108 protein-coding genes, 8 pseudogenes and 1 riboswitch (1 of these 117 running past the window's edge) are annotated in these 115,343 nt (G+C 36.2%); of the genes and pseudogenes, 79 read left to right on the top strand and 37 right to left on the bottom strand.

Features of this window, described 5'->3' with window-relative positions:
* Both M948_RS43030 and M948_RS44095 read left to right on the top strand, forming a co-directional pair.
* Positions 1 to 1,147: the 3' portion of an MFS transporter gene (locus M948_RS43030; RefSeq protein WP_021292556.1), read on the top strand. 80 nt of this gene lie to the left of the window's left edge; only the last 1,147 of its 1,227 coding nucleotides appear in the window; its start codon lies off the left edge, out of view; it ends in the stop codon at positions 1,145 to 1,147.
* A 545-nt stretch (positions 1,148 to 1,692) separates the two neighbouring features.
* Entirely contained in the window at positions 1,693 to 2,178 is a 486-nt protein-coding gene (locus M948_RS44095) for a VanZ family protein (RefSeq protein WP_021292555.1), read from the top strand.
* A gap of 88 nt (positions 2,179 to 2,266) precedes the next feature.
* On the opposite strand, the gene M948_RS41490 is transcribed toward M948_RS44095, so the two are convergent.
* Together M948_RS41490 and M948_RS44090 are read right to left on the bottom strand one after the other, a co-directional pair.
* Entirely contained in the window at positions 2,267 to 2,665 is a 399-nt protein-coding gene (locus M948_RS41490) for a hypothetical protein (protein WP_021292554.1), read from the bottom strand.
* A gap of 3 nt (positions 2,666 to 2,668) precedes the next feature.
* Positions 2,669 to 3,058, bottom strand: a complete 390-nt coding sequence (locus tag M948_RS44090) for a VanZ family protein (protein WP_081674854.1) — start codon at positions 3,056 to 3,058, stop codon at positions 2,669 to 2,671.
* A 168-nt stretch (positions 3,059 to 3,226) separates the two neighbouring features.
* Here M948_RS44090 and M948_RS43025 point away from each other — a divergent pair, with 168 nt between their 5' ends.
* On the top strand, positions 3,227 to 3,496 hold the full coding sequence (locus M948_RS43025; protein ID WP_081674852.1) for a tyrosine-type recombinase/integrase: 270 nt from the start codon (positions 3,227 to 3,229) through the stop codon (positions 3,494 to 3,496).
* A 358-nt stretch (positions 3,497 to 3,854) separates the two neighbouring features.
* Here M948_RS43025 and M948_RS41480 read toward each other — a convergent pair whose 3' ends face one another.
* Entirely contained in the window at positions 3,855 to 4,214 is a 360-nt protein-coding gene (locus M948_RS41480; RefSeq protein WP_021292552.1) for a DUF4917 family protein, read from the bottom strand.
* A gap of 383 nt (positions 4,215 to 4,597) precedes the next feature.
* On the opposite strand from M948_RS41480, the gene M948_RS41470 reads away from it, so the two are divergent.
* From M948_RS41470 to M948_RS41445, 4 genes are all read left to right on the top strand, one after another.
* Entirely contained in the window at positions 4,598 to 5,128 is a 531-nt protein-coding gene (locus tag M948_RS41470; protein WP_021292549.1) for a hypothetical protein, read from the top strand.
* Between the two features lie 1,207 nt (positions 5,129 to 6,335).
* Positions 6,336 to 7,121 carry a hypothetical protein gene (locus M948_RS41460; protein ID WP_021292547.1) on the top strand — a complete coding sequence of 262 codons (786 nt, stop codon included), beginning with the start codon at positions 6,336 to 6,338 and terminating at the stop codon, positions 7,119 to 7,121.
* A gap of 890 nt (positions 7,122 to 8,011) precedes the next feature.
* Entirely contained in the window at positions 8,012 to 8,572 is a 561-nt protein-coding gene (locus M948_RS41450) for a hypothetical protein (RefSeq protein ID WP_021292544.1), read from the top strand.
* A gap of 177 nt (positions 8,573 to 8,749) precedes the next feature.
* On the top strand, positions 8,750 to 8,959 hold the full coding sequence (locus M948_RS41445) for a hypothetical protein (protein ID WP_021292543.1): 210 nt from the start codon (positions 8,750 to 8,752) through the stop codon (positions 8,957 to 8,959).
* Between the two features lie 16 nt (positions 8,960 to 8,975).
* On the opposite strand, the pseudogene M948_RS41440 reads toward M948_RS41445, so the two are convergent.
* The 3 genes and pseudogenes from M948_RS41440 to M948_RS43900 all read right to left on the bottom strand — a co-directional run bounded on the left by M948_RS41440 (position 8,976) and on the right by M948_RS43900 (position 11,336).
* Positions 8,976 to 9,591 (bottom strand): annotated as a pseudogene (locus M948_RS41440) (CatA-like O-acetyltransferase).
* A 250-nt stretch (positions 9,592 to 9,841) separates the two neighbouring features.
* Positions 9,842 to 10,474, bottom strand: a complete 633-nt coding sequence (locus tag M948_RS41435) for a pentapeptide repeat-containing protein (RefSeq protein ID WP_021292541.1) — start codon at positions 10,472 to 10,474, stop codon at positions 9,842 to 9,844.
* Between the two features lie 739 nt (positions 10,475 to 11,213).
* Positions 11,214 to 11,336, bottom strand: coding sequence for a hypothetical protein (locus M948_RS43900; protein WP_021292540.1), 123 nt, complete (start codon positions 11,334 to 11,336; stop codon positions 11,214 to 11,216).
* Positions 11,337 to 11,573: 237 nt separating this feature from the next.
* On the opposite strand from M948_RS43900, the gene ermCL reads away from it, so the two are divergent.
* The 7 genes and pseudogenes from ermCL to M948_RS41415 all read left to right on the top strand — a co-directional run bounded on the left by ermCL (position 11,574) and on the right by M948_RS41415 (position 17,988).
* Complete coding sequence (gene ermCL, locus M948_RS43360; RefSeq protein ID WP_123317386.1) at positions 11,574 to 11,633, top strand: 23S rRNA methylase leader peptide ErmCL; 60 nt, start codon at positions 11,574 to 11,576, stop codon at positions 11,631 to 11,633.
* A gap of 60 nt (positions 11,634 to 11,693) precedes the next feature.
* Complete coding sequence (gene erm / locus M948_RS41430) at positions 11,694 to 12,428, top strand: 23S ribosomal RNA methyltransferase Erm (protein ID WP_021292539.1); 735 nt, start codon at positions 11,694 to 11,696, stop codon at positions 12,426 to 12,428.
* Positions 12,429 to 12,559: 131 nt separating this feature from the next.
* A pseudogene (locus tag M948_RS43015) lies at positions 12,560 to 12,971 on the top strand (transposase); the annotation flags it as partial.
* A gap of 27 nt (positions 12,972 to 12,998) precedes the next feature.
* Positions 12,999 to 13,280: pseudogene (locus M948_RS43010) on the top strand (EamA family transporter); the annotation flags it as partial.
* 958 nt (positions 13,281 to 14,238) lie between these two features.
* Positions 14,239 to 15,735 carry a spore germination protein gene (locus M948_RS41425; RefSeq protein WP_021292536.1) on the top strand — a complete coding sequence of 499 codons (1,497 nt, stop codon included), beginning with the start codon at positions 14,239 to 14,241 and terminating at the stop codon, positions 15,733 to 15,735.
* A gap of 8 nt (positions 15,736 to 15,743) precedes the next feature.
* Positions 15,744 to 16,868, top strand: a complete 1,125-nt coding sequence (locus M948_RS41420; protein ID WP_021292535.1) for a GerAB/ArcD/ProY family transporter — start codon at positions 15,744 to 15,746, stop codon at positions 16,866 to 16,868.
* Complete coding sequence (locus tag M948_RS41415) at positions 16,846 to 17,988, top strand: Ger(x)C family spore germination protein (RefSeq protein WP_021292534.1); 1,143 nt, start codon at positions 16,846 to 16,848, stop codon at positions 17,986 to 17,988. Before M948_RS41420 ends, M948_RS41415 begins: the two co-directional genes overlap by 23 nt.
* Positions 17,989 to 18,944: 956 nt before the next feature.
* Here the strand turns inward: M948_RS41415 and M948_RS41410 are convergent.
* Together M948_RS41410 and M948_RS41405 are read right to left on the bottom strand one after the other, a co-directional pair.
* The gene (locus M948_RS41410; protein WP_021292533.1) at positions 18,945 to 20,384 is read right to left on the bottom strand and encodes a DUF6179 domain-containing protein; all 1,440 of its coding nucleotides are present in this window, start codon (positions 20,382 to 20,384) and stop codon (positions 18,945 to 18,947) included.
* Complete coding sequence (locus M948_RS41405) at positions 20,384 to 20,854, bottom strand: DUF6323 family protein (protein ID WP_021292532.1); 471 nt, start codon at positions 20,852 to 20,854, stop codon at positions 20,384 to 20,386. Before M948_RS41405 ends, M948_RS41410 begins: the two co-directional genes overlap by 1 nt.
* 156 nt (positions 20,855 to 21,010) lie before the next feature.
* On the opposite strand from M948_RS41405, the pseudogene M948_RS41400 reads away from it, so the two are divergent.
* The 10 genes and pseudogenes from M948_RS41400 to M948_RS41355 all read left to right on the top strand — a co-directional run.
* Positions 21,011 to 21,288: pseudogene (locus tag M948_RS41400) on the top strand (transposase); the annotation flags it as partial.
* 326 nt (positions 21,289 to 21,614) lie between these two features.
* The gene (locus M948_RS41395) at positions 21,615 to 22,190 is read left to right on the top strand and encodes a hypothetical protein (RefSeq protein ID WP_021292531.1); all 576 of its coding nucleotides are present in this window, start codon (positions 21,615 to 21,617) and stop codon (positions 22,188 to 22,190) included.
* 27 nt (positions 22,191 to 22,217) lie between these two features.
* Complete coding sequence (locus tag M948_RS41390; RefSeq protein WP_021292530.1) at positions 22,218 to 23,444, top strand: N-acetylmuramoyl-L-alanine amidase; 1,227 nt, start codon at positions 22,218 to 22,220, stop codon at positions 23,442 to 23,444.
* Between the two features lie 324 nt (positions 23,445 to 23,768).
* Entirely contained in the window at positions 23,769 to 24,167 is a 399-nt protein-coding gene (locus M948_RS41385) for a VOC family protein (protein ID WP_021292528.1), read from the top strand.
* Positions 24,168 to 24,387: 220 nt separating this feature from the next.
* A complete protein-coding gene (locus M948_RS41380) occupies positions 24,388 to 24,729 on the top strand; it encodes a VOC family protein (RefSeq protein WP_021292527.1) in 342 nt (113 codons plus the stop codon).
* 220 nt (positions 24,730 to 24,949) lie between these two features.
* Positions 24,950 to 25,522: pseudogene (locus M948_RS41375) on the top strand (recombinase family protein).
* 180 nt (positions 25,523 to 25,702) lie between these two features.
* On the top strand, positions 25,703 to 26,386 hold the full coding sequence (locus M948_RS41370; protein ID WP_021292524.1) for a response regulator transcription factor: 684 nt from the start codon (positions 25,703 to 25,705) through the stop codon (positions 26,384 to 26,386).
* Positions 26,387 to 26,422: 36 nt separating this feature from the next.
* Positions 26,423 to 27,457 (top strand): sensor histidine kinase, encoded by a 1,035-nt coding sequence (locus tag M948_RS41365; RefSeq protein WP_021292523.1) that lies wholly within the window; start codon positions 26,423 to 26,425, stop codon positions 27,455 to 27,457.
* A gap of 176 nt (positions 27,458 to 27,633) precedes the next feature.
* Entirely contained in the window at positions 27,634 to 28,419 is a 786-nt protein-coding gene (locus tag M948_RS41360; protein ID WP_021292522.1) for an ABC transporter ATP-binding protein, read from the top strand.
* Positions 28,403 to 30,334 carry an FtsX-like permease family protein gene (locus M948_RS41355; RefSeq protein WP_021292521.1) on the top strand — a complete coding sequence of 644 codons (1,932 nt, stop codon included), beginning with the start codon at positions 28,403 to 28,405 and terminating at the stop codon, positions 30,332 to 30,334. The genes M948_RS41360 and M948_RS41355 overlap by 17 nt, the downstream gene beginning before the upstream one ends.
* Positions 30,335 to 30,588: 254 nt before the next feature.
* Here M948_RS41355 and M948_RS41350 read toward each other — a convergent pair whose 3' ends face one another.
* Genes M948_RS41350 through M948_RS41340 form a run of 3 tightly spaced genes read right to left on the bottom strand, consistent with a single transcriptional unit; the run spans position 30,589 to position 31,548 of the window.
* Complete coding sequence (locus M948_RS41350) at positions 30,589 to 30,771, bottom strand: hypothetical protein (RefSeq protein WP_021292520.1); 183 nt, start codon at positions 30,769 to 30,771, stop codon at positions 30,589 to 30,591.
* A gap of 11 nt (positions 30,772 to 30,782) precedes the next feature.
* Entirely contained in the window at positions 30,783 to 31,181 is a 399-nt protein-coding gene (locus M948_RS41345) for an ArsI/CadI family heavy metal resistance metalloenzyme (RefSeq protein ID WP_021292519.1), read from the bottom strand.
* A 46-nt stretch (positions 31,182 to 31,227) separates the two neighbouring features.
* Positions 31,228 to 31,548 carry an ArsR/SmtB family transcription factor gene (locus tag M948_RS41340; protein WP_021292518.1) on the bottom strand — a complete coding sequence of 107 codons (321 nt, stop codon included), beginning with the start codon at positions 31,546 to 31,548 and terminating at the stop codon, positions 31,228 to 31,230.
* Between the two features lie 505 nt (positions 31,549 to 32,053).
* On the opposite strand from M948_RS41340, the gene M948_RS41335 reads away from it, so the two are divergent.
* Together M948_RS41335 and chrA are read left to right on the top strand one after the other, a co-directional pair.
* Positions 32,054 to 32,359: a PadR family transcriptional regulator gene (locus M948_RS41335; RefSeq protein ID WP_021292517.1), complete on the top strand. Its 306-nt coding sequence runs from the start codon at positions 32,054 to 32,056 to the stop codon at positions 32,357 to 32,359.
* 15 nt (positions 32,360 to 32,374) lie between these two features.
* Positions 32,375 to 33,571, top strand: a complete 1,197-nt coding sequence (gene chrA / locus M948_RS41330) for a chromate efflux transporter (RefSeq protein ID WP_021292516.1) — start codon at positions 32,375 to 32,377, stop codon at positions 33,569 to 33,571.
* A gap of 326 nt (positions 33,572 to 33,897) precedes the next feature.
* Here the strand turns inward: chrA and M948_RS44085 are convergent, their stop codons facing one another.
* On the bottom strand, positions 33,898 to 34,047 hold the full coding sequence (locus tag M948_RS44085) for a Ger(x)C family spore germination C-terminal domain-containing protein (protein ID WP_369127069.1): 150 nt from the start codon (positions 34,045 to 34,047) through the stop codon (positions 33,898 to 33,900).
* Between the two features lie 428 nt (positions 34,048 to 34,475).
* Here M948_RS44085 and M948_RS41325 point away from each other — a divergent pair, with 428 nt between their 5' ends.
* The 7 genes from M948_RS41325 (at position 34,476) to M948_RS41295 (ending at position 38,364) form a co-directional block, all read left to right on the top strand.
* Positions 34,476 to 34,946 (top strand): hypothetical protein, encoded by a 471-nt coding sequence (locus tag M948_RS41325; protein ID WP_021292515.1) that lies wholly within the window; start codon positions 34,476 to 34,478, stop codon positions 34,944 to 34,946.
* Between the two features lie 215 nt (positions 34,947 to 35,161).
* Complete coding sequence (locus tag M948_RS41320; RefSeq protein ID WP_021292514.1) at positions 35,162 to 35,593, top strand: SRPBCC domain-containing protein; 432 nt, start codon at positions 35,162 to 35,164, stop codon at positions 35,591 to 35,593.
* On the top strand, positions 35,580 to 35,942 hold the full coding sequence (locus tag M948_RS41315) for an ArsR/SmtB family transcription factor (RefSeq protein WP_196806081.1): 363 nt from the start codon (positions 35,580 to 35,582) through the stop codon (positions 35,940 to 35,942). The genes M948_RS41320 and M948_RS41315 overlap by 14 nt, the downstream gene beginning before the upstream one ends.
* A 127-nt stretch (positions 35,943 to 36,069) precedes the next feature.
* Positions 36,070 to 36,513, top strand: a complete 444-nt coding sequence (locus M948_RS41310; RefSeq protein ID WP_021292512.1) for an SRPBCC family protein — start codon at positions 36,070 to 36,072, stop codon at positions 36,511 to 36,513.
* Positions 36,514 to 36,678: 165 nt separating this feature from the next.
* On the top strand, positions 36,679 to 37,101 hold the full coding sequence (locus M948_RS41305; RefSeq protein WP_021292511.1) for an SRPBCC family protein: 423 nt from the start codon (positions 36,679 to 36,681) through the stop codon (positions 37,099 to 37,101).
* Positions 37,102 to 37,381: 280 nt separating this feature from the next.
* Entirely contained in the window at positions 37,382 to 37,837 is a 456-nt protein-coding gene (locus M948_RS41300) for a GNAT family N-acetyltransferase (protein WP_031335849.1), read from the top strand.
* 149 nt (positions 37,838 to 37,986) lie between these two features.
* Positions 37,987 to 38,364: a VOC family protein gene (locus M948_RS41295; protein ID WP_021292509.1), complete on the top strand. Its 378-nt coding sequence runs from the start codon at positions 37,987 to 37,989 to the stop codon at positions 38,362 to 38,364.
* A 387-nt stretch (positions 38,365 to 38,751) separates the two neighbouring features.
* Here the strand turns inward: M948_RS41295 and M948_RS44080 are convergent, their stop codons facing one another.
* Together M948_RS44080 and M948_RS44075 are read right to left on the bottom strand one after the other, a co-directional pair.
* Positions 38,752 to 39,003, bottom strand: coding sequence for a phosphatase PAP2 family protein (locus tag M948_RS44080; protein ID WP_021292508.1), 252 nt, complete (start codon positions 39,001 to 39,003; stop codon positions 38,752 to 38,754).
* 171 nt (positions 39,004 to 39,174) lie between these two features.
* Complete coding sequence (locus M948_RS44075) at positions 39,175 to 39,333, bottom strand: hypothetical protein (protein WP_368855430.1); 159 nt, start codon at positions 39,331 to 39,333, stop codon at positions 39,175 to 39,177.
* Between the two features lie 278 nt (positions 39,334 to 39,611).
* A riboswitch (TPP riboswitch) is annotated at positions 39,612 to 39,712 on the top strand.
* A gap of 142 nt (positions 39,713 to 39,854) precedes the next feature.
* On the opposite strand from M948_RS44075, the gene M948_RS41285 reads away from it, so the two are divergent.
* Positions 39,855 to 40,607: a 3-oxoacyl-ACP reductase gene (locus M948_RS41285; RefSeq protein ID WP_021292507.1), complete on the top strand. Its 753-nt coding sequence runs from the start codon at positions 39,855 to 39,857 to the stop codon at positions 40,605 to 40,607.
* A 77-nt stretch (positions 40,608 to 40,684) separates the two neighbouring features.
* Complete coding sequence (locus tag M948_RS41280) at positions 40,685 to 41,992, top strand: LLM class flavin-dependent oxidoreductase (protein ID WP_021292506.1); 1,308 nt, start codon at positions 40,685 to 40,687, stop codon at positions 41,990 to 41,992.
* Between the two features lie 810 nt (positions 41,993 to 42,802).
* On the opposite strand, the gene M948_RS41275 is transcribed toward M948_RS41280, so the two are convergent.
* From M948_RS41275 to M948_RS41240, 10 genes are all read right to left on the bottom strand, one after another.
* Positions 42,803 to 43,303 (bottom strand): hypothetical protein, encoded by a 501-nt coding sequence (locus M948_RS41275; protein WP_155974851.1) that lies wholly within the window; start codon positions 43,301 to 43,303, stop codon positions 42,803 to 42,805.
* A 35-nt stretch (positions 43,304 to 43,338) separates the two neighbouring features.
* Entirely contained in the window at positions 43,339 to 44,205 is an 867-nt protein-coding gene (locus M948_RS41270; RefSeq protein WP_021292503.1) for a CPBP family intramembrane glutamic endopeptidase, read from the bottom strand.
* A gap of 207 nt (positions 44,206 to 44,412) precedes the next feature.
* Complete coding sequence (locus M948_RS43530; protein ID WP_021292502.1) at positions 44,413 to 44,574, bottom strand: hypothetical protein; 162 nt, start codon at positions 44,572 to 44,574, stop codon at positions 44,413 to 44,415.
* An 86-nt stretch (positions 44,575 to 44,660) separates the two neighbouring features.
* Positions 44,661 to 45,194 (bottom strand): GNAT family N-acetyltransferase, encoded by a 534-nt coding sequence (locus M948_RS41265; RefSeq protein ID WP_021292501.1) that lies wholly within the window; start codon positions 45,192 to 45,194, stop codon positions 44,661 to 44,663.
* 755 nt (positions 45,195 to 45,949) lie between these two features.
* Positions 45,950 to 46,087: a hypothetical protein gene (locus tag M948_RS43525; protein WP_021292500.1), complete on the bottom strand. Its 138-nt coding sequence runs from the start codon at positions 46,085 to 46,087 to the stop codon at positions 45,950 to 45,952.
* A gap of 10 nt (positions 46,088 to 46,097) precedes the next feature.
* Positions 46,098 to 47,123 (bottom strand): hypothetical protein, encoded by a 1,026-nt coding sequence (locus tag M948_RS41260; protein ID WP_021292499.1) that lies wholly within the window; start codon positions 47,121 to 47,123, stop codon positions 46,098 to 46,100.
* A 363-nt stretch (positions 47,124 to 47,486) separates the two neighbouring features.
* Positions 47,487 to 48,050 carry an RDD family protein gene (locus M948_RS41255; RefSeq protein ID WP_021292497.1) on the bottom strand — a complete coding sequence of 188 codons (564 nt, stop codon included), beginning with the start codon at positions 48,048 to 48,050 and terminating at the stop codon, positions 47,487 to 47,489.
* A 257-nt stretch (positions 48,051 to 48,307) separates the two neighbouring features.
* Positions 48,308 to 48,895: a TetR/AcrR family transcriptional regulator gene (locus M948_RS41250; RefSeq protein ID WP_021292496.1), complete on the bottom strand. Its 588-nt coding sequence runs from the start codon at positions 48,893 to 48,895 to the stop codon at positions 48,308 to 48,310.
* A 3-nt stretch (positions 48,896 to 48,898) separates the two neighbouring features.
* A complete protein-coding gene (locus tag M948_RS41245; protein ID WP_021292495.1) occupies positions 48,899 to 49,684 on the bottom strand; it encodes a DNA alkylation repair protein in 786 nt (261 codons plus the stop codon).
* Positions 49,681 to 50,097 (bottom strand): VOC family protein, encoded by a 417-nt coding sequence (locus M948_RS41240; protein WP_021292494.1) that lies wholly within the window; start codon positions 50,095 to 50,097, stop codon positions 49,681 to 49,683. The genes M948_RS41245 and M948_RS41240 overlap by 4 nt, the downstream gene beginning before the upstream one ends.
* A gap of 285 nt (positions 50,098 to 50,382) precedes the next feature.
* On the opposite strand from M948_RS41240, the gene M948_RS41235 reads away from it, so the two are divergent.
* Positions 50,383 to 51,645, top strand: coding sequence for an APC family permease (locus tag M948_RS41235; protein ID WP_021292493.1), 1,263 nt, complete (start codon positions 50,383 to 50,385; stop codon positions 51,643 to 51,645).
* Positions 51,646 to 51,685: 40 nt separating this feature from the next.
* The gene (locus tag M948_RS41230) at positions 51,686 to 52,237 is read left to right on the top strand and encodes a bifunctional transcriptional activator/DNA repair enzyme AdaA (protein ID WP_101953576.1); all 552 of its coding nucleotides are present in this window, start codon (positions 51,686 to 51,688) and stop codon (positions 52,235 to 52,237) included.
* A gap of 213 nt (positions 52,238 to 52,450) precedes the next feature.
* Here the strand turns inward: M948_RS41230 and M948_RS41225 are convergent, their stop codons facing one another.
* Both M948_RS41225 and M948_RS41220 read right to left on the bottom strand, forming a co-directional pair.
* Positions 52,451 to 52,834, bottom strand: a complete 384-nt coding sequence (locus M948_RS41225; RefSeq protein WP_021292491.1) for a DUF2283 domain-containing protein — start codon at positions 52,832 to 52,834, stop codon at positions 52,451 to 52,453.
* A gap of 306 nt (positions 52,835 to 53,140) precedes the next feature.
* Complete coding sequence (locus M948_RS41220; protein WP_021292490.1) at positions 53,141 to 53,662, bottom strand: CueP family metal-binding protein; 522 nt, start codon at positions 53,660 to 53,662, stop codon at positions 53,141 to 53,143.
* A gap of 456 nt (positions 53,663 to 54,118) precedes the next feature.
* Here M948_RS41220 and M948_RS41215 point away from each other — a divergent pair, with 456 nt between their 5' ends.
* The 7 genes from M948_RS41215 (at position 54,119) to M948_RS41185 (ending at position 62,339) form a co-directional block, all read left to right on the top strand.
* On the top strand, positions 54,119 to 54,970 hold the full coding sequence (locus tag M948_RS41215) for a YitT family protein (RefSeq protein ID WP_021292489.1): 852 nt from the start codon (positions 54,119 to 54,121) through the stop codon (positions 54,968 to 54,970).
* Between the two features lie 503 nt (positions 54,971 to 55,473).
* Complete coding sequence (locus M948_RS41210; RefSeq protein ID WP_021292488.1) at positions 55,474 to 56,319, top strand: MurR/RpiR family transcriptional regulator; 846 nt, start codon at positions 55,474 to 55,476, stop codon at positions 56,317 to 56,319.
* Complete coding sequence (murQ, locus tag M948_RS41205) at positions 56,320 to 57,213, top strand: N-acetylmuramic acid 6-phosphate etherase (protein WP_021292487.1); 894 nt, start codon at positions 56,320 to 56,322, stop codon at positions 57,211 to 57,213.
* Positions 57,214 to 57,234: 21 nt separating this feature from the next.
* The gene (locus M948_RS41200) at positions 57,235 to 58,686 is read left to right on the top strand and encodes a PTS transporter subunit EIIC (protein WP_021292486.1); all 1,452 of its coding nucleotides are present in this window, start codon (positions 57,235 to 57,237) and stop codon (positions 58,684 to 58,686) included.
* Positions 58,679 to 59,722 (top strand): MupG family TIM beta-alpha barrel fold protein, encoded by a 1,044-nt coding sequence (locus tag M948_RS41195; RefSeq protein WP_021292485.1) that lies wholly within the window; start codon positions 58,679 to 58,681, stop codon positions 59,720 to 59,722. The genes M948_RS41200 and M948_RS41195 overlap by 8 nt, the downstream gene beginning before the upstream one ends.
* Positions 59,723 to 59,806: 84 nt before the next feature.
* On the top strand, positions 59,807 to 60,328 hold the full coding sequence (locus tag M948_RS41190; RefSeq protein ID WP_021292484.1) for a DinB family protein: 522 nt from the start codon (positions 59,807 to 59,809) through the stop codon (positions 60,326 to 60,328).
* 397 nt (positions 60,329 to 60,725) lie between these two features.
* Entirely contained in the window at positions 60,726 to 62,339 is a 1,614-nt protein-coding gene (locus M948_RS41185; protein WP_021292483.1) for an amidohydrolase, read from the top strand.
* A gap of 210 nt (positions 62,340 to 62,549) precedes the next feature.
* Here the strand turns inward: M948_RS41185 and M948_RS43520 are convergent, their stop codons facing one another.
* Positions 62,550 to 62,717, bottom strand: coding sequence for a hypothetical protein (locus M948_RS43520; protein WP_021292482.1), 168 nt, complete (start codon positions 62,715 to 62,717; stop codon positions 62,550 to 62,552).
* A 216-nt stretch (positions 62,718 to 62,933) separates the two neighbouring features.
* Here M948_RS43520 and M948_RS41180 point away from each other — a divergent pair, with 216 nt between their 5' ends.
* From M948_RS41180 to M948_RS41150, 8 genes and pseudogenes are all read left to right on the top strand, one after another.
* Positions 62,934 to 63,614 (top strand): YetF domain-containing protein, encoded by a 681-nt coding sequence (locus tag M948_RS41180; protein ID WP_021292481.1) that lies wholly within the window; start codon positions 62,934 to 62,936, stop codon positions 63,612 to 63,614.
* Positions 63,615 to 63,793: 179 nt separating this feature from the next.
* Positions 63,794 to 64,600, top strand: coding sequence for a hypothetical protein (locus M948_RS41175; protein WP_021292480.1), 807 nt, complete (start codon positions 63,794 to 63,796; stop codon positions 64,598 to 64,600).
* 165 nt (positions 64,601 to 64,765) lie between these two features.
* A pseudogene (locus M948_RS43775) lies at positions 64,766 to 65,225 on the top strand (carboxymuconolactone decarboxylase family protein).
* Positions 65,226 to 65,462: 237 nt separating this feature from the next.
* Positions 65,463 to 66,269, top strand: coding sequence for an SDR family NAD(P)-dependent oxidoreductase (locus M948_RS41170; protein WP_021292479.1), 807 nt, complete (start codon positions 65,463 to 65,465; stop codon positions 66,267 to 66,269).
* A 79-nt stretch (positions 66,270 to 66,348) separates the two neighbouring features.
* Positions 66,349 to 67,611: an MFS transporter gene (locus M948_RS41165; RefSeq protein WP_021292478.1), complete on the top strand. Its 1,263-nt coding sequence runs from the start codon at positions 66,349 to 66,351 to the stop codon at positions 67,609 to 67,611.
* Positions 67,612 to 67,658: 47 nt separating this feature from the next.
* A complete protein-coding gene (locus M948_RS41160; protein WP_021292477.1) occupies positions 67,659 to 68,408 on the top strand; it encodes an SDR family NAD(P)-dependent oxidoreductase in 750 nt (249 codons plus the stop codon).
* A 15-nt stretch (positions 68,409 to 68,423) separates the two neighbouring features.
* Positions 68,424 to 69,158, top strand: coding sequence for an SDR family NAD(P)-dependent oxidoreductase (locus tag M948_RS41155; RefSeq protein WP_031335841.1), 735 nt, complete (start codon positions 68,424 to 68,426; stop codon positions 69,156 to 69,158).
* A gap of 68 nt (positions 69,159 to 69,226) precedes the next feature.
* Positions 69,227 to 69,643 (top strand): MarR family winged helix-turn-helix transcriptional regulator, encoded by a 417-nt coding sequence (locus M948_RS41150; protein WP_021292475.1) that lies wholly within the window; start codon positions 69,227 to 69,229, stop codon positions 69,641 to 69,643.
* 511 nt (positions 69,644 to 70,154) lie between these two features.
* On the opposite strand, the gene M948_RS41145 is transcribed toward M948_RS41150, so the two are convergent.
* Positions 70,155 to 71,003: an AraC family transcriptional regulator gene (locus tag M948_RS41145; RefSeq protein ID WP_021292474.1), complete on the bottom strand. Its 849-nt coding sequence runs from the start codon at positions 71,001 to 71,003 to the stop codon at positions 70,155 to 70,157.
* Positions 71,004 to 71,176: 173 nt separating this feature from the next.
* Here M948_RS41145 and M948_RS41140 point away from each other — a divergent pair, with 173 nt between their 5' ends.
* The 3 genes from M948_RS41140 (at position 71,177) to ygjK (ending at position 78,343) form a co-directional block, all read left to right on the top strand.
* Entirely contained in the window at positions 71,177 to 72,634 is a 1,458-nt protein-coding gene (locus M948_RS41140) for an amino acid permease (protein WP_021292473.1), read from the top strand.
* Positions 72,635 to 72,646: 12 nt separating this feature from the next.
* Positions 72,647 to 75,655 carry a beta-galactosidase subunit alpha gene (gene ebgA / locus M948_RS41135; protein ID WP_021292472.1) on the top strand — a complete coding sequence of 1,003 codons (3,009 nt, stop codon included), beginning with the start codon at positions 72,647 to 72,649 and terminating at the stop codon, positions 75,653 to 75,655.
* A gap of 300 nt (positions 75,656 to 75,955) precedes the next feature.
* Positions 75,956 to 78,343 carry an alpha-glucosidase gene (gene ygjK, locus M948_RS41130; protein ID WP_021292471.1) on the top strand — a complete coding sequence of 796 codons (2,388 nt, stop codon included), beginning with the start codon at positions 75,956 to 75,958 and terminating at the stop codon, positions 78,341 to 78,343.
* Between the two features lie 1,029 nt (positions 78,344 to 79,372).
* Here ygjK and M948_RS41125 read toward each other — a convergent pair.
* Positions 79,373 to 79,597, bottom strand: a complete 225-nt coding sequence (locus M948_RS41125; protein ID WP_021292470.1) for a hypothetical protein — start codon at positions 79,595 to 79,597, stop codon at positions 79,373 to 79,375.
* A 63-nt stretch (positions 79,598 to 79,660) separates the two neighbouring features.
* Positions 79,661 to 81,118: a Na+/H+ antiporter NhaC gene (nhaC, locus tag M948_RS41120; protein ID WP_021292469.1), complete on the bottom strand. Its 1,458-nt coding sequence runs from the start codon at positions 81,116 to 81,118 to the stop codon at positions 79,661 to 79,663.
* A gap of 398 nt (positions 81,119 to 81,516) precedes the next feature.
* On the opposite strand from nhaC, the gene M948_RS41115 reads away from it, so the two are divergent.
* Positions 81,517 to 82,206, top strand: a complete 690-nt coding sequence (locus M948_RS41115) for a FadR/GntR family transcriptional regulator (RefSeq protein WP_021292468.1) — start codon at positions 81,517 to 81,519, stop codon at positions 82,204 to 82,206.
* A 101-nt stretch (positions 82,207 to 82,307) separates the two neighbouring features.
* Here M948_RS41115 and M948_RS41110 read toward each other — a convergent pair.
* Positions 82,308 to 83,511, bottom strand: a pseudogene (locus M948_RS41110) (chromate transporter).
* A gap of 14 nt (positions 83,512 to 83,525) precedes the next feature.
* A complete protein-coding gene (locus M948_RS41105; protein ID WP_021292467.1) occupies positions 83,526 to 83,834 on the bottom strand; it encodes a PadR family transcriptional regulator in 309 nt (102 codons plus the stop codon).
* Between the two features lie 338 nt (positions 83,835 to 84,172).
* Between M948_RS41105 and M948_RS41100 the strand changes: the two genes are divergently transcribed.
* The 15 genes from M948_RS41100 to M948_RS41040 all read left to right on the top strand — a co-directional run bounded on the left by M948_RS41100 (position 84,173) and on the right by M948_RS41040 (position 99,753).
* Positions 84,173 to 85,333, top strand: a complete 1,161-nt coding sequence (locus M948_RS41100) for a betaine/proline/choline family ABC transporter ATP-binding protein (protein WP_021292466.1) — start codon at positions 84,173 to 84,175, stop codon at positions 85,331 to 85,333.
* Positions 85,334 to 85,346: 13 nt separating this feature from the next.
* Positions 85,347 to 85,991 (top strand): ABC transporter permease, encoded by a 645-nt coding sequence (locus tag M948_RS41095; protein WP_021292465.1) that lies wholly within the window; start codon positions 85,347 to 85,349, stop codon positions 85,989 to 85,991.
* A gap of 25 nt (positions 85,992 to 86,016) precedes the next feature.
* The gene (locus M948_RS41090) at positions 86,017 to 86,940 is read left to right on the top strand and encodes an osmoprotectant ABC transporter substrate-binding protein (protein ID WP_031335834.1); all 924 of its coding nucleotides are present in this window, start codon (positions 86,017 to 86,019) and stop codon (positions 86,938 to 86,940) included.
* A gap of 1 nt (position 86,941) precedes the next feature.
* Positions 86,942 to 87,592: an ABC transporter permease gene (locus M948_RS41085; protein ID WP_021292463.1), complete on the top strand. Its 651-nt coding sequence runs from the start codon at positions 86,942 to 86,944 to the stop codon at positions 87,590 to 87,592.
* 33 nt (positions 87,593 to 87,625) lie between these two features.
* Positions 87,626 to 89,293, top strand: a complete 1,668-nt coding sequence (locus M948_RS41080; RefSeq protein WP_021292462.1) for a CocE/NonD family hydrolase — start codon at positions 87,626 to 87,628, stop codon at positions 89,291 to 89,293.
* Positions 89,294 to 89,446: 153 nt separating this feature from the next.
* The gene (locus M948_RS41075; RefSeq protein ID WP_021292461.1) at positions 89,447 to 89,983 is read left to right on the top strand and encodes a GbsR/MarR family transcriptional regulator; all 537 of its coding nucleotides are present in this window, start codon (positions 89,447 to 89,449) and stop codon (positions 89,981 to 89,983) included.
* Positions 89,984 to 90,451: 468 nt separating this feature from the next.
* Positions 90,452 to 90,592, top strand: coding sequence for a hypothetical protein (locus tag M948_RS43355; protein WP_021292460.1), 141 nt, complete (start codon positions 90,452 to 90,454; stop codon positions 90,590 to 90,592).
* Between the two features lie 277 nt (positions 90,593 to 90,869).
* Positions 90,870 to 91,019 carry a hypothetical protein gene (locus M948_RS43515; RefSeq protein ID WP_021292459.1) on the top strand — a complete coding sequence of 50 codons (150 nt, stop codon included), beginning with the start codon at positions 90,870 to 90,872 and terminating at the stop codon, positions 91,017 to 91,019.
* Positions 91,016 to 92,614 (top strand): sodium/proline symporter, encoded by a 1,599-nt coding sequence (locus M948_RS41070; protein ID WP_021292458.1) that lies wholly within the window; start codon positions 91,016 to 91,018, stop codon positions 92,612 to 92,614. Before M948_RS43515 ends, M948_RS41070 begins: the two co-directional genes overlap by 4 nt.
* A gap of 3 nt (positions 92,615 to 92,617) precedes the next feature.
* Positions 92,618 to 93,106 (top strand): hypothetical protein, encoded by a 489-nt coding sequence (locus tag M948_RS41065; RefSeq protein WP_021292457.1) that lies wholly within the window; start codon positions 92,618 to 92,620, stop codon positions 93,104 to 93,106.
* A gap of 205 nt (positions 93,107 to 93,311) precedes the next feature.
* A complete protein-coding gene (locus M948_RS41060; RefSeq protein ID WP_021292456.1) occupies positions 93,312 to 94,097 on the top strand; it encodes a carbon-nitrogen family hydrolase in 786 nt (261 codons plus the stop codon).
* 159 nt (positions 94,098 to 94,256) lie between these two features.
* A complete protein-coding gene (panC, locus tag M948_RS41055) occupies positions 94,257 to 95,102 on the top strand; it encodes a pantoate--beta-alanine ligase (RefSeq protein ID WP_021292455.1) in 846 nt (281 codons plus the stop codon).
* 613 nt (positions 95,103 to 95,715) lie between these two features.
* Positions 95,716 to 96,390 (top strand): uracil-DNA glycosylase, encoded by a 675-nt coding sequence (locus M948_RS41050; RefSeq protein ID WP_021292454.1) that lies wholly within the window; start codon positions 95,716 to 95,718, stop codon positions 96,388 to 96,390.
* 292 nt (positions 96,391 to 96,682) lie between these two features.
* On the top strand, positions 96,683 to 98,308 hold the full coding sequence (locus M948_RS41045) for an amidohydrolase (RefSeq protein WP_021292453.1): 1,626 nt from the start codon (positions 96,683 to 96,685) through the stop codon (positions 98,306 to 98,308).
* Positions 98,309 to 98,313: 5 nt separating this feature from the next.
* On the top strand, positions 98,314 to 99,753 hold the full coding sequence (locus M948_RS41040) for a sodium:solute symporter family protein (RefSeq protein ID WP_021292452.1): 1,440 nt from the start codon (positions 98,314 to 98,316) through the stop codon (positions 99,751 to 99,753).
* Between the two features lie 30 nt (positions 99,754 to 99,783).
* Here the strand turns inward: M948_RS41040 and M948_RS41035 are convergent, their stop codons facing one another.
* Complete coding sequence (locus M948_RS41035; protein ID WP_021292451.1) at positions 99,784 to 100,329, bottom strand: GNAT family N-acetyltransferase; 546 nt, start codon at positions 100,327 to 100,329, stop codon at positions 99,784 to 99,786.
* 141 nt (positions 100,330 to 100,470) lie between these two features.
* Between M948_RS41035 and M948_RS41030 the strand changes: the two genes are divergently transcribed.
* The 5 genes from M948_RS41030 (at position 100,471) to M948_RS41010 (ending at position 105,802) form a co-directional block, all read left to right on the top strand.
* Complete coding sequence (locus M948_RS41030; RefSeq protein WP_021292450.1) at positions 100,471 to 101,058, top strand: TetR/AcrR family transcriptional regulator; 588 nt, start codon at positions 100,471 to 100,473, stop codon at positions 101,056 to 101,058.
* A gap of 27 nt (positions 101,059 to 101,085) precedes the next feature.
* Entirely contained in the window at positions 101,086 to 102,423 is a 1,338-nt protein-coding gene (locus tag M948_RS41025; RefSeq protein WP_021292449.1) for a purine-cytosine permease family protein, read from the top strand.
* Positions 102,420 to 103,511, top strand: a complete 1,092-nt coding sequence (locus tag M948_RS41020; RefSeq protein WP_021292448.1) for a DUF917 domain-containing protein — start codon at positions 102,420 to 102,422, stop codon at positions 103,509 to 103,511. Before M948_RS41025 ends, M948_RS41020 begins: the two co-directional genes overlap by 4 nt.
* Before the next feature lie 2 nt (positions 103,512 to 103,513).
* Entirely contained in the window at positions 103,514 to 105,079 is a 1,566-nt protein-coding gene (locus M948_RS41015; RefSeq protein WP_021292447.1) for a hydantoinase/oxoprolinase family protein, read from the top strand.
* Between the two features lie 159 nt (positions 105,080 to 105,238).
* A complete protein-coding gene (locus tag M948_RS41010) occupies positions 105,239 to 105,802 on the top strand; it encodes a GNAT family N-acetyltransferase (protein WP_021292446.1) in 564 nt (187 codons plus the stop codon).
* Positions 105,803 to 106,255: 453 nt separating this feature from the next.
* Here M948_RS41010 and M948_RS41005 read toward each other — a convergent pair whose 3' ends face one another.
* Positions 106,256 to 107,464, bottom strand: a complete 1,209-nt coding sequence (locus tag M948_RS41005) for an iron-containing alcohol dehydrogenase (protein ID WP_021292445.1) — start codon at positions 107,462 to 107,464, stop codon at positions 106,256 to 106,258.
* Between the two features lie 21 nt (positions 107,465 to 107,485).
* The gene (gene betB / locus M948_RS41000) at positions 107,486 to 108,955 is read right to left on the bottom strand and encodes a betaine-aldehyde dehydrogenase (RefSeq protein ID WP_021292444.1); all 1,470 of its coding nucleotides are present in this window, start codon (positions 108,953 to 108,955) and stop codon (positions 107,486 to 107,488) included.
* Between the two features lie 332 nt (positions 108,956 to 109,287).
* Here betB and M948_RS40995 point away from each other — a divergent pair, with 332 nt between their 5' ends.
* The 3 genes from M948_RS40995 (at position 109,288) to M948_RS40985 (ending at position 112,228) form a co-directional block, all read left to right on the top strand.
* Complete coding sequence (locus M948_RS40995; RefSeq protein ID WP_021292443.1) at positions 109,288 to 109,851, top strand: choline uptake/conversion transcriptional regulator CudC; 564 nt, start codon at positions 109,288 to 109,290, stop codon at positions 109,849 to 109,851.
* Between the two features lie 22 nt (positions 109,852 to 109,873).
* Positions 109,874 to 110,770 carry a glycine betaine ABC transporter substrate-binding protein gene (locus tag M948_RS40990; protein WP_021292442.1) on the top strand — a complete coding sequence of 299 codons (897 nt, stop codon included), beginning with the start codon at positions 109,874 to 109,876 and terminating at the stop codon, positions 110,768 to 110,770.
* Between the two features lie 165 nt (positions 110,771 to 110,935).
* Positions 110,936 to 112,228, top strand: coding sequence for a M20 family metallo-hydrolase (locus M948_RS40985; protein ID WP_021292441.1), 1,293 nt, complete (start codon positions 110,936 to 110,938; stop codon positions 112,226 to 112,228).
* A gap of 48 nt (positions 112,229 to 112,276) precedes the next feature.
* On the opposite strand, the gene M948_RS40980 is transcribed toward M948_RS40985, so the two are convergent.
* Both M948_RS40980 and M948_RS40975 read right to left on the bottom strand, forming a co-directional pair.
* On the bottom strand, positions 112,277 to 113,497 hold the full coding sequence (locus M948_RS40980) for an EAL domain-containing protein (RefSeq protein ID WP_021292440.1): 1,221 nt from the start codon (positions 113,495 to 113,497) through the stop codon (positions 112,277 to 112,279).
* Positions 113,498 to 114,224: 727 nt separating this feature from the next.
* Positions 114,225 to 115,343 (bottom strand): annotated as a pseudogene (locus tag M948_RS40975) (collagen-like protein); the annotation flags it as partial.

The raw sequence follows: 115,343 nt of genomic DNA, 5'->3' as shown, positions 1-115,343 counted from the left end.
TGTGTTTGCGGCAACTTTATATTTATATTTAGAAAATATAGGTCACAATTTAAATGAGATTAGTTTGTTTATTTCATTATTCTGGATAACTAGTTTGCTTACAGAGATACCTTCTGGCGTCCTTTCTGACTCTTTTGGTCGCAAAAATACTATGATTATAAGTTGCGTTGTGAGGGCCATAGGGTTATTAATTATTGCATTTAGTCATGGAGAGCTAACTTATTTAATTGCTGGAGCAACCTTGACAGCATTGGGTGAATCATTGAAATCAGGGACTTGGGATTCATGGTTCGTAGATAATATAAAAAGAATTAACTCGGAATTTCCAATTGATAAAGTTTTCTCAACAAATGGAGTGATATCACAGACGATCAGTATATTTGGTGGATTTATTGGTGCGCAATTTTTTGCAAATATTAACTTAAGTTATCCTATATCTTTAGGTGCGATACTTTTATTGATTACTGCAATTGTAGTCATATTCTTTGTCAAAGAAGGTGATTCAAAATATAAAAAACAAAAATTCAAAATAAGTAATTCCTTTAAAGAATTCTTTACAACATTAAACTTAGGTTATAAATATTTTAAATCAAATCACTATTTTTCTTTAGTTTGTCTAACATTAGTACCCCTTACAATTATACTTGCTGGACCAGGTAATCAATGGCAACTGTTTTTTCAACCGGACCTAGATAATATACGAACAGGATATATTTGGATTTTTATCGGAGTATCTACTCTATTTGGAACTTGGGTAATTGGAAGAATTCCAAACTTAAATAAGTATAGAATCAGTATCTTACTAGTTAATATAATAATAAATACACTTTGTATATCTATTCTAGTTTTTCTTGAAAACTTTTACGTAGCTGTATTCTTATTTCTTATTCATGTTTTTATTACTGCTGGAGATGAAATACTTAGGATTACTTTTCTTCATAACAATATTCCAAGTGAGAATAGATCTACTTTAATGTCATTTTTCTATACTCTTGAGGCGTTATTTACCATTATAGGATTAACATTAGTAGGTATGATTTCAGAAAATTTCTCTATGGGATTAGCTTGGTTAATATGTGCTATTACAGGATTTATTATATCTTTTCCATTGTTGTTATATGTAAAAAATAAGAAAGATGTAGCTTAAGCTTTTCTCTCTTTTTTAGCACGTATTCATGTACTTTTGTCTACTTTTAACTCTATTTTGCACGATAGGCAAGTTATCTATTTATTCATTGATGGATTTTATTCAGTAGTTTATTTAATCCTAATGAATCAAATGCGAATAAACTTAAGGTTATAATTTGTGTTTAAACATTAAACTTCTTAGAGGTTTTCAATGCTCGCTTATTTAAGGTAGTCAAGAACGCTACCTAAATCCCTATAGTATCTCGCATCCCTCTAAAATAACCGATAACTACAAACTGTATAGATCATGGCCAACTACAAAAGATCGTGTAGCTAGCCATAGATCAACACTTTGTACGTTCCTGTTTATTTCTTAACTAGTGAACGACAACGAAATTCAAAAGCATAAAAGATCAATTCGGATAGCTGGCATACGTCAGCTTTTTATTGTGGTTATTTTTGCTGTTTGTGGCTATCAGAATAATCCCTTTTGGAAATAGATATTATTGCTCTATCAATATTTAAGGATATTTTGTTTTTTGGATAAATATATAATGTATAAGAATGAAGTTTTTGGAGGTGTTAACAATTATAAAGGTAAAACCGCATAAGATTTTTTTTATAAGTGTTGGACTACTTTATATTATTTTTCTAATGATATCATTCTTTACTGAGTTGGGTAATGTTTCAAGATTAAGGATGCCATACATCGATGATATTCCCAATAACAATTATATTCCCTTTAGTACCATAGTAGCCTATATTTTTAATTTTGATCATTATAATTTGAGTACGTGTTTTTTTAATACGCTTGGAAATATTTTGATTTTTTTCCCCTTAGGAATTATAGCACCAATCCTATTTAATAAGATTTATCTGTATAAACATATTATATATATCACCATCTTAATAAGAGGTGCAATTGAGGTTTTGCAATATAATTCCACAATGGGTGTGTTTGATGTAGATGATATAATTTTAAGTTTAGTAGGTAGTTTAATTGGCTTCCATTTATATGTAAAATCATTAGTCAAAAATCAACAGTCTTAAAAGTTATTTGTGTATACCTATTCCTTAATATTTTTATTTAAAGTCAAAGCCCTATTCCTTATAGAATAGGGCTTTGACTTTTTTGGTTTTACCTTCCATCATAAGCTCTCCCGTAACCATCAACCGTTTCTCCGTCATTAGATTTTCTAAATTTCAAAGTATACTGCTGGCCGGCGCTACTAGAAACTACAACACCTCGTTTAGATGATCCATCTCTCAAAAATGTTGCTGTTCCTTTTAATTTTCCTCCCCATCCATCTTCACTAATTACATCTACATAGTAAAGGTTACTAGTAGGGTTTCCGCCGTATGCATTGCTTGTATTTTCAACATAGACTGTATGATCTATAGGGTCCAAATAAAACCAGTCACTAGTCAGTTGTTTTTCGAATGTAAATGTATATGGTTCGGTATATGCAAAAGCTACTGTAGGTATAGACAGAATCATACCAAGAACACCAATTATCATTACTTTTTTGAATTTCATTTATTATAACCTCCTAAGGCTCAATAACCAATTAGCATGATCATTTTTTATATCGTTTTGGTTAGCAATAACTCTTAATAAAGGGCTTGTTATTTTTAATGTTAAAAATCCCATTAATACCCCAATAGTATATAGAATTATGTCATCAGTAATAAAGCTTCGGTAAGTGTAACCGATAATGGTTGAAATAATTAGTTTAGTAGATTCGACAACAGCAGATGATATTAATCCAAGAAGTAGTATTGTTTTTATGTTTTTAAACTTTGTCCATATCAAAGGTGCGTAAAAACCTAGTGGAGCTAACAGTATTAGATCTCCAATTATTTGACTTGTAATCATGCTAAAAGAACCATATTTTATAATATTTGATAAATATTTGCCTATAGATAGCATTATTGATGTGTGGATTGATTAATTAAAAACTAGAATTTTGTATGGAAAGTAAATAATTTACAAATGGAAATTACATATGTATGTAATGTAGATGATTTTTGTTTTTCAATATATGGCATTCTGATAAAATTATGGGATAAGTTGTCTGAACTATGTTACATGTAATATATAGGCGTACTACCAACAAAAAACTGGTACAAGCTAGAGGAGGGGGATTACCTTTTCTACAGTAATAAGGATAGGAGTAAGCCTATCAGCAGGGTACAGGCTCATAGGATTGTAGCTAAGGCAGGAGATATGGTAGGTATTACATTAAGCTGTCATAGTCTAAGAAAGACCTTTGGATACATGGCTTACAAGAATGATGTGGACTTATCTCTACTGCAATACATATTTAATCATAGCTCTCAGGCAATTACACTAAATACATTGGAATAACTCAGGTGAGGCAAACAAAGTAACAACATCTATAAGCATTGGAATCTAACAGATTAAGGCAGTAGTAAGCTGAGGTAATAGTATGTAAAAGCTATTGTCTTTTCCTTTGTGTCATACTGTTGAAATTAGCTTGTATGAGCATTGGTTAAGATGTTTAAGGCAAAGGTCTTAGGGCTGATAAGTAGGCTTTATGAGATTCTGAGGGGGGTATACAGGGGGGCTAGGGGGTGAATATTGGTGCAAGTTGTGTAGTTATAATACATAACCTAATTTTTACACTCTGAGGCAAGGAAATACCAAAACAAAAGCCATCCATTTTAAATGGATAGCCCTTTGAACAATATAGTTTTTCATTAACTTATACATGACCCCAAGCCAAGTCAATATTAATATTCTTTATAGAATTATCAAAAGTTCTAGAATTGAAAAAGTATACTTCATTATCCTTGAAATAATTTCTAATTGTTTCTGAAATTGATTCTTTTCTCTCTAAGTCATGGATTCCAAATGCTATAACTTCAACATTAGATTCATTAATTGCATCTACAATGTGTTTATCTGCTGATTCATCTAAACTGTGTCCAAATATAGTTAAATGACCATCTATTTTCCTCAATGATTTATAACAAAACCTCAAGTATTTATTAGATTCTATTTGATCTGATTTATCTTCCCAATTACCCTCAGAGACATAAAGTGGAATATTATTATTTTCCATTAAAATCCCCCCATAAATTAATAGAAAAACCATTACCAATAAATAAGTGATCTGCTTTTACCTTTTCACTCTCATATAATTCTTGGTAACTTGACAGCATCAAAAAACACACCCTTCAGAACAATTCTAGTCTTGGTAATAACCAAGGAGTTTATCTAATTCAATGCTAATTCCACATTTATTTAATCTATCTTTTCTACTTTCATATATATCAGCTATTAAATTTTTCTTTTCTTCACCATAACGAATTTGCTTATGACATACAACACAGATAGATACAATATTTGCATGGACATCTAAACTACATTTAAAATCTTCCTGATATTTCATTGGTATTAAGTGATGACCCAGTAACTAAATTAACCGTAGGTATTGAACATTTAATGGCTACAATGTCTGCAGGACTTTATAATCAAATACCGATAAAAGAAGTAAAAGTAACAGATTTTTCAGGGTGGGCAGGAGACTTAGTCACTGTAATAAAAGACGTTTATAATAATAATAGTGATTATGGTGGTGATTGGTACGAGTGCGCTAAAGATTATATTGGCACTACAACTAAAGCTGGACACTTCTCATTTGATGATCTAGCTGGTGATGTGGACGCAGTCAACATGGTAAAAAAATTAAAAGAAAATCGTAATAAGACCATTTACAATGAATTTTTAGAGTATTATCAAGGCAATGAAGTCCGTAATAGATTCACAACCTTTTATACTATTAGATTCGGTGCTGATTCAGACTTACTATATGACCAAGCCTTAGATTATATAAATGGTAACAAACCAGCAGTTCTGGCCATGAGAAAAATGCTTGTTAGCGAGTATGAAGTCCCTTCTTGGACGAGTGAACAGGGTAAACAAGTTGCTCAAGCGTTTACTGATGTATTACTAGATTTCATTGAAAAAGAATAGATTAATTACTAAAAGGGTGAAGTAAAATACTTCGCCCTTTTTCTATGATAAACTTTTTATTTTAATAAAGTAAAAATCTTAAATAAGTAAAATAGCAGGAACGGACCTAGCAAACCTATTAAACCTAAAATAGCCAAAAACATAGTAAATGTTTTAAATCTCTTTTTGTTTAATATAATTACTAAAATAAAACATATAAGACTTACTATAAATGCATATTTTATTTGTATTCCATATTGATACAGAATCCCCACCGGTATCTGCTCAAACTCTGGTGGCTGGATATAAAGTTCAGTCCAAATAGTTGAAAAGATAAGAACCAAAGTTATAAAACCTACAAAAAGCATAATGCTACTAACGACTTTTATATTCTTAATATTTTCACCTTCTTTAATACAAAATTAAAATATAACCCAACATTATTTTATCTCTTGGAAATTATAACATAATAAGGTATCTATATGTAATAATTTGTAAATCCCACTCTCAATGTCTCATTTATTTAGATTTTCCAAATAAAACACCAATATTCCTATCTGTATAATCTATTAACATACCAAAATTAATATATACTATAGACATTTATTTAATAAAGATATATATTCTTTATCTATATGTAATTTGTTTAGATCATATATTAATTGACAGAAAACATGCTAAAAAAATAATAATATATTAAAAACATATGTCAACATAGTTTGATAACTATATCGACATATGTATGTCGAAGATAAATTTTAATTCAACAATTAAAAGGCTTCTAATATAATTACTCCTTTAACAATGAGAGCTAGACCCTTCCCCCCTTTGCCAAATGTAGTTATTTAATGATTCTCAATTTCACTTGTTATAAGTACAGTTATCTACTTTATACTAAACCTTGACAAGGTTTACTTTATAATTAAAGCCCTCCATTCAAAAAAATCATTATTTCCCCCGTTAGGAAGAAATTTTCCCAAAGTTATCTAGCAAATATTTATAAACTTCAGTCCTATATAACATCATTAATTAACTAAATAGTTTAAATATACTTTTATTACTAAAATATAGAAGAAATAGAATGAATTTGTAATTATATGCCGAATTAATGGTTATAAAGAGGGGTGTCTATATGCTTGAAAAGTTCTTAATATATTTTCATTGTACATAAATTTACTATCAGTTTAAGAATTAATTAATCATTAATAAAATTGAGAGGGGAACAATTATGAATTTCTTAAAGAGATTTCTAATCACATTTTTAGTATTAGGTTTTTATTTTAGTGGTCTAGCTATAGCAGAGGCATCTGCAACGGATGAATATTTATTTAACACAGTTGAAGAAATTGAAAATGAAGTCGTAAAAATGGAAGAAGATAGTACTAGTTCCGATGAAGAGAAGCGGAAGTTTTTATTCGAGAATTCTAATCCTAAAGCACTAAAGAAATATATAGAAGATTTAATGGTAGAAGTTGAAAATGCGATGCAAGATCTTTCTAATGATGTGGAATTTAATACTGAATCACCTTTAAATGTATCAAAAGGTTCTATTAAACTACCTAATGGAGGTATGGTAAAGGCTACTGTTACTGACTCTGCTGACGCATCAACTGGTAATATTATGCCAATGGAGTATGTAACTAAAGGATTCGGGGACAGAAGATATACTGCTACTTATAAGGTTTATCATGTAGCGTACCCAGATACAACTTTAAAGTTAGTAAATAGATATAATATAAGCAAATCAGGTTTAAAGATGACTTCTGTAGGCACTGGAGGTACTTATGCAGTTTTCCCTACTACAGTAAATCCTAAAAGTGATAGAATTACTGATAAATATGCTCAAAAAGAAGGATGGGATATTAATGGACAAGCAGATTATGTAGTTACAGTTGGAGGATATAATGGAATTGGCCTTGTAACTAAAACATACACAATTAGAAGTACTATTAAGTTAGTTGATTTATATAGTAGCTCAGCATATGTATTACAAAAAAGAACTATAGATAAATAGAAAGTTATGGCATTAATATAAGATTAAAATTTAAAAGTTAAAATGAATATATATTATATTCATTTTAACTTTATTATTATAGATTAAACCTCCATTTTTGTTTAATCTATAATTAAAGGAAGCATATAATAAAAATAAAAAGCTAGGAGATGGTAATTTGAATTTTAAAATCACCTTACGAATCCCTTTATTAATATTAATATTTAGTTTGGTTTCTGCAATTATAAAGTACTTTCCTCAAATAATGATATTTAAATCAAATTATTTCCTAAATAGCGCTCAATTCCTATTCAGTGTAATAATAATATTCTTTATATTAGAGAAAACTAACATTAATAAAAAAGAAATAACTATTTCTTCTGCAATTGTAATGGTGCTGTCAATTTTCATTATTGATTATACGTTGGTTTAAAACATTAGATTTTTTTGACATGTGCTTTTTAATTATGCGGAATTTGAACTGTGAGCAACTCTCTCTTAAAGCCATTCTCTTTTATCTCTAACCGAAATGAAGTAAATTTGGGAACTTTAAGGACATTTGAATTATAGATATCATAGGTATTATTCATCAAAAAACACTTAAAATTTTGCTTATTTAAAAATGCCACCTTCTTATAACTTCTTTCGATAGTAGTTATAAGGAGGTGTTATTATGTATGAGGATTATTACGATAATAAACATACGAATGCAGGAATGTCGGAAATTATAATTAAGGAGGGGCTATCTGCAAAAGAATGGGATGTGATTATGCGCTGAAAAATCTGGAGAAGTAATAACATATAAACTTGTAACCCTTACTCCTATTCAAGAATAGGGCCAGATTGTGGAAAAAGATTTTTAAGGATAATTTAGGAATTGTTGATCTAAAATGGTGAAAAAGAGGGATATTATGGCATCTAAAACTATAATATTAATCGGACCAATTTGTGCTGGCAAAAGTACAGTAGCTGAATTACTTTCAGATAAAACTAAAATTCATCGATGTACAATGGATGATTTAAGGTTTGATTATTATAAAGAAATTGGGTTTAGTGAGGAACAACAAAATAAAATACGTGAAGATTATGGTTATATGGCTATGTATGAATATTGGAAGCCATTTGAAGCACATGCAGTTAAACGAGTATTGGAGGATTACCCCAATTATATTCACGACTTCGGTGCGGGGCATTCTGTTTATGAAGATGAAGGTCTATTCAGAGAAGTTAAAGATGCCCTTGGTAACTACGAAAATGTCTTTTTATTGCTGCCAAGTCAAAATGAAATGGAATCCATTAATGTTTTAAATGAAAGACTAAAAGAAGAGACCAGTAACAAGGAGGCGTATAAACTTAACGAGCATTTTGTTAAACACAAATCCAATAAGTTATTGGCTAAACAGATTATTTATACAAATGGTAATTCACCAGAAATGATTGCTGATAAAATAATTCAAATATCTGGTATTTAAGCAATCGGGCGCATTTCCTGAATAAGAATTATCATCAATGTTGGACAATAGGGCCATTATGTGGAATACAAGGTAATGGTGGATTTTTGTCGAAGTAAATAGCAGAATTTATTGGGAGGGTGTAATAAATGGGTTTGTTTGAAAGAGTTGACACTGTTTGTCTTGGTGTAAGTGATATTGGGAAAGCCAAGCAATGGTATAGCGAAAGGGTTATTAATTACCGACTTTGATAGCGAAGTAGAGAAAGCTTTTAAACGTACACTTAGAAACAGAGAAGTAATAACGAATATAGAGTTCCAGGAGCATGATGATTTGGAAAGTGGTTTTATTGGAAACTATTTAATTCGAGGAGTATACGATTCAGAAATACATTTATTGAAACAATAATGCGAACAAAGACATCTCAATGAGGTGTCTTTTTATAGTGCAAGAATACATAGGAGGTGGTGATATGCCATGAGTAAGAAGAAATTAACACTGAAACAACAAACCGTTGCAGTATTTTAAAAAATAACGTCACATGATAGGCATCTACTGTTGCATGATGAATCTTAATATTCACTGGCATCTGCAACTGTGAACCAACTTTTTCGTACTTTCCACTGGTAATCAATGGTGTTAAATTATTTTTGTTAGCTCCTGATTGAGATGAAAAATGTTCAAAATGCATCCAAGGGATTGATGAAATATTCACCACGTTGGGTGGAACAACTCCCATTGGTGCTACCTGTTGTGTTTGCATACTCTTTTATAAGCTTTTTGTACTCACGGTCAACTGATTTATAATCTGTTAATCCTTCCAGCCATAGACTATAAAATAATTCTGTTTCTTGATTAAAGTTCGTAAACGTTGGTACTAATTCTTGCCACTCTACTAATTGCTTATCTATGTGGGCATACCTTAAATTCGGAATCTTGTTAACCGATCTAGTCAAATTAAATATAGAGTAAGCATAAAAACTTATAGATTCGTCTTTGCATTTTTTAACTGCTCGAGTAACATCAATTTTTACTGTCATTTCAAACGTTGTGTCTGTCGCCATAAAATAATCTAATAGTTTTTCCTTGGAAAACTTTCTAAATCAATGACTTGATAAGTTGCCATCTATTTCAACCTTTCATTTAATATATTCAATTATTATAATTTCACTACATTGTTGATAAGATAGTATTTTAACGCTGTTTTACCGGTTACAGCATAAGGCTTTTATAAGTCATTTTAAGCCACTTAAAATCAAAACACGAAGTTAAAGAGAATAGGTATCAATACTATCGAATTTTTAGACCTAATAATGAAGCAAATTGTATCGCTTGAGACGTTGATACTATACATCCTTTTAAGTTCTCTATTGAAACAGTTAAAGAATCAAAATTGGATGAGCTTATATCAATTCCTTTTAATGGTGTCTCTTCAAAGCTCGCGCCATTAAGATTGCATGAAAGAAATTCTACTTTTTTAAGATTACAGTCAAAAAGGTCAGCACTTTCTAAAGCTGCATCATCAAAAATCACCTTTTCAAGTTTTGAGTTACCGAACATAACCATATTAAGAATCGATCCCTCAAATGTTGTATTACCGATATAAGACTCTGTTAAGTTGCTGCCTAGCAACTTACAATTAAGAAATTCAACTCGATTCATCGATGCATTACCCAAATTAGCATTGGATAAATCACAATTCTCAAAGCGTACGTCGGTAAGATCAATTCGGTTAAAATCCGTATTTGTGAAATTACAATTCCTAATCACTGTTTTATATAGTCGGACTCGCTCAAGTGTTTCGTCGGCAAATTCTGAATCGGTAACCATACACATTTCAAATTCCGGATCTTCTTCGTAAAAAATATCTGTGAATCTTCTCTCCGTTACATCTTCAGGGATTTTGGGTGTGTCAATCTTCACTGTATACCTACCTACTTTCAAAAGAATTTAATTCATTTATAAGCTTTCTAGAAACAAATATAAGGGAACGCATGTTCTTTTTCAAGGCTTGACTTTTATAGATTTTCTGATACACAGGATTCATCAAGACGCATACATTAACTGAAATTGTTTTAAGTTCTAAGAAATTCTCTTATTATATCCTTATCCTAGAAGAAGCTTTAAACTCAGCAGGACCAGTTCGGAAGAAAGCTATATATACAAATTAACCCCTCATATATGAGGGGGGGTTCTAGTGTGTGCAACACTAAACAATGGCTAGGCTAACCACAATTTTATATGCTTAAGCAATTGTAATAAAATTAAGCCCCTTATCTTTAGCGAGAGGAGGGGCTTATTATGCATGGTTCGGATGCGAACCTAAAAACAGTATTGACATCTTTTGTAAACTTAACTTAAGAGGGGCAAGTAATATGGAAGTACAATCGTAATACATACTACGTAACAATGATTAAACGGTAACAGCATTTGCCTATTTAATAATGTTTAACCTCAAAATCTATATCTTTCAAATACCGATTCATCGTTCGACTAGTCATTTCCTTTAAATCCTCAGAAGAATATTCAATCAGACCACTATTTCCTTTGCTATTCCAGCGATAAAGTGTTTCCGTTTCGCTTTATATCTATGTGAATCGAGTGTACAGCTTTTGTTTTACAGCTGTATAATCGTTTTGTATTCTTTCTATGACAGCATCAATCATGCTTTGATAAACAATACTTTGTTTAGACTTCTTAAAAATATTTTATCCTGTTCAAATATCTTCACTGCAAAAGGAAGAATGATGAAATCTTGTGCAAGTTGTTTCAATTCTTCATTCATTGAATCACCTCAAAGAACATTTGTTCTTATTATATGCAGTGATTTAGTTTTTATCAAACCTTTGAATTCAACAATCGCGCCCGTTCGTCGAAAAATGTTAACTGTAATATTAACAATGTGTGCTATAATAAATATTATTTGCTAGGAGGAATTTTAATGGGCAATTATTCAATATTTGTAATTGACGCCCCCTTTTGTCTAAGTTTTAACGCTTAATAACGGAAGGAGAATTAGCACGTGGGTATTTTTAGCATTTTTGTAATAAATACAGTTCATTATCAACCAAACGAAAAATAATTGGTTATAATGAATTGTTAATATAGAAAATTCATTATAACCACATAGGAGTGGGTTATAATGAACAAGAAAAATATAAAATACAGTCAAAATTTCATTACTTCTAAACATCATATAAATAAAATAATGAGTAATATAGAATTAAATGCAAATGATAATATCTTTGAAATTGGGTCAGGTAAAGGCCATTTCACACTAGAATTGATTCAAAAATGTAATTATGTAACAGCTATTGAGATAGATTCTAAATTATGTATTCAAACAAAAAACAAACTTGCGAATTACGATAATTTTCAAGTTATAAATAAGGATATATTACAGTTTAAGTTCCCAAATAACAAGGCATATAAAATATATGGTAATATACCTTATTATATAAGTACGGATATAGTACGAAAAATTGTCTTTGAAAGTGAAGCTACAGTTAGTTACTTAATAGTCGAGGATGGATTCGCTAAAAGGCTATTAAATACAAATCGTTCATTGGCATTGCTTTTGATGACAAAAGTTGATATCTCTATATTAAGTATGATTCCTAGAGAATACTTTCATCCTAAGCCTAATATCAATAGTTCGTTAATCGTATTAAAAAGGCATCCATCAAAAATATCATCAAAGGATAGAAAAAAATATAACTATTTTGTAAGGCTATGGGTCAACAAAGAATACAGAAAACTCTTTACCAAAAACCAGTTTAATCAAGCATTAAAATATGCAAAAATAAAGGATTTAAACAACATTAACTTCGAACAATTTTTATCACTGTTCAATAGTTATAAAAAGTTTAATAGTTAGTGTAAAGAATTGAATATTATTTGTATTTAAAAGGATTGCCATCAAGGCAATCCTTTTTTAGACAGCGATTCCAGTAAAATATTATCCCGATTCTAGAATAAACGAAAAGTTTTAAACTTATATGTTATTACTACAACTATGATAAAAAACGCGATGTCTATGTTTGTCCTCAAGGTGAAGAGCTAAGGTATGGCACAACGGACCGTGATGGATATCGTCATTATAAATCAGATGCCAAGCAGTGTGTGACCTGTTCTCTTCTTGGGCAGTGCCGCAGAATCAAAAGCACCAGAAAACCATTACACGCCATGTATGGGGGGGGATAAAGAGCAGGTTCGTCTGAACCGACTTTCCAATGAAGGGAAGTGGATTTATCGCATGAGAAAAGAAAGAGTTGAGCGTAGCTTCGCAGATTCAAAAGAACTGCATGGGCTGCGTTATTGTCGCTTGCGTGGAAAAGAGAAAGTCAAAGAACAGGCGCTGATGACGGCTGCCTGTCAAAACATGAAAAAGATTGCCCTCCACCTAGCTAGGGTGAGCTAGATGGAGGAGAGCCTTTTTTGGCTAATCTATTCTTACCTTGTGTTTGTAATCATTTTCGGTACGATGATTGCCTTTTGGTTCTATATTGAAAGTTTACAAAGCCTTTCACCTAAAGAAACAAGCCTGTTAGGTAACTTAGAACCTCTATCTGCTGTTTTAACAACGGTATTTGGTTAAACGAGCCTTTTGGATTTTTTCAATGGGGGGGGTATAGCTTGTATTATTGGGATGACTTTATTATTGGCATTGAATACAGGTTCCTCTCCAGAAAAAACGGAAAGTCCCCTTGAATTAGATAACTTCCTTTAAACTTGGGGGACTTATCTTTACTCCCATATCGTGTTTTCCATCCACTTTAATAGCCAAATTCAGCTTTACCTCTAATGTGATTCTTCTGCAATATGGCCCGTTAGTCTAATAAGAGATAAAATTTTATCTCAGATTTTTAAAGAAATCATACTTATTAATGATTTCTTGATATGTACCAGCTTCTTTATAGTTAAAACTAAGACTGCATGATTAATGGATTATGGAATTAATTCTGTCTAGGCAGACTTTATCTTCTTTATTGAACGAATTGCCGCAGCTACCACATTTTAATTCCATTTGATCATTCCTTTCGTATATATTAATTTCTGCACCCCACGAATAAAACCATTGGGGCAAGCAAAAACAAAATCGTTGTCGTGAAAACCTTCAATGAGAGTTCGATATTGCATTTTATGCTTGTTAAAACTACTTCTTTTAACATTTTCATAACTGCTTCCTCTACCATTATTTGCCTAACAGATCCATCTGTTTTAGGAATTGTATTCTTCATTGTTATTAATCTAATACTAAAAAGGGTATAAGCAATAGTTGTAATTATTGGCGGATCTCTATTATCTTTGGAAATAGTAGCTGATATTTGGAGTAATTCAGTAAAGACATGTAACAAGGTGTCTTATTATTATAAAAAGGAGATCAAGTATATAACGCATTACAAGATAATTACAAGGAATTAGCTAGATTTAAGATACTGTGTTGTTTAATATCATTTTTTATAAAGCTCCAGGATAGTAACTTAAATGGATGGTAATCTCTATTATTAAGATCAGAAGTTAACATATGATTCCCACTTACTTCTGATACAATCGATTTACATAATTTTTTGTATATTCCACCTACTACTTGGGCAAAATGATTTTCAAGCATATTAATCATTAAATTCTAAACCATTCTATTTTTATAAAAAGAAAGTGCAAAAATACATTCGTAGGTGGTATATATGAGGAAAAACCCAAAATCTAGTAGTCTGTTCCCAATAAAAATCGAGGAACTGCAGCAACTGATGCAGAATAAATTTGAAAATAATCCAGATTTAACGTTTTCCATCTATGAACAGCCAAAAAGGAGAATAGCAGTTTTCTATATTGGCTACATGGTGGAAGCTGAAATGGTAGAAAATTATTTACTAAGGCCTTTGTTAAATAGTAGTGAAAAATGGTCAAATAAATCTATACGAAATGAAATTCCATTAGGTAATAGCGACAAGAAGGAAAGATTAGAAGAAATTCTTCAAAAAATATTAATAGGAGAAGTATTTATTTATGTAGAAGGCGAAGATTCAGCTGTTTCTTACCTTTTAGCCAAAAAGGAAAAAAGAAATTTAGCACAAGCAGAGACCGAATCACTCGTTTTAGGTCCGAAAGTGGCCTTTACGGAATCTATCGTAACAAATATGAATATCGTTCGCTGGAGCATCCGTTCTACGGATCTCGTATTAGAAAAGCTAATAATTGGTGAAAGATTCCCGCGTGAAGTGCGCTTGATTTATGTAAATTCTATTGCAAATGATACGGATGTCAATACAATGCGCCAAAGATTACAAGAATTAGAGGTTGATCAAATTGAAGACAGCTCTGTTTTAATGCAATATATCGAGGATTCTTCAACGACCATTTTTCCACAGTTTTATGGAACGGAACTCCCGGACCGATTCACTTACGCCATAGACAAGGGAAAGATCGGTGTCATGGTTGAAAATAGTCCGACTGCAATTCTAGCTCCTACTTCTTTTTTTAGTTTTTTTGAGTCAACAGAAGATTTGTATATGCGTTGGAATGCTGGTTCATTTTTAAGGTATCTTCGCTTTATTGCTATTATCATTTCAATATTATTGACACCTGCCTATGTTGCTGCAACTACTTTTCACTATGAGCTCATTCCGACACAAGAACTAATTACAATTGGTGAGTCCAGGTCTGTTGTACCGTTTCCTCCCATCATTGAAACCTTGCTCCTGGAATTTATCATTGAATTGTTACGGGAAGCAGGAGCGAGGTTACCAACGAAGATTGGACAGACAATCGGTATCGTTGGAGGGATTGTTATCGGAACTGCAGCTGTTCAGGCAGGCATTACAAGTAACTTTTTGATCATACTTGTTGCCTTAAGCGCACTAGCTTCCTTTACGATACCAAACTACCTTATGAGTACCTCTATACGTATTATTCGTTTTCCAATGATTATACTGGCTGGCGTACTAGGTATGATCGGAATAATGTTCGGGATATGTTTCTTGATTATCCATTTATTAAAACTAAAATCATTAGGGCGGCCGTATCTCTCCCCTATTTACCCATTCAGATGGGAAGATCTTAATAAGGCGTTATTCCGTTTACCTAATGCTTATCAAAATAAGCGTTTCGCTTCATATAAGCCAAAGGATTTAATTCGTTACAGAAAAAGAAAGGCAGTTCAAAAGAAAGATATCGATGAGTAGGTGAAACTATGGATATTAATGTAAAAGTAAAACCAAATCTACGCATTCGGGCTTTTTATCTATTTTTCATCATATCTTCCATTCAGTTAGGTGTCGGTATTATGGGAGTCCCCAGACTCATTTTTATGGAATCACACCAAGATGCATGGATTTCCATAATCTTTGCCTTTTTTTATATGCTTATTGTTGTACTAGCTATGTTGATTATTTTAAAACAATACGATAATGCAGATATCTTAGGAATTCAGATTGATATTTTTGGAAAGTGGGTAGGAAAACTTTTAGGCACTGTCTATATTATCCACTTTGCGATTACATTGTTATCGGTACTCGTAACCTACATCGAGGTTGTACAAGTCTTCATTGCTCCGGGGATAAGTAATTTTGTGATGGGCTTATTACTGATTAGTTTAATTGTTTATTCTATTCTGGGAGGACTTAAGATTATCGTGGGAGTTTGTTTCATTTTTTTTCTTCTTTCTCATTGGGTTCTTTTCCTTCTGATTGAGCCTGCATATCTAATGGACCTTACTCATTTCCAGCCAGCATTCCAGACTTCCTTTACAGAGTTATTAAAAGGTGCCAAGATTACATCTTATACATTTATAGGTTTTGAATTACTTTTATTGGTATACCCATTTATTCAAAATAAGCAAAAGGCCAGCATGCCCGTTTATATAGGTATTTTCTGGTCATCTCTCATTGTACTCTTAGTAACCGTCGTATCTATCGGATTTTTTAGTCCAGATCAGTTGGAGAGAAGGGAATGGGCGTTGTTAAATATGTTTAAGATTCAATCTCTTCCGTTTATTGAACGATTTGATTATATTGTTGTAACCGAATGGATGATGGTTGTACTGCCCAATATGATCTTATTAATGTGGGGGATTATTTATGGAATGAAACGGCTATACAAAATTAAGCAGAGAACGTCCTTATACGCAGTTGCATTTTTACTTTTAATTTTTTGCGTTTTTATTGATCAGCATTTTCTTATTCAAAAAGTAATTGATAATATAGCCAAGACTAGTTTTTGGTTGGTATATGTCTATCCACTATTGCTTTTGCCAATTGTGTTAATAAAAAAAAGATGGAAGAAACGGAAGGGAGATGGCCGTCATTTATCAAATTAAGCTATTCCTCTTACTTGTATCATTTATTTTTCTAGTTGGTTGTATGCAATCTAAGGTGATAGAAAGACATGCGATTATCAATTCTTACGGCATAGATGTAGCGAAGAATGGTGAAGGGCAAATCGATTCAACAATCATTGCTTTTCTATTCAATAACCAATCAAATTTAACTGAAACAATTACTGGGACAGGAAGCACAGTTAGAGATGCTCGCCAAGATGCTGAAACAAAGGCAATTTATAACTTTTTACCTGGACAAATCCGTTTGATCTTGTATGGTAAGGAAGTAGCCGAGAATGGAATTACACCATATTTAAACACATTAGTCCGTGATGCCCGTACATCAGATATGATGTATTCTGCCATTAGCACAAAAACTGCAAGAGAGGTGCTTTTAACGAAACAAGAAGTCACCGGTATTAATGTTGGTCAATATATTCAGGAATTAATTGAAAAGGAAATTACGGAAGATAGTATCCCGGATCCTTCGCTACACAAATTAACGCATACATACGAAGATACAGGTAAGGATCCATTCCTGCCTTTAATTGGATTAACTGGAGATAAACCAGCTTTAAAAGGTATGGCTCTATTACAAGACGGGAAATACGTAGGTGAATTACCGCTGAGTGATGGATTTTTAGTTAATCTGTTTCAAAAAAGAATAAGGGATAAGCCCTTTCACCTTACCATACCAAGAGATCCTCTTGTAAAATATATTAATAATCCGCAAGAAGAAAAGGAAAACTTTGATATTGACTTATTGGTTATCGATGGAAAAAGTAAAACAAAGATAACGGATGTAAACCAACTCCATTTCGAGACAGATGTGAAGCTGAAGGTGAATTTGTACGAGACTTCAGAGTCATTTAAAATTGAAAGTGAGAAGGTATCAAAAATATTGGAAAAGGAAGTGGAAAAGGAAATCAAACGTCAATATGAGGAACTTCTAATTAACTTGCAAGAGGCAAATTCAGATCCACTTGGGCTTGGTAATATTTTTAGGAGTAACACAACTGACGGACAATTAACATCAAAAGAATGGCGTAAGAAATTCCCTGAAACAACAGTTGATTTCAATGTTAATGTAGATCTAATCAATTATGGGAGTATTCAATAAACAACTGACTTAGATTACTGTCAGTTACTTTAATTTCTATGATGGAATCCCTCCCAGAAAGGTTAATGTTTTATCCATGTGTATATTTATTTTCCATATGGGATGCCTGTAATGATGCAGGTGGAAGTAAGGAGCCATTCTTCTATTTACATTCGTATTACAGCTTATTTTGTTACGTTAGGAACTATCCTTTCGCCAAATTTTTTAGGACTTTTTTAACTTCCGATGATAAGTATAGTATCCTACCAGGTTTAATAGTAGGTTCATTATTAAAAAAGAGTCTTTGAAAAGCTGATCAGTTGATCAGCTTTTCTCTTTGTTCTTTGCAAGTTTTTCACGACCTTTTGTTCCTGGTGGTTGTTCTAACCAATGCCATTTAGGTATTTTAATGGAAAATAGTCACAAAAATATAGGAGCCTTCGAACCTGTTCATATTGGTAAACTTCAAGAATATTTACTAAACGATAGTTTATACCCGAAATACAAGTTAAAAATGATGATATACTTCAGTATAAGGGTGCTGCTATTTTTCATGGTCATGATTTACGAATTGATACATTAAATGATAATGAGCGGTAAAATTGGGGAAAGGTTTGAAGGAGCCTAGCGTCTTTGATACTACTTATATAAATAGTATCTAGAAAGCTACTTCAAGGAAAGTAAAAAAATTAGTCCAGAATGTAATCGAAAAAATACAAAAAGACTTAGAAGTTGATGTAATAGGAGTGGGGAGGTCTCTTATACCAAAAACACTATGATTATTGGAACAGCATAAAAGACAACTGGGAGACACGACGACAGGACGAAAGGTATATGTTAATACTGATATTAAAGTCTCTACATATACGAACATCGATACAGTTTGGGGCATCTGAGGCGCTAAAATTAAAAACTAAAGTGTATTTGGGAGCATATTAGTTAAGTAATTATTAACAATGACTTACTATTGTGACTGTTTAGTAAAAATTGATTTCTTCATAATCGATATCATAAATATATTTCTCAATGGTAATCTTTCTTTCAGTGTCCATGTTTGTTATAAATTTAATAAATTGGATCTGCCATTCCATTTCAACCTCCTTTTCCTTTACAAGTGCGGATGATAAATCGACTGTTTCATTCCGTAGTTCCTCATAGAACACCTTTTTTGCTAAAATTGCCAGTTCAATATCGCCAAAAGTACTAAAAAGTGCTTCATATTCAATGGCCAACAAACAATCGGCATTCAGCATATCGATATAATCATAAAGGGAATGGAAATTTTTCCGAATTGTTTCAACTTTATCCGTTATTTTGTCATAACCCATGACTTTTTCAATTAATAATCGAAAGTGATTATCACTCATTCTATCAGAGGCTTTGAATGTAGTTACAATGGATTTTGGTTTCAATTCTTTTTCCATGATAATCAGCGTTTGTAATTTATCATGATTGACAGCGTTTATAATCGTTTGTATCAGATCAGCCCCACAATGTTTCAAATAATTTTTCATTTTAGGTTCGTTTATATTTAAGTCATAATCTAATTGGTCAATTGCTTTGTGAATAATGGAATGAATCTGAGAATCATTCGTTTCAGTGAACAGAAGATATAGTTGCTTGTATTGATTTGCGGAGATTATCAATTGATTAGCATTCCCTCCTGATAGAATAGAAAAAACCGCATTATTGAATGTTAACCTAAATATATTGAAGAGTTCTATACGGTAATCAAACCTGCATATTTTTCCATAGTTAATTAAAATTTTTTGAAGATCCTCTTGATTGAATAAATGGCATAATTCTGTTTCCATTTTCAAACGTGTTAAATATTGCTTTAGATAAAAAACCCCCTGAATACTCATATCATCGACCGCTAAAGGATAATCAATGCTTGCCATAGTATTATGAGCGTCAAATATAATGTCGTATTTCCTTAGAAACACGGGTACGGATTCTTCGATGGACACGTTATAGGCTTCTACTGCCACATCCAATTTATTATTGTTGATTTCTTTGTAAAGTTGTTCTGTTTCCTTGAAACACTGCCGAACCAGACCTAGTCCTTTTTCATAAACTCTTCTCACTTTTACCGTTTTTAAATACGTAATTGCCTTTTTAGGATCATCAAACTGAAACGTATAAGCATCTATGGCATACAAAATAGAAGCAAAGATACTTTCTGCGGTATCAGAGCTCACGGAGGAACTTTCCCCTTGGGTATAACGTCCAATCAAATCTTTCAGAATAAGCATTAATTGGTTTTGTATGTTGTATACCTCTTTGTCAGTTAGCATACCTATTTGTAATGCATCATTCAAAAGTGATATCGTATACTGGTTTTGTGATAAATGACTTTTTTTAACATTTTCAAGTGACACTAACGGTTTAGTATGATTGGGCTTTTCTGATTGCATTAATGTTCATCCCTTTCAAGCAAATGTATTCTAAAATTGACATCCCTTCTGAACTGTTCCGCAAACTCTTCAAGTTTGCTTTTCAAAAATTCCATAGATCCTTTGCAAGTACCATCATAGTAATTCTTGATAATACTAATCAGCAGGGAATCCCCTATCATGTCGTCAGTCTCATTTTTTAGATAATGAAATACCTCTAGTAGTTCATTTAATGTTAATGCAAAATTTTCATTCTCAATATAAGGAGAAGTGCAAAAAACCTCCGATAATTCTTTAAACACTTCAACCCCTAATTCCACACGACCATAGCTTTGTAATACCCGTTCTCTGACGGTCATCATCTCTTTAATTTCATCGCGAGTTAGTTCTAGACCATACTCTTTTGTCTTTTGATTTATATTCAATAGTTCGTCTGTATATTTTTCCAGCATAAAGGAATCGATCGAACCCAACAAACGAGGTAAAAACATATGCATTCCATCCTTCCAAAAAATTCTTCTTGTTGACAAACAACAAAAAATATGATATAATTAAATGTTAACATTATTATATATTATAGTTTTCTATCCACTGATTGTCAATTTTTATTTTGATAAGGCTTTAACTCTTTCGCATGGAGATTCTCCCTGATTCATAGTGATCGTGGGTATCAATACACCTCGGAAGCTTTTAGACGAAGGATAGATACCGCAGGGATGACACACAGTATGTCACGTATAGATAATGGGCCTATGGAATCTTTTTGGGGAACGCTTAAATGTGAGAAGTATTATCTACATAAGTTTAAAACGTTTGAAGATCTATCCTTTGCGATCGATGATTACATTCGATTTTATAATCATGAACGATATCAACAACGACTAATGGCCTTAACCCTATCGAATATAGAACGAAAGCCGCTTAAGTCATTTTTATTATTTTCATTGTCTACTTGACAGGGGTCTGTTCAAATGACTGGCTGACTATCTAATACGAACGGGCGCTATTGTGGGGAAACTGAATAGTTTAAACAACTTTAATTTTTAACTACTTTTAACACTTTTCGAAGTTCTTGAATAGTGCTTTTTTATTTATATACCTAAAAATAAAGTGAAAGATAGTAAAATCTGTTTAAAACAGTCATTTTATGTAGATAAGAAAAGAAAAGTAATATAAAATGTACTTATTTAATCATTTGGATAAATACTTTTTAAATTTCAGCAATTAAGGGAGAGGAGTACTATTAATCAATTGGAACGAGAAGTAGGAAAAGAAGGTAAATACCTTTATCCTTTTTGGGATGATGATTATAGTTTGGGAACTATTTATTTGAAACATGAACCAATTGTTCATGCTAAAAATATTTGTATTCTAAAATTTATTGTTCAGGGAAGCAAAAGAGTTTGTGTTCAGAATATCCTTAGTGAAGGAAATCTGAATAGAGGGTATGGAACAGTTGCCTTTCGTGCATTAATTAAATTATCAATCTATAATCAATTTGAGGAGATTTTTGGGAAAATACAATCTGATCCTCCTGCCTATAATATTCGATTAAGGCATTTTTTTAGAAAGAATTTTTGTGAGGTATCAGACCATAATTTCTTTTTAAAGTTAACTCATCCTAATGAGATATTTTTAAAAATAAAGAACCAGCAGTTGTTAGAAGAGAATCGTTATTTAACATCAACTATAGAACGGAGAGAAACAGAGCTGCAGCAAGTAAATTTAGAATTAAGGGAATTAAAAGTAAAGTTAAAAGAAGCGTTTGAACGAAAAAATAAAGAACATATTTCCTTATCAAAGCTATTTCATAGATTCTCTAAATGAATAACCTAGAAAAGGGAGGTAACAACAATGCGAGTTTTATTTTCCAGTGCAACTATTGCAATCATTTCGTTATTCCTTTTTACCCCTTTTGCCCCTTCTGTTTTCGCAGAAAAAGTCAAAACATACGAAGCTGGGACTTCCAATTTAAATGTAAGGTCTTCTCCCTCTCACGATGCACCGATAATAGGGAAACTACAAATTGGTGATCAGGTTAGAGTTTTTCAAAAATCTTTTGGTTGGGTACAAACTTATTATGGCGGTAAAAAGGCATGGGTTGCCTCGCAGTACTTATTTCAACCAGATTCTAAAACAAAGGCTATAATACAAGTAGCTTCAACCCAGAATCAAACAACCAAATCCCAAAATAAAGTAGATTACTCAGAAAAAGTCGAAATGTATGAAGTCGGAACGTCCAATTTAAATGTAAGATTCTCCCCCTCTCATGATGCACCGATAATAGGGAAACTACAAATTGGTGATCAGGTTAGGGTTTTTCAAAAATCATTCGGTTGGGTACAAACTTATTATGGCGGTAAAAAGGCATGGATTGCCTCACAATATTTACTCCAACCAGGTTCTAAAACAAAGGCTATAGCACAAGTAGCAAGTTCAACCCAGAAAAGTATTAAGAAAGAACAAAATAAAAAAACAGAAACTATCAGTAGAAACAACTTTGATAATAATAAAGGTCAAGCAACTAAAAATGGTTCATTAAAAGGGTACAATATTGTAATAGACCCAGGTCATGGGGGGAGAGATTCTGGTGCAATTGGTATTAATGGCGTTTTAGAAAAGGAAACAATTATGAGTATAGTTGATAGTGTAGTAGATCGACTACGTAAATCCGGCGCAAATGTTATTCTGACAAGAAATAGTGATCATTTTATATCTTTACAAGATCGGGTGTACATAAGTAACTCATATAACACACACGCTTTTCTTAGTTTACATTATAATGCTCATCCATTGATTGGGATACAAGGTTTAGAAACTCATTATTATTCAGGAGGAGAAAACTATGCATTAGCAAGCTCTCTTCAATCTAAATTAGAGCAATATACGTCACTAGAAAGCCGTGGAGTTAAAGAAAGTAATTATTTTGTTTTACGTGAAAGTGAAGTCCCTAGTGCATTAATAGAGTTAGGATTTATTACAAATCCAAATGACCTATCAATAATTCAAACAGAAGGATATCAGAATAGTATTTCTGAAGCCATTTCAGATGGAGTTAAGAAATATTTCAGAGATAAATAATTCCCTAGCCACTTTCGAGGTTAATGATCTGAGGAAAGCCATTCAGGAACTTAAATCAAACAATGTCGAATTGGTTTTTGGAGAAAATCAATATTTCCCAGCAGGTGAGACACAGCGTTTAAAGATCCGTTCGGGAATGTCATGAGTTAGCAGAGTTGAAAGGATAAGTGTAGTTCCAGAAACGGGTGCGAATCTCTAATAAAAATTATCACCATTGTTGCTTCATAGGACAACTATATTGTATAAGAAGAGGGCAATCGAAATGGAGAACTAAGCTTTCATATGTGATAAACTTAGGAAAACATGCGAAAGGATTGATTTATAATGGAAAAGGTTACACCGTTTTTAATGTTTCAAGGTGGCAAGGCGGAAGATGCGATGAATTATTACACATCACTTATTGATGACTCAGAAATTAAAAGCATAATACGATACGGAGCTGAAGGCCCCGGTGAAGAGGGTACAGTTATGCAAGCTGTATTCTCGTTAAAGGAGCAGGAATTCATGTGTATTGACAGTCATGTTAATCATGAGTTTACGTTTACCCCGTCATTTTCTATTTTTCTTACGTGTGATACCGAAGAGGAAATCGACAACCTTTATAATAAAATGATGGAAAATGGCACAGCACTTATGCCTATAGATAACTATGGGTTTAGCAAAAAGTTCGGATGGCTGAATGATCAATTCGGCATATCTTGGCAGTTAAACTTACCAGAGTAATCTAGTGTGTAGTATTCCGTAAAAGAGCGCATTTGTTTAATAAGCGATTGCGCCATTACCGAACAAAAGGGCCATATAGTGGAAGAACGGAAATTTTGAAAAATACTTGCGTTTACAAAACCAAATCTTTATAATACCTTATTTGTCTGTATGTAATATTAAAAGCCATACGACCTTATCATCTGTATTAATAATAAAGATTATTAAAAGAGGTGAAAGAATGAAACTTAATCATTTAAATTTAACAGTGAATGATGTAGCTGCTTCTAGAGATTTCTTAGAGACTTATTTCGGTATGAAGTGTGTTAATAGCCGTGGTAATGGTTTTGCTGCTATGTTTGATGACGATCAATTTGTTTTAACATTGATGAAAGGGAAGGAGGTTTGGTATCCTAAGACCTTTCATATTGGCTTCCCGCAAGAAAGTAGAGATAAAGTTGATCGAATTAACAAGCGACTGAGAAATGATGGTTATGCTGTAGATCCTCCTATTGAATCTCATGGATATACCTTCTATGTTCAAGCTCCAGGTGGATTTACCGTTGAAGTTTTATCGGAGTAAGTTGTATTAGTTACATAAGGATGGTTTACTTCAATAGATGATCTTCCAGAAAAGGGCGCTTTAGTGGAATACAATAATTTATTTATAGATTGATTGGTTTCTGCCATTCAGTCTATTTTTATTTCATTAGAGCCTACTCTATTGGAACAAACGTAAATGAGTGGTAAAATGAGGTTTCCACATGTCCCATGTGACTTGTTTCAAAATAGGAATGGAAATTATGAGAAAAATCGGTTATGTAAGGGTCAGTTCGGTTGATCAGAATCCTGCAAGACAATACAAGCAACTCGAAGAAATAGGAATGGATATCATATTTGAAGAAAAGTTATCCGGAGCTACACAACGCCGACCAGAGCTACAAAAAATGTTAGATGAACTATAGGCAGATGATACGATTTTGGTTACAGACCTTACCCGGATTACCCAGAGCACAAGAGATTTATTTGAATTGGTCGATGATATCAAGCAAAAGAAGGCAAATTTGAAGTCCTTGAAAGTTACCTGGTTAGATTTATCCGAAGACAATCCCTATAGTGAGTTTTTAATGACTGTCATGGGAGGCGTTAATCAATTAGAACGTGATCTTATTCGAATTCGTCAGCGTGAAGGAATAGGACTTGCCAAAAAAGAGGGGAAATATCGGGGGCGGGTAAAAAAATATCATTCGAAACATGAAGGCATTAACTATGCAGTGGAACTTTACAGAGAGAGAAATATGACTGTTAAAAAAATTTGTAAAATCACAAATGTGTCAAGATCGGCTTTGTACAGAAAATTGGCAGAAAGGAAGTAAAGAAGGTAACCACATTAAAAAGTAAATATTTCCAATATTGGCCCTTCATCTCGAATCGTTTCCGTACTCCCACCATAGGTGAAACATTAATCTGTGATATATTAATGAGGAGTAATTCTTTGTTACCTCAAATTATTTTATTTACAACAGTCAAATTTGCGACACTAGGAGGCTGGCTCGATGAAGATAAACATATTTGTTGTTGAAGATGATGATGCTTTGTTTGCTGCGTTGAAGAAGGGTCTAGAGGCTTGGTCCTTCCGGGTCACGGGACCAGATAATTTTGAAGGTGTGATGCGTTCATTTCTTGAACAACAGCCTCAGCTCGTCATCATGGATGTCATACTCCCGAAATTTGACGGTTTTCATTGGTCTCGCGAGATTCGCGCTGTATCCAAAGTACCCATTGTTTTCCTTTCCTCCCGCGATCACCCAATGGATATGGTCATGGCGCTGAACATGGGGGCGGATGACTTCATCCAGAAGCCGTTTCATACAGACGTGCTTTATGCCAAAATTCAAGCCATTCTCCGGAGGACATATGCTTATGGCGAAGAGCAACCGAATATTCTTGAATGGAACGACGCCTTAATTGATTTGAATCGAGGTGTAATTCGAAACGCTGGGAAAGAAGTGGATTTAACAAAAAACGAATTTTTTATACTGATCACGCTCGTAAGATCGAACAATGTCATTATCTCGCGCCATGACTTGATACGAAAGCTGTGGGAGGACGAGCAGTTCGTGAACGACAATACCCTCACGGCGAATATAACCCGTTTGCGGCAGAAGCTGGAGACGATCGATTTGGCAGACGCTATTGTGACAAAAAAAGGGCTGGGTTATATGGCCATCACTTTATAGAGATTATGAACATGTACTGATAGGAGGAACCGTGCCATGTTTATCCGTTACGTTGATGCAAGGAAAAGCTGGATTTTATTGTTTGCCGGCTTGCTCGGCTTAGCCAATGCTCTGATCCTGCTTGATCAAGGCATGCAGGTCACATCTACTTCTCTCCTTTATTTTAACGCCTCATTTATTCTGTCCTTTCTCCTGTTTTTTATATGGCGCTTCAAGAGAGAGACAAAATATGCCGCCGCGTTGGCTGCTCTGCAGGAAGACATGGCCTTAGACTGGATCGAGACACTTCCTGAGCCTGGGGACGGCCTAGATCAGATGACCAACGACATCTTACGGGAAGCCTCCCTTCAGTTCAAACAAAAGCTTTCTGACTATAAAGAAACTCAACTGATCGAGAATGAATTCACGGCCTCATGGATCCATGAGGTGAAGACTCCTCTCACCGCTATGAAGCTAATCCTGGACGCCCGGCCAAGTGATCCGGAAATACGTAAAATTGAAGCGGAATGGTTGCGGGTGTATTTGTTGGTCGACCGTCAGCTGCATATGACACGTCTGCCCGCGATCGAATCAGACTATGTTCTTGAATTGGCCTCCATACAGCGCCTTGCCGCGGAAGAAGTACGGGAGCTGGCGCCATGGTGTATGGAAAAAAATCTGGCGGTCAGTATCGAAGGAACGGATGTAAAGGCCATTACAGACCGAAAATGGTGCCGCTTCATCCTTCGGCAACTGTTGACGAATGCCGTGAAATATAATCCTGCGAATACGGCACTTATGATCGTGACGGATGTAACGGAGACAGGCCAAGTCTTTTTGGATGTCATCGATGAAGGACCGGGAATACAGCCGCACGAATTGCCGCGTATCTTTGACAAAGGTTTCACGGGCGAAAACGGCAGGATTCAAAACGCAGCGACCGGACTTGGGCTCTATCTTGCAAAAACCGTTGCAGAAAAATTAGGAATTACTCTCAAAGCGCAACCCGGTCAAACGAAAGGTACGGTGATGCGAATGATCTTTGTCGATCCCAACGCATTCGAAGCTGTCCGAAGAGGGTCGGGCGAGTAATATACAGCTATGAAGCAGTCAGGATTGCTCCTGGCTGTTTTTTGGTGTGGAATAGTGAACCTGACAATATTGTCACTTTGTCTTGCCAGATTGTCATGCAAAACGTACGACAAGCGGAAAATCCAACCGTATAATAAAGCTATCATCAAGCAACAATTATGATTTGGAGGTATGTTATGGATCAGTTGAATGTAGGAGAAACCGTTTTACAAGCACGAAATGTCCACAAAACATTTGGTACCAAAGGAAATGCACAGCATGTATTAAAAGGAATAGATTTACGCATCACCCGAAGTGAATTTGTCGGCATTATGGGGGCTTCCGGCTCAGGCAAGACGACATTGCTTAACGTCTTAGCCACGATTGATCATACTACGGACGGAACGGTTTTAATCGATGACGCAGATATCTCCAAGCTGAGTAATACCGCGCTTTCCGCCTTTCGGCGCAACAAGCTGGGATTCATCTTTCAGGATTACAATCTACTGGACACGTTGACAGTGAAGGAAAATATACTGCTGCCCATCTCCCTTAGCAAAATGAGCAAGCGGGAAGCGGAAAGCAAGTTCACAGCCATCGCCAATGTGCTTGACATTAAAGCACTGTCGCACAAATATCCGCATGAAATATCGGGAGGCCAGAAACAACGGACGGCTGCCGGGCGAGCTCTGATCCACCAGCCTTCGATCGTATTTGCGGACGAACCGACCGGTGCACTGGATTCCAAATCGGCTTCCTCGTTACTCGATGTGATGGAGAAGGTGAATCAGCAGCGAGGCGTCACCGTTGTCATGGTGACCCATGATCCGGTAGCCTCCAGCTATTGCAGCCGTGTTGTGTTTTTAAGAGACGGGAAGACTTATTCCGAGCTGTACCGCGGCGATAAAACAAGACATGCCTTCTTTAATGAAATTATGGACGTGCAAGCTGTACTGGGGGGTGAACATGTTGACGGTTTTTGAATTAACGCGTCGCAGCATGCGGCAAAATGTGAAGCATTATTATTTGTACTTCTTTGCGCTGATCTTTAGTATGAGCCTGTATTTTGTCTTCACCTCACTACAGCACGATCAGGCTGTTCAGAATATGACACATCCGAGCGTTGACTTCTCTGCCGGGTTTCAAATTGCGGGGGTCATTCTGATTGTGATCGTTGGGATCTTTACCGTCTCGGCCAACGGCATTTTCCTGCGTCGGCGCAGTCGAGAAATCGGACTATATCAGCTGATTGGTCTTTCCAAAGGCTGGGTAGCCCGATATCTAATGATCGAGAATATACTGCTTGGCTTAGGTGCACTACTTGCTGCGATCATTTGCGGCGCGTTGATTTCAAGGCTGTTCGTCCTGATTTTGTTGAATCTGCTCGGCTTAGAAGGGATTGTCGACATCAGCTTCTCCGTACCAGCGGCTTTTAAAACGTCGATGGTCTATCTTCTCATCATCGTCATCACTTCCATTCAGATGATGCTGAAGGTTTATCGCAGCACCCTTCTGAATCTGTTTCAAGCTGACAAGCGGCCTGACCTCACTAAGCCGCCCAAAGCGGTGGCATCTGCTATTTTCGCCCTGCTCGGTCTGGCGCTGATTGGATACGGCTATGAATTATCGGGTCATATCAATGAACAGTTATTCCTCAACGCACTATTGGTTCTCGGATCCATCGTTGCAGGGACTTACTTATTGTTTCGCGTTACGATCAGATGGTGCTTTTACCGGTTCCGCAAACGTAAAGATGGACACCTGGGCTTAACAAACAGCCTGTCGATGGCTCCGCTGATGCACCATATGAAAGCAAATGCCAACTCTCTTACCTTGATTACGATGTTGTCGGCCATGGCCATCACGCTGACTTCCATGGCTTACGCCTTCTACTACTCCGTAGAGCAAGAGACCCGCCGTGATCTCCCTTATGATTTTATGTTTGAAAACGAGCCGCAGGAGGCGCTGTCGTTCAAGATGAAGCTGGAGAAGGAAGGCATCGATGTTAATCACCACGTCGTTCAAGCGGTTCTGACGATGGGCAGCATCCTTGATCCGAATGACGAATTCCACAAGGTTGAAGAAAGTTTGTTATGGCTTCCGGCCGAACAGCTTAAACAAACAGGCGCAGACCTCAACGTGCCGCCAGATGGCGAAGCCATTTTGTACAATGCTGGGGCCTCACTTGCCGGGGACTTAGATGAGCAGTCGAAGCGATATCCAACCGAAATAGAGCTGGAGCAGCATGGACAGACCGTTATGTATACATTGAGGACATTGATGGAAAGGAACATCATGAATTTAAATGCTCCCGGCAGGCAGCTGCTAGTGTCAGAAGCAACGATGGACAAAATAGCAGAACAAATGGCCGGTACGCCCGGTTATAAAGTAATTCGTTTTGATACGTATCAAGTTCCGGACAAGGAAGAGCTCGCCATAGCTTCCTCTATATACGCAAAACACGTCAGTGACGAACGATTAACGTATGATTTCTATGCGCAGTACAAAGAAGTGCTGCAGATGACAGGCTTGCTCATTTTCATCGCAGCTTTCCTTGGACTTGTCTTTTTGATCTCAACCGGCAGCATCTTGTACTTCAAGCAAATGACCGAAGCCGAGCAGGAAAAGCAAAGCTTTAAGACGTTGCGTCAGCTCGGATTTGACGTGGATATGATCATGAAAGGCATTATACGAAAGCAGGCCATCGTGTTCCTTCTCCCTCTATCGATCGGTATGCTGCATTCGATCTTTGCTATCAAGGCGGCTTCATTTATGATCCGGTCGGACACCACGTTTCCGGCATCCATCGCCATGGCGATATACACGGTTATCTATTTTGTATTCGCTCTGTTTACCATAGGCTACTACCGCAACATTGTAAAAAACGCTATGTCATAACCATCACTTAAAGAGGGGTAAGCTATATGGGGTACCGCCAACATTTCGGACATTTTGTACGCTAAGCATATTTCCAACCTAAAAAATCGATTCCCCAGGGGTTACTTCAAATAAAGACCTGCGCCTAATCTTGAAGAAAAGGGCAATATTGTTGAAAATGGCTTATGAAATTTTATGAATATGAATATTACATTCAGGGTGTATTTTAAACTTAACTCTCCAGAGTTTTAAACTCTGGAGAGTTATTTATCTACTTAACAGCAGTTAGCACAACAGACATTTTTGATTTCTCCATTTTGCCAAAACTTCCGTTCTGAAAGTTTTAATCTATTTTTATTCTTAGGGATTTTTTCTGATTTCCAAGCATTAAAATTAATCTCTTTCAACTGCCGCTTTTTGTTTTCAAACATTTTAGTAATTACATAATCATTTTCCATTGCTTCTCCCCCTAATTACAACATAATTGATCAGATTCAGTTACCTCTACATCCTTTTTAGTGTAAAAAAACTCCCACTCGTTACCGTCAGGATCAGTTATCCAAAATTTATCCTGAAGTGCATAACAGCAATTAGTATTAATTTCATCACGTGTAAAGAACCCTAGCTTTTCTAGACGTTTTTTGTGATGATTGATATCTTCCTGTTCTCCCACCTGTATTCCAAAATGTCCTACTTGATTACCTGACACTTTAGACCTTACATTCAGTGTAAAGTTTAACCGTAATCCCTCAGGTATGAACTTAGCGTAATCTTCTTTCCTTTTTACGGGATTTTCACCGAAAACCTTTGTATAAAACCCTATAGACTTTTCAAGATCAACTATATTTAACCCAATATGTACATTCATTTATATTTCTCCTTTAATCAATTTTTTTTGATTTATAAATTAAAAATTAGTCACGACGAAACAGGCAACAAAGCTCCTCGGATAGTAAGTGATTGATTTCCGAATGATTTAATGTATAGTAACTCCAGGTACCACGTGTTTCTTTTACAATTAGCTTGGCATCCATTAATATTTTTAAATGATATGATAACTTGGATTGTGGCAACTGTAGCTTTTCTGATAGATCACAAACACATACTTCCCCATATTCTGTGATTTCATGTAAGATGTGAAGCCTTTTTTGATCAGCTAATGCTTTAAATTTCTTTTCATATTTAGTAAACGTTTTTTCCAAAGAAACATCTGTAAGCTGAAAAAGGTTATTCATGTTACAACCTCCTTAATCAATTTTTTTTGATATAAATAGATTTTAATGGAATGTGTGCATAAAAGCAAGTATTAAATCAAAAAAAATTGATATTAATTAAGTATAGAAGAGTAGCTATTTTTTATACTTACACTCTATAACAGTTTCCCCAATCGGGCGTAATTCAGGAATAAGGATTAGCGCCCAAACTGAATATAAGGGCCAGATTGCTTGAAGACTTGAGTTCGAGATAATGAATTAAATGAACAGCTAAAGGAAGTAATTTCGGTGTAAAATTGACTGATTTTGCTTCCTTTTACTTTGATTACTAAGATTAACTTAATGGACAATAGAGATTTCAATATCTAGGGTTCTCTTTGATGAACAATATAATTACTAATAATTTTTAAATCAATGTAAAATTTTTAATATACTGTTGCCCATCCTGATCGGTAACTATATAATCTATTTATCGAAAATCGATATCAATTTTCGATTATGCATTACGAAAAAAGGAGGTAAATAGTTGGAAAATAAAGTATTAAGGAAGCTTTTCTTGGGCTTTATACAAATCCATATTTTGCATCATGCAAAGGAAGAAGCCATTTACGGTTCTTGGATGCTTGAAGAGTTGCATGAACATGGATATGAAATCAGCGCCGGAACTTTATATCCCATCCTTCACAACATGGAAAAGGATCAGCTTCTGAATAGGGAAGATGTCAATATAAATGGAAAGATTAGGAAGTATTACCGAATCACAGATAAGGGAGATTCTGTTCTACAGGAAGCTAGGACCAAAGCCTATGAACTCTTTAAAGAAATTAAGTGATAAGAGGTGAAAAAATTGAGTGAAAAGCAAAAGAAAAACAAGATTCAAACGCTTTTAGAAATATTATTTACATCTACAAAGCTAGGTTTGACTTCATTTGGTGGGCCTATCGCACACCTCGCTTATTTTAAGGACGAGTATATTGATCGCAGAAAATGGTTAGATGATAAAACATATGCGGATATCATTGCAATTTGTCAATTCCTCCCTGGTCCTGCTAGTAGTCAGGTAGGATTGTCGATAGGCATGTTACGAGGTGGTTTGCTAGGAGGGCTTATCTCTTGGTTAGGATTTACCGTACCTTCCATTATTGTGTTGATTGTTTTTGCAATGATGTATCAAACATTTTCTTTAGAAGATGCAGTTTTCATACATAGCTTGAAAATAGTTGCTGCATCTGTTGTCTTACATGCACTAATTGGAATGGGTCAAAAGCTGACACCTGATAAACCCCGGATAGCAATAGCGTTAGTTGCTGCTACTATCATGTTATTGTTTCCATCTGCATGGATGCAGATTTTAATTATTGTAGGTGCGGGATTATTAGGATTAAGATTGTTTAAAGATAAAGCTGAATCAAAAGTTCAACCTTTTTCTATCAACATATCCAAAAAACTTGGTGTCGCTTCTTTGGGAACTTTAATTAGTCTACTCATTTTATTACCTTTGTTAAATAGAATGTCAGATAATCCATTGCTAAACATTTTTGATATCTTTTTTAGAGTTGGTTCGCTTGTATTTGGTGGTGGACATGTTGTATTACCAATGATTGAAAGAGAAGTCGTACCTTCAGGGTTGTTAACAGCTAATGAGTTTTTAGCTGGATATGGTATGGCACAAGCTGTACCAGGGCCTTTATTTACTTTCTCTAGTTACCTTGGAACGATGATGGAAGGAGTTACTGGAGCTATCGTTGCAACGGTAGGCATATTTCTCCCTTCATTCTTACTCATTGTTGCAGCTTTACCATTTTTAAATGAATTACGCAAGAGGGCAACTTTCCAAGGCATTTTAATGGGAGTAAATGCTAGTGTGGTAGGTATTTTGTTAGCTGCATTTTATGATCCCGTGATAAGCAGTTCTATTTTTAGTACCGCAGACTTTGCTTTAGCTGTTATTTTGTTTGGCTTGTTAAATATTTGGAAGATACCAGCCTGGTTAGTTGTTCTTTTAGGTGTTATTGGAGGGTACGTTATACAGTTTATTTCGTAATATTGCATCTTTTATTACTAGTTGCAGGGATCCATTATAGGTAGTTCAGTTTTAAGGTGCAAACATGTATATATAACAGAAGTTGAGCATCGAATTTTAAATCAAATCGATGCTCTTTTACTAAAAGAACAGGAAAATACCTCTATCCAACAAGAGATTTAGAGTAACAAACTGATGTTATAAATCATGCGAATTAAAGTACTTTGAGGCTTATGTTTAATAAAAACTACTGCGCAGAACTATGCATTTAAACAACATATATTTTGTTTGAAAGGGAAATCTTTATAGTAACCAAAATACACTTATTCACCGTCATTTGCTTTATCTTAACGTACCGAACCAACAGATTCAACTTCCGCATTTGTAGATACATTTATGATAATTTGTGAAAAGGAATTTCCCCCTCTGAGCCAATCATCTTTTATCTCATTCCAAAAGTCGTAGTGCCTTTGATAAAGAATGTTATTAATCCCCAATAACTATTGTATTAATTGTGTTAGCAGCTTTTCGAGAAACGATTAAACGATCTAAACAGATTGCTAAAATCCCAATTATATACATAGTCATTGATATAGCACTTTATATTGTTACTTTGGTTTGTTCTCGATTTTATAGGAGTCAACATATCATATGTAGTTCCAAATTTAATAGAATGGGCGACAAAATTTATACTTCCTTGGATAGTATTACATTGGCTTATAAGGCTTATTAAAAGTTTTGGGAAGAAATAAATCATATTTCCTCCGTTAACGGGCGCTTTTCTTTAATAAGGTTAGCGCTTATTTTCATTATAGGTTTAACCCTGCCTATACCGTAATTAACCACCGTGCTCTCTTCTACTTCTCAATAAAAACTCTTGGACTTACTATATATACTAACTATCCGATTGAAATGAGGTGTTTGAATGAAAAGAATTCTTCTTGGAGTTCTGACAGTTAGTTTGATTCTTGTAGTCATATTCACCTTTATGAATAATAATGGGAAGCCGCAGAGTCAAGTAAATGGAAATGACTCTACAGAAGTTAAAAGTGTAGATATAACTCAATCTGAATTTGTAGAAAAGGTTACTGAAAAATTGGAATCTAAAGGCTATAGCTCGACTGGTTTAATCATGAGTCAAGACTATGAAAAAAGGATAAAGTATATTGTGGTAATTTCGGAAACTGAAAATAAAGGAAAGGCCACAAAAAAAGATATACAACAAACCTTTGAGCAGGTTGCTAAGTCCTATGAGTCAAACCATTTACTGTTCAGTTACAGGAAAGGCAACAGTAATATTAAAAAATATGATTCATGTTGTACATCAACTCCTCAACTAACGGGGCATTTCCAGAATAAAGGCTTTGCGCCTTTTTGCATGAATAGGGCCATTTAACAGAAAAAATAGGAATTTTAAGTTACACAATATATTGGAAACTAATCTGTTTCTGATGTTCTTATACTATTGCACGTTATAATCCTTCTTAACTTCAAGGTTGTATTTAAGCATAGGTTTTTATTCTTGATTTTGCGCAATTAATTGGTTGCACATAAGAATAACATGTGCTACTATGAAGTTGCACATGTTGAAGTAAGGAGGATGAGGTAGTAATGAATAATGATCGTATTGAACGAGAAATTTTTATTAAGGCATCTATTCAAACGGTATGGAAGTTGGTAAGCCAACCAGCATGGTGGGTGGGCGATGCACCGGGTCCCGACAAGGTACAGGTTGATGGATCACGTGTGGTGGCAGAAACAAAGTATGGAAAAATCCCGGTATTAATAGAAAAAGTTGATCCACCGAATTACCTAGCATGTCGATGGGCAAGTTCATTTCCCGGTGAAGAACCAAAAGAAGGTAACTCTACTCTTGTTGAGTTTATGTTGAAAGGAAAGAATGGGGGCACTTGGCTAAGTGTAGTTGAAAGTGGGTTCTCCAGCCTTACTGTGTCTGACGAAGAAAAAGGTAAATTCTTTAAAGAGAATGTCCGGGGCTGGAAGTACCAATTGGAAGTATTGCGAAAGCGTGCTGAACAGTAAAATGTTGTCTACAGAAAATGAAAATTTCGGAAATGTTCTGATTGCCTTAGCAGATCCAACTCGTCGTCAGTTGCTTGATCACATTGCGTTTATGGGGCAAGCAACAGCAACAACATTGGCGACTAAGGTAACTGTATCTCGACAGGCAGTTGTAAAACACCTAACGGTTATGGATGATGCGGGACTAGTTTCCTCCAACCGTGTTGGGCGGGAAGTTAGATATAATGTGTGTCCAAATCAACTATCGAGGGCAGCGGAGTGGATGGAAAAAATAGCAGCGGAGTGGGATAAACGATTGGAATGGATTAAACGTATAGCAGAAGAAAAAGATAACTCTGAGTTGACGTGATAATACTCCCCCATCCCCGGTGGAATCCACAAAGTCAACATACCTCTTCATTATTCCGATGTAAGGAAGATAAATTTTAAAGATAGTATTAAATATACAATAATTTAATAAAAGGTGATGATACATTATGGATACTCAAGTAACTACGGAATTTAAAATACTTAGTCCTGCCACTGACGTGTTTGAAGCCTTCGTAGACCCAGGTGAAATAGGAAGATTTTGGTTTTCCTCAAGTTCTGAAAGATGGGAACAAGGTAAAACGGTTACACTGAAATATGATGAATTCGAAGCAGAAGGAACAATCAATGTTTTAGAAGTCGAGAAAAATAGGAAAGTCGTGTTTTTGTGGGGGTATGAAGATGATGATGTGAGGGAAGTTACGATTACACTGAAAGAGTTGGATAATACGAGTACAATAATTGAAGTAATCGAATCAGGGTTTATTGAAGATGACCCCCAAATAGTAAACAAAATGATTGGGCAAAAAGGAGGGTGGGTCTATACACTAACTTGCTTAAAGGGTTATTTAGAAAATGGTGTTACTAATTTAAGAGCATCAATACTTAAATAACCGAATTACGTAATTTCCTGATATCATTTATACAGACGCTTCTATCATGTTTGAAAGGATAATAAAATAATTTAACGATCTTCAAAGTAAACGGATGTATTTCCTTAGATGAAAGCATTTGACTTTAAGGTTTTAAAATATTATTCATCATAGGAGTTGATTATTTTGGCTAATGCACAAGCAGTTGTTGCCTATCACTTTCATGCAACACCAGATAAGGTCTTTGATGCATGGGTTAATCCAGAAAAAGTAAGACAATGGATGTTCCCGAATGGCAATATGGTAAAATGTGAAAATAATCCTAAAGTTGGTGGCTATTTCATTTTTGTTGACCGCCGTGAGAGTGAAGATATTCAGCATATAGGGCACTATTTGGAATTGGAGCACCCTAAACGCATTAAATTTACATGGGCTACAGTGGACGACCTACCTGATGCAGATCATGTAACTGTTGAGATTAACCCTTCAGAAAATGGCTCAGAGGTAACTTTAACTCATGAGGTAGATCCTGAATGGGCAGAGTATATACCTCAAACAAAGAAAGCATGGACCGTAATGCTTGAAGCAATGGACAAAGTATTAAGTTGAAAAAATTTTAGTTAGGTAAATTATTCAATATTCATCAATTGGGCACTTTTCTGTAATAAAGATCGGCGCTCGTATTGTACATAAGGGCCATATTATGGAATAGAATATGGTATAGTTAAAAATCTAAAAAGTTCCACATTGTAATTTTAGACAATACTTGTTAAGGGAGGCGTTCATTATGGCAAACAAAAAAGCTTTTTTCAATAAGAACTTAAAGGGGACAACGCCTAACTAACAAATTTGGCTTAGCGTTTCCCCGAAATTTGAAAGGGGAAAATGTATACTTACAGGTAATGTGAAAATTGAAGAATTGAACGAAGGAAACTGGTATGAATGCTGTGATTTGAAATTACCAGAGAAACAAGCGGAGTATATAGAGTCAAATGCTATATCAATTGCCCAATCAAAGTTAGAACCGTCATTAAAACCTTTTGCAATTTATTTTGAAGATAAAGTAGTGGGTTTCCTAATGTATAACACTGAAAAAGAGGAACTTGATGGTTATTGGATATTTAGAATAATGGTTGATGAGAATTTTCAAGGTAAGGGTATAGGGAAAGCTGCAACAAAGTTAATGATTTCAGAGATGAGTAAGTTGCCAGATGCAGAAAAAATTGTTGTTGGTTATCATCCAGAAAATCAGGAAGCTAACCACTTATATGCCAATTTGGGATTTATTGATAATGGTGACCAATTTGGAAAAGAAATTGCTGTTACCAAATATATAAACGAGTGAAGTTAAATAAGGGGGGAGTCGTTTTTTTGGTTCTCCCTTTCAAATTTAATAAATAGGATATTCCAGAATCGGACATTTATACTTAATAAGCGCCAATATTGAATCAAAGGGGCAGATTCTTGAGTAGCGTTAGGGAGCGGTGATGAGGTATGAGTGTACTTTTTAGAGTTGAGTTGTATGTAAAGGATATTGAGCGATCCTTAAAATTCTATCAAGATATTATTGGACTAGAACTCTACGGCAGAAATGAACGTTCAGGTCGTTTCAACTACGATTGCTTTTCATTGTTAATTGCTTCCGAATCAATCCTAGAGGATGTTCATTTTTTTAACAGTAAAGCTAAAAGTGACGTTAAAGGAAATGGTTTTGAATTAATTATTGTTGTAGATGAATTGGAAAAAGTGTATCAGCGATGTCTTGATAGTAACTACCCAATTGAAGTTGATGTGGAAAAATACCTCTGGGATATGAGAGGGTTTAAGATTACTGATCCAGATGGGTACTTTTTAAGAATTACTTCTAAATGATGTATGTTTACATAAACAATACTAGCTAATAGAAGAAGAAGACTATTCAATCAACGGGCGCTAGAAAGCACCTTGAGAAACATAGTATACGGAATTGAAATAAAGGCTAATAAAAAATTTAATTTCGGTAAGAAAACATTCTTTATATTAATAAATGCCATTTTTGCTATCATATATTTGATAAAATACCCCCTCAAAGATGGGTGGCATGATGCCATAATCACCCAGGACTCCTTAAAAAATAAGGGTTTATAGGTCATGAGTTTGTCTCATGACCCTTTTTGACCTTATTTTGAGGGCATTTTTCATAAGGTTTCCAAACATTACTGAATCTTTTTTCGAACTGCAACTGTAGTATGAATTTGTTTTGTAGTTTCAATATCAAAATCAATTTTCTTTTGATCTACTTTTATTCAGGACTGTTTGTTCACCTTTTTCATAAATAGCTATTAGCTTACGCACAACATTTAACTTAGGTACCACTTTGTAAACAAAGACTGCGACTAAAATACTTATAGCTGCTCCAACAATGACATCAGCTGGATAATGAACACCAGCCCAAATACGTGAAAGTCCTACGAATATCGCTATTATAATCCAAAATATTCTCGATCTCTTTTTAAGAAGAAAGTTATACAAAATGAAAAGAATAATATAGTGTGGTCACTTGGAAAAGAATTATCTATTTCGTGATCTATTAGATGATTCACATGAGATAATTCCTCAAAAGGTGGATCATTTGAATATATTATTCCGGAAATTTTTCCGATTATTTCGGCTAATAAGTAACCGCAAATAATCATCATTCGATTATTTTTGCTTCTTGTAAACCAAAAAGCTATGACCTAGGGCTAATAAAAATACCATATATTCAGCAACGAACACTATAGTAGGATTAAGATACGTGAGATCCTTACCTAGATTATTCACCATTCTAAACAAGTCAATATTCATTTCACTTATACTCAAATACTTTTCCTCCTTATCTTAACTGAAGAAAAGTATATATGTATTCTATAATGTAATAAATTGGAATTTTTTATATTTCGCTTTCACTTTTGTAAGGCAATTATATACTATATTATAATAAAAAGTCCTCTCCGTTGGAGGAGGGGGGTTTGGAGGAGAAATTTATGTTATATGTACAGATTCACCATTTTAGAATAACAAAGTTATAGAAATACTTTAACTAACCATATATCCTTGACATAAATTTTTTAAAACTATAACATTTAATATAAATTAATTATATGCACTAGGGGTGTTATTTAACTGAGATGAGTATTACCTCAAACCCTTTGAACCTGAACTAGCTGAAACTAGCGTAGGAAAGTGTAAACTCTAATACATACTTAAAGAGCGAATTGTGCCTTATTTTAATATGTAGTTAATTGTTTTACGCAACTTTCCTGATGGAAGGGTGCGTATTTTTTGTTCTATTATAATTTATTATAAATTTCATCAAAATTAAAAATATAGGGGTTGTTATGATGACTAGAACAGTGTTAGTAACAGGTAGTAGTAGAGGTTTAGGGGCAACTATTGCAAAGACATTAGCACAACAGGGATTTCAAGTGGTTATCAATTACTATCAAAGCAAAGATGCTGCTGAGAAGCTCGTTTCTAAGATTGGAAAGGAGAATGCTATTGCAATTCGGGCTGATGTAACAAATCGTGAAGAAGTAGATAAATTGATAAAAAAAGCAACGGAATATTTTGGTCAAATCGATGTTGTAGTCAACAATGCATTAGTAGACTTTAAATTTGATCCAAACAAACAGAAACCCTTCACAGAACTCACTTGGGATGATTATCAAAAACAACTAGATGGTACTTTAAAAGCAGCATTTAATGTAGTTCAAAGTGTCATACCTCAATTTATTGAACGACAAAATGGAAGTATTATAGGTATAGGTACTAATTTATATCAAAATCCTGTTGTACCCTACCATGAATATACAACAGCTAAAGCTGGATTAATAGGTTTCACACGTAATATCGCTTCTGAATTAGGATTATATGGTATAAAAGCGAATGTAGTTTCAGGTGGATTATTAAAAACGACTAACGCCAGTGGTGTTACAACACCAGAAGTATTCGATTTAATTGCTCAAACAACGCCATTGAAGAAGGTGACCACACCTCAAGATGTAGCCGATATGGTCGCTTATTTATCATCGGAAAAAGCGAACGGTATTACAGGTCAAAATTTCACAGTAGATGGCGGTTTGACAATGAACTAATAGCTTAAATTACCATAGATAATCTTTCAAAAAAAGAAGTATACAAGACAATTAATAATTATCTTGAGGTGTAAAAAATGACAGAAACGAAAGAAAAACAACTACACTTAGGTGTTTTGCTGTATGGTTGTGGACACCATCAAGCTGCTTGGTTAATGCCTGACTCAAGCGTTGAACGTATTGGAGACATTTCTTATTATCAAACATTAGCACAGTTAGCGGAAAAAGGTTATTTTGATGCAGTATTCTTTGCTGATAATCAATCATTTCAAGGTAAAGATTCTAGTGATATGCCAGCATTTTGGTTTGATCCAGTAGTCAATTTAACCGCTATTTCTCAAGTGACAAATCATGTGGGATTAGTTTCAACAATTTCAAGTACTTTTTCTAATCCTTTCACAGCTTCACGACAATTATTAAGTTTAGATCATATTACAAAAGGACGTGTTGGTTGGAATCTCGTTACGTCCATGACTGATTTAGAGGCGTTAAATCACAGTATGGAAGAACTACCTTCCCATGACAAACGCTATGAAAAGGCAGATGAATTTGCTGCTTTAATGAATAAGTTATTTCTTTCATGGGACAGCGGTGAGTTTCTTCATCATCGAGAAAAAAGAAAATTGATAAATCCTTCAAATATTCAGCCTTTTAAACACGATGGTACCTATTTTAAAGTGTATGGTCCATCCACTACGCCAAAAAGTCCGCAAGGCAAACCAGTATCAATGCAAGCTGGGGCATCTAAACAAGGCATTGCATTAGCCGCAAAATATGCCGATGCAGTCTATTCAGTGTCGTGGAACTTAAAGCAAGCAGAAAAATTTCGCGACAAATTAGTCGAACAAGTTAAACAAAGCCAAGACAGTAATAGACATATTAAAATATTTCCTGGCTTAGTAACCTATGTAGGTCATACTCATGAAGAAGCTTTAGCCAAAAAAGCAGCATTAGATGAGCAATTACCTCTTGAAACAGCCCTAAAGCGGTTGAGTTTCTTTATTCAGCAAGACTGCATGAATTGGGAGATTGATAAAGAAGTACCTCAATTACCCCCAGTAGAAGAATTCACTGGTCCAGTTGGACGTTATGAAACAATACTAGAAATTATTAATGATACACAACCTACAGTAAGAGAATTATTAGGATATCTTAATGCAGGCGGTGGACATTACACGCTGATAGGCACACCCGACGAAATTGTGGATCAGATGGAAGTCTGGTTTGAAGCTGGTGTGGCTGACGGATTTAATCTTATGCCTCCTACATTACCCGGTAGTTTAGAAGATTTTGTTGAACTAATTGTTCCTGAAATGCAAAGAAGGGGTATTTTTAGAAGGAAATATGAAGGTCACACCTTCCGTGAACATTTAGGATTAACATAATAAATTATTATAAAATGACTGTACTAGTTGAAGAGGTAAGATGTCACAATAATATTTTTTTCGAGGATTTCCGTAAAGATTCTGATATTTTTTCGGAAGCATCCTTTTTCATTTTATCGGTAAGATACGTATAAACTTTCATAGTCGTATCAATGTCCTCATGGCAATAAGCCTGTTCATACGAATTGATCTAGTTTTTGTTACAAAAAGGCATTTGTTGGTAAAAACAGGTGCCTTTTTATCTAGTAAAATAATCAAGTTAGTAGTATAATCCTATTAAGAGAATAGTAAATTAATTTGTATGGAAATAATTTCATATTGTGAAACATATTCTCGCTCAAAAACTAATTGCGATTAAAAAAGAACGCCTTTTAACTGGCGTCCTGTTCCTCTTTGTCTTAGCATTAACTTTTTCACTTCTGTTGAGTTCTCGTCTGTACTCTTTAAGTATCCCAATGCTTTGGCTAGATAGCAACTTTCTTAGTATTATCTCGTTTACAATAAATACGATAAAACCTACAATTACGAAAATATACGCTACAAACAAAGGTGTTGAAGATAGTGATACAGTAAGAATTCGAAAGATACCAATAGCAAAAATAAGCAAACTATATACAAATGTAATAACTGTTCGAGTTTTATTTTTTAATTTCAACTTTCAACTTCATAAGAGTGGCAAATACATTACTATTGTTATAGTATATACCTTGATTTTCAAAAATCTGGACCTAATTAGAAGGACTCACTACTCGCTTAATACGAACGCTTCAGAAGTCTCGATTTCAAGACTGAGTTATACTCGTTTCAATTTTAATCAAATAAGATGCTTTCAATAAATTCAGATTCATTTTTATAAATCTTGTACATAAAGTACATCAATACTGTTACAGCAAAGTGGATAGTTGATTCAAGAATATTATCTTCAAAGAGTATGGTTGTTCTAAATGTGAGGTCGCTTGTTTTTAGGGTAGCGATATGTATTTTGTCTAGTTTCACTTCAATCTCTTTGCTCCAATTTTCTTCAATTTGTATATCTTGACCGTTGATATCGCCCTTGACACAAAAATAAAGGAGGCTATTACCTGGTTTATCTTTAAAAAGGTAGGTCTCCTTCTCTGTTTTTATGACATATGTGGCAAAAAGAAAATTTCTGATACCGCGTTTTTTTATCCCCATTCTGACTGTGAGACCATTTGTATTGGTAAATGAAAATACATGTCCTTTTTCACATCCGGAAATATCTGCTTTTTCAATTACCCCAATAATCTCTTTTTCTTCATTTTCCAATGCAATAGCCTTTTCTTTTTTCATGTATAAAACATCATTGAATTGGTATTGTTTCAATTTTATCGTTCCTTATTTTCAGACTTATTTTTTCTTTTGTCAATGATTAACAATACGGACAACGCCACAATACTAAATACTACGATAAATAGAAACGACAAGTATAGTGTCATGAATCCTCCAAACATCTCATCAAACTTTAGAATAGCGACATCTGGTTCATACACACCGCCCATGGAAATATATCTAGCTACTTCAAGGTAAACAATATGGAAGATAATGCTCATCCATATTGTTCCTGTATATTTTTTATATAGCTGTAAAGCAATCCCAAAAGTGAAGAGCAATATAAAGTAATCTATAGTTAGCGCAAATGGTTCACTAAAGAATATGGACTCCAATGACATCACCGTAATCGGCACACAGATGAAGATGAATGATTGCAAAACCAATGAGGTGATAAAGCGATACTTCTTATGCAACTCTTCGAATATTAGTCCACGGATAAAGATTTCTTCTGGAAATGCCTCATACATAAATGCTGTCACGGAATTGATTAAAATAGAAATGATCACACTTGCTGTCAGGTTCAAACTGACGTTTTCTATGCCACCAAATAAATAAGCTGTTAAAATTCCTGATAAGAGTAAAGTAAAAGGCAATGCAATTCCGACGATCAACTTAGATAATGAATTTACACCCTTTACCCCAATATTTGTGAATATGTTTGGACTTATTCTTTTAAGTACAAAAAGTAAAACAAGTGTCAACCCAGTAAAAATCACTCCTTGTAGGAGCATGGCTATTTGTCGATCCATATCTTGAGTTTCTATCAAATACCTTCCGACATTCCCCGATACAAAGAGAAATAGTGATACGAGTACAAAGTACAAAAGCAACCGGCTAATTCTGAATTTCGAAGAACTCAATTAAAGGCTCCTTTTTTATTAGTGTAGTAACGTTATAAATTACGTATCAACCAAGTCACTAGTTTCAATTTTCTTGAAATTAGTGATAAAATCAACCCTACTATCGACATCTAATGTTGGAAATCGATTTACTAAACCTTTTTCAATTAAATGGCCCTTTTAATGAATAAGGGCACATTTACTTCCTCCAGAAATGCGCTCGTTTGATTAACTATTGTTATGCGTGTTATAAATAACCATTGCACCCATATAAAATATAGAGGAGGAAAATTTAATATCCACTACTTCTATAGGGTTGTCTTCCAAAAACCTATTTACTTTTTTGCTTAAACCTTGTTCAGTAAATCCAGTAAATGTTTCTATTTTCAACTTACATCCCCCCAAATATAGCTTTATTTCACAATCTGACTTGATTCAGGCATAATGTTTGTTCAACAACTGCGCCCTATTCTGGATTATCGTAGATCAAGGGCATAGAATATAGTGTCGTATCGATCTTTGCCGACTGCTACAAAGCGAGGCAATCGACCATACTCTGTGAAACCTAGTGATTTATACAATTTGGCAGCTCGATCATTGTCACAACGGAAGTCAAGGGTTAGAACTTCAATCCCAGTATTGACAGCAGTAGAAATTAATTGATTCATAATTCTGTGCCCTAAACCAAGACCTTGATATTGTGGATCGATTGCCACTTTTTCTATGTCAGCATGGGGATAATGAGTCGGACGACTGTAGCGTCTCCAGTACCCAATACCTGCAAGATCTTGATCGACCCAGATGGCAATTAGGCATGCATCACTATTTTCACTTGCAATGGCCAATTCCCTAATGAGGCCAGTCACCTCTTTAGTTGAAGGTGGATCAACCCACCCAATTGCCGCGCCGTTTAAAACGAGTTCCTGTAATAAATGCGTTGTTTTTTTTAAAAACGATAAGTCTTCTGTGTCTCCGATATCTACTGTACGTAACACAATAGACTCCTCCATCAGATTCCCCCTATCTGTTTCGTAATCTCTAAAAATGTATTCCGTAATCTGGTCCTTTATTGAATAAGTTCAGATTTTTAAAGAAATCATATTTATTAATTATATCTTGATACCTGCATTTCTTAATGAAAATCGAGGCTGCATTAAAAAAATATCATAAATAAGTTTGTGTGGATTAATTGTAGTTTGATAGTGGGCTTCATTTTGAGCTTATTCATCAATTTCGATTTTATTTTTAATGAGGTTTACAAACGTTACTGAGTTTCTTTTTCGAACTGCATTTGTAATATGAAGATAAATTTGTTTCGTAATTTCATCATCAGAATGGCCAAACTCTTCCTTATCCTTTCTATACTTACACCGGCTTCTGATAAAAGGGAAGTATGTATGTGAATGCTGTCCAGTGTCAGGTTTAAATTAAATTTAGCTATTTTTCAACTGAGTATTGGAACAGCATAAAAGAAAATTGGGAAACAGGAAAAAAGTATATGCTAATAGTGATATTAAAGTCTCTACATATACAAACGTCGATACAGTTGGGACACCTGACAGAGTTAAAACTAAAGTGTTTTTTGGGAGCATATTTGTTAAGTAATTATTAACAATATGCTCTTGTTTTTGGAAACTATGATCTATTGTTAGGATGTGAAATTCCCGTTAGCTTTTGAACATCGTTATATTAAGTCTTCTAAGAAAGCTTTATTTATTACATGCCTTAAAGTACAACCTAGCGATATAACACAATGTTTAATACCTTAGTCATCAATTTTCTCTTCTTGGCAGGAAAAGCAAATAAGCTTATGGTTACTTTGAATAATTCCATCTAAAAAACCACTTCGGCAGTAAATTTTATCACCGCATAAATCACATTTACCAATATACTCTTTTTCCATAAAAACCTCCTTATATGCTTGCTTTTTCTGTAATTTTATTTCTGTCAATAAAATATGAACGAAACCATATTCCAATTTCAATAACTAATATTAACAATACGGTCCAATTCCAAAAACTTAATATAATCTCATGCAACGATTCCAAGGTACTTTTATAATCAATATTACTGTGAATCTTGAAAGTAAATGCATAAAACATACCAAAGGTAAAATTCCTTGACCATTGGCTAACATTATATGTGAATATTCCTTTTTTCCAACCAAGATTAGAGACTCTTTTAATTCCTCTTACTATCTCTATACTTTCTACCAATAGAAATAAAATGAATACCAACAACCAGAATATTAAAATAAGGTCTGCTGATAGAAGATGAGAGGAGACAATTGCTAATCCAGTAATAGATAACGCTCCGTGTATAATACAATTAGTATTGGTCCAATCATCTAAAAGTGACCAGTTATTCCTGCTGTATCGAAAAATAATTAAGAGTATACCTAATCCATAAAATAATAATCCTATCATGATTATTATTTTAATTAATTTAATTGGTATTTGTTGAAAGAAAGGTAACCATGAAAGCACCATTGATTGTGTGGCTACAGTAGAAAGTAAAATAATGCCGTGAACAGGATATTTTTGTGACTTTTTATAAAGTCGTTTAAAATTATATAAACAAATTAAAAGGAAACCTAACCATAATAAAGTATTTACACAAACAATTCCTTGAACAAATCTATGGAATTCAGGAAGATATTTCATAATTACATTGCTTAATACAGAAATACCTGCAATCCAGGTTCCTATTACAAAAGAATTGACGGGATTAATCAACAAACTAATTAGAAAATCTTTATGAAAAAGTTGTATTGTAATTAATGTATAGATTAACATCCCGATATACAAAAAAATAAAAACGAAAAATAATTTTATGTTCTCTAGAAACGGAAAAGCGTCTATAGTGACGAAAAGAAAAATACCTAGGGCCATTATAATGGCTCCAGAGGAAGGATTTATAATAATATTTTTAGAAGCCATTTTATTTCACCTATTCTAATCTTATGCATCTAATAGTAACGCTAGCTGGTTAATAACTCAACAATGATTTAGATACAATTAATTTTTCTTTTATCGGATGTAAATGTAGAAAAATAAAAGCCCCCTTTGATAAGAAGGGGGCGGATAAAATATGAGCTCAATTGAAATATCATCATACTACATATTTACGCTCGACTTTAATTAATAATCCTTAACCTCAAACTCCGTTCCTTCCATATAACGCTTCATAACTTGATTAGTCATATCCTTCAATTGCTCAGAAGGATATTCAATCACACCACTATTACCTCTGCTATTCCAGCGATAAGTAGTTTTTCGTCCGATTGTTGAGGATTCAGTTTTTTAAAAGGCAGATGTATCTAGTGACTCTGCTTGCCCTTTCGTACTTAAACGATAGTCTTTCACTTCCGTACCTGCGAACCAGTCATAGACATTTTTTCTTTTTTTATTAGTAAGAGGAATTATTAGATATAATAATATTACAAGATTGACAGCATTAAGGACCATAAGAATGGTGATTTCAGAAAAGTCTGTTGGAAGCATTAATCGCCATATGCCAAAGTGAGCAACCTCCCATGGAAGAAACTTGATAGCTGTTCGAAAAGCTGAGCGACCGATTCCAATACGCTGTCCGAAACTATCAACAACACGAATGCCCATTTTTCTCTTCCCTAATGTTCCCTGCCATTTAGAACATTCACATACAATAAAATAAAGCGAAGCTGGCAACGTAATCAAAAGGAAACCTGTCAGTTCAGCTGTTACTGGAGAGCTTGAAAATAGGTGGCTAATATATGATCTGAAAACGAAAGAAATGGTACCTAGAACAAATATACCGTATATTAAGATAACGAGATAATCTAATAAAAAAGCGTAAATGCGGATTTTAAATGACGCATAAGGCATATTGAATCGGCTCCTCTATTTCGTTTTAAAAATCTCTCAAACAACTCATCTCTATACATTACTATTAAAGCCTCAAAAAATATTGCCTAAGAAATGGTCCAATAATACTTAAGCGTTGACGCAACTTTATTTTAACCAATGATCTGGTTTTTCTAAGAAGTTTGGTATTTTCGTATGGATATTTTCTTAGCTGCAAAATAAATTGCGTATGGGCTATATGTCTTTATGAATACTGGAGTAAGGTCATTAAGATGCAGTTAGTTCGTCTGTTTAAGTCCTTCGAAATACACATCTAACACGTGCATCGCTTCATCAATTGAATCAAAGGAACCTTTCTCGGCGATCCATAATGCGCTTTCGTTCATGGCCCCTGATAAAGAATGGGTCAGTGATTCTACCGACAGAGACAGAAAACAACCGTTCTTCTGCATTTGTTCAAGCTGATTGTATAGAAGTCTCATTGAATGATTGGCATCTAATTGTCGCCAACGATTCCAACCGATGACCACAGGACCATCAATGAGAATTATCTGTTTATGGTCAGGCTCAATTGCAGACGTGATAAATGCTCGACAACCAAGTGACAGCTGTTCCCATTGATCTGAACTCTTGCTTGCCTGCTGCTCGATATTTTGAGCAATCTGCTTCTGAATGGATTCAATAACGGCGAAAAAGAGTCCTTCTTTATTCTTAAAGTGATGATACAATGCACCACGCGTCAGACCTGAATCTTTCACAATATCTTCGAGTGCTGTTTTTGCATATCCATATTTTGCAAAATGTTGTTTCCCTGTTTGGAGGAGTAATTGTATTGTTTCTCCCGCTTCAGCTTTTGTCTTCTTCATTTATTATTCACCAACCCTGTGCATAAATGCAAGAGCATCTTGGTCATTGACTTTTATCAATGAACGTAGTCCATGCTTTACTGTCCAATTGATGTTTTTCCCATGCAGCTTATGCATCTTTTTTATCCATTCTATTGTTTCCTCTTTATACGTTTTTGACAAGTCATTCAGGTGATTTCCAACAGATTTTTGAACATACTTGGAATGATCGGTTATCAATGGCTCGAGCAAAGAAAGATTCATATACGGATCGTCGCTAAGCACGTCGATTCGTTTTGCCCAAGGTAGACGAGGACGTGTTCCCTCACTAACGAGTCGACGTACATGTGCATTCTCATCGATCGCCCATATACGAAGTTTCTCTAACATTTCTTGTTCATAATGCAGTAAGTAGGGGCGAATCGCATATTCGGACGTATGACGTTTCGTAATTTCATACAAGGCGTCCATCGATACATCAAAGTCATTCAATCCATACACTTCAACGTAATGAGCAATTGGCATTAAAAAATAACCATTTGCAAACATTCCTTGTTCTGTTTTGTTTTCTGGCCCAAGCATTTGTTTCAAAATTCCAATCGCATCAACGTAAGGTAAGCCGAGCGCTTTGTGCAATTCTTTAGAGATGACGGCTACCCTTTCTTTTAGCTCCAATTCTTTGACGAGATTATTCACGCCCTTAATAAATGAATTACGAGGGAATTCCGGATAAATAAGGGATATTTGGTGCCCAAAGAATTGCGCTAATTCTCCGTCAAAATAATACTTCAATGGAATGTAACTGCTCATGACAGAGTATCCTTGAAATGACTTTGGAATTCAGCAGATGGAGTTATTGCTTGAATGACATCGATAAGAATTCCGTTCGGATCGGATGTAATGAAATGACGCTGCCCAAAATCTTCATTCCGTAAATCGAGTACGATAGGGAGGTGATGTTCACGAATTAAGCGATCGTATAGGGCATCAACGTCTTTTACCTCAAGATTTAAAATCAGACTGGTCGTAATCTGCTGTCGAATCTCTGATGGAACTGTATCATGATGATGATGAAGCACCGCTAGCTCAAACGAATCCAACCTTAAACTCACATACCAATCAATTTCAAAAACGACTTCAAACTGAAAGTGGCTTACAAAAAAATCTACAGAGCGAGAAACATCATCCGTAAGAATTACAGGATAAAACCCAGTCACTGCCATCAAACTACACCCCTTTAAATAGTTGTTAGGTTAATTTTAACATACATACTGTATGTATGTAAATATCATTTCATTAATAAGGAACTATTTGGTTAAGAAAGCAACGAATTTCAAACCTATGAAATCTTAATCGATTACAAAACTACCGTCTATTCAACTTACTAACCACTCAATGGATTAAGAAGTAGATCAATATAAGGCATGATCTAGGGGAATTGAACCGCAAAAAACAAGAAGAATTTCTTACTCTTTCTTGCTACGATGAAGGCGGAAAGGAGTGAGAGGATGGAAAATAAATCCATTGGATTATTTCAAGGAATTGCTTTATACATTGCAACGATCTTAGGATCAGGAGTTCTTTTTTTGTCTGGTGCGACAGCCACAATAGCGGGTCCTGCGTCCATTCTATCTTGGTTTATCGTGATTTTAATTAATTTCCCAATTGCATACTCCTTTGCGAGTTTAGCTCGGCAATATCCAGATGCGGGTGGAGCTGCAACTTTTGTCAGAAATTCTTTTGGGAATCATCTAGGCAACATTGTTGGTTGGTTTTATTTCATAACAGCTGCAGTCGGACAAACAATTGTTTCCTTAACAGGCGCTTTTTATTTTAGTCAAGCTTTTGGATTTTCACAATCTGAAAAGACGCTTATCGCTATTTTTATTTTGGTGATTGCAGGTGTTTCAAATTATTATGGTATCAAAGTCAGTGGCAAGGTTGCGTTATTTATAAGTGCTAGTTTGTTGATTCTATTATTGTTGGCTGTATTTTTCTCTTTGCCAAGTATACAGTGGAAGAATTTTGTCCCTTTTGTCCCGAATGGATGGTTTTCTGTTGGGAATGCTATAACACTTATTTTTTGGTCTTTTTTCGGCTGGGAGGCGATTTGTAGTCTGTCGAATAACTTCAAAAGACCAGAAAAAGATATTGTAAAAGGGGCGATGCTTAGTGCTATTGTCATTGGTATCTTGTTTTTGGCCTTAAGTCTTGTCACCATAGGAACAGCGACGTATGGATCTACAGAAAGCAGTCTATCCCCTATTGGTGTTATAATGGGAGATACAATAGGTATAGGTGCTAAGATTGTTACGGCGGGATTAGCTCTAATCATTTGTACAGGGACAGCGAATGCCTTTGTAGCTAGTCTAACTCAATTAGGTTATTCGTTAAGCAGAGATGGCGCTTTTCCGAAATTTTTCTCAAGACTGCATCGTACCACTCAAATTCCTACACGAATGGTTTTATTTATTATCTGTTTTGCGATAGCCGGTATTTTAGTAACAGTGGCTATGTCATTAACATTTAACGATATTTTGTTTATCCCGACTTCCTTTGGAATTTTAGTCTACATTCTTTCTATGGCAGCAGGTGTCAAATTATTCAAGACATATACCCTGCCATGGTGGGCATCAGGGGTTTCTTTCATTTTGTGTTTACTTGTAATCCCATTTTTTCAAATGTACATATTGGTTCCATTAATTGTCATCGCTTTATATGTGATTTATATGATTTTTAGTAAGGAGATTTTTTCCTTTAAGGGGGAGTAAAAATCGAATGATAAGTCCAAAAGACCTTTCTAAGGATATGATGTGGGAAGCAACAGTTACATGTGATTCTACATTTGATGGCAGATTTTATTACGCTGTTAAGACAACGGGAATTTTTTGTCGGCCATCATGCAAATCTAAGATACCAAAATATGAGAATGTTTCCTTTTTTTTGAATGCAGAAGAGGCGCTAAAAACAGGATTTCGCCCTTGTAAAAGATGTCGCCCCGATCTACAATTAAAAACGTATGAACCATTAAAAGCAATTATTGATGATACGATGCAGATCATAAACAGTCATTATGATCAAAAAATGCTTATGAATGAATTGGCATCCATGGTAGGGGTCAGTCGTTTTCATTTAAACCGGCTCTTCAAAGACAGTACAGGGGATACTCCGCGTATTTACTTGGAAAAGGTTAGGATTAAGAAAGCAAAAGAACTTCTACTAACGACTAGTTTAAATAGCACAGAAGTCGGTTATCAAATCGGCTATCAAAGTATTTCCAGTTTTTATAATGCATTTAAACGGAGTACTGGACTTTCACCGATTCAATTTCAGAATCAATATGTCAAAAGTCCGACTACTTAGGTTTGGCGTTTTGGATGATTTTTAAAATCCAATCTATATGTGAACGCACTTTCGTTTTTTATTTATGTGTAATCACCACATTTATTATGGACAAATGCAACTAAACAGAAAAGGGAAACCTTGGGTAATACATTATGTCATGGGCTGTGTAATAAAATATCGTGCAGCAACTTTCGCTTTAAATTATTTTTTGATGCGGATATAGTAGTGTGTTTACAAAATGTATTTGGCTGGATAATTTTCTGGAACAATAATATCTATTCCAATCAATCCTTTATAACCAACATTCGAAAAGCAGAAACGCAATCCCCTAAATACAAATTTACTACGTACTTCTTCTTGACTCATTCTAAATGAGTAACCTTCTGGCGATTCAATGAACATTCTCTTTTTATTATTCAATATTTCTTTTAGTCCAAGCGCTTCTTCTTCGAATAGTTCTATTCCTATGATAATTCCGTTTTTATCTATATCAACATTTAGAAAGGGATTTACTTCTAATTCTTCTGTTTCATCAATTTTATATTTATACTTTTTATTAACAATATAGACATATCCAATTTTAACATCATCATCGAATTCAATTCTTCTACCCATTTCTTTCTCTCCTTGTTCCTCTAATTTGATTCCATATATATTCCTTGAAGTATTTATATTATACAGATAGGAAGGCGGTGGTAACATATCGTTTATAAATTATAAAATTTTTTTGACGGAACGAGGATAGAATCGTTTTATGTAAACAAACATCCGAGTGGATTCGAGTGAAACCATTCGGATGATGATAGGAATAAGCTACTTTTGTCTTCGTCTCTATCGCTTAAGTTAATTATTCATTGATCATTATACATCAGTAAACACTAGAGGGATTTGTTTTCCTTGGTCATTCGTCATAGACTTTTCCTAAGATAACTGCATTGTTGTTATACACGTATTGTCGCCTTCAAAGGTGGAGATTTCTGATTCTGATACTTTTCCGCCATATTCTATTTTTACTTGAAATGTTTTATTCCTTGGCAACCATAAATCAATAAATCCATTTTTAAATGAGGTCATGGTTTCATCAATCACCACATTCCCCTCGTCATCTTGAATATATACATCAAACTCTTTTTCGACCAATTCGCCTTGGCAACCAGTTAGACTATGATTGGTACAAGGATGTGTTGCTTTCATAAATGGTGCAATCGAAACAAAAAATTCATCCTCTGGAAGATCATAAGTAGTCTCTTTATTATTACTGTCCGTTACAATAAGTTCTTCTGAAGTAATGGATGCTGTCCCATCATCAACACGATTAACACTGTAATCGTGTACCATTTCTTTTATATTATTTTCTTCTTTTTTATTCGAACTACTATCATCACAGGCAATTACTACTAACATGAGGAATAGTCCAGCCACTGCAAGAAGGCATTTCTTCATCTATTATTCAACTCCTATTTTAATTAAGTAACTTAATGCGATTTCTTTTTCATTTTAGCTTCATTCAAGCTTCTATATACCCTCCTTCTATAATAAGTGAAGCTTTAATGATGTCTTAAGAGCTAAAAACAGGTTTCTACTTGTTAGTTTAAGATAAATAGTTGCAGAAATTATGTAGAAGCTGTGACGGTTTATGAACAAAAATTTTAGGGAGTACCATTTATTTCTGAATTTCAATGGAGTGTTTCTCAAGAGAAAAGATAGTGTCGGCCATATATCTTATAAATCTAAAAATTAGATTGTATATTGACTTTGATTCAAGAGGTTACTATAATCGTGAAGTTGCATCATAGTGGGATAAAACATTATTTATATTTAGTAGCTTTAGAGGTTAAGAAATAGTTGATTTCTAAAGTTTTTTATATATGACTTTTTTTGTTTAAGGAGGTTATTTATATGAAAAATATTTTTAAAGATGTGCTGTTAATAATCGTTGGTTCTTTTCTTATCGCTGCCTCCGTTCAATTTTTTGTTATACCGAACAGGCTCGGTGACGGAAGCACAATAGGTATGTCTCTCATTTTATATTATTTATTTGAGATTCCTACTAGTATTAGTACGTTTATCATTAATCTGATTTTTATTGCCATCGCATATAAATTTTTAATGAAAAGAACCATCGTTTATACCATATTAGGCGTAGCGATGAGCTCTTTATTTCTAGGAATTCTAAGCTTTGTTCCTTTTGGTATTGAAGATATGGTATTGGGCATTATCTTCGGTGCATTATTACTCGGGGCTGGTTTAGGCCTGATTTTCATTGCTGATGGCTCGACCGGTGGAACTACCCTCCTGGCTTATTTACTAAATTACACTAAGGGATACAGCTTCTCCAAGAGTCTTTTTTATATGGATAGTGTTATTATAGCAGCGTTTATATTTATTATTGGAGTTAATAATATGCTGTATAGCTTTATATTTGTTTATCTGTGTACAAAAATAGCGGATCAAGTAATTGGAGGTTTCCATAATAAGAAAGCCATGACAATTATGTCAGATAAATATGAAGAAATCTCTAACGTAATTACAAACGAATTTGGCAATGCCGCTACGATTTATTATGGATACGGATACTACGTAAATAAAGATAAAAGAATTATCTATACGGTTATTAAAAAGACGGAGCTATTAAAAATCAAAAAACGAGTGCAAACCATTGATCCAAGCTCCTTTGTTGTAATTCATGAGGTGAAAGAGGTAGTTGGTGGAAAACTAGGATTTGTAAGTAGTAACACTCGGACAAATTAAAATAGACAAGCTTTCGTCGAGAGCTTGTCTATTTTATCATTCGGATGAATGGAAGGTTATTTCTCTGTAAAAATGAGATACTCGATGTATACTTGATGTTTACTGTATATCCACCATTTCTGGTCACAGCAGTCTCTATAGAACCATGGATTACTTTTAGCATTTGTGTACTCCATTTTCTCCATTACTTTTTAGCTATCATGAAAACCCCCTCGATATTGATATTCTATCGAATTTACATATCTCGCTCCCTATTTTATTATCATTAAAACGATTGTTAATTATTCAAGAGAATGGAAGCTTTATGATAATCATAGATACTCCGATAAGTCTAAACCTTCTGATTGGAAATTTTCTACATATAGTGACAGAAAGTTTCATGTATGAAAGGGGATACACGCAATAAATTTCAAGTTATGGTACAATGTTTCATAAGTAGCTAATGTCATTGACACTAAGTTTCATAGTAATTATCATCAAACTATGTAAGGAGGAGCGATCAATTGAAAATCGCAACCATTCGCTTAAAGGAGTATTACGAGCAGGCGAGTACAACAGAGAAAGAAATTATTTCATATATACTTGCCAATCCAGAAGAAACATCGAAGTTGACCATTTATCAGCTTGCAGAGCGGACATTTTCCTCGCCAGCTTCTATCATCCGACTTTGCAAAAAGAATAGCTTTAATGGATACAAAGAGTTTTCTAAATCGCTTCTATTTGAACAAGCAGTAAGAAAAAACTATAAAAACAAAAGAATAACGGATGTAACCAAGGTGGACAGTGTGAAGGAAGTTGTTGATAAGGTAACCAACAAGAACATCTTATCATTAGAAGAAACAACCAGCTTGCTTGACTACGATGTCATTGATGCGTGCGTCAAATCCATTTACAGATGTGAGAAGCTGGTGTTATTTGGTATCGGTGCCTCGTTAATTGTTGCCAAAGATGCGCAGCTGAAATTTACTCGAATTAATAAAATGGTATATGTAGCGGAAGATTGGCACACGCAATTGTTAATGGCGAAAAATATGACTGCGCATGATATTGGTATTGTTATTTCATATTCTGGTGAGACAGAAGAAATGATTCAATGCGCCAAAACAGTACAAGAAAATCAAGCAGAACTTATTTCTATAACCAAGTATGGAAGCGCAACCATATCTGACATGGCAGATCATAAACTTTTTGTTGCTGCAAATGAATACGCCTTTCGAAGTGGCGCAATGTCCTCAAGAATATCTCAATTGAATCTGATCGATATTCTTTATACAACTTATGTAAATATGCATTATGAAAAATCAATTGAAATTCTAGAAAAAAACCAGATAAAAAAGGAGTCTCATTAAATGATTAACTTAGATAAGATGACAACTGAAAAACAAAATTTGAAGACAATGAACTTGGACCAAATGTCCGTTTTAGAAGCATTGAAGGTGATGAATAAGGAAGATCAGCAAGTAGCAAAAGCAATGGAAGCCCATCTTTCAGAAATTGAAAAGGCTGTAAAAGCAATTATTGAAGCTTTTGAGCAAGAAGGAAGATTGATTTATGTTGGAGCAGGTACAAGTGGGCGTCTGGGTGTACTTGATGCAGCGGAGTGTCCACCAACGTTTGGTACAGAGCCAAATCAAGTAATCGGTTTAATTGCCGGCGGCGAAAAGGCATTTACGAAGGCAGTTGAAGGTGCTGAGGACAGCAAATCAATGGGAGAGCAAGATTTAAAGGAGATTCAATTGCAACCGAAAGATGTTGTAGTCGGTCTTGCAGCTAGTGGGCGAACACCTTATGTGATTGGAGCTTTAGACTATGCTAATACAATAGGTGCAAAGACAGTGGCTATCGCTTGTAACCAAAACTCAGAAATTGGGGAGATTGCCAAAATCGCTATTGAAGTAACTACAGGACCTGAGGTTTTAACTGGTTCTACTCGATTAAAAGCAGCTACTGCACAGAAATTAATTTTAAATATGCTCTCTACAATCTCTATGGTTGGGATTGGAAAGGTTTATCAAAATTTAATGGTGGATTTACAAACCACCAATCAGAAACTAGAAGTGAGGGCGTTGCGCATCATCATGGCTGCAACAGAAGTAAACCAAGATGTAGCCCAAGCAAAATTAGAAGAGGGGGAAGGAAATGTGAAGCTAGCTATTACCATGATTCTATTGAATTGTGATGTAGCCACTGCTAAACAGAAGCTTCAGGAGTCAAACGGGCATATTAGAAAAACACAACAATAAACAGATGGGAGAGGGGTTATTATGGCGAATGAAAAAGAGAAATTCATAGATGAAATTGTCGAGCTGATTGGTGGAAAGAATAACATCCAATCAGCAACCAACTGTATGACTCGGATGCGTATTCGTATCAAGGATGAGAGTAGTGTGGATGTAAAAGGATTAAAGGAGTTAAATGATGTGATGGGGGTTGTACAAGCTGAAACACTTCAAATCATCGTTGGTCCAGGGAAAGCAAAAAAGCTAACAGATTTACTGTTGGAAAGGTACAATGTATCCTCTGAAGATGGTCAGACTGAAATGACAGGAAATCAAACAGTTACGGAGGATTGGCAGGAAAATAAAGCTTCTATCAAACAGAAGCAGAAGAAAGGTAAATTAAAGTCCGCACTTGAAACAATTGGTGGTATCTTTATTCCAATGATTCCTGCTATCATTGCAGCCGGTATTTTCAATGGATTCAGCAGCTTGATCGGAACGCTGCAAGGGGAAGGAACGCTGACAGGCGATTTTTGGGAAGCAACACGATTACTGTTTTCTCTAATCGGAACAGGGTTTCTAGGATATTTCTCTATTTTTACAGGTATTAATGCGGCAAAACGATTTGGAGCCACTGAAGCGCTTGGTGGTATGATTGGAGCCATTTCTATTGCTTCACCACTAGTTGAACTTTCGCAGCTTTTTGGGCTTTATGATGCGGATGAGCCGTTAAATTCCATCTTAACGACAGGAAAAGGTGGTATTATTGGTGTTATTTTTGGAGTGTTTATTTTAGCTAAGTTAGAAAAAATGATACGTAAACGAGTTCCAGACGTATTAGATTTAATCGTGACACCAGTAGCAACATTACTGATCACAGTAGCTCTCTTTGTATTTATTATTATGCCGATATCTGGAATATTCTCTGATTGGCTTGTTAGTGGGTTAAGTGTAATTATTGGTTCTGATAACACAATCGTTAGTATTATATCGGGTTATATTCTATCTGCTGTATTTTTACCAATGGTATTACTAGGTCTGCATCATGGTTTGATTCCGATTTACGCTATTCAACTAGATGTACTTGGAGGCGTTTCACTGTTCCCGGTACTAGCCATGGCAGGAGCTGGACAAGTTGGTGCGTCCATCGCCATTTATCTAATATGTAAAAAAGTAGGTAATCACCGCATGAAGCAAATTATAGCAGGTGCGCTGCCAGCCGGGATTCTTGGTATCGGTGAGCCTTTGATATATGGGGTTACCTTACCGCTAGGAAAGCCTTTTATTACTGCGGGCTTAGGCGCAGGTTTTGGTGGAGCATATGTTATGATGATGCAGGTCATGGCGAATGCTTGGGGACCATCTGGATTAGTAGCTGTTCCATTGATGCAAGCAGATAAAATGATTCATTATGTTATCGGTATTTTTATCGCGTATATTGGAGGCTTTATTATTACGCGCCTATTCATTAAAAAAGAAGATGTTGCAAATGCCTAAACCACTAGGGATCTCTGTATATGTGTCTACTTTTGAATTACAAATTCCGATGTTAGAAAAGCTAAAAGGAAAAAACAGTTCCATTTTTACTTCATTTCATATTTCAGAAGAGGTAAACGATAGTTATGTGACTAAGGCAAAGGACATGTGCAAATGGCTTCATCAACATGGTTTTCAAATCATTGCAGATGTATCACCGAAAACATTAGAAATTTTTGCTCAACACGGTCTTATTCGTTTTGCAGAAGATATGCATGTTTCCGTACTGCGTCTAGATTATGGCTTTGATGAACAAGAAATAACGCGGACTGCCAAGCAAATTCCAATCGCTTTTAATGCATCCACCTTAAATTTAGATGCACCATTTGTTTTAGAAGGTCACAAGTTATATGCCATGCATAATTTCTATCCAAGACCAGAAACAGGATTAGACTGGAAGCTTTTCGAAACTATTAATCAAACAATTAAGCAAAATGGGTCTGCACAACTGGTGGCATTTATTCCAGGGGATGAAATATTACGTGGTCCGATTTATGAAGGTCTACCAACAATAGAGACCCATCGAGAGTTGCCACCTTATGTTGCTTATTTAGATTTAATCAAGAATCATTCTGTTTATCAAGTGTTTATTGGGGATGTAACCATTTCTTCCGAGCAGCTAAAGCTGATTGAAGACTATCGATCAAGCAAGATTATCTCACTTCCTGTAAGGTTTGAATCTGATTTTGACTACTTATACGATCACGTGTATTCCATTCGGATTGACTCACCAAGCGGTTTAATGCGATTGCAAGAATCGCGAGGGTATGCATCTCAAGGGAAAACGATTAACGTACAACATTGTACGGAAAGAACAAGAGGAAAAGTCACAATAGATAATGAGGCGTATAAACGTTATTCAGGAGAGATACAAATCATGCGTCAACATTATCCAAAAGATGGAAGGGTTAATGTCATTGGCGAGATAATAGAAGGGTATGTTCCCCTTGTTGATTGTGTAAAAAATGGAGAAAAAATCCGATTCGTCAAAATTTAATCTGGAGAGAAGAAGATTCTCTATTCCTAGCCTGATTTTTATTACGGTGGTACAGCAGCCATTAAACAGAGAAGGGGGAACAAGTTGACACATTTTGCATTACAGTTTTATGATTTTAACGAATGGGCAAACAAACAAATTTTTAGTCGACTAAACGAACTTCCGGAAGATATTTATCATCAAGAAGTTCAAAGTGTGTTTTCATCGATATCGAAAGTACTGGCACATGTTTATCTTTCCGATCTTGGCTGGTTAGGAGTTTTTTCTGGTAGAAGTATGAACTATGCATTAAGGATAGCTGAACAATTAAAAGAAGAAACAGAGGAAACAGGGTTAGCGGACATGGAGAAGCTGTTTTTGGATTTATCTGATCGATACAAAACATTCCTTAGCCAAAAAGAAAATATAGATAAGCAGCTTGTGATTGAACATCCCTCTGGCGAGCTAATGAACACAAGCGTATCCGAATTAGTACCTCATGTGGTGAATCACGGAACTTATCATCGAGGTAATATTACAGCTATGTTAAGGCAAATGGGCTATGCTTCTGTACCCACAGATTATGGAGTTTATTTATATATACAAAACAGCAATCAAACGAAATAAAATATTAGAAAGTAACTTTATAATTGATGAGCAGCTCTTAAAGGGCACCTCTATTAAATACCCTTTAAGTAGTAATCCACTCTAATCCATTACAGGTTGGGGGATAGAGAGAATGGATATTGTTGGGAAAGGGGCTGCTCATTAATTCAATTCCCTTTCTGAAACAATAAAACACGTAAAATTGTTTTGTAGCAGCCTTCCATTTGGAATAAAGAAGATATGTATAACTAGCAGCATGTAGAAATAGTCCAATAGATGCTTTAGCTTCGATATCATTTTGTTATAGAATATGATTCAATAAAAATAAACACTGTTTTCATCTCCATTATTGTATGCTTACATATAATTTCGATGAATGCAGTGTCTTTTAATTGGTAGTTGGAAAGGATGAATTGCAATGAAAAAGCTATATTATGGTGGAGAAATTATCACGATGGAAAAAGACAAGGAACCAGTAGAAGCTGTATTGGTGGAGGATGGTGTCATTCAAGACTTAGGATCGTTATCCAAATTGGAACCACTATTCCAAGATGACAACATCGAAAAACATAATCTAGAAGGAAATACACTATTACCTTCCTTCATTGATCCCCATAGCCATATTTCGATGGTTGGTCCTGTTGCAGCTTTGTGTGATTTAAGTGAATGTGATAATTTCAATGAGATTGTGGACCAATTGAAGGCGTATATAAAAGAGAAGCAATTAAAAGATTCCGATCCAGTGATCGGTTTTGGTTACGACCATAATGTATTACAAGAAGCGGAGCATCCAACCAAGGAAGTTCTTAATCAAGTGTCAATGGATAGAATAGTTATCGTTATGCATACATCTGGGCATATGGGCTGCGTCAATGACTTGGCCTTACAAATTGCTGGCATTGATGAAAATACCAAAGATCATGAAGGCGGCACAATTGGTAGAGTACAAGGAACACTAGAGCCTAATGGGTATTTAGAAGAGGCGAGTATGATGGCTATGCGAGAAAAGTTAACGGGTGACATGGGGACAAATTTTGCAGCCATGATGCAGCAAGGACAAGAGATGTATATCAAAAATGGGATTACGACATGCCAGGACGGGGCGACAAGTAAAGAAATCATGCAGCTTTTTCATACCTTAGCAGATGAGAATGCACTCATGATAGATGTCGTTGCCTATCCATTAGTAATGGAAACACCGACAGAATTGCTGGAACAATATAAAAGATACGCTAAAAAATACAGCAATCGTTTTAAATTAGGGGGGTATAAGCTTTTCTTAGACGGTTCTCCACAAGGAAAAACAGCTTGGTTAACTGAACCATATGAAGGGGAAACAGATTACAAAGGATACGCATGGTATCAGGATGAAGAAGTGCGGCAATTCGCTTTAACTGCAATAAATGATGATGTTCAACTACTGACACACTGTAATGGCGATGCCGCATCAGATCAATTACTACGAAGCTATGCGAATGCTTTGCAGGTCTCAACTAATCCGAATAAACATAAGCTGCGCCCAGTGATGATTCATTGTCAAACTGTACGTGATGATCAATTAGATGAAATGCTGAAATTGGATATGATTCCATCGATTTTCAATGTGCACACCTACTATTGGGGAGATGTACATCTTAAAAACTTAGGAGCAGAGCGAGGCAGCAGGATTAGTCCAGCAAAAACAGCTTTTGATAAAGGATTGGCTGTGAATTTTCACCAGGACTCTCCTGTAGTTAAACCTGACATGCTTCATGCCATATGGTGTGCTGTGAATCGTAAAACAAGAAGTGGAAGTACCATCGGTGAGCAGGAATGTGTTACTGTGTATGAAGCATTACAAGCTGTTACCATCAATGCGGCGTATCAATATTTTGAGGAGAATAATAAAGGAAGTATTGCCATTGGGAAATACGCCGATTTAGTAATATTAGACCAGAACCCACTTACCGCGAATAAAGAGGAGATTAATAAGATTAACGTACTAGAGACCATTAAAGAAGGAAGTACGATTTACCAAAAGAATGAGACATGAACATCATGCTTGGACTCTCAATGAGAAGGTATTCGTTTAAAAGAAAGGCTTCTTGATTTACCCTTGTAGCTTGATTTATCAAAGTAAAAAGAATATAAAGCCTAATTTCTCCATGCGAGAAATTAGGCTTAATTTGTAATAGCTTTTTCATAAAGATGTATCCATGTTTTGATATTATTTAGAAACATGGAGAGGTAATCATCCTGGTTCTTATTGGTTTTGTTCCTCTTCTAATTCGTTTCCTTGATCCTGCTGTTGTTCCGTAGGCTCTTCGCTCGGATCTGGTTCCTGCTCATCATTTGTTGTCCCACATCCAAACAACAAACCAGTAGAAAGAAGTGCTGTGAAAATGGCAACTGGTAATTTCTTTTCCTTCATACTAATCACCTCATTTAGAATTTTTAATTGCTCCCTTATTTTTACCCAGATTAATTGTACCTATTCTTGTTAGATAAAAAGAAGATCAATTGATGAAGGGTTTTTTTGCAAAAGCTATTTAGCTGCTCTCTTGTAAATACTTCTTAGATAAGTTGGGATACTATTTCATGAATACAGTTATAAAAGACTTTTAAAGATATCGGAGTTTACTAAAAAATGACATTATTGCACTTAACTATCGAACTTATCGTCGGTTTTTTTGTTTTATTTATCATCGTTAAATTTGTAGGGAAAAAGATCATTGATCAAATATCTCCTTTTACTTTTATCGCGGCTATTGTATTAGGAGAATTACTTGGAAATGCATTATACGATAATAAAATAGGTGTTTTTTATATCGTGTATTCTTTGATCATCTGGGGAGGTTTACTTTTCTTGGTGGAGTATCTAAGCCAAAAACTCCTATCCTTCAGGGGTATGGTAGAAGGGAAACCCTCTGCACTAATTAAAAATGGCGTTGTAGATCGAGAAGCATTAAGGAAAAACAGGATAAACTTAAATCAGCTGCAAAGTCTTCTCCGACAAAGCGAAACCTTTTCAATACGTGAGGTTGCTTATTGCTATTTAGAAGCAAACGGATCAATTAGTATTTTAAAAAAATCAAAGTATCAAAAAACGGCTCAGGAAGATTTCAATATGCCTTCAAAAGTAGTCTCCGTCCCTGTCACCATAATAAGGGACGGTAATGTTTTATGGGATGAAATAAATGATCTGGGCTATGATGAATCGTGGTTAATATCACAGTTGAATTCCCAGAATATTACTGACTATAAAGATGTTTTTATTGCCGAATGGCTCCATAAAGACGGTCTTTTTGTACAGCCATTCAAGAATTAAACGTTAGTTACATTCATTGCAGAGAGAGTGAATGATAATCACAACTCCGTAATATAGTATGTTATATTCATATTGATAAAGTCATGGAAGGAGCATAATACATGTGTTGCTCATGCTGTCCAGTAACTGATAAACCCCTTATCTAAAAATGAAATTTAATTAGATAAGGAGATGAAAACATGTTAATTCAAAATAAAATGATTCAACGTGTGAGAGAGAAATGTATTCAAGATGATTCCGTTTCAGCTGGTATGATGTATGGATCTTTTACAAAAGGTGAAGGAGACCAGTATTCTGATGTTGAGTTTTATATATTCATTGAAAATGATAAGATGGACGATTTCAGCCCAAGACAATGGATTTCTGAAGTCTATCCATTTAACTTGATCTTCTATAATGAGTATGGAACGGAGGTAGTGATTTTTACAAATATGATTCGTGGAGAATTTCACTTTCTACCTGAATCAGAAATAGGAATCATAAAAAGTTTTAAACCGACGGGTGTTTTTCCAAATACGGATGCTATGTATATTTACGATTCGACAAAAAAATTAAAGGTTTTACTCGACGCTTTAGGTGGGGATGGCCCAAAGCGAATGACAGATGAGAATGTAAACTTCGCCTATAATAATTTTGTGAATGCTTGGTTGATGGGGGTAAACATTATGAAACGGGGGGAGCTAGCACGCTCTCTAGAGGTTCTCACCCATGTACAAAAATTTATCTTACGGCTAATAAGGGTCAAAGAACAAACGGTGGAGCGTTGGTTCAATAGTACGAAAAATTTAGAAGAAGATATAAGCATTGAATCGTACAATGACTATGTTTCGATTACGTCAGCATTAAAAGAAAATGAGTTAACAGATGCGTATAAAAATGCCTTAAAGTTAGCCGAAAAATTATATGATGTATTGGCTGTTCACTATAAGCTAGAAGTAAATAAAGATGTGATTGGTAACCTATATAGTTATTATCTCGAGAAATAAAATCAATTACGTTAGCAAAGTTACAGGGCGCTATCCGGAGTATGGATATGCGCTCTATATTATTTCATGAAGATTTTGGTTTAAGAACTTAGATTATCTTGCCTTTTTACCATGCATGATTATACTTAGATCCATACAAAGTGCAATAAAAGGAGGAGTTGAACCATGAAGCAGCGTTTTAACTACATGAAAACGATTCAGAGGTTCTCAGATTAATGATTCAATTGGAGAAGTACAGGAATACAACGGGTTTGAGAATGAATTAATCGAATTAATAAAAATTCGGGCATCTCAAATAAATGGTACTGCGTTGACTTGGATATACACACAAAGGATGCCCGAGTACATGGGGAAACGGAACAAAGAATTTACTGTTTACCTGGTTGACGTGAATCTCATTTCTATTCCGAGTCTGAAAAGGCAGCGCTTGAATTAACAGAAGCTGTTACAACGATATCAGTAAATGGTATACCAGACGATCTTTATGAAAAGAGGGAGCCTTCATTTTAATGAAAAGCAATATATTAATCTTGTTACTATTATCGTAACAATTAATGGTTGGAACCGGTCGGCTATTTCATCCCAACGCTTACCAGGAAATTACAAACCTTTAACGGTAAAGTAAATTTGGCAATATAAAATCCTTTATATTCAGAATTGATACGAGGAGGTTGTTCTTGCCGTTATATAGCTTGTTATGCGACGTTTACACAATAATTAACGACTTTGTAGATTTTTTGATTGAATCATAAAGTATCTTATGCTAATATTTAGACGCTGAATATTTAGACGTCTAAATATAGATGTGAGTAGTTCATTAATATTTTCCGCTTACTAAATGACTAAGAAAGGAGAATAATTTATGGGAAGAGTACAAAATAAAGTTGCATTAGTAACAGGTGGAGCATCTGGAATTGCTTTATCAACAGCTCATCTTCTGGCAAATGAAGGGGCAAAAGTTGTCATAGGTGATTTTAATATCGAGGGAGCAGAGAAAGTAGCAAAGTCCATCGTAAGTCGAGGTGGGGTAGCTACAGCAAAATTCCTCGACGCTTCAAATGCTGAGTCCATTAAAGAAGCGGTTGATTATACAGTAGAGACGTTTGGAAAACTTAATGTACTATTCAATAATGTTGGAGTAACGAATATTAACAAAGATTTAGACGTAGTAAACATCGATCTAGGTGAATGGGATCGGATTATGAATGTTAATGCGAAGAGTGTTCTTCTTGGCAGCAGATATGCAATCCCGCACATGGTTGAAGCTGGTGGTGGTTCAATCATCAATACGGCATCTATGGGGGGAGTTGCATCCGATGCTATTCGTACAGCTTATGGAGCTTCCAAGGCTGCTGTTGTAAATTTAACAAAGTATATTGCTACTCAATATGGAAAAGACTATATTCGCTGCAATGCAGTTGCACCAGGATTAATTTTAACGCCTGCAGCTGAAAGTAATATGTCGGAAGCTGTATTGGATATCTTTAAAAAGTATAATGCACTCCCATACAATGGGGAACCAGATGATATTGGATATACCGTATTATTCCTTGCTTCAGATGAGTCAAAATATATTACAGGTCAAACCATCGAAGTGGAAGGTGGTCACTATATCGCTAATCCAACTATTGCGGACTCCAATGCCTTTATAAATAGCCAAGATAAATAATGTTTAACGGTAGCAATATAAAGCATACCCCCATACATGAATGGCGTAATTTAAAAATATATAAGGGGAATATTAACAAATGAGTCAAATTAAAAGCAAAATTCATTTTGCATGGTTCGTATTAGTGGGACTATGTATTATCGTTGGTTTGGGGAAGGCAGGTTTAAATAATACTGCTGGACTATTCATCACACCAGTATCTAAAGACCTAGACATAGGTGTAGGGAATTTAACATTATATTTAAGTATCTCATCAATTGTAACGATGGTATTTTTGCCAATTGGTGGAAGGATTCTGGCAAAGTATGATGTACGAACGGTATTAATCGTTGCGATTCTTTTACAAGCAGGGGCTTTCTCCATGTTTGGATTAATGAACTCTGTTTGGGGATGGTATATCTTCTCAATCCCACTAGCGATCGGAGGAGTATTCATTACAGTTATTGCAGGACCAGTTGTAATCAATACTTGGTTCAAAAAGCGTAATGGGATTGCGCTTGGTATCTTGTCAGCATTTGGTGGAGTACTAGGGGTATTCACACAACCGATAGTTGGAAATTTAATTACTAATCTGGGTTGGAGAACATCTTATTATGCAATAGGTATTGCTGTTATTATTATTGTTATACCAACCGTTTTATTTCTTATTAGAAATAGCCCTAAGGATAAAGGATTAGTTCAATACGGGGCTGAAAGTGTAGCCGAGGGAGAAGAATCAAATGGGGCATCTACTAATTCGGGTATCACATTCAAAGATGCCAAAAAGTCATTAGCATTTTTGCTTTTGGCACTATTTTTCTTTATCATTACTGCGGTTTCAAGTTTTACTATCCATATACCAACTTATTTAGCAAATCAAGGATATGATGTGAAATTTACTGGGAATGCAATGGCAGCAACAGCACTAGGGGTTTTTATTGGTTCATTACTCTTTGGGTACTTAACGGATCGTATTGGAGTTAAAATCACTTCTTTATTGGCAATGTTGATTGGTTTATTATCAATAACCATGTTACTTTTGTTTGTAGATGTAGTTACATTGATTATTGTTGCACTAGTGTTATTTGGGTGTATGACATCTTCCATTGGGACGATAGCACCTGCTTTGACGACAGCAATGTTTGGAAGTCGTGATTATAGTCAAATTTACTCTACGGTTTCTTTAGGATTAGCAGTCGCTTCAGTTATTGCCCTCCCTGCATATGGATATATATTTGATTTTTCAGGAAGCTATGTACCAGCCTTTTATATAATTATTGGGATGTTTGTACTCAATATTCTATTTGTTATTTTAGCATTTCATAATAAAGAGAAAATGGTCCAAGAGGGATTATGGAGGTAATCTCCAATATAACCCTTTCTATTCCAAATAAGTGAAGGATGATTTTAATGAGATTAAAAGGAAAAGTAGGAATTGTAACAGGAAGTGGTTCTGGTATTGGTCGTGGGATTGCACTTGCGATGGCGAAAGAAGGCGCCAATATTGCAATTGTTGATATAAATGAAGAAAAAGCTAAATCTACTTTACAAGAGATTAACCAATACACAGAGGGCATGCTATTTATTAAGGATATTTCCAAAAAGGAATATATTGAGGAAATTATTTCTGAAGTGGTAGGTAAGTTTGGTAAGCTTGATATTCTTGTGAATAATGCCCATGCTTCCAAACAAGCACTTTTTAAGGAAACAACGATGGAATTGTTTGATTTGTCCTTTAACACAGGGTTTTATCCAACATTCTATTTCATGAAAGCTGCTTATCCAGAACTCAAGAAGTCTAAAGGGAAGGTTATTAACTTTGCTTCAGGAGCTGGTATTTCAGGTCAGCCTACACAAGCGTCATATGCTGCAGCAAAAGAAGCGATTCGTGGAATTACACGTGTTGCAGCTAATGAGTGGGGGCCAGAAGGTATTAACGTCAATATTATCGCACCTATTGCACTTACAGAGGGAGTAAAACAATGGAGGCAAAGCGCATCAGAATTATATGAGCAAATGATTAACAATATTCCATTGAGACGCTTGGGTGATCCTGAACAGGATATTGGCAGAACTGCTGTATTTTTAGCAAGCGACGATTCCGATTATATTACTGGACAAACCATCATGGTTGATGGTGGATCAATTAAAATATATTAAGGTGGTAGAGTGAAAATAGGAAGGTTAGATAAAAAGATAGCAATTGTAACTGGTGGAGCATCCGGGATTGGAGAGCAAATGGTTGACCTTTTCAGTAAGGAAGGGGCCACTGTAATTGCCGCTGATATAAATAAAGAAGCTTTAGAAAAAGTAAACCAAAAGGAAAATGTAATTGGAATGAAATTAAACGTCGCTTCGGATGAAGATTGGGCTGCCTTGGCCAAAGAGGTTTATCAATGTTTTGGAAAGATTGATGTACTAGTTAATAATGCCGGTATTTCTTCTGAAAAACCATATGCTGACATTAATCTAGACGATTGGCAAAAAATGCTTTCTATTAATGGTTTTGGTTCTTTTGCAGGTATTAAGCACGTTGCATCTTATATGGCAAAGGAGAAGAAAGGTTCCATCGTAAATATTTCTTCTTATACAGCTCAGATTGGACAAGGGTTTAATCATTACTCTGCATCTAAAGGTGCTGTTCGTGCACTTTCAAAAGCTGCTGCTACGACATTTGGTAAAAGTGGCGTCCGTGTTAACGCTCTCTTCCCCGGTATTATTGAAACACCAATGACAAAAGGATTAAGCACATCAAAAGAGTTAGTCGGACAATTAATCCAAGCAACGCCTTTACAACGTTTAGGACAGCCAGAGGATATAGCAAATGCGGCATTGTTCTTAGCATCAGATGATTCCTCATATATTACAGGTGCAGAATTAGTTATTGATGGTGGGTTTTCTGCCCAATAATATGCTAAACTAAAAGTGTCATTTTTAATAAAGGGGACTCTACTTCTTAGAAAGAAGGATTTAATTACATGGAAGAACAAACAATTTTTGACATTATTCATTCGATGGATAAGGTAACAAATAAGTTAATTATTCAATGGAATAAACTATTTGAAGAAGATCTGGGTGTTTCACATATCCTCATACTTGGCCATTTGAAGGCAAAGGGGAGAAGCCGTCCATCGGATATTGCAAAAGCTTTAGGATTGACTCCACCCTCTTTAACGCATTTATCAGAAAAACTAGTACAAAGGGAATTAATTATTCGAATTATTGATGAATCTGATCGGCGCATTATCTACTTAGACATTACGGACAAAGGTACTGAGATACTTAAAAGAGCCGATCAAGAAGGACAAATACTCCGTAAAAATTTGTTTGAAAAGTTAACAGACGAAGAGAGGCTTAGGTTGTTAGAAATTTATAAAAAGTTGAGCGATCTTTAATTCATGTTTTTGTATAATTAGGAGTGTGCTATTAACTATGTAAGTAAGAATGTGTACGGTTCTACTCACTTGATAGAATACAAAACTAAAAAGTACTGCGATTTATGGAAAAATGATATGCCCCCCATAAGGTAGACAGGCTAGAAATTAAAAAACTGTTTTGCCTTATGGGGGGATTTTTTGTCAAATTGCTTACAACAATGAAGATATACAAAGAGGGAATTTTGTTCAAACTATCAACTTATAATACAACTATTCGTAGATGAATTGAAACATTAAAAAAAGCTTGGTCTAGCTCCTCTTCATTTTTAATAGTTACAATTTCAACTCCCTATTAGAATTTCAATACAGAATTCTTCTAGTTTTTAATCATTGCAATTATGGTTGACATGTAGCCTCTTTGAAATGGATTATCGTGATAGCGAAACGGTAAGCATTTATTTCCCAAGCCATAAGTCTATCCATGACGCTCCTTTATCCTTATAATAGGAACCTAACAATCAAAGTGATTCTAACGAGAAATAAATTGTGAACGATATTTTGCAGGGGACATTCCCTTATATTTCGAAAATTGTCTTGAAAAGTGGTGTGGATTGGTAAAACCAACAAGATAGGCAATTTCTTCAATCGTATTGCTTCCTTTTCGTAATAACTCTGTTGATTTATTCAGTCGTGTCTGTATGATATACGTTTTTGGACTTAAATTCAGGTGCCTTTTAAATAACCTGAATAAGTATGATCGTTGCAATTGAACAACTTTCGCAACTCTTTCCACTGTTAGATCTGAACTGGAATAATTTTTTTCAATATATTTTAATGCACACTGTACATATCTTTCTGAATTTGACATACCTTGACGTAAATCTTCTTGATGCTTGTCAATTAATAATTCTAATATGTGATACGACTCACCAAGTGCAGCTAAGTGTTTATTATTAATAGAATAATAATAAACATTAGCAAAAAGGCTATCCATCTTATCTTTATCATCGTATCTGTATGTGAAGTTTTCCGTCCCTGCTTTTGTAGATGTCAAAAGCCCGCACTTTTGAAAAAACTCCTTACATAACCCCCCTTTAAATCCTATCCATCTGTAGCTCCATGGGTTACCCACTAAAGGATAGTAATTATTCTTTGTATTTGGGGGGATTAAAAAACCTTCTCCGTTTTTAAGGTGATGTATCTCATCATTGATAAAAAAAAGACCTTCACCTTTTAATATATAGTGAATCAAGTAGTAATCGATAGGCTCATATTGGTAAGGATCTCTAGGTTGTACATCCTCATATCCACATTCGAAAATATCGAATTCATCGCTCAGTTTGGTATCTTTTAAATATGTACCTATTGAATCAAACATATAAAAACCCCCATTTGCAACATAATGCTAATCATTAGCAACTTTTAGCTATTTCTGAAATTAATTTATATATATATACTGAAAGCGTAACCACTGATGGTTACGTTTTCTAATGGTATCAGTAAACGGTTGGCAGCGCAACAACAACCTTTATTTTTAAGGAGGGAATAAACATGAAACAAGACCGAAGAAGAATTACTTCCATTTCATTTTTGTTGATGACTTTTACAGCTGTGTTTGCATTTAATAACATCATAAATGCAACCGCTAGTATAGGAATGGCTGCTGTACCTACCTTTCTTTTCGCAACAATATTCTACTTTCTACCTTTTGCTTTAATGATTGGAGAATTTTCCTCTGCAAATGAAGATTCAGAATCAGGTGTATATAGCTGGATAAGAACAGCACTTGGAGAGAAATGGGCGTTCTTGGGTTCTTGGTCATACTTTTTTGTAAACTTATTTTATTTTGTTGCACTATTACCTCAAACACTTATCTATGCTTCGTTTACATTCACGGGTCATAATGTCTTTGAAGGTATTCACGCAACACTTACCATTTCAATACTATCCATTTTGGTTTTTTGGCTGGCTACATTTGTTTCTATCAAAGGGATATCCTGGATCACTAAAATCACAGATGTATCCGGTTTCGCCAGAATATTAATGGGTATAGGCTTTATCGTTCTGACACTAGCAGTAATCTTTTGGATAGGTGTTCCTTCTGCACAGGAATTCAGTACTGAAACAGTAATGCCAACTACGAATTGGACCTATTTTATGACATTGGCCTGGATTCTACAAGCTGTTGGCGGCGCAGAGGCAGTTGGTGTCTATGTAAAAGATATTAAAGGAGGTAATAAATCCTTTGTAAAAACACTTGCCATTTCTGCCATATCCATCGGTGTGATATATGCACTGGGCGCAGTATCAGTTGGCTTAATTATGCCGGCTGGACAACTTCAGGACAATTATTCTACCGCATTATTTGACGCTTTTACTATATTGGGAAGTCACTTCGGCGTTGGAAATGGTATAACAACAAGATTTGTAGGGTTAATTATGCTGCTTAGTGCATTAGGTTCTCTTATTATCTGGATGGCTGCACCTGTTAAAATTTTATTCTCTGAAATTCCAAAGGGTATTTTTGGAAAATGGATTTCCAAAACGAACGAAGAAGGTAATCCGACAAATGCCTTAATAATCCAAGGAATCGTTGTAACCGGTTTAATGATTATACCTGCAATCGGAATTGGGGCAATTGATACATTATTAGCAACTTTAATTAATATGACAGCTGCAACTTCACTAATTCCTGTACTGTTTCTACTTATCTCGTATATCGTATTACGCGTTAAAAAGGATAATATATCACGCTCCTTTAGGATGGGGAGCAGAAACACAGGAATATTCATTGGAATACTATTATTGGCACTCTTTACATTTGCATTTCTAACGTCAACCTTCCCATCTCCGTGGGCTTTAATAGACTATTTCCAAACTGGAACATATGCTGAAGGATCAGTAAATCCCTTATTTAAGCTGCTTTATAACATACTTGGTATTATTGTTTTCATTGGAATTGCCCTTATTTTCTACAAAAAATATGAAACCAAGCAAAAAAATAATTAGGTGGTGTTTGAATTGGTTAATAAAAAACTATGGGAAGACAACCATACAGACAGTATTAACAGAATGGAGCCAAGGGCGCATTTTACCAGTTTCCCTTCAGAAATAGATGCGAAAACTGGTGAACTGGGACATACACATTTTTATCAAAAGTTGAATGGCAGGTGGTCGTTTTTATTTTTAGATGCACCGGAATACAGCCCGCAAGATTTTTATAAAACTAGTTATGATTATACTAGTTGGGATACGATTGAAGTTCCTGGGAATTGGCAAAGACAGGGATATGGAAACATGCATTACTCTGATCTATGGTATAATTTCCCGATCATACCACCGTATGTGCCTGTTGAAAACCCCACAGGTATTTATCGGACAACTTTTGATATAGATGAAATACAGACCGATTATCAATATATTTTAAGGTTCCAGGGTGTTGATTCTGCGTTTGAAGTCTATTTGAATGATACTTTTATAGGTTACAGCAAAGGTGCCAGAATACAGAGTGAATTTGATCTATCTGATCAATTGATTACTGGCAAAAACATGTTAACAGTAAGGGTTTTTCAATGGTCTGATGGAACATATCTCGAAGATCAGGACATGTGGTGGTTAAGCGGCATCTTTCGGGATGTGGAGCTTTTTGCTAGACCCGTTGTCGGTTTATATGATTTTACGGTAAAAACAGTTTTTGACGATGACTATCATCATGCCACCTTAATTGTTCATCCAACAGTTGAATATAAAGGGCAGAACATTCATTATCAATTAGAGGATAACGACGGAAATACTATTTTTCAAGAAGAACAGGACAGCCGTGAAAGTCTTGTAAAAAAAGTAAATAATCCCATCAAGTGGTCATCAGAAGATCCTTATTTATATACACTCGCAATGACTGTTTATAGCGGCAAGGAAATGGTGGAAACAATCCATCAGCAAGTAGGATTCAGACAAGTGGAAGTGAAAGGAAATACTTTTCTGGTAAATGGTGTTGCGATCAATCTGAAAGGCGTCAACCGGCATGATTATCACCCGTTAAAAGGTCGTGTAACAACAAAAGAAGATGTAGAAGCAGATATTACCTTAATGAAGAAGCATAACATTAATGCAGTACGGACTGCACATTATCCAAATGCCCCATGTCTATATGAGTTGTGTGATCAATACGGTTTATATGTCATCGATGAAGCCGATCTAGAATGCCATGGCTTCGAATTAACAGAGGATTATAAATGGCTTGCCGATAACCTGGATTGGGAAGAGGCTTTTGTTAACCGTTTAAAACGAACGCTTATGAGGGATAAAAACCACCCATCCATCATTATGTGGTCACTAGGAAATGAATCTGCTTTTGGGCATAACTTCCGGAAAATGGCGGAATATGCAAAAGCAACAGACCCGACAAGGTTAGTACATTATGAAGGTGACTTTGAGGCCGAGGTAACGGATGTGTACTCTACCATGTACACCTGGCTTGAGCACGACAGCAAACAGACAATGGACCAGATTGCTAGTAGCACAACCAAACCACATATATTGTGCGAGTATGGACATGCCATGGGAAACGGACCAGGGAATTTAAAAGAATATCAGGATATTTTTTACAAATATGACCATATGCAGGGCGGCTTTATTTGGGAATGGTTTGACCATGGTATTGAGTCCTATAGTGACGATGGAAGAACGTATTATAAGTATGGCGGGGACTTTGGTGATGAACCAAACAACGGAAACTTTTGTATAGATGGCTTATTAATGCCAGACCGGACTCCTTCCACTAGCTTGAAGGAATACAAAAAGGTTATTGAACCGGTTGAAACGAGAGCCTTTGACATTCGTGCCGGCATCTATGAATTAGTAAACCGGTTGGATTTTAATTCACTGGACGACTATCAATTGACCTGTCAATTTTATGAAGATGATAAGCTAGTTGCGGAAAAAGAACAGGTCATTCCAGATATACAGCCTGGAAATGCTGCCAATATCGTTATTTCTTATCCTAATGCGAAACAAACCAAACCAGAAATACGATATACGGTGCATTTCACCTATACACTGAAGCGCGCAACAAACTGGGCAAAAGCAGGCTTTGAAGTTACAAGAAGTGTTTTTGTGTATGATGAAGCTATACCTACCATTAATTATAAGGGGGCTGATTCCGGTAATATAACGTACGTCGAAGAGAATGGGCTAGTTACGGTTTCAGGAGAAAAATTCAAGGTAACGTTTGATAAAGTGCTTGGGCAAATATTGGATTCAACATATAATGGTCATCGAATAATCGAACAAGGGCCTGCTTTCAATCTTTGGCGAGCACCTATTGATAATGATATGTATATTTTGGAAGATTATCGAAATGACTATTTCCTGCATCTTGGTCATGACATGGTACGCGATGTGCAATATGAGCTAAAAAAGGACCATTTTGAGTGGCGGATGCGTTCACTTTACGGAACCACGAACAATTCATGGTACTATGATTTAACATACACGTATAAGGTCTTTGCGGATGGCAAAATACAGGTTGCGCTAGAAGGCATTGCTTCCGGTCGTAAAGACAATGCACCGCCAATGTTGCCAAGGATTGGTGTGCAAATGAGAGTAAACAGATCATTAGATAAGGCCTCATGGCGGGGGCTTGGACCACACGAAAATTATACGGATTCCTGTCAGTCAGCCTATCCAGGAGTTTTTCATAAACATATAGATGATTTGTTTGTCAACTATGTGAAACCACAGGCCAATGGCAACCATATGGACTGTGACTGGGTCTGCTTAGGTAATGATAGTATATCACTTCATTGTAAGGCAGATAAAAGGATTAACTTCAGCGCCTTACGTTATGAAGATGCCGATTTAGAGAAAGCAAAGCACACGGTTGATCTGCAGGAACGGGACTATATTATACTTCACATCGATCAACAACAAAATGGCCTTGGCAGTAACTCATGTGGACAAGACCAATTAGATAAATACCGCTGTAAATTTCGAGATTTCACGTTGGAATTTGAACTGTCGCTGAAATAACTAAAGAAGAAAGGGGGGAATCTCCTTTCTTCTTAAATGTTAGTCCGCGTTTAACTTGCCCTTACGGCAATGGTTTTAACAATCTATCTTTTCAGGTGACGCTTGAGTATAACAGACGTTTTGACGAGCATGCAGACATAGGAATAATAACCTTCAGTGGTATTATCTTGGCAGAGTTCGGATAGTGATACTGTTGAGCAATAAATGCAATGGCTACTCCATTAGCCTGCTGTACAACCCGATATATCGCTACCATAGCTGAAATGAGGAACCTAAACATAATATAAAAGGAGGATTTTTATGAAAAAAAGGGGATGGAAAAGAAGCTTCGTTGTTAGCCTATGTATCTTGGTAATGCCTTTTATTGTTTTAGGTTGTGAAAACGAAAAGAACAGTACAAGTAACGAGGCAAACGTTAGTTCAGAGGGGGATACGGGAACTAACTCTGATATAGCCCGTATAAACGTTGATCGATTTGCAAACATATTGGATTTATCAGCGAATCCTACAGAAGAAGCTCATGGGGTATATGAAACAAATAAGTTTAATCATTTTTCTGATCTTGGTGCTTGGCATGGTTACTATCAGCCTGCTAAAGATAATAAAAAATTATTAGGTGGTTTTGCTGGACCATTAATTGTTAGTGAAGAATACCCAGTTAACCTCTCTGATTCCATTAATCGTATTCAAATTACAAATAAAGAAACAAATGAACAGTATGATTTAAGTAAAAGTAAGTATATCGATTTGTCTTCCTATCCAGGTAGATTAGAACAAAAATATGAGTTAGGTGATCTCACATTAGACATTACATTGATTTTTGTTAGTAATCGTACTGCATTAATACGTACAAATATGGTGAACACTGACGAAGAATCTTTGGAATTAGATATTTCTTGGAGAGGTTCAGTATTCAATAGCGTTATTGATGGGAATAATACACTTGATATCGGAACAAGTTTACAAAAAGATGGAAACGCAATACAAGTTAATTTTAGCAACGTTCGAGAACAGTGGAACTATTTCGCTACTGATGAAGTGAAGTATTATATTTCTCACGATAAAAAGATCAATACGGAAATAAACGGATTGGATTATATCTCTTCACTTGAGGATTCTGTAAGTTTAGATCCGGGTGAAACATTTGAAACCTATACAACGGAATCCTACACTTTTACAGAAGATGAGTTTTCTCAAGAGCAAGAAAAATCATCTGATTATATGGGTGAACCAGAGAGTCATTTTAAAGACAATAAGCAGAGATGGCAAGGATACCTAGATAAAACCTTTACTGGAGAAAAAGTAAGAGATTTTCCGCAATATCAGAATGCGGTAGTAAAATCAATTGAAACCTTAATGACTAACTGGCAAAGTCCTGCTGGAGCCATCAAGCATGATGGAATTGTTCCTTCGATGTCTTATAAATGGTTTATGGGTATGTGGAGTTGGGATTCTTGGAAAGCAGACGTTGCTTTAGCAGAATTTAATCCTGATTTAGCAAAGAACAATGTACGTGCTTTGTTCGATTACCAGATTAAGTCTGATGATAACGTTCGTCCACAAGATGAAGGCGCAATTATTGATGCTATATTCTATAACCAGAATAGTTCGCGTGGAGGAGAAGGTGGCAACTGGAATGAAAGAAATTCTAAACCACCATTGTCAGCTTGGGCGGTTTGGAATATTTATGAGGAAACGAATGATAAAGAATTTTTAGAAGAAATGTATCCTAAATTAATGGATTACCATAATTGGTGGTATACAAACCGTGATCACGACAATAATGGTGTTGCTGAATATGGAAGCATGGTAAGTGAGGCCAATTGGAAAACGGATGAAGACGGTAAAGTTATAAAGGATAAAAAAGGACAACCTGAACTTAATGATGAGGCCATAATTGAAGCTGCTGCTTGGGAAAGCGGCATGGACAATGCTACTCGTTTTGATAAAGAAGGTATCGGTGAAGATGATGTAGGTGTAAAAGTGTTTGAAAATAAAAGAGATGGAGAAGTAGTGGGTTATTCAATCAACCAAGAGTCTGTTGATTTGAACTCCTATCTGTATGCTGAAAAAGGCTTTTTGAAACTGATGGCAGCTGAACTTGATAGGAATGAAGACGAGAAAACATTAAGTAAAGATGCAAGCAAACTGAAGATGTATATACAGGAAAACATGTATGACAAAGAATCAGGATACTTTTACGATTTACAAATTAATGATGATGGGTCTGAAACAAAATTATTAGTTAACAGAGGTAAGGGAACTGAAGGATGGCTTCCACTTTGGGCAAACTTAGCTACAGACGAGCAAGCAGAAACTGTAAAAGACAATATAATGGATAAAGATAAATTTAATACGTATATGCCTTTTCCAACCGCATCAAAGGATAACGAAAAATTCAGTCCAAGTGACTATTGGCGTGGTCCAGTTTGGTTAGATCAAGCGTTGTTTGGAATAGAAGCATTACAAAATTACGGTTTTGATATAGAAGCAATTGAAGAAACTAAAAAACTTTTTTACCATGCAGAAGGTTTAATGGGTAATGCTCCAATTCATGAAAATTATAATCCTCTAAATGGGAAAGGTATTAGTACGAAAAACTTCAGTTGGTCTGCAGCAACGTATTATTTATTGTATAAGAATAATATCTTGAGTAATAATCCAACTACTCAAGATGCTTTTAAGTAAAATTAGTACTGGTTGTTAGTGTTGTTGTATAAGCAATAAGTAAAAACGCTTAGAGAAACTGATACAAAACCAAATAAAAACTTCTTTCAATGGGATTGAAAAAGTCTGTAAGAAACTAAGTAATTCACTTACAATGGAGAGGCAAAAAATAAAATAATATTTAGCATACCAAATCACATAAGTTTTGGTATGCTATTTTTTGTTCTGTGCATGTGTTATGTCTAGGGAGTGGAGGTCTCTTACGGGCTTGGTAGTAAGCCCCGTTAGACAGAGAGAAGGGTTCCACTGTGAGGTGAAATCTGAAGGGAGTATGTGGCAAAGTAACTCTGACCCTCACTGATATTGCCAAGGTAATACTATGAATTGTAAATCTTCTTTGAGCTAATACTTCTTTTATGTATTGGCTCCAGAAGTGTAATATTAGCTGATAAGAATACGTAGTGCTCTTGCTCACAGAGTTAATATTATACCCCAATTCAAATATGGTGATCACCATATTTGAAACTACTAAGGTTAACCATTATCATCTTTATTGTGGAGATGATCGTTAAGCTTTCTTAAATGAAGTTACGAATTGGCTAACTAATTATCAAATAGATATGAATGGTCATTACATCGTCCATGAAATGATAGAGATAAATATGACTGTCCAACGTGTGCGGAAGTAATAGGAAGAGAGTTAGCTAGTGCTTCTAGTTTAGGAGTTGCTGTTGATATTGTCATTGAAGGGTTAGGTTCAATTTCAGATAACCCATTATTTGTAGTAAACGTTAAAGATTGCCTCGTTTATTTAGCGGATAATCCAACTGACCCTTCTGAAATTTATGTTTTCTCGCTATGTTCTGTACTTGGATATACAGTACCGGGAACAGTAGGGTAAGTGGTATTACGATGTTTCTTTTATGATATGCAGTGGTGTTGCTACCCATTTAAGTTTGTATCATTGAAACGAACTTAAATGGGTAAGACATTAAAGGGCTACTTTGCAAGAACAGTTAGATTCTTTTTTCAGATGAGAATCAAATCTTATTAATAAAGTGGTTGTTGATTATGACAAGGTGGAAATCCATTTATATCCTGAATCATATAAAAATCGTATTGTTTCATAGCGAACTGATCTTGATACATGTACTCAATAACAAGGACCTTTCTGTCAGAAGTACCGCATAAAACTCCTGATGTGCCTTGCCCATTTGTTAAGGAAATTCCTACAGGTTGCCCTATTAAAAATCTGATTTTTTCTTGCCAAGGCATTGCCATCACTCCTTCTATATAAGTATATTACGTTAGAAATAATGGGTGCCTGTCTATCCCCTATTACATTACTTGTTGATTTTTTTCTTCTGTTACTTGTTGACTATTTAATTTTTTAATACCAAAACTATTTGTATAAGGAGCAAGAAAACCGTATAAAGCAGAGAAAACGATACCGCCCAAGTTAAAAACTGCCCATGGGAGGAACTCAAAGTTACCTACACCTAGTGTCGTTGCCATAAATACACCTGAAACGGTCCATGGCATAAGAACTTCTGTAATGGTGACTGAATCTTCCATGCTACGAGATAAATTTACTGGGTGCAGATTCCTCTTTTTGTACACATCACCATAAATATCTTTGATTAGGAAGTAGGTGACGAGGGCATTCGACGTACAATTGATCACAGCAAAACCTGTTACTAGAGAAGCGAAGATTACACTTCCAATGGATTTTAGGTAAGCTATAACTTTTTCAAGGATAACGTTAAGCGCTTGGGAAACCTCTAATGCAGAAGCGAAAAAGAATGCACAGAACACAAAGAACGTTGCATTGTACATCGAATAAAGTCCGCCGCGGTTAAGTAGTTCCTGAATATCTGCAGAAATAAGTTCTGGAGCGACACCTAGCATTTCTGTATTGAATCCTTCAACGGCCGCCGTAAATAAGTTAGCAACGGTGGCATGTTGAAATAGCAGGGCGATGATCATTGCCGTCACTGCTGAACAAAACAGTACGATTAATGGATTTTTCTTCATGAGAGAACCTGTAATAACGATCACTGCTGGAAGTAAAACCAAAGGGGTAAGACTGAACAACTCACTAATCCCAGTCAGCATCTCTTCAATACTCGTTAACTGCGTTGGTGATGAATCAATTTGTAGTCCAACAAAATAAAAAATGATGATAGCAATAATAGATGAGGGGACAGCGGTGTAGAGCATATGCTTAATGTGTTCATACAAATTCGAGCCTGCGGCAAGTGCACTCATATTGGTAGTATCAGATAATGGTGAGAGTTTATCTCCAAAATAAGCGCCTGACACGACTGCACCCGCGGTGATTGTCATGGATAAATCCATCGTTTGGGCAATACTCATGAGCGCGACACCGATCGTTCCAGCTGATCCCCATGAGGTACCAGTACATGTTGACACGATGGCTGTCGTTATAAATGCAAGTACATATAAGTAAGTAGGGTTGATGATTTCCAGCCCGTAATAAACGAAGAATGGGATTGTCCCTGAAATCATCCAGGTACCGATTAATAGTCCGATACTGAATAATATAAGAATAGCGGGCAAAGCGGTTTTGATTTTTTCTCCCATAACGGTAATAATCGTTTCCCAGTTATGGCCGTAAAACTTAGCGAATAGTGAAAACAGTACGCCTGCGAAGATGAGCATTAGTTCAGCTTGGTATTGAAGCACACCAATACCGACAATAAAAATGATAAGAGACAAGGCAATGGGAATTAATGCCATTCGTACAGTTGGGCGTTTCACTTCATTTTGACTCACTTGTATCTCTCCCTTTAGTAAAATTTTGCTTGTTTGCAGCACATGGAATCCATGTTCAAAAATCGTTGGTTAATAAATTTGAACTGCTTGTTAATAGACCGTTAAATACTATTTTTGTAAACGCTTTAAAAGTTCTGCGAAACAAACTAGTTTGTCTAATAGATTGGAGGAGAAAGGCTCTCTTCTTACTTTAAAGCGGTATCATTAAATGGAGTACAACGAAAGCCATTTGAAAAGTTTCTCGCGTTATGTCCACTTTTTTAATCGTTGCATTTATATTATCATACTATCAACCTGTATGAAAGGTTTGTTTTTTCTGAAAATAAATGCTGGGCCTTTGTTATTAATCAAACCCAATAGTATAATAGCTGTACATAGCTGATTCAGAGGTGAATGAAGTGAAAGCAATAAAAAAGAAGCGATTATCGGAAATCTGTGCAAAGGAAATCAAAGATTATATAAAAAGGGAAAATCTGAAGAGCGGTGATAAACTACCTTCTGTAGCTCAATTGGTAGATATATTGCAAATTGGAAGATCTTCATTAAGAGAAGCCCTTCAGCTCCTCGAAGCTCAAGGAGCCATTGAAGTATTAAATGGGAAAGGGACTTACATTAAAGATATGAATCCTTTTCAGGTTCAGCTTGCCTTTGAAGTGGAAGATAAAAAGAATTTCTTACTAGAGACGCTTGAGGTGAGGGAGGCACTGGAAGGAAAAGCTGTGCAATTAGCTGTACAAGTAGCTGATGAAGCGGATATTCAAGTGATGAAATTACATTTAAAACAATATGTTCGATTTTTGAGTGAAGGGAAAAGAGAGAAGGCAAATCTGGCAGATTCTAATTTTCATCAGGCTATTTACCGTGCATCAAATAATTCGATGCTTGAGAGCATGATCCATTCTTTCTGGGAAACCTTTCATGAATTTTGGAATGTGCCATTTGGAAAAGACGATATTTTTGACCAAAGCTATCCTTACCATGAAACATTGCTACAAGCGATTCAGGAGCGTGATTCGGTAAAAGCGCAGGAAGCATTTGAGAAAATCATGAAGTCAGTGCGGAACTCCATTACGGAAGTTCAAGTTTAGGAAGGAAGTGACTATATCTTAAATAGATAGATAAAAATTATCACCTCCCAGTATAAGGTTCCATAATGAACTATACCTAGGAGGAATGAAAAAATAAATCTTTAAATAAACGATAGTAAGGTGCCTCCGATTGCTCCTGTCAGTACAACTGTCCAAGGAGGCAATTTCCAGTAAACTAACATACTGAAAAGGATGGCAGCAAAAGCAAAATCAATCGGCTCTAAAATAGAGCTTGTCCAAATTGGTTGATAGAAGGCAGAAATAAGAATTCCAACTACTGCTGCGTTTACGCCCATTAATGCACCTTTGATTTTTCGATTACTGCGAAGACTATCCCAAAACTGGAGAGTTCCTAAGATTAGTAGAAAAGCAGGTAGAAAGATTGCAAAGGTTGCAAGGATCCCCCCTAACCAGCCATTCATTATAGCACCTAGATAGGCAGCAAAGGTAAATAATGGTCCCGGGACGGCTTGAGCTGCACCATAACCAGCAAGAAAGGCTTCTTCACTCAACCACCCTGTAGGTACAAATTCACGTTCAAGTAAAGGCAAGACGACGTGTCCGCCACCGAATACTAGCGATCCAGATCGATAAAAACTATCGAACATAGCGATCCAATGATTCGCACTGATTTCTCTTAAAATGGGAAGTAATAGTATTAGCCCGAAAAATAGCGATATACAAATGAACGAAAAACGCTTTGAAATTGGAAAATGAATATTTGCATCATCATTTGTATTGTTTTTTATAGATGAGAAACCCAATAAACCCAGATAATAGTATAATGCCTATTTGGGTATATGCTGTTTGCCATAGCAGGGTTACTACTAATGAAAGTAGTGCGATCGCTTTTCGCTTTAAATCAGGAGTTAGTTTTTGAGCCATTCCGATAATTGCATGAGCAACAACAGCAACCGCTACGATTTTTAAACCTTGAATCCAACCGGCACTACCAATGTCTAGGCCTTGCATGAGTAGAGCAAACACGATAAGAGCTAGTACAGAAGGAATAGTGAACCCTAAAAACGAAACAATACCGCCAAGTACTCCAGCACGCATTACGCCTATCCCAATACCAACCTGGCTACTCGCAGGTCCAGGTAGGAACTGGCATAATGCTACTAAATCAGCATAATGCTTCTCATCCATCCATTTCCGTCTACGAATGTATTCTTCATGAAAATAACCAAGATGCGCGATTGGCCCGCCGAATGAAGTTAAGCCTAATCTCGTTGAGACAAATAAGATTTCCAGTAACGATGGAATAGATACGTTTTTGTTTTGATTGTTCTTCTTCTTTTTCATTTCATCTCCTCCGGCTAATCTTTAATTTCTTTAAATAGTTCATACGCTTTCGCTCGCGCTTCTTTAAGAACAGTCAAGCCTTTATCCGTGGATGTGTAATACTTTCGGATTTTTCCTTCTACATTCTGTTCTTCTTTCGTTAACAAACCATCTGCTTCCATCGAATGAAGGATTGGATATAGGGTACCAGCGCTTATGCTATATCCGTGTTCTTTCAATTCCTCTAACATCCAGGAGCCAAAGATAGGATGCTCTGCAGCATGATGTAAGATATGAATCTGAATAAAACCTAAAACTAATTTTCTTAGTACTCTATCTTCCAATTCTACCCCTTCTTATCGAGTTATTTCGAAATACAATATCGATTTTCGATATCGATAATACCATAGGATTCATACTGCTTCAAGCTGATTGAAAAAATCAGATGTAAATTTTTGATAACATTCATACCTCCTATTTAGTTGTAAGTAAAAAACCAGATCACCATTAAATACGAAGAATTTTTAAGCAATTCTACGTTATACAGAATAAAAACTTTGTACAATAAATATTTTATAAAGTTTTCAAAGTGTATGGATTCAAATGCTTGTTTCGATTGTTGGATCTTTCTCCTATACTTGTATAGGCGACAAAGTTCGACAGTTTAATGGAGGTGCTAGTATTGTTAGAGTTTAAACACGTTTCCAAACAATTTGAAGACGGTACAATAGCCGTTAAGGATTTAAATTTACATATTAAAAAAGGAGAGTTTGTTTGTTTTATTGGGCCGAGTGGATGTGGTAAAACAACCACAATGAAGATGGTCAATGGCCTAATTGATAAAACGGAAGGGTCTATTCTTGTCGATGGAAAAGATGTGGTAGAACAAGATCCAGTTAAATTACGGCGATCTATCGGATATGTGATTCAGCAAATTGGCCTTATGCCGCATATGACGATTAAAGAAAATATTGTGCTTGTTGGGACGCTATTAAAATGGTCCAAAGAGCAGAAGGATAAACGTGCACGTGAGTTATTAAAACTAGTAGATATGCCGGAGGAATTTCTTGATCGATATCCGCACGAATTAAGTGGAGGTCAACAACAACGCATTGGGGTGCTTCGTGCTTTAGCAGCAAATCCACCACTAATTTTAATGGATGAACCATTTGGAGCACTTGATCCAATTACAAGGGATTCGTTACAAGAAGAATTTAAGAAGTTACAAAAAGAACTGGATAAGACCATTGTCTTTGTAACACATGACATGGATGAAGCGTTGAAGCTTGCCGACCGTATTGTCATTATGAAAGATGGACAAATTGTTCAAGCAGATACTCCAGATGAGATTCTGCGAAATCCAGCAAATGAATTTGTGGAAGAATTCCTAGGTAAGGATCGGTTAATTCAAGGCAGGCCTGATGTTACTACGGTCGAACAAATCATGGAGCATTCACCTGTAACCGTACAAATGGGAACGACTTTGAAATCTGCCATATCTACAATGAAAGATAGACATGTAGATTCATTGTTAGTGGTAGATAGTGAGAATAAGCTCCAAGGTTTTATTGACATAGAGGGGATTAATTTAAACTATAAGAAGATGCATCTTGTAGAAGAAATAATGGAGAAAGAGTTATTTTCTGTCTCTCGTTATAGTCTACTACGTGATACGGTTCACAAAATCCTTCGTCGAGGAGTAAAATATGTGCCTGTTGTTGATGATGAGAAAAAACTAGCAGGAATTGTGACTCGTGCGACATTAGCTAATCTTGTCTATGACACAATTTGGGGCGATGGTATGGAAACAAATGACATGGTAGCTGCAGCAGAAGCAGAATAGGAGGGAAGTGAAAATGATGGATTTTCTTGCAGAATACGGTAATGAACTGCTTGTTAAAACATGGGAGCATTTATATATATCACTTGCAGCGATTATTCTTGGCGTTTTAGTCGCTGTACCGCTTGGAATTGTCCTATCGAGGAAACCGAATTTTGCCGATCGTTTCATCTCATTTATTGGTATTTTACAAACCATTCCAAGTCTAGCAATTCTAGCATTCTTCATTCCGATTATGGGGGTTGGAAAGGTTCCGGCGATTTTCGCACTATTCTTCTATTCCTTGCTGCCGATTTTACGAAATACATATATTGGTGTGCGAGATGTGGATCCAGGTGTGAAAGAAGCAGGTAAAGGAATGGGAATGAGCAATTGGCAATCGATTGTGAAGATGGAGCTTCCTTTGTCTCTGCCGGTAATTATGGCAGGTATTCGCCTATCGACTGTTTATCTTGTTGGTTGGGCAACACTTGCAGCTTTTATCGGCGGTGGAGGACTTGGTGATTTTATTTTTGATGGATTGAACTTATATCAGCCATCACTAATTATTGCTGGTACGATACCGGCTACGATACTTGCTGTAATTGCAGATCGCTCACTTGCATTTTTAGAAAATCGGTTAACACCCGATGGATTAAAGGATTCTTATAAAACGGCATAAACTTGGAGGTGTAAATGTGAAAACAATGATTTATAAAGGCAGCATATTCCTTCTACTATTTGTGTTCCTTTCAGGCTGTTCTTTGCCTGGGCTGGCAAGTACAACTAATGAAACAATTAAAATTGGTTCATTAGGTACATCGGAATCCCATATCCTGGCGGAAATGCTGTCAATCATGATTGAGAGAGAAACGGATGCAGATACGGATTTAGTGACGCATCTTGGTTCATCTATTGTTCAGCATCAAGGCATGACGAGAGGGGACCTAGATATTACCAGTACACGTTATACAGGAACGGATTTATCCGGAGCTCTTGGCATGGATCCAATCACGGACCCAGATAAAGCGTTACAAATAGTGAAACGTGAATTCCAAGATCGTTTTAACCAAACTTGGGCTGCTCCATATGGATTTGAAAACAGTTATTCTGTGGCTGTGACCGAGGAATTTGCTAAAGAAAATAATATTGAAACGATATCTGATTTGGAACCGTATGCGAATGATTTACGTTTCGGTGTTGATAACGCTTGGATTAATCGTAAAGGGGACGGATATGACGGATTTAAACAATCCTATTTTTCCTTTGGAGAGGTTTTCCCAATGAATATAGGACTCGTGTATCAAGCGGCGGCTAGTGGCTACATGGATGTTGTTCTAGCATACTCTTCCGATGGACGGATTAAAGAATTTAATTTAAAGGTGCTTGAAGATGATCGACAATTCTTCCCACCTTATGACGCGTCCCCAGTAATTGCAGATGAGGTACTAGAGAAGTATCCGGAAATTCGAGAAATTACGGAACGGCTAAATAATCAAATTTCTACAGAAACGATGCAAGAGCTAAATTATCAAGCGGATGTGGAATTAATTAATCCTCGGAAAGTAGCCAAACAGTTTCTTGAAGAACATAATTATTTTGAGCAGTCAGTAGCAGAGGAGGGTGAGTGAATTGGAAACATTGGAACAATTTATCCATTATGTTAGTCAGAATAGTGGTTATATCTGGGTGCAGTTTTACAGGCATTTTCTGATGGCCGCCTATGGTGTATTATTTGCTGCAATCATTTCGATTCCTCTTGGTATACTAATTGCAAAATACGGGAAATTAAGCAGTTGGGTACTGGCATTTGGGAGTATTATCCAAACAATACCAGCATTGGGAGCAATGGCAGTTATTATGATTGTAATGGGACTTGGTACAAACACCGTAATTGTAACCCTGATGCTTTATTCCATTCTGCCAATTACGCAAAATACATATGTTGGTATGAAAGAGGTAAATAAAGATGTGGTTGAAGCTGGGTATGCTTCTGGAATGACTCGATTTCAACTGCTTCGCATGGTAGAACTACCACTTGCTGTTAGTGTTATTATGGCAGGGCTTCGTACTGCATTAGTTATTGGTATTGGGATTGCAGCAATCGGGGCGTTTGTTGGTGCTGGTGGCCTAGGGGCAATTATCCTTACTGGAACAAATGCCACGGATGGTACACCAATTATTCTTGCTGGAGCCATTCCAACAGCGTTAATGGCGATTATTGCTGATCTGATTATGGGATGGATTGAACGGAAACTGCAGCCCGTCAAATCTTCTAAGTAAGATTTGCTGAATCGTTCAACGAGGAGGAAAATGATGAAGGCTCATAACATGGAGATAGATAAAAATATGCCCTGTGAATTATCTGATGGTACGGTTTTACAATCCGATGTTTACCGTCCCGCCGAAGCAGGAGAATACCCGGTGCTTATGTTGAGGCTTCCATATAACAAGGAAGCGCGACGCTATTATGATGAATACCTAGAAGTCCCAAGAATGGTAGAGGCAGGTTATGTGGTCATCCTTCAAGACGTGCGCGGAAGATATGCCTCTGGTGGAGAATTCTATCCATTTGTACATGAAGGAAAAGATGGATTTGAGGCAGTAGAATGGGCGGCCCGTCTTCCATTTTCCAATGGAAAAGTCGGATTATTTGGCATGTCTTATCACGGATATACACAACTTGCTGCTGCAGTGGAACAACCGCCATCGTTAAAAGCCATTGCTCCTGTTATGACAATGGCTGATCCTTGGGGGGATATTCTTGGTACTGGCTCTGCGCCTCATGCGATTGGTAAGTTTGAAACATGGGTGTTAGGTTCCATCGTTGAAGACCAATTAAAACGAAGGAATCTACTAGATAAAGTACAGCTAAATAACTATTTGGAGCATCTAACCGAATATATGCATGAAGCGCCCGCCAATCAGTGGTCACCAATGAAGAATCTTGATCCAGGCTCATTTTTCTTCGATATCATGCAAGGGAGGTTGGACAATCAATTAGTCGAACGTTTGCAATTGAAGGAGCAGTTATCTCATGTAGATATACCAGCTCTTTTTATGGGAGGATGGTTTGACGCATTGCTTTCCCCAACCTTACAAGCCTATGAAGCGTATCAAGGGGATAAAATGTTGTGGATTGGACCTTGGACGCATGAACAAATGACTGGTCAAGCCGGTACAGAATTCTTTGCTGGCGCAGCAAAGAATATAGGTGCTGATCAAATTGCAGACCCTACTGAAGTACATATACAATGGTTTGACAAATGGTTAAAAGATAAGCCATTGTCTATTCAAAAACCAGTACAGTTATACTTGATGGGTCAGCAAAGATGGGTAGCATACGATGAATTCCCTAACGTTGAACAACAAAAATTTTTTCTGGAAAGCAGGGGAAAATCGCAAACAAATGCAGGTGATGGAGAGCTAGTTTCCAAACCTTCGAGTAAGGTGACAGAAAGTTCACTTACACTTGATCCATACCATCCTGTTCCGACCAGTGGAGGAGGATCATTGATAGCAGGCGTGGAATCCGGTATATTTGATATAAGTAACCTTCATGAGCGTGATGATGTCCTTGTTTATACAACAAAACCGATAAGTAGCGACATACAATTATTAGGTACGCTCAAAGCAGAAATCTGGTGTTCTTCTCCAACGAGTTTATGTGATATTTCATTGCGAATATCTGATGTAGATCCAAGTGGTCGAGCATGGGTGCTTATGTATTCATTTCATCGTGAAAAGGTGGTGGATAACCATCCATTTTGTTTATTAGCAGATATTGGAACAACTGCATATAAATTGTCGAAGGGCCATCGATTACGCCTTGATATTGCAGCAAGTAACGCACCGTTGTATGATATTAATTTGAATAATGGTAAGACAACGAAAACCCATACCGAGGGTTATGTAGCGAATGAGACGATTTATCATGGAGGAAAAATGTCATCGAAGATTATTGTTCCATGTACAACGATATAATCAAATCTAAAGGAATCATGTAATGGTTAAAGCTCTTATTCTGTTATTCCTTTCCTTTGGCAATTATATAAACAATATGCTGCTTTCGTCATTTTGGTTTTTAGCTACAATGTGGTAAAGTTCAAAGAACATGCCAATAAGGAGATTTATTTAATGAATAATAGAGAACAAATTGAAAATGTTAAGACACAATTTATTGAAAAGATAACGGATAATATGAATGCCTTCGGGGTATCAACAAGTGTTGGGCGCGTACTTGGTATCATTTATATGAATAGAGAACCGATGACTTTAGATGAATTATCTGCTGAGACGGGCATGAGCAAAACCAGAATGAGTCAGGTAGTTAGAGAAATGATTGATATGAACATTGCTGAGCGTGTTTTTAAGAAAGGTGTCCGCAAAGATTTATATCAAGTAGAAGAAGACTATTATCAGACATTCATTTCTCTATTTATATTTACATGGCAAAAAGCGATCAATCGCAGCCGGAATTTCGAACAACGATTAATTCAAAAATTAGATACACTACAGCTGGAATCAGATGTAGCAGAAGAAGATGAACAAGCAATTAATGAACTTCTTCATGAAATTAGAGAGTGGATGGATTACTATGATTGGATCCAACGAGTTACGGAATTCTTTGCAAGTGGTGAAATATTCGAGCATGTACCAAAGAAAAAAACATAAACTAGTTAAAGCGATGTTTTCGTATAAAAGTGATTGCTTTTGCGAAGTCACCGTTTTTTTGCAGGTATCCTTTCAAGAGTAAGTACTTATGTATATAACGGGAACGTGTTAGAAAAAATTTATTCAGCTAACTTCATACGGTATCATTTGGCAAATTGGAAACCGATTGATAGTGGATATATCTAAAATTCATCCTATATGGTAAAAAGGAAGTTTCATAAATTATGGATTGAACCACAAGAACCAGACCATAGGTATATAAAATAAAAGGCCCTCCTAATCAAGGAGGGCAGTGAGCTGAAGTAAAGTGTTATAGTGATACAGTTTTATGTTACGTAAAATTCAACTTTCTGTGTATAATAAATGCCTAATTTTAAAGCACTTATATCCTAATTCCAATATAAATAAACCGTTTATTTACAATGGTGCCGGGAATACCTCTCATATAACAAAAGAGAGGTGGTGATTATGAGACAATATCATGAATCATTTTATTTTAAACGGGATATTGCTTACTTACAAGATCTGCTGCAGCGGTGTGATATTGAACCGGTGAAAAAGCAGATCCAGAACGAAATGAAATTTATTTATTCTGTATTGAGAAAATAACATGAAGAGACGAAGGCTTATTCCTTTAATCATCCGAACGATTTCACTCAAATCCATTCGGATGATTTTTTTAACATAAAACAGGTTCTTAGGCAGGACAGTCTAATTTAGCCGGCTTTCCTTTATAACAGACGCTTGCGCCTTCTGTTCTACAAACTGTTAACGCAGGTGAAGTTATTTTTAACATTTTGTAAATCATTTATTTTTCTTTTCTACTATACAATTTAACAATGCAAGAAAATTTATAAAAGGACAAGTTAGAATAAGGAGGAAGTTTATGTTTGGCTTACCTGTAGAAACAGCATTGCTTATGCTTCCTTGGCCGCTGATTTGGATAGCACTAGGGATATTCATGTTTATTAAATTCGGCCGTGAAGAAAAACATGAAGCTCAAAGAAATGTGGAAAAAGGGGATGATGCTAAATGAATTTGGATATAATTATCTTCTTTATTTACTTACTATCGATGCTCGGAATTGGCTTATACTTTACGAGAAGAGCTTCGACATCGCCAGATCATTACTTATTAGGAGATAGAAAACTAGGAGCTCCCGTTACTGCAATCAGTATGCAAAGTACATCGATGAGCGGGTTTATGTTTATGGGCGGTCCTGCTCAAGCGTTTCAGGAGGGTTGGCATGCTTTATGGTATGCCATTGGAGATGCAGGTGGTTCGATTGTAAATATTTCTGTGCTAGGAAAACGAATGAGGCGTCTGTCGCAACTTTTGGGTTCGCTATCACCAATTGAATATTTAGAGAATCGGTTTGAAAGTGTAGCTATTCGTGTTGTTGGAGCAGTAATTGCTATTGTGTTTCTATTTTCCTATGCGTTCGCTCAATTTATTGCAGCAGGTAAGGCCTTAGAGGCAATGTCTGGTTTTTCTTATGAATGGGCACTTATTATTGGAGTAGGTATCATTATTACTTATACCGTAGCAGGAGGATACCTTGCTGTAGCGGTTAGTGGTTTTATTCAAGGAGTTATTATGTTTATCGGGGTTACAGCAATAGGGATTATGGTTCTTCCGGAAGTTGGTGGTCTTACAGGATTGAATGAATCCCTTCGATCGATTGATCCCAGTTATCTCAGTATTTGGGGTAAAGATCTTATTTATTATGGACAGTGGGGAGTTATTATTGGAGCAGTATTAATTTATGCGATTGGGTATATGGGGCTGCCTCATGTTGTCGTGCGACATATGTCAATGGAAAAACCAAATACTGCAAAGCAAGCTGTATTATGGTCTGCTGGATTTAATCAGTTATTTACATTTACTCCATATATTTTAGGTCTATCAGCAATTGTGATTATGCCTACCATTTCAGATCCAGAAATGGTTATTCCAGAACTTGTTTATACGTTTTTTCCAGGGGTTCTATCAGCTATTTTATTATCAGCCATTATGGCTGCTATTATGTCTACCTGTGATTCTTTATTAATGCAAGCGGGTACAACCCTATCACGTGATGTATATCATCGGTTTATAAATAAGCGTGCTAGTCAAAAACAGGTGTTATTGGTTTCGAGATTATGTATTTTAATTGGCGGAGTAATTGGAATTATTGTAGCTACGTATCAACCTCCTACTGTTTTTACACTTGTTGTCTTTGCGTTTGGTGTATTAGGGAATACTTTTCTGGTTCCATATATTGCGTCTGTTTATTCACGTAAAGCGAACAAGGTAGGTGTATTATGTGCAATGATAGGAGGATCGGTAACAAATATATTTTGGGAATTGTTTTCTTTACAGGGTATTACTGGTGTTCATCCCTTTTTAGCTGGCTTGATCCTATCAGTAATGGCTATGTTATTAGGGAATTTATTTGGGAAGACTCCGCCTTCTTCTCCAGTACTTGAAGCTTTTGAATTGGCGAAATTAAATCGAGATATTCCTAAAAATTTGGAAAAAGGAATACACGAAGGGCTAGCGACAGAGGCTCAGAATATTACGAAGTTCATAAGAAATAAGGAAAAAGTCACTAATATAGCTCTTCCTGCCAATGCAAAAATGGAGAGGTAGACTATGGACAATACAATGTTGGCTCAAGCAGTACGATTTACAGAAAAGGAAATTGAAACCAGCCTATATCAATTAGATTCAAATAACCAGTTCTTAGTGAATCGGCTTGTATACTATCCCTATTACTATTTTAATTATACAGTACAAGCGAAACGTTTGTTCTTACCAGTAAAGGAGGAAGTGGGTTGTACAATTGACGGAATTAGTGGGAAGGGTTCTTTAATTGATTGTAAGCCAAAGCTTACTCATGTTGAACTACCGTATCATGTTCAGCTCCCGTTGAAACAATCGCTGGAAGACTGCCAAACGAAATCGGAATCATTTATTTACCATGCCATTGCTTTAAAAATGAGAATGTTAAGCCTTTCAGAATTAAAGCTGAAACAGAATCAGTTTTTTTACAGACCATACTGGATTGTTAATAGCAAAGACAGAAAGGCTGCAGACTTTATCGTTGATGCAATATCTGGTCAATATCACCCATTGTCATAAGGGGCTTTGAAATATAAATGGCGTATTATTGTTGAACTCCATTTATATTTTTTATGGCGGGTAATTAGTAGTCTGCTTTAAAAATTTTAAATATATTAACGTATACTATATTATGGATATATAAATAGGAAAAAATAGAATGTAAGTTGATGCTGATAAATGTGAAGATACGAAAGATTACTTCGAAAGAAAAAGGAGGGAGTAGATGAAATACTGTATTTACCAAATGGAGATTGTGTTTGGAAACCCAAAGGAAAATAGAAAGAAAGTTGCTGGTTGGATAAAACAAACAGTAAATGAGGAAAAACCAGATACAATTGTTTTACCAGAAATGTGGACAACCGCTTATGCATTCGATGATCTTGAAAATCTAGCAGATGATAATGGGGAACCAACAATTGCTTTTCTACAAGATATGGCTTCAACTTACCATATCAATATCGTTGGCGGATCATTTGCTAATCAAAAGGATAATGAAATCTATAATTCCAGTGTAGTCATTGATCGTAATGGGGATGTCATCCATCAATATGATAAGTTGCATTTAGTTCCTATGTTAGATGAACACTTATATTTAACGGGGGGAAAAAACAAGGCAACCGTTTTTCATTTAGATGGTGTGAAAATGGGCATTATTATTTGTTATGATTTACGTTTCCCAGAATTATTGAGAAAGCTTGCATTAGAAGGTGCCCAAGTTGTGCATATTGTTGCAGAATGGCCAGCGGCGAGACGCGATCACTGGGAAATACTGCAACAGGCTCGCGCGATTGAGAACCAGATGTATATTATCTCTAGTAATGTGGTAGGTAACTATAATCATGTAGATTTTGCAGGTACATCAATGGTGATCGATCCTTGGGGAGAAGTGATCATTAAGGGGAGTCGTACAAAGGAAGAAATTATTCGTGCAACATTGAAGTTAGATAAAGTTGTCGATATTCGCAAAGAAGTACCAGTTTTTTCTAGTAGAGTGCCAGATTATTACTAAATAGTTCTACATGGAAACCAAATGAACTCAAGAGCATAAGATGCGTTCGTCTGACCCCAGCTTCTCTGATTAAACGAGGCTGGGTTTTTCGTGTTCTCTATAGGCAAAGGAAAATGGTATACTAGAAAGGTATTTGGGATAGAGGAGGTGGAAGGGATAATGAAAATTATTCGTTCTATTGCGGAAATGCAAAAAGAGACGCTGATGCACAAAGAAAATAAACGGTCGATTGGTTTTGCTCCTACGATGGGGTATTTTCATAAAGGGCATCTTCAATTAATAGAAGAGGCAAAAAAAGAAAATGACATTGTCGCAGTTAGTATCTTTGTAAATCCTTTGCAATTCGGTGAAAATGAAGACTTTGGCCGGTATCCACGAGATGAGAAACGAGATATTCAATTAGCCGAATCATATGGAGTAGATCTCCTTTTTATACCGACTGTTGAGGAAATGTATCCAACGAAACCACAATTAAACATGGTCATGGTGGATCGTGTTGATGTATTATGTGGCAAGTCGAGACCTGGCCATTTTGATGGGGTAGTTACTGTACTAGCAAAGTTATTTCATATCGTTCAGCCAAATCGGGCTTATTTTGGTTTAAAGGATGCCCAACAAATAGCTGTGGTAGATGTGTTAATCCAGCAATATAATTTTCCAATTGAATTAATACGAGTACCTACTGCGAGAGAAGACAATGGACTAGCAATGAGCAGTAGGAATGTATACTTAACAGAACAAGAAAGAGCAGAAGCACCAGCAATAATTCACGCTTTACAAGAAGCTAAATCTTTAATGGAAAACGAGGAGCGTCATCCAGCTGTTATTGTAGAAAAAGTTCGCGCTTTATTGCAACAGCATACTTCTGCAAAGATCGATTATGTGGAGTTATTAAGCTACCCAGAATTAAAAACCATAGAGCAAATCAACCAGCAAGTGATTGTGGCAGTAGCTGTACAATTTGAAAAGGCGCGATTAATAGATAATATTATTTATCATCCGTAATAAAAGGGACTGCAGCTAAACAAATTTCGATTTAAACCGAAATATCCCGGGGGAAATTCAGTTTCTTGCCTATTTGTATAACGATGTAACGCTATGGAAGCAGTGGAAATCGTTGAGGTTGCTACAGGAACAGCATGTGTCCGAAGGTCTACTCGGATAAGCGCTTTCTGCTTATCCGAGTTGTTTGAGAATGCTTTAAAAATCGCATAGATTCAGCTTCCTTTTTTGCAAAAAGGCAGGAGAAGCTCAACTAATTGAAAGTGAATCTATAGATAGATGGGTTTAAATAGTCAATGATTATGTAGTGGACTAATGATAGGTCCATTGTTAATAAGCATTTGTGAGACCCCTCACCGAGGTGGATTTCGTCCAATGATCCAATGGTGACCTCTGCATGTAATTCCAGCCTTGTATGATTCAGCAATTTTCTTACTCATTAACCAACCTCCTCTCTCTTATAAGAAAACCTGTAACTATTTATAGTTTAAATGGTACTGTGAGCACGCACTTTTTGTGCGTTGGTTACGTACAGGTTACTTTTAAGGTGTATCGGTAAATAACGAATCGATGATAGAATAAAGACCAAAACATGATGCAACAAGGAAGGGTTGAAATGGCAAAACAAATACTAGCAAATGATTGGGAGCCTGTGTTATATGAGGAATTTGGGAAACCGTATTACCTACAGCTAAGAGAATTTTTGAAACAGGAGTATGCATCGAAAACCGTATACCCAGATATGAATCATATATTTAATGCTTTACATTACACTTCATTTGAAAATGTAAAGGTAGTCATTTTAGGGCAAGATCCTTACCATGGTCCGAATCAGGCACATGGATTAAGCTTCTCTGTTCAAAAAGGCGTAGCATTACCGCCATCATTGAAGAATATTTTTAAAGAAATGGAAAATGATACAGGGAATCCAGTCCCCAATCACGGTTCATTAATCTCATGGGCGAAGCAAGGAGTACTATTGTTAAATAATGTATTAACTGTGCGAAGGGGAGAGGCTCATTCTCATCAAGGTATGGGCTGGGAGCAATTCACCGATCAAGTAATAAAATCGTTAAATAGGAAACAAAGCCCTGTTGTTTATATTTTATGGGGGGCAGCAGCGAAGAAAAAGCGATCCTTAATTGATACTTCAAAACATTATATCATCCAATCTGCACATCCAAGCCCGCTCTCTGCCTATCGTGGGTTTTTTGGGAGCAAACCGTTTTCTAAAACGAATGAGATTCTAAAGCAGAATGGACAAGAAGAGATTAATTGGCGATTGGATTAATCCATATCATAAGGCTGTCGAAGAACGTGCGAACGTCTCTCGACAGCTTTATTTTTATGTCTTGTTAAGCGAACAATTATTGACTAAAAATTCTAATTATGCTAAATTTAAATATAAATTAAATTTTCTAATATTAATTAAGAAGCTGCTAAATCTAAATGACTCTACGAGAAAGTAGAGCAATACTTAGGTTTAAACCAGTAATATGAACAGGTACTGATGGTTCTTTCTGCCTGCTTGTATTACTGGTTTCTTAGTTTTAACGACCGATATTCACAAGGAGGGTTATAACATGCAAGCAGATCTAATTATTATTAATGGAAACGTCATAACAATGGATGAAAAAAAACCAAGGGCAGAGGCAGTAGCCGTGAAAGATGGTTTGATTACCTATGTTGGTAAGACAAAAGATGCGTTAAGCTGGAAGAGTAAAGAAACGGAGATAAGAGACGTTTCAGGAAAAACCGTGATGCCGGGTTTTATCGAAAGTCATATGCATCCGACTCATTATGGATTAAATTTATTAGAGATAGATTGTAGACCAGAATCTGCACCGACAATTCATGCTATTTTACAAAAAATAAAGGAATTGGCTGCACGAATCCCTAAAGGTGAATGGATTCGTGGGTGGGGGTGGGATGATAGCAAACTGAAGGAAGGGAGAATTCCAACTCGTTGGGAACTGGATCAAGCTGCTCCTAACCATCCTGTTGTGCTAAAACGAACATGTAACCATATGGTAGTCGTTAATTCATTGGCATTGGCTATAAGTGATATAACAAAGGAAACAAACCAACCTGTAGGTGGACATATAGAACGTGACGATGAAACTGCTGAACCTACCGGACTGCTGCAAGAAAAGGCGCAAGGAATGGTGGCTGCTCCTGAGTATGACTTGGAAGAAATGGAGAAGGGGATGAAGCTTGCTCAGCAAGATTTTGTAAAATGGGGGATTACTACCGTTCATGATATGGCGACACAAAACTTAGAATTAGCTCTTTATCAGCAAATGTTATCGAAGAAACAATTAAAGGTAAGAGTCCGCCCATGGATTTGGGCGATCGACCAAAATGGTTGGAAAGGTTTATTAGAGGAAGTAGTGGCGCTTGGTATACGGAGTGGTTTTGGAAATAACATGCTTCGGATACAGGGGGTGAAATACATGCTAGATGGTAGTGTTGGCGGGCGAACAGCAGCTGTTGCACAACCATATGAAAAGGATGAAAAATTAGGCATCCTCTATAATGACGTGGATGAAATAGCTCCCCTATTTAAACAATCATTAGAGGCAGGGTTACGAGTTGCGGTTCATGGAATAGGTGAACGTGCAATAGAGGTAGCTTTAAAGGCATTTGAAATAGCAGCTAAACATTTACCAATTCAAAGAATGCGTAATCGTATTGAACATTGCGCGCTTCCGACAGAGAACCAGTTAGAGCGTATGAAACAGCTTGAATTAATTGCTGCTTCCTCTATTGGTTTTCTTTATCATATTGGGGATAGTTATTTGACTAACTTAGGGAAAGAACGGATGAATCGAGTCTATCCACATCGTTTATTCAGGGACTATGGAATTATTGCTCCTGGGAACTCGGATCTTCCTGTAACTGGAGGGAATCCTTTTACTGGCATATATGCGGCTATTACTAGAAAATCAATAACTGGTCAGGTTTTGGATGAAATACAAAATATATCTTTAGATGAAGCATTAAGAGCTTATACGACAGATGCAGCATACAGTTCATGGGAGGAAGATCTGATTGGTGCGTTACAACCATCCGCACATGCAGATATGATTATACTTTCACATGACCCATATGAAATATCACCAGAACAATTATTAAATATTGAGGTAGAGCAGACATTTATCGGTGGACAAGCTGTTTTCAGTAAGGAATCAGAAACCGTGAAGGGATGATATATATGTTTACTGAACAGGAACGTTTCATGTTGTCAATTATTGTAGTTGTATACTTCTGTCTTTTATTTGTGTTTTCTTTATATATAAACCAGCGAAAAATCAAAACCTATGAAGATTATAATGTAGCAGGCAGATCTGTTTCGATGTTTCCAATCGTTTTAACCTTTGTTGGTACAGCGATTGGTGGTTCTATTTTGCTAGGGTTTATGGAAAATGGATATCGCCTTGGTATGGGGCAACATTGGCTAAATGCGGGTATTTTAATAACTGGGATTATTACGGCTTCTTTTTTAGTGAAGAAAATTCGGCAAATAGGGGAAAAACATCATATGGTGACGTTGGGCGATTTTACGGCACTACGATATGGAGAAGGGGCAAGGATTCCAACTGTAATTAGTGTTTTGCTTGCATACTGTGCGATTACAGGAATGCAATTTGTGGCAATAGCCACCATTCTAAATTTAACTCTTGGTTTAAGTATGACCGTTGGAATTATTATTAGTTGGCTATTATTAACTGCAAAGACTTATTTTGGGGGATTAAAGTCTGTCGTTTGGCAAGATGCTGTACACGGTACGATTCAGACGATAGGAATTGTTGTGCTTTTTATCGTCATTCTTTGGGTTTCTGGAGACTGGGAGGGGATTGCCGCAAATGCGATAGAAATGGGGGAATCAGCAAGTTTGAGCGTGATGAACATATCTGTTAGTGAAGTACTTGTATATCTCTTTACAATAGGTGGTTATCAATTTGTAAGACAAGATTTATGGCAGCGATTTTGGGCAGCGAAAGATTACAAAACAGCAATGTATGGCTATTGGATTTCCATTATGCTTGCTTTTCTCATCGGTGTCATGGTTATTGTGATAGGGGTACTTACAAAATATGGGCTGCAAATGACTACCATTGCTCCTTCCCTAGTATATTATGAATCGATAGGCGCCGTTTTTCAATTCCCGCTTGTAGCAATTATGATTATTGCTCTCATGGCAACGATTATTTCATGTGCGGATTCCTTCTTCATGGCTGCTTCCTCTTCAATAATTAATGATATCATCAAACCCTGTATGAACCATGCATCTGAGCAAAAGATGCTTAAGTATAGTCGTTACTCAGTCATTTTTGTATCAATTATTGCATTATTCCTTGCGTTATACATGCCACAGCTCGTTGTTCTGTGGGTAATTGGTACAGCAATGCTCGTCTCTGGATTATTAGCACCTGCCGTAATTGGATTGTTTTGGAAAGGTGCGACCCAAACGGCGGGTATTTCAGCAATGTGGATCGGATTGTGCCTTGCAGTTGTTTGGCAGCTAGCTGGTCATCCCTTTGGTATTCATCCGGTATTTATTGGTTTACCATTGTCTACCCTCACACTTATTTTTGTGTCGTGGCTAACAAAAGCCGACGCTGCATCGAATATTTGGACAGAAGCAAAATAAATGATGAGTAAAACCCCCGGTTGCCTTTGGTTAGCTAGGGGTTTTACTTATTTTGTATAAGATATGTTGTTTTAAAGGGTTACCAGCTTCTATATTCGGATGTTGGAATTCCTTTATTTTTTCCATACCGATGCGCTCCATTACTTTTTCAGACGGCTTGTTTATTTTTGCTGTAAAGGAGTAAATAGTTGATAGATGAAAGTCATCGAAGGCATGCTGTAAGCAAGCTGTTGCTCCCTCGACTGCATAGCCTTTTTTCCAATACGTTTTATCTAACCTCCAACCAATTTCAACCTCATGTTTGAATTCGACATTCATATTTATGGTAGCTAAGCCGATAAAACCGATAAATTGTTGATCTTCTAACCGGTCCACTGCATAAATTCCGTAACCTTTATCATCCATATGCTTTTCAAATCGCTTAATTAACCAATCTGACCTTTCTTTGGATAGTGGTGTTGGAAAATACCGCATGACTTCAGGATCTGCATTCATGGCTGCGAATGGCTCCCTGTCAGATGCTTGCCAACTTCGAAAACCTAGACGCTCCGTTTTGAATAAGTAAGAGGGGCCCATTATCATTCTCCTTTCCTTGAGCGATTTTTCTTAAGACTTCATTATAACAAAAATTTTACTAGATTGAATTATATAAAAATTTATTGACTTCTTTTCGATAGACTCTTATAATCTACCTAACGATTGTTAGGTGGTGATATAGTGGAGAAAAAATTAATAGACGCTGCTTTACGCCAGTATGCTTTACATGGGTACCATGGAGCTACAATGAGAAAAATTGCTTCCGAAGTGGGAATAAAGCCAGCTTCCATTTATTTCTTTTATGAAAATAAGGAAACACTGTTTATAGCAGCGTTCCATCAATTATTGGAAAATCATTTTAACGAAATGCAACGGATACGACATCGATATCAAGACAAGTCGGTAGAGCAAATTTTTTCTGCCATGCTCCATGGAATTGTTGCTCACCACAAAGGAGATGAACAAGGAACAACTGCGTATATCTCCCTTGTCACATCACCTATCACAGAAATAAAAAAGGATTTACATGATCATATGCAGCGTTATAATGATTGGTTAGTTGAATCGTTAGAAAATGCATTAAAAAGTAGTTATCCATTGATGTCATCTAAGGAAGTAGATCGAGTAATAAAACAGTTTGTCCTTATTGGTAATGGGGTTTTTTGGGGAATTAAACTATATGAAGGAGAAGGTTTTGAGGAACAAGTTCGTCTTGCGGATCAGATGCTTCATACATTGTTTGCAGAGTTAAAGGAAACATACGCATAAGAATAAAATGTAAGCAGGGGGGATATCATGAGTGAACGTTTTGAATTAGTCGAAGATTATGAGCTAGAACCAGTACCCGAAAGTAAACGAAAGGGATGGGTGAAGCTATCGATTGTGTGGATGGGGGGAATAGTTGCCTTATCAGCAATTGTTTTAGGAGGAACGCTAGGGGCAGGGATGCCATTTGGCCAGGCAATCCTTGCATCATTTCTTGGATCGTTTATTTTAGCTGTTATAAGTGCGCTCTGCTGTGTCGTAGGTGCAAGAACAGGAATATCTACCCCCTTAGTATCTAAATTTGCATTGGGTAATTATGGATCCTATGCAGTTTCAGTGATTATTGCGATTTCCTTATTTGGGTGGTTCGGTGTACAACTTGACCTATTTGGTGCAAGCCTACATCATGTTCTTCAGAATGGATTAAATATAAGTATTTCCCCACTATTTCTTGTCCTTATTGGTGGGTTACTTATGACAACGACGGCATTCATTGGTTACAAGGCAATTGAGAAGCTAAGTTTACTAGCAGTACCTCTGTTAGGATTATTACTAACTTTTTCGTTAATCCGAGTCATGAGTGAAAAAACATTCTCAGGAATGTCATTGGCCCCTATTGAAGGAGAAGCCATAACTTTTGGTGCTGCAGTTTCATTAATTATTGGTTCGCTTGCGATAGGAGCAATCATTGGTCCAGATATCTCGAGATATGCTCGATCTACAAAGGATGCCATTATTTCGTCTTTTATCGGTTATTTTATGGGATTTAGTATTGTGCTGATTATTGCGATTACACTAGCCAAAGCGACGGCGCAAGTAGATATTGTAGAAATTATGCTCGGGCTTGGCTGGGGTACCGCTGCGTTACTTGTATTAATTTTAGCGCAATGGACAACGAATGATAATAATTTATATTCTTCGGCACTTGGGTTTGCGGTGATTTTTCCGAACATTCCTAAATCAATATTGACAATCGGAGCAGGAACGATTGGGACAGCAATGGCTGTATTTGGTATTTATGATAATTTCATCCCATTTTTAAATTTTTTAAGTGCCTTCATTCCACCTATTGGAGGGATATACGTTGCTGATTATATGATTCATCGAAATAAATACGATTATAAAAAACTAAATAAGACCAAAAATATCGAGATTGTAGGTATGGGTGTATGGTTCATCTCCTCTTTTTTTGCTTTTATGACTACCCCCGCACCGACTGGTTTTGGTCTTTTGTCTTTAACAGGAGCACCAGGTTTGGATGCCTTTTTAATTGCTTTTCTACTACAACTTATATTAGGAAGGCTTTTTAAGAATACGAAAGAGGATCCAAATACATTGTTGAAAGTTGAAGGAGGAACAATAGAATGAGATACATTGGTAAACAAGAAATAGAAGATATAGCTGTTGGAGCGGCCTTATTAGGAACAGGTGGTGGAGGAGATCCTTATATTGGAAAGTTAATGGCTCTACAGGCAATTGAGGAAAAAGGGCCAATTCAGTTATTGTCAGTGGAAGAAGTGCCTGATGATGCATTAGTAGTTCCTTCTGCTATGATGGGGGCACCAACCGTCATGATTGAAAAGGTACCTAGTGGGAAAGAAGCAGTCGGAGCTTTTGAGTCTTTGCAAGCTTATCTTGGAAAAAATGTCTTTGCAACAATGCCAATAGAAGCAGGGGGTGTGAATTCATTATTACCATTTGCTTTAGCTGCAGAGTTGGGGTTGCCAGTCATTGACGCAGATGGGATGGGTCGTGCTTTTCCGGAACTACAAATGGTAACATTCTTTTTAGAGGGAATATCTGCTACTCCGATGGTATTGGCAGATGAAAAAGGTAACAGCTCATTACTTCAAACGGTTAACAATGTTTGGGCGGAGAGAATAGCCCGCTCGGCAACGGTTGAGATGGGTGGTTCTGTTATGTTGTCGATATATCCGATGGAGGGAAAACAAGTAAAACAGAGCGCAATTCATCAAATATTGCAGTTGGAAGAGCGAATTGGAAGAACCATTCGAGAGGCAAAACAATTCGATTATGACCCCATTGCTGAAATATTATCAATTACGAACGGTTTTCAACTATTTCAAGGAAAGGTAATTGATATTGATCGTAAAACAGAATCTGGATTTGCACGTGGTATGGCAACTATAGAAGGAACAGATAATTATCAAGACCAGCAATTGTATTTAAAATTTCAAAATGAACATTTATTAGCTGAAACCAAAGATAACGTATTATGTATGACTCCTGATTTAATCGCTGTTCTTGATTCAGATACTGGGCTACCAATTACGACAGAAGGGTTACGATATGGATCTCGCTGCGTCGTTATCGGATTACCGTGTGATAGGAAATGGAGGACTGAAAAAGGGATAGAAACGACAGGCCCTAGATATTTTGGATATGATCTAGATTACACTCCAGTAGAAAAATTAATGTGTATGGAGGAGGAATGAAGATGAGAAGTTATCGTATTGGCATTGATGTAGGCGGGACACATACAGACGCAGTGATGTTAGATGAATTCTATCAAGTAATTGCTGAAACAAAAGCGCCTACTACAACAGATGTGAGTAAGGGAATCTATCATGCTCTAAAAGAGGTAGTTATGAATGCTAATGTTCCTTTAGAACAAATAAACTATGCGATGTTAGGTACAACCCATTGTACAAACGCAATCGTTGAAAGGAAAAGGCTAAATCAAATCGCAGTTATTCGGATTGGCGCTCCAGCGACATTAGCAATTAAGCCATTAATGGGAGTTCCAGAAGACTTACAAGAAATATTAGGGAAGTATATGTACATTGTCGAGGGCGGCCATGAATTTGATGGTCGGGAAATCGCTCGTCTTGATGAAGAAGAAATCTATCGAATTGCAAACAACGTAAAAGGGAAAGTAGATTCAATCGCGATAACATCTGTTTTCTCTCCTGTGTCAAATGCACATGAACAGCGAACGGCAGAAATTTTACACGAAGTGCTTGGTGATGAGTTGGAACTATCGCTATCAAGTGAAATTGGTAATGTAGGCCTTTTAGAAAGAGAGAATGCAACGATTTTAAATGCTGCCGTAGTGAATGTTGCAAAGGAAACTGCAAATGGTTTTATTGATGCATTAAAACAAGAGAATATCGATGCTAAGGTTTTCTTTGGGCAAAATGATGGTACATTAATGTCTGTTGAATATACCGTTCGATACCCCATTCTTACCATTGCCTGTGGACCAACAAATAGTTTGCGAGGAGCGGCCTTTTTAACAAATAAATCAGACGCGGTAGTTATAGATGTAGGTGGTACTACGACAGATATAGGTGTGTTAAGTAATGCTTTTCCTCGCCAATCATCACTTGCTGTCGAAATTGGCGGTGTTCGGACAAACTTCCGTATGCCAGATATATTGTCTGTCGGTCTTGGTGGAGGAACCATTATTCAAGTTTTTGAGGATGGCTCCTTTCAAATCGGACCAGACAGTGTAGGATATAAACTTTCGGAAAAAGCACTAATTTTTGGAGGGGATACACTTACAGCTACCGATGTCATCGTCGCTTTGGGGAGAGCCAATATAGGGGATGCATGTAAAGTCAATCATTTGAGCAAAGATCTACTGCAAGCTATTTATGAGAAGATGGTTTCCATGGTAGAAGAAGCGCTTGATAAAATGAAAACAAGCGCAGACCCAATACCAGTAGTTCTTGTAGGTGGAGGAAGTATTTTGTTACCTGAAGTGCTTAAAGGGGCCTCTGAAGTCATTAAACCAGCGAATTTTGGAGTTGCCAATGCGATAGGTTCAGCTATTTCACAAGTCAGTGGACAGATTGAAAAAATATTTATGTTAGATGAGTTAGGTAGGGAAAAAACAATGGAACGTGCAAAACAGATGGCATTTGAAGAAGCAAAGATAGCTGGAGGAGATCCAGGAGACCTAGTGATTGTAGACATAGAAGATGTGCCACTTGCCTATCTACCAGGAAATGCAACTCGAATACGTGCCAAAGCAGCCGGTTCATTGAAGAAGATGAGCTAATCAAAGAAGCGAGGGTTACAAGACATTGGTAATTCTCGCTATTTTTGTAATAAATCAAGCATAGAGACAAATATCTTAGTTAATGAAATGATGTTTTACCTGAGGGGATAAGTCAATAAAAGAAGATGTTTTTAAGCATCCTAAGAGAGGAGGTATCAGGTGAATTATCAAGAATTTGAAATGAAACAGCCCATCCTCCATACCCCACGCTTAAAACTTCGTAAAATAACCTTAGCAGACCTTCCAGCTATGTTTGCTTACACTTCCTTGGATGAGGTGACAAAGTATTTACCATTTGATACGCACAAACGTGTAGAAGATACAAAGCTATTTATTGATTATGTTCTAGATCAATACACAAATTGCAGGTTAGCACCTTGGGCAATTGAACTACAATCAACAAATACGTTTTTAGGTACGATCGAATATGTATTTTGGGAACAAGAGAATAACACAGCGGAAATAGCATTCGTTCTATCCAATCATTATTGGGGAAGAGGCATCATAACCGAGGCTGCAAGAGAAGTTATTCGATTTGGATTTGAGGAGATGGACTTAGAACGGGTTCAAGCTAGATGTTTTAATGCGAATATTGCCTCCCAAAGAGTCTTAACAAAAAATGGGTTCCAATTCGAAGGTACGCTGCGGAAGCGCTTATTTAGTAAAGGAAAACAACAGGATATTCGGGTGTATTCCTTATTAAGGCAAGAATACAGTATGTAAAATAAGAAAATCTTACGTACTCCTAGTTTTCTCCATTAGCCCATAAAAGTTCGAGAACATGCGGTGATAATAGCTGCCTGTCAGAGATGAAGCAGATTGCCTTCCATCTAGCCAGGGTGAACAAGGTGAAGAAGATACTTTTTCTGTCTTAAGGAACTGTAAAAGGGCGAATGCCCTTCTCCTAAAAAGCTATTCTATGAAAACAATTGTTGGAATAGGGGTAACTGTTTTCATTTCTTCGTAATATTCATACCAACACGTTTGCCGATAAGAGAAAGTGTAAATATTTTTGTTACGATCTGATATTTTGCTTGGACTGTTCAAGTTTGATCGGAATGATGCTTGATTTATCTTTTAGCATATCTTGTACTCCCTTGGTATTACCAAATAGCTGTAAAACAGAGAAAAGCAACCAGGTAGTAGATTAACCATTCTGGTTGCTTTTTTTATCCATTATACAGTTTTAGGTGTTAATCCAAAGCAGCGTTTATAAATCCATTTGTAATCTTTTTCAGTTAAATCACGCGGATTCCCAACTGTTTGTGGATCTTTCATTGCTTCTTTAGATAAGCGGTCAATCATATCAGGAGCTACTCCCTGTTCTTCAAGAGAAGGGATATCTAAATCTTCAGCTAAGCGATACATTTCATTAACAGCTGCTTTAGCAGCCTCTTCGGTTGTCATATGGAATGTATCCACTCCAAGCGCTTGAGCAATACGAGCGAATTTATCTGGGTGCCCTTTCCAGTTATATTCCATTACTGGTCCCATCATTGTTGCAACACATTGTCCATGTGCAACTGGAATAATGCCACCTAACGTTTGTGACATTGCATGTGCTGCTCCAGCAGATTCACTTCCATAGGAAAGTCCAGCTAGCATTGCAGCTTGTGCCATACCATAGCGTGCTTCTAAATCTCCACCATCTGCATATGCACGGCGGATATATTTACCTACGTATTCCACGGCCATTAATGCAACCGCATCTGTTACTGGTTGAGCAAAATGCATAGTATAGCATTCGATTGCATGAGCCAATGCATCAATTCCTGTCATTGCTGTTACATGTGGAGGCATGGATACATGTAATTCTGGATCAAGGATAGTGAGATGTGCAGCGATTAATGGCCCGCCTGTATTGAATTTAAACTCGCGTTCTTCATCGGTAATTACTGCCCATTGAGTAACTTCTGATCCTGTTCCAGCAGTTGTTGGAATGGTGGTCAAAGGTGGGATACGATTTTCTAATGGTTTTTTCCCTTCCGCCGCTTCGTAATCTAGCACACTACCTTCATGAGTTGCTTCTACACCAATACCTTTCGCAGTATCCATAGAGCTTCCTCCACCAACAGCGACTAAGCCATTACATCCTTCATCTTTAAATACTTTTGATCCTTCAGCTATTAGGCGTACAGGTGGGTTTGGTTCTACTTTATTAAAAACGACAACTTCAATTCCAGCTTCCTTTAGATGCTTCTCTACTGGTTGAGTTACTCCTGCTTTATAGATTCCAGGGTCTGTTACTAGAAGTGCTTTGGTTACACCAAGATTTTTTACTTCTTCACCAATATGTTTGATTGCCCCGATCCCATGCTTAATTGCTGTAGGAATTTCAAATGTATGGAAATTATGCATATGTTCGATTTTCATATTTAAACTCATTATTATATTCCTCCTTAAAGATTAGAACCAATTCATTGCTTCAGGTTTTAAATTTTGAAAAATATGTTTCGTTTCTTGATATTCTTCTAATCCAGCTTTTCCAAGTTCACGTCCGATTCCAGATTGTTTAAATCCGCCCCAAGGTGCATGTGGGAAATAAAGGTTGAATTCGTTAATCCAAACTGTCCCCATCCGCATTTTAGCAACACATCGTTCTGCTTTGGCAATATCATTCGTCCAAACTCCGCCAGATAGACCATAAATAGAATCATTTGCTAGAGTAATAGCTTCTGCTTCGGTTTGGAAAGTTTCTACTGTAATAACAGGCCCAAATCCTTCTTCCTGAACCACATGCATCTCCGTTGTACAATTTGTAAGTACAGTTGGAAGATAGAAAAAACCTTGTTGCAGTGCTGGGTTATTCGGACGTTTTCCACCTACTGCCACAGTAGCACCTTCTTGCTTTCCCGTTTCCACATAATGAATTACTTTATTTAAATGTTCTTCAGAAATTAATGGACCCATTTGCGTATTCTTATCAAAACCGCTACCTAATTTAATGTTTTCGACCCGTTGAACTAGCTTCTCAATAAACTTGTCATGAATGGTTTCTTCAACAATTAGTCTTGTTCCCGCAGAACAAATTTGCCCGGCGTGAAAGTACACCGCATTTAATGCTTGATCAACTGCAGTATCAAAGTCAGCATCTGCAAAGATAATATTTGGATTCTTTCCACCCAGTTCCAGTGCTATGTTTTTTACATTCGCACTTGCTGCTTGCATAATCTTTTTCCCAGTAGCAATGCCACCAGTAAATGATATAAGGTCTACTTCCTCATTAGCAGATAACTCCGCACCAACGGATTCGCCTGGTCCAAGAATTAAATTAATGACCCCAGATGGAACTCCAGCTTCTTCCATTAATTCGAATACTTTCACTGTAGTTAATGGTGTGATTTCACTTGGTTTCATAATAAGTGTATTTCCTGCGACTAATGCTGGTGCTAGTTTCCAAGATGCTTGTAATAGTGGATAATTCCATGGCGTGATTTGCCCACAAACGCCAACGGGCTCATGTACCACTTTACTTATCGTATTTGGTATAGGAGAGTCAATGATTTCTCCTCCGTTTTTATCTGCAAGTTGAGCATAATAACGAAAGACTCCAGCAATATCTTCCATATCGCCGCGGCTCTCCTCAACGGTTTTTCCAGTGTCGAGGGATTCCAGCTTAGCTAATTCTTCTTTGTCTCTTTCAATTAATTCTGCAATGATATGAACAATATGTCCCCGTTCTGTTGCAGGGGTTGCAGCCCATTTCCCAGAATCAAACGCTTCCCTCGCTGCATTAATCGCTGCCTTTGTGTCAGTTTCATCACTTTCCGTAACGGTAGCAATGATTTCTTGATTAAAAGGATTAATGATGTCTCTCGTGGCATTTGAATGGGAAGCTACCCATTCACCATTAATATAATTTTTTTTGAAGTCCAAAGGGAAAAAACCTCCTTCATCCGTTAATTTTGTTAAATAATTATTTAACGTTTTGAACAAATTAAATGTAACATGGGGAGCAATAGATGTCAAAATGAAACCTTAGTTGTTCATTTAAGGGAATAGTAAGGTTCGTATAGTATAGGATCTACTTTATGTTTTTCATATTTGTTAGATTTTTTTATTTGAATAAGTAAGCCCCGCTTTTGTAGTGCATACGGCGTCGGATTTGTAATATAAATAGTTGACATATATTGAGGATACGTTAACATTAAGTTTGTAAAAAAAATATTTAATATATTAAATTTATTAAAAGTAGGAGGTGAAGATGAATGGCAGCTTCAAATGATGACATGGCTAGGGAGAAGCTGGAAGAGGCCAAGGGATATGTCATTGAAACCATTGCTGAAACAATGGATGTCTATGGTGTAACACCAGCAGCAGGAAAGTTATATGCAACCATGTATTTCAAAGACCAAATGAATCTCGATGAAATGCGGGAGGAACTTGGAATGAGCAAGCCAAGTATGAGTACTAGTGTACGCAAACTTCAAGAAAACGAGATGGTGAAGAAAAAGTTCCAACGCGGTTCTAGAAAGCACACATATGCAGCTGAAAAAGATTTCTTTCATTCCTTTATGTCCTATTTCTGTCAAATGTGGGACCGTGAAGCAAAAATGAATATGGAAGCTATAAAGCAAGCTGAATTTGAACTTGATCAGATATTTGAAGATGAAAATGTGTCGTCAGAGTTAGTTGATGAAGCACGAAAGATCTATGAGCTGCTTGATCAATCAAAAGTGTATTACCGATGGCTTGAACGTTTAGTTGCGAGTATTCGATCTGAGGAAATATATGAGTTTCTGCCGAAAGATCCAGAAGATAAAAATACGTAATGGGGAGAGGATTAGACTATTTATGCGTTTCATTAAAAGTAAACTTCTAGTTATAGGATTAGCAATCGTTGTAGTATTAGCAGCATGTGGAGATAGTACAAATTCAAATTCTGAGAACTCAAACGAAGATACCTCTGAAGATAAAGGTACCATTGAAATGGCTCAAATAAATTGGGCTGAGAATATCGCCGTATCTAATATGTGGAAGGTCATCTTAGAAGATCAAGGATATAAAGTGAATTTGAACTTGCTTGATATGGGTACCATTATGAAAGCTTTGGCGGAAGATGAATTGGATATCAATTTAGAAGTATGGTTACCAGTTCAAGATCAGGCATATTTGCAGCAGTATAAAGATGAGGTATTCTTTTCGGAAGAAACTTGGTATGACAACGCTAAAGTTGGTCTTGTCGTTCCAACATACTTAGAAGATATTAATAGTATTGAGGATCTGAATAAAAATAAAGAAATGTTTGAAGGGGAAATAACAGGTTTTGATCCTGGTGCTGGAACCATGGAAGTTACGGAGGAACTAATTAAAGACTATAATTTGGATTATGAATTGGTTCCTAGCTCTGAACCTGCTATGATTACGGAAATTGATCAGGCAATTAAAAACGAAGAGCCAATTGTTGCACCATTATGGAGTCCGCATCGTGTTTTCTCACAGTATGATCTGAAATATCTAGACGATCCTAAAGAGGTATATGGTGGCGTCGAAAAAATTCATCATGCGACCCGTCAAGGCTTTGCTGATGATTTTCCAGAAGTGAGTCAATGGATGAAAAACTGGAAAATGGATGATGATGCAGTTGGAGAATTAATGACCTATGTCAAAGATGCAGAAGAGCCAATTGATGGTGCAAGAAAATGGGTAGAAGAAAATCAGGACTTGGTAAATGAATGGTTGAATAAATAGATATACAAGGATAGTTAGCTGTCGAGGGATTGGCAGCTTTTCTTGTATAAAACTGAGGTGCACGTTGACCATCGTATTTCGTCCGTTTGACTTATTGACTTTTTGAACAAATTACAATTATTCTATTATTTATAAAATGATGGCTATAGTAGAGGAGCGTTTACGATGGAAAGGGAGAATTTTATTCAAGATCGTTTATTGAAAGAATTCGATGTTCAATTAAATCATAGTGGTATATCTGGTGAACGTATAGCTCAACGTATTAATGAATTGGCTACTATTGGGCGTACAGAAGATGATGGATCCAATCGGGTGGGTTACTCGGAAGAAGAGGTTCAAGCACAAAATCGAGTAGCTGGATGGATGCGTGATGCTGGACTTCAAGTAAGAAGAGATGGGGCCGGTAATTTAATTGGTAGATGGGAAGGAAAAGATCCTACATTACCAGCAATAATGAGTGGCTCGCACGTTGACAGTGTTCCAAATGGTGGACACTTTGATGGCACCCTTGGAGTTCTTGCTGCATTAGAAGTAGCTGAGGCATGGAAGCATACAAATTATCAGCCTATTCGATCTTATGAAGTGGTTGTATTTGCTGATGAAGAGGGTTCGCGTTTTAATGGTGGATTGAATGGTAGTGAAGGAATGATTGGTAATCAAAATCTGGAAGAAAAAAAGAAGCTAACGGATAAGGAAGGATATTGTTTCGAAGAAGTTCTTAACCAGAATCATTTAAGTATCTCAAGTTATCAATCTGCCAAACGAGATATGAATGAAGTTGAAATGTTTGTTGAAGTACATATAGAGCAGGGCAAGCGTTTAGAAAAGCAAGGGATCCCTTGTGGTATTGTGACTGGAATTGCAGGTCCATGTTGGTTAGAAGTTACCTTTATTGGAGATGCTGGTCATGCAGGAAACACCCCTATGGATGATCGCAAAGATGCTTTGGTTGCAGCTAGTAAGTTTATCTATGAAGTCAATCAATTGCCACGTCAAATAAATGACTCTGCAGTCGCTACTGTAGGTAAACAGTTCGTTGAGCCTAATGGCGTTAATGTTATACCAGGAAAAGTGACGTTGTATGTCGATATAAGGGATATTTATCAAGATACAAGAGATGCATTAGTAAATCAGGTATTGGATTTGGCGGAAGAAATTTCAAAATCTTTTCATATTACTTATCATTATCTAGAAAAAACCAGATTTAAACCAATTCCAATTCAAGAAGAAAAGCAACAGCTATTGGCAGAATGTATGGAAGAAGTAGGTGTTAAGCCTTATCGACTACCAAGTGGAGCAGGCCATGATGCGATGATCATAGGAAGACATGTGCCAATTGCGATGATTTTTGTGCAAAGTAAGGACGGAATTAGCCATAATCCCTTAGAATGGTCGAAGTTAAATGACTGTGTACAATCCGTACATGTTTTAAAGAGATTTATCGAAAAGGTACAGTAAGAATGATAAATAATGAAAGAGGTCTTTCAGATAGGAAAGACCTCTTTCTCATAATAATCCATCTTGTTCAAAAAGAAAATTATATGGGATATCGATGAAAATATATAGATGGTCAGAAATAGGGTGAGAATAGGTTCTGATTCGTTCATCTTTTTCAATATCTGTATATAAATCGGACAAGATTCCCTTTTTTTCCATATTCATACGAACGATATTTTCAAAGAAATATGGTCGCCAACTCCAGTTTTTTTGTCTGCCTTCTGCATATAAATACCAACTGCCATCTTCATCCTTCTCTGCATTAGAAGATAATTGAAACCCTGCTTCATTACAAATATAAACTCGAAATGTAAAATCATTACAATCGGATGCAATGGTAAGAATGGTTTCGTCATATGGATCATCTGGATTTATTTTCTTTAAAGTTGTTTTTAGTTGTTCATTAATTGTTTCAGTTAAATCAAGTTGGGCTTTCATTTTCTTTCGCTCAAATGTAATAAAATGATGGAAGTCTTTTTTTACCTTATCCTTACAGTTGTCAGCTGCGATAAAACCAGGCTGCGTTTTTACTAAATAGTTTCCTTGATAATAACGACCACCATTTCTCCAAGCATAATTTAATTGTTGAAATGTAGCTATCCCTTTAAACAATAACGTTGCCCCAATCTTACGTGAAAGCATGGACAATAAATGGTGCACATCTTGATATAGTTGAGGCAAGTCATCATCTTGGAGAAAAGCAACATCAACTTTAATAATATTTGGTTTGATAATGGTTAGTTTATCCAAATTGCCATTTTGTTGACCAACATTATCAATTGCAATTTGTATCCCATATGTTTGAATATACGCAAACAGATGTTTTAGCTCATCAATGTGGCTTGTTACAAAAGATTCGATAAACTGCAGTACAATGTTATTTAGAAGAAGGCCCTGCTCCACATAACCATCCAGCAGTGCTATCATACTGTCTCCATTATCTTTTAAAAGTAATTTGGCATCATAATGAATAAATAAATATTGAGATTGATTTGTAGTTATATATTTATCTAGTACTTTATGAAGTACAGCATTACTAAGCTCTAAACGGAATTCGCTAGGAATGGATTCATCCTGAGCAAACCAACACAGGTTATGTAATTCTTTATCTTCTGTTTGAAAGTACGGTTTTACTTCATAGCCTATAATTAATTGATTTTCTGCACTTATAATCGGATCGAAGTATGGAACGATCTGATCAAGCTTCATCATGATATCTAGTGGGTCCATACAAGTCAACTCCATTATTATCCTTTATACGTACATTATAGCATGTATGGTGTTAACTTCTCATTAGATGAACTAATATTGGTTCCCTAAAAAGAGAGGTGTACTTACCTCTCTATTATTTAGGCTGGTTCAAAATAAAGAGCTCCGGTAAAGGCAAAGGAATTATTTTCTGCTGTCGTGGCTCCAACAACTTCTTGTAACCCACAGATTAATAATCGACCGCCTGCTGAGAATGAGACATTTGGCGTGAAGTGGCAGTTAGAATCGTATCTGCAGGAGTCCTAAATATCCATTTATACTTAATGTTTTTGCTGCAGTTACAGGTATAAAAAGGTTATGGCACCAGTTAATCCAGTTTAATTAACATTATTATAAATCTCATTGATAATTTTTCCACTATCTTGTTTTCCACAACTACAATTGTTCTTCTGTTGGTTACATTTATTGCAATAATTATGCCGCTTTTTTCGATGTGCATGTTTACAATACATACAATTGTATGTATTCGCCGCACAATCACAATTTTTATTTTTATATTTTGGGTATCGATCATTCATATACATATATGTCTACTCCAATTCTACATAAGGTTATTCTCCTATAAAATATGAAAGACTAGACGAATTCGTATCAATCAATAACCTATGTTTTTATGAAAAGTTGAAGGATTTACCAAGATAGAAAACACCATTTAGAAAAAGCTAAATGGTGTTTTCGAAAAATTATTTTATGATAATCTGTGAATGGACCAAACAGTTGCTGTATCAGAGGTTCCACCAAGGTCTAGGTTAATAGTTAAACCATCTGCTTGATAAAACATAGCAACTACATCGCCTGCATTTAATTCTAAGTCTCCTTCTAAAGTGACTTGCCCACTTCCTAGTAATGCTCTTAATGTTAATACTAAAGCAACGTTTACGTTTAATACTGGGAATAAACCAGTTATTAAATCCGTGACAGTAGGAGACGTCCGCTGAACAACAATTGCCGGGTTAATTCCTGCGCCTAATGATACAGTAATTGCCGCCGTTGTAGAATAGCTTATTACAGCCTTTATCGAATATCTACCTGTTACAGGGACAGTATATTCACCTGCTACAGGGTCAAAGTCAGGTGAGGTATAGAACGGACTAGCAACAGACCAGTCTTCTAACTGGGTATCTGCAGTTACTGATGAAGGTGCTCTGTTTGCAGAGAACCCAGTAGCAGTTACGATATCGCCGGTAGGCCCTGTATCGCCGGTAGTTCCCGTGGCGCCAGTCGTACCCGTAGGTCCAGTAGCACCCGTCGCGCCCGTATCCCCTGTCACGCCTGTCGGTCCTTGAGCGCCAGTAGGTCCAGTAGAGCCTGTAATGCTATCCCCAGTGGCTCCAGTGGCGCCCGTATCCCCTGTCACGCCTGTCGGTCCTTGAACGCCGGTTGGCCCAGTAGAGCCTGTAATACTATCCCCAGTGGTTCCAGTTGCGCCGGTATCTCCCGTCGCGCCGGTAGGTCCTTGCAGGCCAGTAGGTCCGGTGGAGCCTGTGATGCTATCCCCAGTGGCCCCCGTATCGCCGGTATCTCCTGTCACGCCTGTCGGTCCTTGAGCGCCAGTAGGTCCAGTAGAGCCTGTAATACTATCCCCAGTGGTTCCAGTTGCGCCGGTAGGTCCTTGCAGGCCAGTAGGTCCGGTGGAGCCTGTGATGCTATCCCCGGTGGCCCCCGTATCGCCGGTATCTCCTGTCACGCCTGTCGGTCCTTGAGCGCCAGTAGGTCCGGTAGAGCCTGTAATACTATCCCCAGTGGTTCCAGTGGCGCCGGTATCTCCCGTCGCGCCGGTAGGTCCTTGCAGGCCAGTAGGTCCGGT

The organism is Virgibacillus sp. CM-4 (assembly GCF_000445495.1).
GTDB lineage: Bacteria > Bacillota > Bacilli > Bacillales > Amphibacillaceae > Virgibacillus > Virgibacillus salexigens.
Note: the sequence above shows the minus strand (reverse complement) of the source record. Positions and strands in the feature narration are given on the sequence as shown.

What these genes read in the sequence shown, in the direction of transcription:
- M948_RS41355 (WP_021292521.1), top strand. Translation starts at nt 28,403, where the DNA reads ATGTTGACGGTTTTTGAATTAACGCGTCGCAGCATGCGGCAAAATGTG.
- M948_RS41250 (WP_021292496.1), bottom strand. Translation starts at nt 48,895, where the DNA reads ATGAAGAAGACAAAAGCTGAAGCGGGAGAAACAATACAATTACTCCTC.
- M948_RS41235 (WP_021292493.1), top strand. Translation starts at nt 50,383, where the DNA reads ATGGAAAATAAATCCATTGGATTATTTCAAGGAATTGCTTTATACATT.
- M948_RS41245 (WP_021292495.1), bottom strand. Translation starts at nt 49,684, where the DNA reads ATGAGCAGTTACATTCCATTGAAGTATTATTTTGACGGAGAATTAGCG.
- M948_RS41345 (WP_021292519.1), bottom strand. Translation starts at nt 31,181, where the DNA reads ATGAATGTACATATTGGGTTAAATATAGTTGATCTTGAAAAGTCTATA.
- M948_RS41025 (WP_021292449.1), top strand. Translation starts at nt 101,086, where the DNA reads ATGAGTGAACGTTTTGAATTAGTCGAAGATTATGAGCTAGAACCAGTA.
- M948_RS40985 (WP_021292441.1), top strand. Translation starts at nt 110,936, where the DNA reads ATGGAAAGGGAGAATTTTATTCAAGATCGTTTATTGAAAGAATTCGAT.
- M948_RS40990 (WP_021292442.1), top strand. Translation starts at nt 109,874, where the DNA reads ATGCGTTTCATTAAAAGTAAACTTCTAGTTATAGGATTAGCAATCGTT.
- M948_RS41415 (WP_021292534.1), top strand. Translation starts at nt 16,846, where the DNA reads ATGGCCGTCATTTATCAAATTAAGCTATTCCTCTTACTTGTATCATTT.
- M948_RS41145 (WP_021292474.1), bottom strand. Translation starts at nt 71,003, where the DNA reads ATGTTTGATTCAATAGGTACATATTTAAAAGATACCAAACTGAGCGAT.
- M948_RS41230 (WP_101953576.1), top strand. Translation starts at nt 51,686, where the DNA reads ATGTGGGAAGCAACAGTTACATGTGATTCTACATTTGATGGCAGATTT.
- M948_RS41320 (WP_021292514.1), top strand. Translation starts at nt 35,162, where the DNA reads ATGAATAATGATCGTATTGAACGAGAAATTTTTATTAAGGCATCTATT.
- murQ (WP_021292487.1), top strand. Translation starts at nt 56,320, where the DNA reads ATGATTAACTTAGATAAGATGACAACTGAAAAACAAAATTTGAAGACA.
- M948_RS41350 (WP_021292520.1), bottom strand. Translation starts at nt 30,771, where the DNA reads ATGGAAAATGATTATGTAATTACTAAAATGTTTGAAAACAAAAAGCGG.
- M948_RS41420 (WP_021292535.1), top strand. Translation starts at nt 15,744, where the DNA reads ATGGATATTAATGTAAAAGTAAAACCAAATCTACGCATTCGGGCTTTT.
- M948_RS41170 (WP_021292479.1), top strand. Translation starts at nt 65,463, where the DNA reads ATGGGAAGAGTACAAAATAAAGTTGCATTAGTAACAGGTGGAGCATCT.
- M948_RS41200 (WP_021292486.1), top strand. Translation starts at nt 57,235, where the DNA reads ATGGCGAATGAAAAAGAGAAATTCATAGATGAAATTGTCGAGCTGATT.
- panC (WP_021292455.1), top strand. Translation starts at nt 94,257, where the DNA reads ATGAAAATTATTCGTTCTATTGCGGAAATGCAAAAAGAGACGCTGATG.
- M948_RS41070 (WP_021292458.1), top strand. Translation starts at nt 91,016, where the DNA reads ATGAATTTGGATATAATTATCTTCTTTATTTACTTACTATCGATGCTC.
- M948_RS41280 (WP_021292506.1), top strand. Translation starts at nt 40,685, where the DNA reads ATGACAGAAACGAAAGAAAAACAACTACACTTAGGTGTTTTGCTGTAT.
- M948_RS44095 (WP_021292555.1), top strand. Translation starts at nt 1,693, where the DNA reads ATGAAGTTTTTGGAGGTGTTAACAATTATAAAGGTAAAACCGCATAAG.
- M948_RS41215 (WP_021292489.1), top strand. Translation starts at nt 54,119, where the DNA reads ATGAAAAATATTTTTAAAGATGTGCTGTTAATAATCGTTGGTTCTTTT.
- M948_RS43355 (WP_021292460.1), top strand. Translation starts at nt 90,452, where the DNA reads ATGAGACAATATCATGAATCATTTTATTTTAAACGGGATATTGCTTAC.
- M948_RS40980 (WP_021292440.1), bottom strand. Translation starts at nt 113,497, where the DNA reads ATGGACCCACTAGATATCATGATGAAGCTTGATCAGATCGTTCCATAC.
- M948_RS41045 (WP_021292453.1), top strand. Translation starts at nt 96,683, where the DNA reads ATGCAAGCAGATCTAATTATTATTAATGGAAACGTCATAACAATGGAT.
- M948_RS41490 (WP_021292554.1), bottom strand. Translation starts at nt 2,665, where the DNA reads ATGAAATTCAAAAAAGTAATGATAATTGGTGTTCTTGGTATGATTCTG.
- M948_RS41020 (WP_021292448.1), top strand. Translation starts at nt 102,420, where the DNA reads ATGAGATACATTGGTAAACAAGAAATAGAAGATATAGCTGTTGGAGCG.
- M948_RS41175 (WP_021292480.1), top strand. Translation starts at nt 63,794, where the DNA reads ATGTTAATTCAAAATAAAATGATTCAACGTGTGAGAGAGAAATGTATT.
- M948_RS41060 (WP_021292456.1), top strand. Translation starts at nt 93,312, where the DNA reads ATGAAATACTGTATTTACCAAATGGAGATTGTGTTTGGAAACCCAAAG.
- M948_RS41095 (WP_021292465.1), top strand. Translation starts at nt 85,347, where the DNA reads ATGATGGATTTTCTTGCAGAATACGGTAATGAACTGCTTGTTAAAACA.
- M948_RS41165 (WP_021292478.1), top strand. Translation starts at nt 66,349, where the DNA reads ATGAGTCAAATTAAAAGCAAAATTCATTTTGCATGGTTCGTATTAGTG.
- M948_RS41365 (WP_021292523.1), top strand. Translation starts at nt 26,423, where the DNA reads ATGTTTATCCGTTACGTTGATGCAAGGAAAAGCTGGATTTTATTGTTT.
- erm (WP_021292539.1), top strand. Translation starts at nt 11,694, where the DNA reads ATGAACAAGAAAAATATAAAATACAGTCAAAATTTCATTACTTCTAAA.
- M948_RS41360 (WP_021292522.1), top strand. Translation starts at nt 27,634, where the DNA reads ATGGATCAGTTGAATGTAGGAGAAACCGTTTTACAAGCACGAAATGTC.
- M948_RS41080 (WP_021292462.1), top strand. Translation starts at nt 87,626, where the DNA reads ATGAAGGCTCATAACATGGAGATAGATAAAAATATGCCCTGTGAATTA.
- M948_RS41480 (WP_021292552.1), bottom strand. Translation starts at nt 4,214, where the DNA reads ATGGAAAATAATAATATTCCACTTTATGTCTCTGAGGGTAATTGGGAA.
- M948_RS41460 (WP_021292547.1), top strand. Translation starts at nt 6,336, where the DNA reads ATGAATTTCTTAAAGAGATTTCTAATCACATTTTTAGTATTAGGTTTT.
- M948_RS41040 (WP_021292452.1), top strand. Translation starts at nt 98,314, where the DNA reads ATGTTTACTGAACAGGAACGTTTCATGTTGTCAATTATTGTAGTTGTA.
- M948_RS43520 (WP_021292482.1), bottom strand. Translation starts at nt 62,717, where the DNA reads ATGAAGGAAAAGAAATTACCAGTTGCCATTTTCACAGCACTTCTTTCT.
- M948_RS41125 (WP_021292470.1), bottom strand. Translation starts at nt 79,597, where the DNA reads ATGCCTTGGCAAGAAAAAATCAGATTTTTAATAGGGCAACCTGTAGGA.
- M948_RS41380 (WP_021292527.1), top strand. Translation starts at nt 24,388, where the DNA reads ATGAAACTTAATCATTTAAATTTAACAGTGAATGATGTAGCTGCTTCT.
- M948_RS41285 (WP_021292507.1), top strand. Translation starts at nt 39,855, where the DNA reads ATGACTAGAACAGTGTTAGTAACAGGTAGTAGTAGAGGTTTAGGGGCA.
- M948_RS41390 (WP_021292530.1), top strand. Translation starts at nt 22,218, where the DNA reads ATGCGAGTTTTATTTTCCAGTGCAACTATTGCAATCATTTCGTTATTC.
- M948_RS41370 (WP_021292524.1), top strand. Translation starts at nt 25,703, where the DNA reads ATGAAGATAAACATATTTGTTGTTGAAGATGATGATGCTTTGTTTGCT.
- M948_RS41255 (WP_021292497.1), bottom strand. Translation starts at nt 48,050, where the DNA reads ATGCCTTATGCGTCATTTAAAATCCGCATTTACGCTTTTTTATTAGAT.
- M948_RS41225 (WP_021292491.1), bottom strand. Translation starts at nt 52,834, where the DNA reads ATGGGTAGAAGAATTGAATTCGATGATGATGTTAAAATTGGATATGTC.
- M948_RS41405 (WP_021292532.1), bottom strand. Translation starts at nt 20,854, where the DNA reads ATGTTTTTACCTCGTTTGTTGGGTTCGATCGATTCCTTTATGCTGGAA.
- M948_RS41265 (WP_021292501.1), bottom strand. Translation starts at nt 45,194, where the DNA reads ATGGAGGAGTCTATTGTGTTACGTACAGTAGATATCGGAGACACAGAA.
- M948_RS43900 (WP_021292540.1), bottom strand. Translation starts at nt 11,336, where the DNA reads ATGAATGAAGAATTGAAACAACTTGCACAAGATTTCATCATTCTTCCT.
- M948_RS41075 (WP_021292461.1), top strand. Translation starts at nt 89,447, where the DNA reads ATGAATAATAGAGAACAAATTGAAAATGTTAAGACACAATTTATTGAA.
- M948_RS41220 (WP_021292490.1), bottom strand. Translation starts at nt 53,662, where the DNA reads ATGAAGAAATGCCTTCTTGCAGTGGCTGGACTATTCCTCATGTTAGTA.
- M948_RS41470 (WP_021292549.1), top strand. Translation starts at nt 4,598, where the DNA reads ATGGCTACAATGTCTGCAGGACTTTATAATCAAATACCGATAAAAGAA.
- M948_RS43525 (WP_021292500.1), bottom strand. Translation starts at nt 46,087, where the DNA reads ATGGAAAAAGAGTATATTGGTAAATGTGATTTATGCGGTGATAAAATT.
- M948_RS41050 (WP_021292454.1), top strand. Translation starts at nt 95,716, where the DNA reads ATGGCAAAACAAATACTAGCAAATGATTGGGAGCCTGTGTTATATGAG.
- M948_RS41005 (WP_021292445.1), bottom strand. Translation starts at nt 107,464, where the DNA reads ATGAGTTTAAATATGAAAATCGAACATATGCATAATTTCCATACATTT.
- M948_RS41090 (WP_031335834.1), top strand. Translation starts at nt 86,017, where the DNA reads ATGATTTATAAAGGCAGCATATTCCTTCTACTATTTGTGTTCCTTTCA.
- M948_RS40995 (WP_021292443.1), top strand. Translation starts at nt 109,288, where the DNA reads ATGGCAGCTTCAAATGATGACATGGCTAGGGAGAAGCTGGAAGAGGCC.
- M948_RS41410 (WP_021292533.1), bottom strand. Translation starts at nt 20,384, where the DNA reads ATGCAATCAGAAAAGCCCAATCATACTAAACCGTTAGTGTCACTTGAA.
- M948_RS41425 (WP_021292536.1), top strand. Translation starts at nt 14,239, where the DNA reads ATGAGGAAAAACCCAAAATCTAGTAGTCTGTTCCCAATAAAAATCGAG.
- M948_RS41240 (WP_021292494.1), bottom strand. Translation starts at nt 50,097, where the DNA reads ATGGCAGTGACTGGGTTTTATCCTGTAATTCTTACGGATGATGTTTCT.
- M948_RS41260 (WP_021292499.1), bottom strand. Translation starts at nt 47,123, where the DNA reads ATGGCTTCTAAAAATATTATTATAAATCCTTCCTCTGGAGCCATTATA.
- M948_RS41385 (WP_021292528.1), top strand. Translation starts at nt 23,769, where the DNA reads ATGGAAAAGGTTACACCGTTTTTAATGTTTCAAGGTGGCAAGGCGGAA.
- ygjK (WP_021292471.1), top strand. Translation starts at nt 75,956, where the DNA reads ATGAAAAAAAGGGGATGGAAAAGAAGCTTCGTTGTTAGCCTATGTATC.
- M948_RS41275 (WP_155974851.1), bottom strand. Translation starts at nt 43,303, where the DNA reads ATGAAAAAAGAAAAGGCTATTGCATTGGAAAATGAAGAAAAAGAGATT.
- M948_RS41295 (WP_021292509.1), top strand. Translation starts at nt 37,987, where the DNA reads ATGAGTGTACTTTTTAGAGTTGAGTTGTATGTAAAGGATATTGAGCGA.
- M948_RS41310 (WP_021292512.1), top strand. Translation starts at nt 36,070, where the DNA reads ATGGATACTCAAGTAACTACGGAATTTAAAATACTTAGTCCTGCCACT.
- M948_RS41450 (WP_021292544.1), top strand. Translation starts at nt 8,012, where the DNA reads ATGGCATCTAAAACTATAATATTAATCGGACCAATTTGTGCTGGCAAA.
- M948_RS41140 (WP_021292473.1), top strand. Translation starts at nt 71,177, where the DNA reads ATGAAACAAGACCGAAGAAGAATTACTTCCATTTCATTTTTGTTGATG.
- M948_RS41065 (WP_021292457.1), top strand. Translation starts at nt 92,618, where the DNA reads ATGGACAATACAATGTTGGCTCAAGCAGTACGATTTACAGAAAAGGAA.
- M948_RS41160 (WP_021292477.1), top strand. Translation starts at nt 67,659, where the DNA reads ATGAGATTAAAAGGAAAAGTAGGAATTGTAACAGGAAGTGGTTCTGGT.
- M948_RS41150 (WP_021292475.1), top strand. Translation starts at nt 69,227, where the DNA reads ATGGAAGAACAAACAATTTTTGACATTATTCATTCGATGGATAAGGTA.
- M948_RS41195 (WP_021292485.1), top strand. Translation starts at nt 58,679, where the DNA reads ATGCCTAAACCACTAGGGATCTCTGTATATGTGTCTACTTTTGAATTA.
- M948_RS44090 (WP_081674854.1), bottom strand. Translation starts at nt 3,058, where the DNA reads ATGCTATCTATAGGCAAATATTTATCAAATATTATAAAATATGGTTCT.
- M948_RS41340 (WP_021292518.1), bottom strand. Translation starts at nt 31,548, where the DNA reads ATGAATAACCTTTTTCAGCTTACAGATGTTTCTTTGGAAAAAACGTTT.
- M948_RS41180 (WP_021292481.1), top strand. Translation starts at nt 62,934, where the DNA reads ATGACATTATTGCACTTAACTATCGAACTTATCGTCGGTTTTTTTGTT.
- M948_RS41015 (WP_021292447.1), top strand. Translation starts at nt 103,514, where the DNA reads ATGAGAAGTTATCGTATTGGCATTGATGTAGGCGGGACACATACAGAC.
- M948_RS43515 (WP_021292459.1), top strand. Translation starts at nt 90,870, where the DNA reads ATGTTTGGCTTACCTGTAGAAACAGCATTGCTTATGCTTCCTTGGCCG.
- M948_RS41035 (WP_021292451.1), bottom strand. Translation starts at nt 100,329, where the DNA reads ATGGGCCCCTCTTACTTATTCAAAACGGAGCGTCTAGGTTTTCGAAGT.
- M948_RS41325 (WP_021292515.1), top strand. Translation starts at nt 34,476, where the DNA reads ATGAAAAGAATTCTTCTTGGAGTTCTGACAGTTAGTTTGATTCTTGTA.
- M948_RS41185 (WP_021292483.1), top strand. Translation starts at nt 60,726, where the DNA reads ATGAAAAAGCTATATTATGGTGGAGAAATTATCACGATGGAAAAAGAC.